Origin of the sequence: Thalassobacter sp. 16PALIMAR09, assembly GCF_000765485.1 — a bacterium.
Lineage (GTDB): Bacteria > Pseudomonadota > Alphaproteobacteria > Rhodobacterales > Rhodobacteraceae > Thalassobacter > Thalassobacter stenotrophicus.
The window spans coordinates 230,687-344,682 of record NZ_JHAK01000003.1 but is presented as its reverse complement, the minus strand read 5'-3'; the positions used below and the strand labels follow the sequence as shown (position 1 = coordinate 344,682).

Here is a 113,996-nt window from a genome sequence, read left to right as displayed (position 1 = left end):
TTGAACATCCCGCACTTCAGCTTTTGCCAATCGGAGGTCAGGACAGCGGATTCCGGCAAGAAGTCGGTCCACGCATCGCCCGGCACTTCAGCCGTTTGGGAAATGATGTCGAACTGACCATCAGCCGTGATTTCACCAATCAGGACAGGCTTCGCTAGGTGGTGGTTGGGCAGCATCACGGATGTCCCGCCCGTCAGGTTCGGGAACTCTTGGCCATACATCGCCTCACGCACGGCATCGACGTCAGTTGTGCCGGCCTCTGTGACCGCATTCACCCACATGTTGAAGCCGATGTAATGGGCCTCCATTGGGTCGTTGGTCACACGCTCTTCGCCCGCAAAGGCTTTCCACGCTTTGATGAACTCAGCGTTGACCGGCGTGTCGGCGGATTGGAAGTAGTTCCATGCCGCGAGGTGGCCGACGAGGTTGGTTGTGTCGAGGCCCGACAGCTCTTCCTCCCCTACGGAGAAGGCAACGACAGGAATGTCGTCAGCCGAAACGCCCGCAGCCGCCAGTTCTTTGTAGAAACCGATGTTTGCGTCGCCATTGATGGTCGAAATCACGCCGACCTGCTTGCCATCTTCGCCCAGTGCAACAACGTCGGCCACGATGGTCGCCCAGTCGGAGTGACCGAACGGCGTGTAGTTCACAAAGATATCGCTCTCGGCGATGCCGTTATCCTGTAGGTATTGGTTCAGGATGTTATTGGTCGTGCGGGGATAGACGTAGTCGGTGCCCAGCAGCGCGAATTTCTCAACGCCCAGTTCTTCGAGGAAGTAATCCACCGCAGGGATCGCCTGCTGGTTGGGCGCGGCCCCGGTGTAGAAGACGTTTTTCGAGCTTTCTTCGCCCTCATACTGGACGGGGTAGAACATCAGGCCGTTCAGTTCCTCTAGCACGGGCAGGGCGGATTTACGCGACACGGACGTCCAGGAGCCAAAGATCACGTCCACCTCGTTGACGGTCAGCAGCTCACGCGCTTTTTCCGCGAACAGCGGCCAGTCGGAAGCCGGATCGACGACGACGGCTTCGATCTCACATCCCAGTACACCACCTGCGGCGTTCTGCTTTTCGATAAGCATCAGCATCGTGTCTTTGAGCGTGGTTTCAGAAATCGCCATCGTGCCCGAGAGGGAGTGCAATACACCCACTTTGACAGGGTCTGCGCATTCGGCGTGCGCGGCAGTGGCGGTGAGGGCAATCGCCGACAAAGATGTCAGCAAAGATTTACGAATGGTCAAAGGTCAGTTCCCTATCTGAACTGCGCGCGCAGCCCTCCTGTTGGATGGGCATTTCTGAGACAGCATGCTATCTCGGGCGGGCAGCGTTTAACGTTGTAGCCATGCGGGGGTGTGTATCTGCCAGGATCCCCCCCGTGTGGCGCTCTTCCCACCGCAGCAGCGGGACAGGGAGACCATCCAAAGAAGCGCGCAGAACTGCCACCTTCGGGACGTCATTAAGGGCGCCGGTTGAGGCACATGCCCAAAAGTTCGCCGAATTTCTGTGCATTCGCCTATAATTGAGGCGGCTTGATGTGCTGGTGGTTTTCTGACCTGCCGAGTCGACGTTTTCATCGCACACATCGGGTCGGGCAAACGCTGGATAAGTAGGAGGCGCGTCATTAACTGGGCGGTGTGGGAATGCGGGCCGATGGATGCATTGGCTCGAAACGCGAGGCACGCAGGTTTCGCTGAATGAACGGCAGAACACGGTAGAATTAAAGCACCTCGGTTGTGCACAAAGGCCAAGAAACAAGGTAACTTCGCTTCTTGCAGTCCCTCTTATTGCCCGCTAAATCATCGCCAGTGGCCGCTGTAGCTCAGATGGTAGAGCACGTCATTCGTAATGATGGGGTCGTAGGTTCGAGTCCTATCAGCGGCACCAATTGAAAAAATGACCTATACCTTACAGATCATTATACATTCACCCCAATTTTACCCGCTCGGCATACCACCTTTCGATGGTCCCTCAGTCCTGAGAGTTTCCTGAGCTTGTAGTACCCTTTCATCAACATAGCAGTGGTCTCTGGCGTCATTGTTGTAATGCTTTTGATGGACGTTCTGCGTTTGATTAAGTCACTGGCCATCACTTAAGTTCAGCAAGCATTAGACTTGAGCCCCTCATGATCCTGCGGTGCAGCCCGCTGCAACTGTTCCTGCAACGGGAATAACTTTGCTCCGCAAATGGAAGGATCGACGATAGCGGAGACACTAGAGAAGCCGGAAGTACTCGTATTGAAGCTGCCGTGAGGTGAAGTTTGCCACCGTTAAAGAATGTCCGCCACAAAGGCGTGCGCCAAATCAGCCTTATGCAGCAGACGATTTTCGACGGCGTATTTTTGAGGCTGGAGTGCGGCCTAATCGCAAAACACTGACATCTGAGAAGTCATTGCGCGCGTCCATGCTGTTGGACGCGCCGCATGAGCGAGCCATCACCCGCCCACTATCGCGCAACAAGCTGATCCAGCTTCGACGCGTCGCTGCGCAAAAGAGGGGCCCTGCTGATCTGAAGCGAACTGGACATGACCTTTAGCTCTTTTCGGTCATTAGTTCCGGTGACCTTGTGCTTTCTCCGACTTACCCAGCCAGAAAGGCATAGCATCCCGCAATCCATTCAATTCGACGTTCCAATCGTTGCGTCACGCACAAATTCTGCGGGGGTCGGTGAGAAATTGGTAAACACGCTGAATACAGCTGAAATTTCCTCATTCAAGCTATCGGCAATGTAGATCAAATCGTCTTCGGCCATCTTGAACTCTTTGGCCGCAAACAACGACTGCGGAGAGGATAAATCGATGTTGAAGATTGCAGGGACCGGGTCAGAGCCAAAAGTGGTTGCATCAATGCCCAGCTCTGTGGCCGCCTGAGACGAAATTTCACGATAGATAAACACACCGCTTTTGTCAGCGCGTCTATTCAACAGACCACCGGCGAGCCCGAGTGCTTCCGCAAGGCTAAGAGAAGGTACATCATAGGTAATCGTTGTGTTTTGCCCACCCGCCCCAAGAACTGTGAGACGGCGCGCGGGAGGTTCAATGGAAATCACATCACCATGTCGGACATGGATATTGTACCGTGGCGTTTCATAGACACGGTTCAGTTGCGTTCGACCCGTTTGACCATTGCGACTGTAAGAAATCTCTAGATTCTCAGACTGACCATCTGGCCCACCAGCTTCTGCAAGGATTTCCACCAAATGGGTATTATTCTGTGTGATCGAATACGTGCCAGGATTGACGACAGCACCCAAGATCGCGACCCGTGCGCTGCGTCGTTCTGCAATCCGAACAATGACTGAGGGATCTATCAACACCTCCCCTAGCCGACGTTCGAGAAAACGCTCAAATGCCTGAGGTGATTGGCCTTCGGCGCGGACACGACCCAGCGGTGGTACGCTGATCATTCCGTCAGAGCCAACTTCCTGTGCCGGCAAGGCCGTTGTTGAAATCGGAGATAAGGTTGAATTCGTCAGGTCAATGAATCCAGCTTCGCTTGTAGAGACAACGGATACTTCCAAAATATCGCTGCGGCCAATTATGACAGGGCTAGCCCCAACATCCTGGATGAAACTACGGACTTGTGATTTTTCGAGCCACTCTGTTGCCGTTTTTGCTGAACGAGTGCTGACAGGAACGACAGCAAATTGGCTGACTTGTTCTTGTTCGGCGACGACAGCCTTATCATTCGTTAGAATATCTTGTGTGCGGGGGCCACTGCCGGCACACCCCGTCAATATAGTTGCAATCATCAAGCCTGAAATGTAGCGCATGAAAATATCACTCAAATTATTTATTCCACACAGCACTTTTTAGACTAATTTTTCAATTACCTGTAAAATTTAATTCAGAGGTGTCGCATCAAAGTCACTTCCCATCAAACTGCTTAAAGCCATCACATGAGAATCCTCGGCTATCAGCTCGCCCAATGAGAATCGGGGTTTCTACTGATAAGCCTGCTGCGCGAATATCTACTACGGCTAATTTTTAATCATACTGACCGGCTCGAGGGGGTAATTTTTCTTGCAAATGGTGTTTGCACTAGATTGAACGCGTTAACCTATTAACCTATTATTAGGTTTTGTTACGATTGAATTAGGTTGATAAGAATGCGCCAGTACCTGGATATTGAGCACTACAGAGAGTTTCGCGTCGGAAGCCCAGTGCTTAGTCTGGAAAGCTATACTATCCATGAGCTCATTAAGAAAAATGAGCCCGAGATATCGAGCAAATTCCGTACATTCAAAGTCATATTGGATTATACCTGTGCACTGATCGCACTGCCTACGATCGCCTTCATTGCGATTATTCTGCTTATTCTGAACCCCTTCTTCAATCGAGGGCCTCTGTTTTTTCGCCAATCCCGCGTAGGTCAGTTCGGCCGCACATTCCGTATGTGGAAGTTTCGCACCATGCTGCCCGCAAAGGACGAGGTACGCGCACCCAATGCCGCTGTAGAAGAAAATCGGATAACACCTTTGGGGCGTTTTTTGCGCAAGACACGTATTGATGAAATTCCGAATCTCCTCAACGTTCTCACTGGAGAGATGAGCGTTATTGGTCCACGCCCTGATGCGGCAAGTCATGTTGAATATTATGCGCCACGCGTACACGGTTACGCAGATCGTCACCGCGTCAAACCGGGTATCACGGGATTGGCACAGGTTGAGCAGGGTTATGTTGAGAGCGAAGACGCAACGGCCATAAAGACAATGTATGACAACCTGTACGTAGAACGTATGTGCGGACGTCTCGATATTTATATTATGTTGAGGACGTTTCGTGTTATGCGGACCGGGTTCGGCGCCAAGTAGTTGGTATTTAGATTGAAATGTGTTATTAATAAGCGACTTGGAGCGCAGTTATGAAATCGATTAAAAAAATCCTTATGGCAGCAGCATTTGTAGCGTCTTCGACACTACCATCGGCGGCGATAACAAACGCAGAAGTTCTTGATGCGATGAATCTGCGCATTGCTGAAATTTCGCAGCAAATGGCTGCGGTGCAGTTAGAGATTTCTGCCGCGACCAATCCAGCGGATCAAGCTGTCCTCTTGCGCGAGTTGCAGGTTTTGAATGTACGTCGGGGTCAGCTGAGATCACTGTCGCGAATTGTTCCTCGTTATAATGAGCGGTTTCTTGTGAGGATCGTTACTCATTTTGACCTCGATGTAAGCGTCGCCTAAGGCAACTTCACATCGTTAGACTGTCCGCATTTGCAAACGGCTGTAGGTGCGGCAGCGTTTCGGCGTGAAATCGAAAGGCGCCTTTGTCGAACCTGTGCAGCGCTTCAAAGTCACGCTGAATCGCTAGCGTATCGATATCGGAAAGTATGACGGGTTCGATATCTGGTGTTGTCAGAACGCCGATCAGTGCGATCCGTGTATCCGCCAACACGCGATTATTGGGCGCCAATTTCCAAGATTTTCGGAGCGCATCAATCGCTAGCTCATTGTCAGCGATCCGAGCATATCCCCAGCCAAGCGATGCCCACGCATACGCGTTCCCCGGGTCAAGCCGCACGGAAGTTTTCAACGCTTCAATCGCCATAAGAGCACGCTGCTCTGCCAGTGCTGGATCCGCCAATTCGTCGCGAGCCTCGGTATCACCCGACACCAATGCGTCTGCTGCTAAAAACCCGTATCCGCGTTGAAAGGCATAGGCACCTTTGTCGTACATGGCCGTGTTGGCCGCGACGCGCCAATCGCCCAACACTGTCTCTCGTCGCGCATCCGGATCAAAAGCGGGCGTTTCCGATAGCGTCACGATGATAGACGCTCCCGATAACAACAGGAGCGCCAAAGACAGTAATTTCATCTACTCTCAGGACTTCTTAGATTTTCTGCGCAAGGCAATCAGCAGCAAGCCACCACCGGCAAGCAATGGAAACGATGCCGGAAGCGGGATCGGGGATACGGTTTGGAGTTCGATCTCGATGCCTGTTACGTTACCCGCCGTGTCGAAGCGCAAAAAGTTAAAGCCAGGCTCCGGAGTGATATCAATGATATTCGGATCGGCAATAGATGCGCTGGCCCCCGTTGTGAGCAAGACGAAGTCAAAGGATTCGAGAACGCTACCAGTGGACAGGTCAACGGTAGCTTCGGCAATCAAGAATTCTGGCTGTGTCCACGTCTGAGAAATTCCGCCCAAGTCCAAGCTCAGTTGTAGCGTAGACGGAAACAGATTGAAGGCAGCGCCGAATGTATCGAAGGAAACGACAGAAGAACCGAATCCGTTCGGCACAGCATCGAGAGTGTCATAGGAAAAAGACAACGTACCGGCCTGATTAACCGGATCCACGTATAATGTATCTTGGCTGAGTGTGGATGTGTTGAAGTTAGATGTTACGAAGACATCCAATGCCCCTGTGACAGTTGCTGCTGAAAGGGGGCTAGCCAATGTGACGGCGGTTGCGCCGATTGCCAGTAAACTCTTGATCATGTTTCAATACCCAAACTTAATTACAACGCTTAACGCTAATGCTTTGTATTAATATATTCTTAACTTCTTAATTTAGCCAGTATTATCCGCAGCACTAGAAATCATATATGTATAGTTTCTACATCAAGTATAGTCAGCCATAAATTCTATGATTGTTAGCCGTAATAATCTTTATACCGCCCCTTGTAATAGCTGTATCCCTCATAGGAATACCGACTAGCTTTCTCTTCATTGATCAGGGTCATGACAACACCGGCGAGCGGAGCATCGATCGACTTAAGCTCCTTGAGCCCCTCCATCACGGCCCCACGGGGAGTGCTGTCCCAGCGCACTGCATAGACAACCGCATCCGCTAGCTTGGAGATAATCCGGGCATCGGTCACCACCAACGTTGGTGGTGTATCCAGGATCACCAAATCATATTCTTGCGACAGCTCTTCGATCAGTTCTTCAAACTTCTTGGACGACAAAATGTCAGCGGCATTGATGTTTTTGTTCCGCTCCCCGCTGCGTGTCATCAGAACGTGCAGCCCCGACTCTGGATCTTTGAAGACCGCATCTTCAATCTCCGTCGTGCCCTCGAGAACTGAGATTAAGCCGGGCTGACCATCCGCTGCGTTCAACAGCCGTGCAAGCGCGGGCAGGCGTAAATCGCAATCGACAATAATGGCGGATTTCCCCATCTGCCGGCTGGTCATAGCTATGAGCATGGATGAAGTCGACTTCCCTTCCCGCGGCACGGATGACGTGAACATCACCACTTTGGGCGGTTTGTCGATGTTGGAAAATAGGATGCTTGTGCGCAGGTTTCGAATGGATTCCGCGAGCGAAGAAGACGGTTTTTCCCTAAAATGCTTAATGATATCGCTGCGCTTCATACGCGATCCGATAGCAGGCAGAACGCCCAGAACATTTTCCCCGCTCAAGTCTTCTAGCTGGTTTGGTGAGCGGAATGTGTTGTTGAGGCGATCTAGCAAAAAGACAAGGCCAACTCCGACGATACCACCCAAGAGGACCGCTATCATAAGTGCGCGGCGCTTGACCTGTCCTTCCGGAAAAAGGGGTTGTTCTGCTGGCGACAGAACCCGTGCGTCTGCTTCTTGCAGGTCTTCTTGTTCAGATGTCTCCTGCAAGCGACCTAGGAAGTTTTCATACAGAACCCGGCTGGCTTCTGCCTCGCGGTCCAGCTGGCGCAACTGCACCTGATTGCGCGATTGCTCTAACGCCTTTTGCTCCAGGCGACGGACCTCATCCATCAGGGAGGCTTCCTGAGCCTGTGCGGCTTTTAGATCAATTTCAGACGCGGACACGATGCGCCCCGCTTCGGCAGAGATGTTACGCTGCACTTCAGTGAGTTGTTGCTCAAGACGCACAAGTGCAGGGTGTCCTGCCCGCACTGTTCCTTCTAGCGCCACGCGTTGTGCCAGCAGTTCGTCTTGCTGTTGGCGGTAGCGTTGTATCAGGGCTGAGGCACGAAACTCTGAAATTGCACCTAAATCGCGGTCGTTCTCGACCGCATCGGTAAGGCGATTGTAAAGCGCCTCTAGGCGGGACCCGTTTGCCCGTGCCGTGGCCAATGATGCGTTCAAAGCTTCTAGCTGTTGCTGTGTAACCTCCAGTGTCTGTCCGGTTTCGTCCGACAATTCGGACCGTGCTGCCTCGACGTTTTCTTCTGCCGTTTGCACCCGGAGCCGCAGCTCTTCTACGCGCGTGCTGAGCCATGACGTCGCCGCGCGGGTGGCTTCGAGTTTTGCCTCAAGTTGGTCCACGATGTATTGCTCTGCGATCGTGTTGACGACTTGTGCCGCCGTGCGTGGGTTATCGGAGACATAGGAAATCTGGATCACACGGCTCCGACCAACCGGCTGTAAGCTTAACCCGGCAAGCACATTATTAATAACCTCAAGACGCTCACGCCGTGCGGCCTCGATCGGGTCGGGTTCTGGCGGCGGGGGCGAGATCAAGCCGATGTTCATGGCTAGATCTGTCACCTCAGGAGGTATGGCGACGATGTCATTAATGCGGTCTAGAATGGTTGGCTCAGGAATGCGCAGAACCGGATTAAACTCTGGGTTTTGATCGAGTCGTAACTCTTCGATCACCCGCTCAATCAGATTGGTGGAACGCAACACCTCAACCTGATCTTCCAGTGCACTTGCGTCAAACTGCTGATTAACCAGAACCTCTTCGATATTCACGACGTTGGTCTGTTGGATATCAAACATGACCTTTGCGGATGCACGGTAGGTTGGCTCCATTTGTGATACAGCGAGAAACCCAAACACCGATGCAATAATCGTGCATATGACAACGATCCACTTACCGCGCCACAAGGTTGTAAACAGGCTGCGCAAATCAATGGTATCATCATCAGCTTCGTATGCAGGCGGTTGCTGCACCATCTGCACGGGGTAGGAAGCCTGCTCTAATCTATTCAGCTTCAATGCCTTGACCTTTCAACACGGTCGACCATTACAATCAAAATTAAATTCACAATAAACTGCGTCTAAACTAAGGAAAAAATCGTCAAAAGAAAAGCTGTTACTCTGATCGGGTAGATCACAAGTAATTTAGTCGCGGCATATCATATTCACAAATTGCCCTAGGCAACAGGTATAAATATCAAACTGAGATAATTCGAGCTTCAGGCACAATTTTTATTCCAATGCATCCGCATTAATTTATCGATTTCGGCGGCGCACTTTTTCAGGTTTCATCACTGCATCTACTTCGGCACGCGTGAAACTTTGTGTAAATCCCAATGCCAAAATGACAGCAAAAAGTGCGGCTGTGGCAGGCATTTGCAAGCTGAAATCAAACCCAGAATGCAGCGCGGCCGTGGCGATACATCCCAGTGCAAAGCAAGGAAACACACGGTTATCCCGGCGTCGGATCGTACCCCGCCAGATTTGCCAAGTCAGCAGAGCGTGTGCAAGCAGCATGGCACCCGTGGCTGGCAGGCCAAGTCCAAAGGCCAGTTCCAGATAGGTACTGTGAGCGCGCACCCATTCGCCAGAGGCGCCTTCCAAGGGGATATAAGGGCGGAAAGCTTCGTGAAACGCACCGATCCCGTGCCCTAGGAGTGGGCGATCAAGAATACCCTCGATCATCGCAGGGTAGACGGTAAAACGTCCTTCAGTGGCATCTGTGGCGATCAAACGTTCCAACAAGCCCGTCGCACTGGTGGCCCCAATGAAGATCAGGACCACAAGAATCACAAGCGGCAAAACAAGGTTGCCGCTACGGTGTTTGTCACTTCGGCCCCAAGCCAACAAAAACACGGCTAGGCCGAACACTGCGGCCCCGCCTCCTGCACGGGATTGGGTCAAAGATAGCGCCCCTAGGCATATCAGCGCCCCTAACGCGTAGATCCATCCGCCGGTAAAGAACGCCTCGAGGCGGCGACGCACGTCATCGTCGCTTTGCCCCGTGACGTGCAAATAGGCCGAGATATTCGCCAGTACGCCAAATGCGGCATAAGTGGCATAGTTGTTCCGGTTCACAAAGCTCGCTTGCACGATGCCGCTATTGGTAAAGTCTCCAAGGATCGGATTTGTGCCCGTTGCAAAGGCATAAAGGCCATACCCCGCCAGTGCGCCTGAAAACAGGGCAATAGCCTTCAGAACGCGCCCTGCCCTGTCGGATTTTGTACAGGTCCATACCATAACCACAAACACCATCGCATAGCACAACAGGCGCATTACCGCGTGTCGCCCTTGGCCTGGGTCTGCAGAGATGGCTGGGGGCGCATCTGGTACAACATCCCAAACGGGATGGGCAAAGTGGTGCAGCAGCCCTGGTGTGGATTGAACCCAGCCCCAAAGCACCGCGATCATAAAGAGTATCCCTGGCGCCAAAGCACGTTGCAAAGCCAATGGCACCGGGTTTGTGAACGTCGCAGCGACCTGCAACGCAAATGCAAGGGTCACCCCGATCATCAGCAGCGACCATGACACAGGGCGGTTCGCCCCAAGGGCCAGCGCCGACAGCAATACCATGCTCAGAACAACCATACCGATGATGCCCTGAACGCGTGGGAAACGCTCTCCCCTCATGGCATCAAGTCCTGCACGTCCACATGAAGAAACGTTTCGGCCTCATCCAAGCGTACAGCCGTTAACCGCCCGGAATAATAGGCGCCGGTATCCACACAGATACGCTCTGGGCGCACGACGGGTTCATGATCCGCAAAATGTCCGTGGATCAGTCGGTGACCAGGCAGCCCAGCATCTTCCCCAGATGGGATGTGCCCCCAAAGCAAGGCAGCGTCAGGTTGCTCTTGTAGGCTTAGCGCAGGATCGAGGCTGGCATGGGCAAAGATTATCTCGCCTGACACCGTATATCTCTGCAAACCTCTAAGAAACGGAACATGGTCTTTGGCTTTTTCATACAAAGCATCGCGCGTGACCAGAAGTTCGGCCTTTTCGGGATCTCGTGAGACCGGTGCAAGGCCATAGCTGCTCAAGGTTTGACGCCCCCCCCAACCAAGCCAGTCTGCACCGCGAATGGGGTCTTCCAGAAATGCCAACATCGCAGCTTCATGGTTGCCCATCAGAAACTCAAAGACGTTTGTCTCCGTCTTCGCAATGTCGCACAGTTCCGTTAGGACCTGCGCAGATTGATCTCCGCGATCGACATAATCACCAAGGAAAATAAATCGCGCCTCTCGTGCATCTTGAAATGAGCCTGCATCATCCGCAAGCTGACGCAACATGTACGTCAAAAGGTCATGACGTCCGTGAATATCGCCGACGGCATAGACACGCTCACCAGCTGCTACCTTGGGCAACTGACATGGGGCATCACTCGACGCCCGTTTTAAAAAATACTTAATCAAATCGTACACACATTAATTACTTGATACTTACTTAGTCTAAAATAGATGCTTTATCTAGATACTCGACAAACAATAAGAGATGCCTTCAAAGGAATTCCTTGGAAACGGTGGCTTGCAAATCAACCTCAAGGCCGCGTGCTGCGGCATGTTGAAGTCAGATGCTGCGCCGGTTCATAGCTTTGCGCGGTGCGTCCGTTTTCGCACACCATATCAGCGGGGGCTTAGCTCGGATATCCTGCTGATCAATTTATGAAGCTAGGGCATTTTCAAGCTTCGACAGCGCATAATGGTCCAACGGAGAAAACCAACGACCGACACTCCCCTCATCTATAAGGTCGGCCTTTCTAATTTCAGACGCATCTTGGCCGATATCTGGGAGCAGATGCATATTTCGCGCAGCGTCTCGAGCAAAGTGCGCGCCACCTATCGGCCGCTTCGCGTGCTTCTCCAAATTTAACCAATTGAACGCACAGTCAGAGCGCCGCGGTTAGAATCTCAGCGTAGTCTGAGGGTGTGAGCGGCACACCATTTTTGCGGCTAGACGAGGCGGAGGCGGACTGCGCCGCAAGGATTTCGATGTCGGAGGCGGCGACACCGAACGCCGCGAGCCGTGGCAGGCCTTGGGCCTCTTGCCATGCTTCCAGTCCCGACATCGCATCGCCCCCCAGCGCGGGCGCAAAGGCCGCAGCGATGGCCGATGCACATTCCGTCAGGCGAGTATGGATCTCAGTTCCCTGCTCGGCCACTGCAAGGTTTTGGCGCAGGACCGGCATTAGCAAGCGTCCACAAAGGGCGCCGTGGGGTGCACCGTAGCGCCCACCCAAGACAGATGCAGCGCCATGAGCGGCTCCGAGGCCCGAGTTCGCCAAGGCGATCCCACTGGTCAGGCTAACCCATGCCATGTCATTCCAAGCGTCATCGTCGCCGCCTGACAGCACTGCCTTTAGCGCGGCCAACCCAACCGAGATATTGGGCCGTGTAAGTGCATCAGAAAATGGTGTTGCCGCGCAGGACGTGTAGGATTCGATCGTTTGCACAATAGCATCTAGCCCGGAAGACAGCACCGTATTGGGCGGCGCGGTGCGCAACAAACTGGGGTCCACAAGTGCGACCGCCGGGAACAAGGCGCGGCCTCGCAGGCTGACTTTCGCCTGCTTTGAGGGGATTTCTAGCACAGCGTTCGCCGTGACCTCGGCCCCGGTGCCTGCCGTTGTCGGCACGGCGATGCACGGAACAGTGGCTACCTTATCGAGTAAGTGTTGCGGGACTTCCGCAAAATCATCCGTCAGAAGCAATCCGTGGCTGAGGCAGAAGGCAACGGCCTTACCGCTGTCCAACACCGCGCCACCGCCACAGGCCACGACCGCGTCGATGGGACCACCCTCCAAGCTCGTAACGATCGCATTAATCGACGCCACCGAAGGTTCTTTGGCGCAAATAATATCCTCAACCGATAGTCCGGCTTGCTTAAGCGCCTCCCGCACGGGACCTGCTGCAATGCCGCTTGCGCCCCGCAAAAGTGCCACCCGCTTGGTGCCCGCGGGCAGAGCCTCTGCGATGTCGTTACTCACGCCATTGCCAAAGCGCACAATCGTCGGGACCGAAAAGGAGAAGGACGGGCTCATCTGGTCACCTCAGAACGCGAGAGTGGATTGCACCGCCCGCTGCCACGCGGCGTATTTCGTGGCGCGCGTGTCCTCGGGCATGCTGGGCTGGAACTGGCGGTCTAGCGCCCATGTGCGGGCGAATTCATCTTGGCCCGGCAATGCGCCAACCTGCATACCCGCCAACCACGCAGCCCCGACTGCAGTGGTTTCCAGCACCTTGGGTCGATCCACCGGGGCACCGATAATGTCGGCCAAAAACTGCATGGTCCAGTCAGACGCGCTCATCCCGCCGTCCACACGCAGAACCGGCGCGGCATCGTCTGAGGCCCAATCGGCACGCATCGCTTCCAGCAAATCACGGGTTTGATAGCCCACGCTTTCGAGGGCGGCACGGGCCAGTTCTTCGGGGCCGGAATTGCGCCGAAGACCAAAGATGGCGCCACGGCATTCGGGGTTCCAATAGGGCGCGCCGAGGCCGGTAAAGGCAGGCACCATGACCACCGATTGCGTCGGATCAGCAGCCTCAGCCAAGGGTTGCGTATCGGCTGCGTGGCGGATCATCTTGAGCCCGTCGCGCAGCCATTGCACCACTGCGCCTGCAATAAAGATCGAGCCTTCGAGCGCATAGGTCGGTTTGCCATCAAGCTGATAGGCGATGGTTGTCAGAAGCTGGTTGTGCGATTTCACCGGCACATCGCCCGTGTTGAGCAAGGCAAAACACCCTGTCCCGTAGGTCGATTTCAACATGCCCGGCTCAAAGCACGCCTGCCCCAGCGTCGCTGCCTGCTGATCGCCTGCGACACCCCGAATGGGAATGGCACGCCCAAAAAGATCGGGGCGCGTTTCGCCAAAGTCAGCCGCACTATCCTTAACCTCTGGCAGAAGCGACATCGGAATATCGAACAGGTCGCAAATTGTCTGGCTCCAACGGCCTTTGCGGATGTCATACAGCATGGTGCGCGCCGCATTCGTAGCATCAGTGGCGTGGACGCGACCGCCCGTGAGTTTCCAAATCAGAAAGGTATCGACTGTGCCGAATAACAAATCACCCCGGCGCGCCATATCGCGGGCACCCTCGACGTGATCGAGCAGCCATTTGAGCTTGGTCGCGGAAAAATAGGGGTCCAGCAACAGCCCAGTGCGGTCATTGACCATGGCGGCATGACCCGCTTCGCGCAGTGCAGTACACGTGTCGGCCGTTCGACGGTCCTGCCAGACGATGGCGTTGTAAATGGGTTTGCCGGTGTCTCGGTGCCAAACAAGCGAGGTTTCCCGCTGGTTGGTGATGCCAATGGATGCAATCTCGCTGGCATCAACGCCCGCGCGTTCAATCGCGGCACGGCAGGTGCCTGCGGTCGTGGCCCACAGATCGTCGGGGTCATGTTCAACCCAACCGGATTGTGGAAAAATCTGGGGGAACTCTTCCTGCGCCGAGGCCACAGGCGTGAGAGAGGCATCAAACAGGATCGCCCGCGATGACGTGGTGCCCTGATCGATGGAAAGAACGTAAGTCATAGTAGTGGCTCTGTTTGATAGCGGGGTGGGCAGAACCACCCGAAAATATGCGGGGCGCCCTATAAGAAGGCGCCCCACACCAGGGAGATCAGAAGTGGCTTAGTTCTGCCAGGATTTGATCAGCTCGTCATAGGCGACGGTCTGTGGTGTCTCATCCTCGTTCTCCAGCTTGGGGAACGGGGCCCCAGGCTGAGCGAACCAGTGATCGGCACCAAGCTCTTCGTTCATGACGGGACCAAGGTCGCCCTGAACGCCTGCGCGTTCCAGACGGCTCATGACAGCTTCTTGAGCTTCACACAGAGCATCCAGCGCTTCTTGTGCGGTCTTTTGACCGGACATTGCATCGCCGATGTTCTGCCACCACAGCTGCGCCAAACGTGGGTAGTCTGGCACGTTGGTGCCCGTGGGCGACCATGCCACACGCGCGGGCGAGCGGTAGAATTCGATCAGACCGCCAAGTTTGTCGGCGCGATCGGTGAAGTGATCAGAGTTGATGGTCGATTCGCGGATGAACGTCAGACCCACGTCGGACTTTTTCAGGTCCACCGTCATGGAAGTCACGAACTGCGCATAGAGCCATGCGGCTTTGGCGCGGTCCACAGGTGTGGATTCCATCAGCGTCCAGGAACCAGCGTCCTGATAGCCAACCTTCTGGCCTTCTTTCCAGTAAACACCATGCGGCGAGGGTGCCATACGCCACTTGGGCGTGCCGTCCTCGTTCATGACCGGCAGATCGGGCTCAACCGTGGCGGCTGTGAACGCGGTGTACCAGAACATCTGCTGAGCGACATTCCCCTGAGCCGGGATCGGACCAGCTTCCGAGAAGGTCATACCAGCGGCTGCGGGGGGCGTGTATTTCTCAAGCCATTCAATCGCTTTTTCAACGGCGTAAACAGCCGCAGGAGCGTTGGTTGCACCACCGCGCGCCACACAAGACCCGACAGGTTGGGAGTTTTCGTTCACACGAATGCCCCACTCATCAACGGGCAGGCCGTTCGGCTCACCCACGTCGCCCATGCCAGCCATGGACATCCACGCATCAGTGTAACGCCAACCCAGCGATGGGTCTTTTTTACCGTAGTCCATGTTGCCAAAGACTTCGCCTTCGACACCGAGGTGGCTCAGATCACGGCCGGTAAAGAACTCAGCAATGTCCTCATATGCCGACCAGTTGATTGGAACACCCAGTTCATAGCCATAGGCGGCCTCGAAGTCGGCTTTGTTCTTTTCGTCGTTGAACCAATCGTAGCGGAACCAATACAGGTTCGCGAACTGCTGTGTTGGCAGCTGGTACAGTTTGCCATCGGGGCCAGTGGTAAAGCTGGTGCCGATGAAGTCATCAAGGTTCAGCGTGGGCAGGGTCACATCTGCGCCCTCGCCGGCCATCCAGTCGGTCAGGTTACGCACCTGCTTGTAGCGCCAGTGGGTGCCAATCAGGTCACTGTCGTTGATGTAGGCGTCATAGATGTTTTCGCCCGACTGCATCTGTGTTTGCAGCTTTTCGACCACGTCGCCCTCGCCGATCAGATCGTGTGTGATCTGAATACCAGTGATCGCGGTGAATGCGGGCGCCAGCACTTGGGATTCGTATTCGTGGGTTGTGATGGTCTCGGAGACGACCTTGATTTCCATGCCTTGGAAAGGTGCCGCGGCGTCCACAAAGAACTGCATCTCTGCTTCTTGCTCTGCACGCGAGAGCACGGAAAGACCCGCGATCTCATTGTCGAGGAACGCCATCGCGGCGTCCATATCGGCAAAGGCTGGCGACGCCGTCAGGGACGTCGCAAGGGCCAAGGCCGTTGAGGTTCTGAGTGACAAGTTCATAAAATTCCTCCCATTTTGAACTTTGGTTCTTAACTTTACCGGGCACATCCTCACCCCGGCTATTTCACCCACTTGGTCACACGTATCGGAACACCAATACCGCGTAGACCGCGCAGATCACGAGGGCCCACCACTGGGCCATATCCGCCAATCCCAGCCAAGCCAGATTAATAAAGGCCGAGCCGAGGAGCGTGATGAAAAGTCTGTCGCCCCGTGTCGTTTCAATCCGCAGGACACCGACGCGCGGGGTCTCGGGGAACTTGATCGCAAGGATCGTGAACGTGATCAAAAGGCTTGCGATCACCATAAAGAAAATCGCGGTGGGCCATGTCCATGCCATCCATTCCATGTCGGCGCCTCCCCCTAAACTCGACCCAGGGCAAAGCCCTTGGCGATGTAATTACGAACAAAATAGATCACGAGCGCACCCGGCACGATTGTCAGAATGCCAGCCGCCGCCAACACGCCCCAATCAATGCCCGCAGCCCCTTGGGTCCGGGTCATGATTGCGGCGATCGGTTTGGCATCCACGGTCGTCAGCGTCCGCGACAACAACAGTTCCACCCATGAGAACATGAAGCAGAAAAACGCCGCAACACCGATGCCCGATGCGATCAGCGGCATGAAAATTTTCGCGAAAAACCGCCCAAACGAGTAGCCGTCGATATAGGCCGTTTCGTCGATTTCTTTGGGCACGCCGCGCATGAAGCCTTCCAAAATCCAGACCGCGAGCGGCACGTTGAACAGGCAATGCGCCAGCGCCACCGCGATATGCGTGTCAAACAAACCTACGCTTGAATACAGTTGAAAGAACGGGAGAGCGAACACGGCCGGTGGCGCCATGCGGTTTGTCAGCAGCCAAAAGAACAGGTGTTTGTCGCCCATGAAGTGGTAACGCGAAAACGCGTAGGCCGCCGGCAGCGCAACCGCGAGGCTGATGACCGTGTTCATCACCACGTAGATCAGCGAGTTGATGTAGCCCGTGTACCACGCAGGGTCCGTCAGGATCGTGCGGTAGTTATCCAGCGTCGGGTTCGTGGGCCACAGTGTAAAGGTGCTCACGATCTCAGTGTTGGTCTTAAAGCTCATGTTCAGGAGCCAATAGATCGGCAGCATCAAGAACAGCAGATAAAGCCCCATGACGATGGTACTGCTTTTGACCTTTGGCAATGCGCGAGCCTTGGGGGCGGTGATGGATGCGACGGTCATGGCTTAACCCTCCCGCTTTTCGAGGTTGGTCATGACGGTATAAAACACCCATGAGATCAAGAGGATCGTCAGGAAGTACATGATCGAGAACGCAGCCGCAGGACCCAGATCAAACTGACCAAGCGCCATTTTCACCAGATCAATCGACAGCATCGTTGTCGTGGACCCCGGACCACCGCCGGTAACAACAAATGGCTCGGTATAGATCATGAAGCTATCCATAAACCGCAGAAGGATAGCAATCATCAAGACACCCATCATCTTGGGCAACTCAATGTAGCGGAACACGGCCCAACGGCTGGCTTGGTCGATTTTGGCGGCTTGATAATAGGCGTCGGGGATGGATTTCAGGCCCGCATAGGCCAGCAAAGCCACCAGAGATGTCCAGTGCCAGACATCCATCACGATAATCGTCACCCATGCCGCGAACGGGTCACTGGTGTAGTTGTAATCCACCCCAATGGCCGCAAGTGTATGCCCCAAAAGGCCAATATCAACGCGGCCAAAAATTTGCCAAATCGTGCCCACCACGTTCCATGGGATCAACAGTGGCAGCGACATGACGACCAGACAGAAGCTCACCCAAAACCCGCTTTTGGGCATGTTGAGGGCGATAAAAACGCCAAGCGGAATTTGGATCAGAAGGATAATGCCCGAGAAAATCAACTGCCGTCCCAGCGCATCCCACATCCGGTCGTCGCGGAGCATTTCTTTAAACCACTCCAAGCCGGCCCAGAAAAACTGGTTGTTCCCGAAAGTGTCCTGCACCGAATAATTGACCACCGTCATCAACGGGATCACGGCCGAGAACGCCACAAGAACCAGCACCGGAAGAACAAGGAACCATGCCTTTTGGTTAACTGTCTTTTCCATCAGGCGGCCTTTCCTGCACGACGCCAATCGTTGACGTAAACGTTTACATGAGCGGGATCGAAGGTCACGCGCGTCATATCGGGTGAGATTGAAGTGTCCTCACCAGCAACAATGTTGATTTCACTGCCAAAGAGGTCCGCGCGCACAATCTTGTGGCGGCCCACATCCTCAACCCGGCGGACTTTGACTGGCAGGCCTTCGCCTTCGGTCAAGGTCACGAACTCAGGCCGGACGCCGATTTCGACCTTGCCGTCCAGCGCATCGTAGGCTTGTGGCAGGGCAACGGTCGCGCCGTGGATATTCGCCATCTGCCCATCAATCGCAGCGGGAATCACGTTCATCCCGGGTGAGCCGATGAAATAACCGACGAACGTATGCTCGGGCCGCTCAAACAGCTCTTGCGGGGTACCGATCTGCACCACTCGTCCGTCATACATCACGACGACCTTATCCGCGAAGGTCAGGGCCTCCGTCTGGTCGTGGGTGACATAGATCATCGTGTGGCCAAATTCGTGGTGCAGCGATTTAAGCTGCGTGCGCAGTTCCCACTTCATGTGCGGATCGATCACGGTCAGCGGCTCATCGAACAACAGGGCGTTCACGTCCTCCCGGACCATGCCGCGTCCTAGGCTGATCTTTTGCTTGGCATCTGCGGTCAGGCCACGCGCACGTTTGCCCAGCTCTGCCTCCATCCCGATCATCTGCGCAATCTGCTGCACGCGGTCCGCAATATATTGCGGGCGCGCGCCCCGGTTTTTCAGCGGAAAGGCGAGGTTATCGCGGACGGTCATCGTGTCGTAGACCACCGGAAACTGGAACACTTGGGCGATATTGCGATCCGCCGTTGAGGCGTGCGTGACATCGACATCATCAAACAAAATCCGCCCCTGACTGGGGTGCAGAAGGCCGGAAATGATGTTCAAAAGCGTGGATTTACCACAACCGGAGGCCCCCAAGAGGGCATATGCCTCACCATCGGCCCAGTCGTGGTTCAACTCCTTCAACGCAAAATCATCTTCGCCTTTCGGCGAGGGCAGGTACGAATGCGCAAGGTTATCGAGCGTAATTTTTGCCATGATGCCCCCTCAGGCCGCCAGCGCATAGGACGCGGGCGCGACCAGTTCGCCGCCCTCGCCAAAGATGTAGACATGGCGCGGATCAAGATAGACCTTGAGGGCCGCCCCCAGTTCCAGATCGTGTACGCCGTGGACCAAGCCGACCCAGCGCTCTCCGTGGTGATCAAGGTGCACGAACGTCTCAGACCCGGTCAATTCTGTCACGACCAACTTGGTCTCGAACGCCATTGCACCGTTGGCGTGAGCGTTAATTTCAACATGGTTGGGGCGGAACCCAGCCAGATATCGGCCATCGGCCAAGCTCTCCATCGGGCCCATTGCAGGCGCGCTTTGACCATCACCAAACATGATCTTTGATCCTGTTTTGCTGACCCGCAGAAAATTCATTGGCGGATCACTGAACACCCGTGCGGTGGTCGCATCAACAGGCTGGCGGTAAACGGTCGGCGTGGGGCCAAACTGGGTTACGCGCCCCTCAAACAGGGCCGCGGTAGAACCACCCAGCAACAGAGCCTCTTCGGGTTCGGTGGTCGCGTAAACAAAAATCGAACCCGCTTCTTCAAATATCTTGGGGATCTCAACGCGCAGTTCTTCGCGCAGTTTGTAGTCTAGGTTCGCGAGCGGCTCATCCAGCAAAACCAAGCCTGCGTCTTTTACAAGCGCGCGGGCCAGTGCGCACCGCTGTTGTTGCCCACCCGATAGCTCAAGCGGTTTGCGATCAAGCAACGGCGAAAGCTGCATCAGATCAGCAGCCTTTCGCACGGAGGCGTCAATTTCAGCACGCGATTTACCAAGCAACCGCATGGGCGAAGCGATGTTGTCGTAGACCGTCATGGTCGGATAATTGATGAACTGCTGGTAAACCATCGCGACCTGCCGGTCCTGCACGCGCATCCCGGTCACATCCTGACCTTGCCAGAAAATCTGACCTGTCGTCGGCTTATCCAGCCCCGCCATCAATCGCATCAATGACGTTTTTCCTGACAGCGTAGGCCCCAGCAAAACGTTCATTGTCCCCTTGTTCAGGGTCAAATCGGTTGGATAAATATGTGTCTGGCCACCTATGACCTTGGACACATTTCTAAGCTCGAGTGTCATAGCCCCCCCTATTCCGCTGCCGCAGTTTGTTGCGACGTTAGAACGTCCTGCATCCACTCGTCGAGATGTGCAATTTGATCTTTGTTCATTAACAAGCCCAGCTTGCTGCGCCGCCAGACAACATCATCAGCCAGCTGCGCGTATTCATTTTTCATCAGCCACCGAACCTCTTTTTCGGTCAAGCTGGCGCCAAAATTTTCGCCCATATCAGCCAATGATTTAGCGTCGCTCAGCATGTCTTTGGCGTCCGTCCCGTAGGCGCGGACCAGCCGCTGCGCCCATCGAGCTGAGACGAACGGATAGGCAGCACGAACGTCTTGGATCAGCTGATCAACACCGGAAACCGGGAAATCCCCCCCGGGAAGCGGCACACCCGCCGTCCACGGCTGGGACAGGTCAGGGAACACTTTGCCAATCTCTTCCAACGCGCTCTCAGCCAATTTACGGTAGGTCGTGATCTTGCCGCCAAACACGTTCAATGCGGGCGCGCCGCGGCTTTGGTCCAGCTCAAGCACATAATCCCGCGTGGCCGCAGTCGCGCTGCTGGCACCGTCATCATAGAGAGGGCGGACGCCAGAATACGTCCAAACGACATCGGCATCACTGATCGGCTCAGCCAAGTACTGATTGATGAAATCAATCAGATAGCTTTGCTCCTCAGCGGTGCATTCGGGTGCTTTGCTGGCATCATCATGATCCGCATCAGTGGTCCCGATCAGAGTGAAATCCGTCTCATACGGAATGGCGAAGATGATCCGCCCATCCGTGCCTTGGAAAAAGTAGCACTTATCGTGGTCATACAGCCGCTTTGTCACAATATGGCTGCCGCGCACCAACCGCACACCACCTTGCTGGTTGCTTTTCAATGTGCCGCGCAGAACATCGCCCACCCAAGGGCCTGCTGCATTAACGACCATGCGCGCAGTAATGGTTTCGCTGGCCCCCGTCGCAGTGTTTTCCAGCGTCACCCGCCATCCACCATCCACAGGGTCGGCAGACACAACCTTTTGGCGCGGCAGGATTTTGGCACCACGTTCTTCCGCGTCACGAGCGTTCAGGATGACAAGACGCGAATCTTCGACCCAGCAGTCGGAATACTCATACGCATGTTCAAATTTGGCGTTCAGCGGCGCGCCTTCTGGCCCGTCGCGCAAATTGCGGCGCGACGTTCCGGGTAGCAGTTCCCGGCCGCCGAGATGATCGTACAAAAACAGGCCTAGCCGGATAAGCCACGCAGGGCGACGCCCCTTCATCCATGGCATCGCGACGTTCAGCAGCTTTGATGTCGGTGTCGTAGAATCGAACCGCATGCTTTTGTGGTAGGGCAACACAAACCGCATCGGCCAAGAGATATGCGGCATCGCTTTGAGCAGGATCTCACGCTCAATCAGGGATTCCCGCACCAGCCGGAACTCAAAATACTCAAGGTACCGCAGACCGCCATGAAACAGCTTGGTTGAAGCAGAGGACGTCGCCGAACCGATATCATTCATCTCGGCCACAGCAACCGACAGGCCACGCCCAGCGGCGTCCCGTGCGATCCCGCACCCATTGATGCCCCCACCGATTACCAGCAGGTCGAACCTCGGTTCCATGAAACCTTCCTCCCACACGGGCCTCCCGCCCGTTGGTGAATTTGTGGCAAGAAACGCGCACATATGGAAGATAAAAATGTTCGTTTGTGATCGAAATTTAAAATCCTTCGATAAATCAAAGGGATATGATTTCAAATATCAGCGAAATCTTGCGTATATCTCGATAGACACAGACAAAATGCGTCCACTTCTGCAAAGTCCTCATGGAATCGAACATAAACGCGCTATAACGGTGGATAAGCGAAAATAAGGTGTCCCAATGGTTCAAACACTGCGCAAACCCGAGATCATTAACATCGCGCGGCGCGAAGGGCTCGTGACGGTTGAGGGTTTGGTGTCTCACTTTGGGGTGACGCCGCAAACTATCCGGCGCGACCTGACCGAATTGGCCGATTCAGGTCAGCTAGAGCGCGTACATGGCGGTGCGATACTGCCCTCGACCACAGCGAACATCGGCTACAGTGAACGGCGTGAGTTGAACAATTCCGCCAAAGTGGACATCGCCCGTGCCTGCGCCCGCGAAATTCCCAACGACTGCGCAATTTTCCTCAACATCGGCACAACGACCGAAGCCGTGGCGGCAGAACTGCTCCACCATGAGGGACTGATCGTTGTGACCAACAACATCAACATCGCGATGATCCTCTCCGCCAATAAGGCCATCGAAGTGGTCGTCACCGGCGGGAACCTTCGGCGCTCCGACGGTGGTTTGATCGGAGATTTAGCCAAACAAACCATCGGTCAGTTCCGGTTTGATTACGCGGTTATCGGGTGCTCTGCCCTGCACGAAGCTGGCGAAATCCTTGATTTTGATTTCCAAGAAGTCGGCGTCAGCAAGGAGATCATCAGCCGGAGTGAGCATGTTTTTCTGGTGGCGGACGCCTCCAAATTTGAACGCAAAGCGCCTGCGCGCATTGCCTCGCTCAGTTCGGTGGATGTGTTTTTCACAGACCACCCGCCGCCAAGCGGTACGCAATCCATGTGTCAGGCCGCCAACACCCGTATCGTCGTGGCCCCCCAGTCGATCACGCCCTAGCGCGCCGCCGCCAAGTGCTGGGACACTGCGGCCAGCACCTCATCGGGCCGCTCCTCTACCAAAAAATGCCCCGCATCTATGTCGTGCCCCGTGACATTCGGGAACCAAGCGCGCCACGCGTCCAGCGGGTGAATATGGCGGGCAATCACACCCCGCTGCCCCCACAAAACAAGGCAGGGAATATCGCTGGTGCGGCCTTCGTCTTGGGCGTCATGAACACGGTCGGCATTGGCTGCCGCCGTATAATCCGCGCACCATGCGCCAACTACGGCTGGGTTGCGCGCGGCTCGCTCATATTCCGCTAGTGCACGGGGATCAAACATCTCCTTTGACCCAGCCAGCCCCAGTAGCGCGGCATTCAAATAGCATATCGGATCTGCATTAATCAGGCGGCGCGGCATATCCCCGGGCTGGGCTAAAAACAGCCAGTGATAGTATCGTTGCGCCAGCCAATCATCCATCGTGCGCCACACATCTAGCGTCGGCAAAATATCCATTAGCACAAGCGATTGCACGACATCCGGATGGTCCAGCACCATCCGATGCGCCGTTCGGGAGCCCCGGTCATGAGACACAACATGAAACGTCTCATGCCCCAAGTGCCGCATCAAATAGACCTGATCTTGGGCCATCGCGCGAAACGTGAAATCATCCGTTTTGGCAACAGAATCGCCATAACCGCGTAGATCGGCCACGACAACGCGGTGCGTCTTTGCCAGTTCTTCTGCCACCACGTGCCACATCACATGCGTTTGTGGATATCCATGCAGCAACAACACAGGTGGGCCATCGCCGCCCACACGGGCGTGAATGGTCGCATCGGACACGTCCACATCAATCTCTTGAAAACCCGAAAACATCTGCCTGCCCCCCTGCTGCGCGCCTCACCTCACTATGCCCGGCAATTTACGGCCCGCAAGGGGCGGATTGCGATGGCGAGCATAGGCGACTTATGCGCTTTCCCCCCTTCACAACGGTCACTATAGGTTACACGCGAACCAACGACGCTGCGGAAATCGAAAGCTATGCTTAATCTTATGTGGTACCGCTCATGACCATTCGACTGCTCAAAACCCTTGTTGCAGTTGCTGATGCCAAGACCTTTAGCGCCGCGGCCAAGGTGGTGCATGTCACCCACGCCGCCGTGAGCCAACAGATGCGCACGTTGGAAGAGGACCTTGGCGTTGAGTTGTTCGACCGCAGCACCCGAACCCCCGAACTGACGCAAACCGGGCTAGAGGTCGTGACCCGCGCCCGCCAAATCATCAGCGATTATAACAACCTTGTGCCCTCCGTCTTGGCTGACGGCGGCCTTAGCGGGACAGTCACGCTAGGGGCGATCCCGACCACCCTGACCGGGCTGGCCCCCCGCGCCATGGCGATCCTCAAGGCAAAGTTTCCAAAAACAGGGCTGCATATCCGCCCCGGGCTCACCCGCGCCCTTTTGACAGATGTTGAACGCGGTGCATTGGACGCGGCGATCGTGACCAAGCCGCATCTGATGCCCGTGGGCCTAGATTTCTTTGAACTCGCACGCGAACCGCTTGAACTGATCGCCGCAGCGCAAGAGCCTGAGGATGACCCAGAGACCCTCCTCAAAAGTCGTCCGTTTATCCGGTTCAACCGCAACGCCGTGGTCGGATCGCTGATCGATACGTGGATTCTATCGAAACGTATCCGCGTGACCGAGACGATGGAACTGGACAGCCTTGAGGCCATCACCAGCATGGTGCAGCAAAACCTTGGCGTGTCGATTGTGCCCCGCCTCGCGGTGCCACAGGCAAGCGATACCCATGTCAAACGCATGGCGCTTGGCCCAGACGCTCCTCTGCGCATTTTGGGACTGGCCTACCGCGAGGATCAGATCAAAACCCGCGCCTTGCAAGAGATTTCCCAGGCTCTGCAAATGGTGGTCGATACCGCCCGAGAGGCCCCATGACCTACGACATATTCCTTTACTTGGCCCTTGGAGCAATGGCCGGTGGCTTTATCAATGGGCTTGCGGGCACCGGCACGGCGCTGTTCGCACTCGGCTTTTACCTTGTGGTGCTAGAACCGATCACCGCCGTGTTTATCGTGGCGTTCATGTCCGTTCTCGCGGGCCTTCAGGGGCTTTGGATTGTCCGGGCTGAGATCCTATCACAGCCCAAGCGCCTGCTGCGGTTTCTGATCCCGGGGCTGTGTGGCGTGTCGCTTGGGGTGATGCTGCTGGATCACATCAACGCGGGGACCCTGCGCCTCGCTATTGGTGGGTTGCTGATCGTTTATGGCGGCTATTTCAGTATGCGCGCCGCCCTGCCCGCGTTTGAGCGGCCGACCCCGTGGCTTGATAGCCTCGTGGGTCTGCTCGGCGGCATCCTCGGCGGGACCGCCAGTGTGTCGGGCGCATTGCCGCAAATGTGGGTATCGTTGCGCCCGTGGACCAAGTCCGAAACGCGCGCCGTGCTTCAACCATTCAACGTGGCCATCCTGTCCACAACGGTCGTAGTCCTCGCCTTCAAAGGGGCGTTTGATGCAACCGCGCAAACGGCTTTGCTGGTCACAGTCCCCCTTGGCCTGATCGCCGCACAGATCGGAATTGCAGTCTTTCGCAGGCTCAGCGACACCGGATTTCGCCGCCTCTTGATCCTTCTGACCCTCGCCATGGGTCTCGGGATTATGGCGAGTGAGCTGTTCTAGATCACCTCATCGGTGCGATCATCGCTTTCGCCGTAACGTTTAAGGACGGCAGGCTTTGTGCCCTCATAGACGCGCGCGACGTTTTCAGCGATTTTGGCGTTCTCGCGCTCGAACAGGCAGTCGCCGTTTAGGTCAGATGCCACGATAAACGGGCCCATCCGATTGCACCGGATAACCCACATCGCCTGCGCAAGGCCCAGTTCCTCATTCCAATGGACGGCTTCAACAGCTTCAACCCCGCGCCCCAAAAGGGCGCCCGTGCCATAGCCCACGGTCGACAGGTACACTGCGCCATTGGGCACAAAGTATTCCTTATAGTCCTTGGAGGTCATCCCCCCCTTGCCGACAATCAACTTAGCCCCGGTTTTGGCCATCCACTCGGGCAACCACTTGGCAAATCGGAACGAGGCCGTGGCCGTCACAGCCCCCATATCGAATGAGCCATCAGGATTGATCCGCGCCGCAGGCGAGCAGTGAAAGTTAGCGGCACTTTGTGATGGTAATTCCATCGGAATATTGGCCTGATCTTCCAGCGCGCGCATGTAAACGCCTTCGCGCGCCGTATACATCAAGCCATCCAAGTACACGACATCGCCCAACCGAAGGTCCGCAATAGCCTCGGCGCTGGGCGTGGTGGACAGACGGACTTCCCGGGGTTTGCGAGGGCTCATTCCGCGGCCTCCTGCTGGGGTTCCCACTCAACGGTTTCACGACGCTGATAATCCGTAAACCAGTCGGGGTCAGTGCGATGCTCAACCCGGCCATCCGCATGGATACGCGCCACGGCCCGCCGCGAGGACAAGCAGAACGCATGAACCGACATGGGCATCCCACCCGTGTGGCAATAGCCCACCTCAATATTGCAATCGATCACCATGTTTTTGCCTACAAACCCCATGGCCCCCATCCCGATGGAATTGCCCAACTCCTTGAACTCATCCTCCATCTCCGCGATCCGGGGGTCCGAATTGCGACTGCCTACGGTGCGCAGCACGCTCGCGCGTTTGCCCAATGTCATGCAGATATCCTTGGACCCACCAAGACCGATCCCGATGATCGCGGGCTGACAGGCCAGACCCCGTTTGCCAAAGGCCATCAAGCTATCCAGATAGAACCGCTTGATCCCTTGAATGCCATCGGATGGGAACAGCATCCGGTAATCTGTGCCGAACAACCCGCCTTTGTGGACAGTGATCAGATCAATCCAAGCACCATCCGGCTCAAACCCATACTCGATCTCAGGCGCGCCGATGCCGACATTGTTGTCATGGTCCGTCCGCCATAGCGGGTGCACCCGGTTCGGGCGCAGTGGCACGCCGTTGGTGGCGCTGGCCGTCGCGCGGCGCAACGCCGCCTCCAGCGCGATCATCCCGCCCTCAACCTGCGCCTCATTGCCCAGTTTCACGAACCAACGCGGCACGCCGGTGTCACCACACATCGCGCGGCGGTCCTCCTTCGCGGCCTCATAGTTATCAAGCATCGCCTGCAACACAAAGGACGACAAATCCCCATCCTCAGTCTCTGCGGCTTGTTTCAGCCCAGTGAGGTAATCCTCAGGGATCTCAATCGCGGCCTTGTTCATCAATGTTTCGGCGGTCGACTGGATAAGGTTGATGGGGATCATTGCAGACGCTCCGGCAAATCAAGAAATGGCATGGTGATCGGCGTCATTGCGCCGCGACCAGCGTTTCGGGGGCACCTTCGGGCAAGATCGTCTCGCCGGGGCGAACGATTGTAAACTGAACCGGCGCGCGCGTGACCGCGACCGTGTCACCATCCATGCGCGCCAATGTGAACTCGCTGTCCTCCATCGCGCCGGGGTCGGGGAAATCCTCACGGAAGTGCGCACCGCGAGAGTTTTCGCGCGCCAGTCCAGCCTTGGTAATGACTTCTGAGATATCGCACAGCGACCGCATGTTCAGCCAATCATGCCACGTCAAGTTGAACGCCAAATTGCTGGCATCCACGCCAACGTCCATCACAGCGTCCGATACGGCGGCGATGCCCGCAAGCCCACGCTTCATGCCTGCCTCAGTGCGCATCACGCCCACCTCATCCCACATGCATTCCTGCAATTGCTTGCGCAGCGGCAGGATCAATTCAGGCGGGCAGGTGAACGGGTGGATGGCGCGGACGAACTCTGCCTCTAGCGCGGTTTCGTCGGGATCACGCAAAGACATCGTGCGCACATCCGCGCCCATCGTGTCGCCGGCGATGCCCCCATAGACGGTTGAGTTCGCAACCCCATTGCCGCCCAACCGGTTGGACCCATGTGCGCCGCCCGCGTCTTCACCCGCGACGTACAACCCCTCCATCGCGGTGCGGGTGTCCACGTCGACCACCACGCCGCCCATAAAGTAGTGCGCCGTGGGCACGACCTCGACCTGCCCTGCGGCCAAATCAAACCCGCTGTCGGCACAACGCTTCACCATGCCCTTAAACTTTTGGCGCACAAACTCAGGCCCCAAATGGGACATTGAGATAAACACGCCCTCCTGCTCGGGGTTATTGTTTTTGCGCATCTCGGCATAGATCCCGCGGCTGACCACATCGCGGGTCGCGCGCTCTCCCTTGCCGTCATAATCGAACATAAACCGCTGGCCCGCGTGGTTGATCAACTGACCGCCCGCGCCGCGCAAACCTTCCTCTAGGACGGTGCCTGTCATGCGTGTGTGATCGCCAGCCAACAGCCCTGTGGGATGGAATTGCACCATCTCCATGTCACGCAGGCTCAGGCCAGCCCGAAGCGCCATGGCCAGACCGTCCATCGTTTTGTCGCCTGAGGGGGTGTGGTATTTGTACATGGTCGGGCCACCGCCCGTGGCCATCAGCACCGTTTTCGCCCGCACAAACCGAAAGCGGCCCGTGCGCATATCAATCATCAAGACACCCGACAGGGCCGAGCCATCCTTGGTCGGGATAAGGCCAATCGCGCGGTGCTCTTGCAGTTTTTCCACACCGCTCGCGAGCACCTTTTCCATCAGGCGATTGATGATCTCGATCCCGGTCAAATCGCCTTTGTGCACAGTACGGTCAGCGGTCTGTCCCGCAAACGCCTTTTGGTGCAAAGACCCGTCCGCGTTGCGATCAAAGAAACAACCCACCTCATTTTCCAACTCACGGATGCGGACCACGGCCTGCTCGCATAGCCGCCACGCCATATCCTGATCAGGCAGCCACTTGCCGCCCTGAATGGTGTCCATGAAATGCCGCTCAACGGTGTCGCCGCCACCCAAGGCCACGTTGTAGCCCCCCTGCACCATCCGCGTGCAGCCGCATTTGCCGATCAAACCCTTAACAGCGATCGTGATCTTGGTGCCCTCGGGCGCGGTTTGCTGGGCATGAAGCGCCGCAAACAGTCCCGCGCCCCCCGTGCCAAGGATCAAGATATCAGTGTCGTGACGTTCAATATCAGAAACACGCATGGTCAAATCGCCTGTAGGAAAAAGAGGGTTGCGATCAGGAATGACAGGGCGGCAGCCGCCGCTGCGAGGGTCTTTTGCGGCGCGGACCACGGCAGCCATTCCATCGCCATAACCCGCAAACCGCCGAACATATGGACCGCCAACAGGAACACGAGGCCGAATTCCGCCAGTTTAACGACGCCGTTCTCGGTCAATGTTAAAAATCCGTCCAGCCGCGCAGGGTCCGTCAACGCCAAGGCCAGCACCCAGAAATGCAGCGGCAGGAACAGCGCAAGCGCGAGACCCGAAATCCGGTGCAGAATATACGCAAGCCAAAGCGGATGCGCCCGAGAGGTAATGCCGCGCGCCATGCTCATGCCCCCAACCCCGCCGCAAATGTCACGGACCAAACCGCACGCGCGCCAAGGCCCAGAAGGATCACGCCTGTGAACCACATCACCGCCTCTAGGGCCGCGCCGCGCACCCCGCCCCATTCATGGATAATCGTGCGCAAGCCAATCGCGCCATGGATAGCCACCGCCACCACAAAGGTGCCGTAGAACAAAAACCACACTATCGAACCTTGCGTGCGGCCCAAAATCTCAGCCGCGTCCAAGCCGCCTTGGATCGCATAGATCATCACAGCCAAGTGCCCCACCACCAGCGGCGCCATAAGCATCGCGGTGATCCGTTGCAGCATATACAATCGAAGCGTAAGCATCAGCGCCCCCTCCGAAAGAATGATTTCGCCGTTTCCCGTTTCAGCCCTGCGATTGCGGACATCGGGTCCAATTCATTGGGACAATAGGTCGTGCACGACCCCATCGAGTGGCAATTGTGGCATCCACCAGACCCTGACACCGCGTCCAAAATAGCGACCCGGCCTTCGTCCTTGGCATCATTCAGCAGAGTCCAAGCCCGTTGTAACGCCGCAGGTCCAAGGTAATCCGGGTTGCCCGCGACCGTGTCGCATGCCGCATAACAGACCGAACAGTTGATGCACTCAATCCCCGCGTTCGCTTCGACCCGGGCCGCGCTTTCTTCATCCACGGCAGCGATAGGATCATCCCGCGTCAGCCCGCCGTGATGCACCCCCTCCGCCGCGACCCATTTGTCGAAAAACGGGTCCATATCGACGACTAAGTCCTTAACCACCGGCAGATTGCGCAACGGCCCGATCGTGACCGCCTCACCCTCTAGCACCTTTGAGATATGGGTCCGGCACGTCCAGCGCGGCACACCATTCACCATCATCGCGCAGCTGCCGCACATCCCAACCCGACACGCAAAGCGGTAGCTGAGCGTTGGATCCGCGTTTTGCTGAATCCACGACACAACGTCGAGAACGGTCTGGTTCTCATAGGCCGGCACGCGAAAAGCTTGGCTCTTGCCCTCATCGCGTTCGACGGTAACCTCTAGAAAACGCGTGTTTGTCACGGCGAATAACGATCCCATTCTTTTGGCTCGACGCATGGGATAACATACAGTTACGCTTAACAAACGCGAAAAATCTTTAATATTAGCGTTAGCTGGAATTACACAAATGCCTCACGACAGCAGGGTCAAAACAGCCCAGAGCAGCCCACAAAGCGCCCTTGAGTCGCGCTTTAACGATGCACCGCACTTGGCGAAACACGACAGTGCACTTCTCAGTTCGATGCTTTTGCGGGGCGCATGTCGGGATTTTTCCGACACCCCCATCCAGCGGGATTTGGTGGACCTGTTGTGTGCCGCAGCGATGTCAGCCCCCACCAAAAGCGATTTGCAACAGCGTGACATCATCATCCTGCACGACCCCGAAAAACGTAAAATATTAGCCCACTTGGTCCCGGGGCAGGCATGGGTCGCCAAGGCACCATTGATCGCGATCTTCTGCGGCAATAATAGGCGCCAGCGGTTGCTGCACGATTGGCAGGGCGTGCCATTTGCCAATGATCATTTGGACGCATTTTTCAACGCGACCGTCGATGCCGCCATAGCGCTTGGCGCATTCGTCACGGCGGCTGAGGCGATGGGCCTTGGTTGCTGTCCGATCAGCGCTGTCCGCAACGAAGCGCGCGCGGTGTCCGACCTGATCCGCTTGCCAGACCATGTGTTTCCCATTGCGGGCCTCGCGCTTGGTTATCCCAAGCAGCCCGCAACCATCTCAAAACGCTTACCTTTGGGCGTCACCTGCCACGTTGACACCTATCAAGAAACGGATTTGCGCGACACTGTCGCCGAATATGACCGGACCCGCGCCATCGCCCAACCCTACGTGACACAGCGCAGCCCAGACAGGTTCCCGTCCAAAGAAACTTATGGATGGTCCGACGATAAAACCCGCCAATACAGCACACCGGAACGCGCTGAATTTGGGGCCTATGTCCGCGCGCAGGGGTTCAAATTGGACTAGGCTACTGGCCCACGTCTGACGGCCCAACCCGGTCCATAACGTGGATCATCCAAGATAAAATGTGCTGATCTTCGGCGGTCAGCCCGCCTTTCTCCCGCAGGGCGACAATCCTGTCCCGCAGCTCTGGCCACTGCGTGTAAAAATCGAAAACATCCTCAATCTCGGCCTTTTTCTTTCCGGAACTCATGCTGAAATACTCTTTTGCAATGTGATCCCAGCTTATCAAAACACACCACGTCAAAAGCGTGAATTCACTGTGAGCCACTTGTTTTTGACGTAGCGGAAGGTAGCCTCCGAAATGGGATAACCGGAGTGACGGGGTGACCAACCAAATCGAGATCACATTGTTTGGCGCCTGCGTGGTGCGATTGGCCAAAGGCGGTGAGATCACCGGGGCCAAACACCGCGCCCTGTTCGCCCTTCTGGTCACGGCCCCCTTGGGGCGGCGCAGCCGGACATATCTGCAAGAAACGCTGTGGGGCTTAGCTGATTATGAAAGCGGTCATCAAAACCTGCGCCGCGCCCTGTCCGATTTACGCAAACGCCTTGGCCCCGTGTTTGATGCTGTGCTGACCGTCACCTCCACCGAAATCGAAATCGACATGGCACAGGTCCAAGTTCGGGGCAGCCCGCAGGACGGCCCATTCCTGGACGATCTCAACGTGCGTGAGGTGGCCTATGTCCGGTGGCGGGACGAAAAACGTGCCAAGCCCGGCCGGGTGGAGGCGCTGTGTACGCTGTCACGCACCCGCAGGGCTCAGCGACTACAACCCCGCGTCTGCGCGCTTCCGCTGAGTGTGCCGCCCGGCGACCCTGAATTGTCCGTCGCCGCCGATTGGATCGCCGAAGAAACCAGTCGGATGATGTCCCGCTCATCGCTGGTGCAGGTTATTTCGCATCTTTCTGGACGGGCTATGTCCAAGCGTCATGTCGACGTCGAAGGGGTGCGCGACACGCTGGATGTGGACTATCTGCTCACCGGTGCCTTGCGCAAAAGCGGGCAGGATTTAGTCGCCGACATCGACTTTGTCGATACCCGTTCGGGCACGCTTTTGTGGAACCGACATCTGCATTGCCCAGCCCGCCACTTCACCGATGAGGCCAGCGATTGGCTGGTCAATGTGGTCCAAACCGTGGGCCGTGCGATCGCGGAAACCACACTTGAAATGGCCCGCGCGACACCCCTGCCTGAGCTGCCCGATCATAAGCTTTTGATTGCGGGGGCCACCGCCATGCACCACCCCACCTTGGGGGATTTCATGCGCGCGCGGCAAATGCTGGATGAAGCCGCCGAACGCGCCCCCGACAGCCCGCAAATCCATGCGTGGTTGGGCAAATGGTATATCCTCAATATCTTTAAGAACTACACAACCGACCGCGCCGCCGACACGCAAAAGGCACTTGATTGCACGGCCCGCGCGCTCGACCTTGACCCGATGTCCAGCTTTAGCCTGACAATTGACGGCTTCGCCCGCGCCAACATCCTGCGTGAGTTGGACGTCGCCGAGGACCGGTATTCAGAGGCCCAAAACATCAACCCCAACGAAAGCCTCGCGTGGCTTTTGCGCGGCTCGCTCAAGGCGTTTCAGGATGAGGGACGCTCTGCTGTGCGCGCCACGGAAACGGCACGCCGCCTCTCGCCCATTGATCCGTTCGGGTATTATTTCGATAGCCTCGCAAGTTCCGCACATCTCGCGGCGGGAAACTATGAAATGGCGGTCAAACTGGCGGACCTGTCACTGCGTGCCAATGATCGCCATATTTCAACCCTGCGGGCACGGATTGCAGCGCTTCACGCTCTAGACCGTGGCGATGAAGCCCGCACCGCCGCCCAAGACCTGCAACGCCGGTTCCCAAATTTTTCTCTGGCCGAATATCGGCGCACACACCCCATTGCGGGCTCTCGGCTGGGCAATCTTGTGACCCATGCTCTTGAGGCTGCGGGCATCAATTAAAGACACGTTTTACCAATTCAAATCGTTCAAAAAGACAAAGGATTAAGACATGGCACAAATGGGTGGAGTAGGCGGCGTCGGAGGCGTGGGCGGAGTTGGTGGCGTCGGCGGTGTGGGGGGTGTCGGGGCTGGCACAAATGTCACCGGCCTTGGCAGCTTTCTGGGCCAGCAGGACCCGGGCGGGTACGACGCCACAACGACCTATGGGCTGCAAACCACGGCAGAGGCGCTGCGCCACTTGGCAATCGACGGCACGGCCCCATCGGTCGCGCAACTGCCCTTTGACAAAACCGAAACGATGCCTGGAATGGCAATTTGGGTGCGCGGCTCGCTCTATCTCAGCAGCTTTCTGTCAGGCGTGGCAGTCACGACGGACGACATCGCCAAAACCGTCACCCTTAAGGCCGATGGCATCCCTGTTTTCACCACCCAGCGGCCCGACATGGCCCTGCTCCGCGAGCAGTGCGAGTTGGTGTCCGATTACGCCAGCCTGCGCGCCGATCGCAGTGCTGAGGTGATCTCACAGCTTGGCTTCCCCACCGCTTACTTCGCGATGGTTCTGGGGTTGAACACCTCACAGGCCAGCAAAACCTTTGAGCTGATCACTGCCACGCAGGTCATGGCGGCCCATGTTGCCATGATGCTCAAACACCCACTGGCAGTGCGGCGCCCCGATCAAATGGACCCCCGGCTGATGCCCATGATCCCCGTCCCGGGTCACGGCAGTTTTCCTTCGGCCCACGCAACCGAGGCTTACGCCGTGATGACCGTAATGAAGGCCCTCACAAAGGTTTGGGGCACCCTTTCGGACCAAAACCAACGCGAGGCGGTCCTGCACGGACTGGCGGAACGGATCACAGTGAACCGCACCGTTGCGGGTGTGCATTACCCTATCGACAGTTGGTGCGGCGCTGCACTCGGGCAGATCGTCGGGCAGATCATCCTTAACCGCTGTGGGGTTGGCACCGACATCGCACCACAACGGTACGTGCCTGCGTCACGGGACTTTTTTGACGACGACCTACAAGACACATCCATCGCATTGGCGGCAGGGCTCACGCGGGTGGCGGGCCCTGCCACTCGCCCCGCCAAGGCCAACGCATTCGATTGGATCTGGCAGGAAGCCCTTGCCGAGAAACAGGGCAGCTAGGTCATGTTCTTCGATCGCCCCGATAACGTGCAGCTGGCCAAATACACCGGCCCGTATGAGCGTTGGACCTTCTCCGCCGAGCTTGGGTTTCCCTTCGCCTTCCCCGCAATCCGCAACGGTGTTGAGACCCACTACACCGCCCTGATGGAGGGCGCAGCCCGGATCGCAGAAGGTGACGCCCTAGAGGTCCGCGTGCCCCCGATGTGGACAACCAATCCCCCCGTCACGCCCTTTACGATGTTCGACCCCGATGGCGAAATGCAACAGGTCGAAAGCCAAGACGTAAAGCTGACGCGCATGTTGCAACGGGTGGGGCAGGCGCGCTTTCGCCTGAACATGCCGATCGCACCCGCGACATGGCCCCAGACCTATGAGCCAGACGCCGTGCTTGACGGCTGGACCCCGCCAGCCACGCCCCCCCGCATGATCATCGGCGTCGTAGACGATGGCCTGCCCTTTTTGCACACCGCCTTTCTGGACCAAGACGGCAAAAGCCGCATTGCGGCCTGTTGGATGCAAGCCGCCCGCGCGCCGGACATAGCGGCGGTGCCCTTTGGGCGCGAAATCTTTAACACCGAAATTGATACCCTCCGCGTCACCCATGGCACACATGAACGCGCGGCCTACCGCGCAGCGGGCGCCATTGATCGCACCCTGCCCGAACTGGGCACAGTGATGGAACACTCTGTCACCCATGGCGCACATATCCTTGGGCTGGCCGCCGGAAACGACCCGCGCACTGGCCCGCACGCTTTGCCCGATGACGCCATGATCATCGCTGTGCAACTGCCCAACACCATCGCGTGGGATACCTCTGGGTTCGGCAAAGAGATGATGATGCTCAGTGCGATTGAGTACATTTTTCACCGCGCCCGCGCGATTGCCGCGCATTATGGCCTGCCCGAACTGCCCGCCGCCGTGAACTTTTCCTACGGTTGGAGCGCGAACCGCCATGACGGCGGATCTAGCTTTGAGCGGGGGGTCGAGGCGTTGATCACACAGCGGCAAGCGATACAGCCTGACACCTATCTGATCATGCCCACCGGCAACAATTTCGCCAACCGTATGCACGGGCGGTTTATGGCCCCAGACACCGACGCGGCGGGCGAAATCCACTTTGGCTGGCAGTTGAAGCCCGATGATCGCACTTCTAGCTTTCTTGAAATCTGGCTGCCCACCGACATGGACACTCCCCAAGGGTGGGAAATCGTCGTCACCCCGCCAAGTGGCATTGCCCTAACGCAAGGCGGCACACTGCCCATCTCGGCTGATCCCGCGCATACCGGCGGCGATCCGCGCCGGTTTGATGAACTGGAGATTGACGGCCTGAACATCGGACAAGTGTCCGCCGATAAACACAACGGAAACCGATGGCGCGTGATGCTGGCCATGACACCCACCGCGCTGGAGGGCGACCCAAAGCGACGGTGCCCTGTGGGGCTGTGGCGCATCACCCTGCGCACTCGCACCCAGCCGTTGGAGCCTCATCAAGCGGTGGATGTCTGGGTGCAGCGCGACGATGATCCAACCCAGCTTGGTACCGGCGGGCAACAAAGCTTTTTGGTGGATTTCAATCACCCCCTCCCCCCGAGGCCGCTAGAACCCGCACCCCTCACGCCAGTGCGTGGGTATGGGTGCCTCAACGGAATCGGCACCGCGCCCGCAGTAACCCGTGTTGCCGGGCACATTGGTTGCACCGGCAGGCCCACAGAATACTCTGGCGCAAGCGCGATTGCAGTGATGGCCAATGGCACAATCCTAAAGGACCGGGCGCACCCTACCGTTTCGGCCATTGCGGATCAGGGCCATTTTCGCCGCGGACTGCCGTCCATTGGCGTCACATCCGGCTCGGGCGCACGGATCATAGGCACCTCGGCTGCGAGCGCGGCGGTAACCCGCGCAGTCGCCCTGAACATCCTACGCGACAAACCTGCGTTTCATCTATTTGAGCCGACGGGTTTTGGGCCGGGGACCTCGGGCCTAGAGGACGCGCAGACGCTATCCCGCATGGGCCTGTCTCGCGCACCTGCGGTCTGCAAAGACCCCAGCGCAACCTCGTGAATTTAGATTTTCACAGTGAACTCACTCTCAGCTGATTAACACCCTCTTTACCTTAGGTCACATTAGGCGCCGTCCCACGATCACCGAGAGGATCACAGGCGGCGCCCTCAAAACCTGAGGGAAAAGACATGAATTTTCAGATGAAAACCCACGGTGGGGCCGCCGCGAAAACATCCACTCTTGAGGCCCTTGCCCCCGTAGGCGGCGACATTGCCGTCGATGAGGCCGCTGATTTTGGCTATCTCTTGCCCCCCGGCGGCGACCCCAGCCAGCATGGCGAGGATATTTCTGACGCCGATCTAGATACCCTCGGCACGCTTATGGTGCCGAATTCACAAGCGATCGACGCCACACCCGACGCGCCGCTTGCCCCTGTGCTGACCTACTGGGGTCAGTTTCTGGACCATGAACTTACCGCGCGGACGGACCGCGAAAGCGCGATCACCACCATCGTGAACGCCGCCCCCAAAATGACCGGCCCAGAAATTGAGCAAAACCTCAAAAACGCGCGCACGCCCCGCTTTGATCTCGACAGCGTCTATGGCGGCGCACCCATCGGCCCCTTTGCCAGCGAGGCCGAACAAAAGGCCGCCGCGATCCTCCGCACGGGCCTGCGCCACCCAACCCTGACGGCCAAGATGCGTGTGGGCACAGCCGTGCCCTCTGGCAATTTGCCCGATGCGCTGGACCCGCACCGCGATCTTCCGCGCTTTCATCAAGTTGAACAAAAGGTCCGCGACGCCGCCCTCGAAATCGCGCGGGCCCAAATGGACGACAAGAATTTCGACAAGTTCAAAAACGGCCTACCCAAGCGCGCCCTGATCGGCGACATGCGCAACGATGAAAACATCATCATCGCGCAATTCCACCTCAGCTTCCTGCGGTTCCACAACAAGGTCGTCGATTTTCTTACCGAAAACGAGACCGCCTGGATCCCTGACTTTGAGGCCGCCAAAACCCTGACAACGCTGCACTATCAATGGCTCGTGGTCCACGGCTACCTCAAGGACATGTGCGACCCAGCCGTGGTTCAGCGCATCATTGACACCCGCAACAGCCACTATGATGCCTTCCGCACCGCATACGCCGCGCGCAACCCCGGCCGTGTGGTGGGCAATGTGATCCCGCTGGAATTTTCCGTCTCTGCGTTCCGGTTTGGCCACTCGATGGTGCGCAACATCTACGATTATAATAACACCTTCGGTCGCCCGAACGGCCAAGCACCGTTCGACCAGATCTTTGCCTTTACGGGCGGCGGCGGACTTGGCGCGAACTTTGGCTTGGATGCAACGAACATCCCCCAGGACTGGATCATTGATTGGTCTCGCTTTGTGAATGCCGATGGCAGTTTCACTGATGGCAAACCACAGCGCATGGCACGCGCGGTCGATACGGTCATCGCTCCGCCCTTGGGCGCGATGGTGAACGAAGGCGACGATGAAGATGATCCCGCCCCGTTGCGTGAATTGTTCCGCCACCTTGCCCGCCGAAACTTGCGCCGCGGCAAAAGCCTGCGCATTCCCACAGGTCAAGCGTTGCACGCCCACCTACAGGCCATCGGTGCAGTCACATCCGGCCCTCAAATGGACGTAGCCAGTTGGGTGAACACCAAACCCGATCTTGCCACGTTCCTATCTGGTCACCCCATGAACAGCGCCACGCCTTTGTGGTTCTATATCCTCGCAGAGGCCGAGGCCGCGCCGGGCGAAGGTCTGGGTGAAATGGGCAGCTGGATCGTAGCCGCGACCTTTATTGGCGCGCTTATGGATGACGCGGACAGCGCGCTTGCACGGGGCTTCCATCCCTCCCAAAGCCCCCTGCGCACGCCAGACGGACAGGCGATCGACAGCATCGAAAACTGGATGCGGTTCGCAGCCGTTTTGGCGTGACCCCCGGGGCTGGTCCGGCACCGCGACCGGACCGGCCCACCACAATCAACCACATTTCAACGCCACCGTTCGGGGAGAAAAACAATGCAAAATGATCTATCCGAGATCGAAAGCTGGCTGCGCACCGGCGCCCACGAAGCCGAATTGCGGGCGCACTTTGGCAGCCCCCTCTATGATGAGTTGACCGGACTGGCCCGCGCAGCAGAGGCCAATCTGAACCCCTTTGAAACGCGCCGACCCAAGGTGCTGTTCCTGCCCGGCATGATGGGGTCCCGGCTCAGCGTCATTGAAAACGGCCAGCCCTATCATGTCTGGATTGACCCGGTGGACATCACCACCGGGGGCCTGAGCAAGCTGAAATGGGGATCAACCGTTGTGGCGAACGGCACCGTACTAGCCCCTTATTTCAAGATGTATCTACGGCTCAAACTGGCGGGTTTTGACACCGAGTTTCTGCCCTATGACTGGCGCCAATCTCCCGCAGTTTCAGGCACCGCATTGATGCGGCAACTCACCAAACGCGGGCTTTCGGATGTCACTATGGTCTGCCACTCAATGGGCGGGTTGGTGGCTCGGCAAATGGCGGCAGAGGACCCGAACCGCCGGATGATATCGCGGGTCATCACCATCGGCACACCCAACTTCGGCTCCTACGCGCCGATGCAGGTGTTTGACCTAAGCCATGGGATGGTACGCGCACTCGCCGCCGTGGATCTGACCCAAGACCGCACCGATATCGTCAAAGGCACACTGCGCGGCTTTCCCGGCTTGGTGGAACTGCTGCCCTCGCCAGATCTGCGCCCAGACCAAGACGCATTCAACCGCAAATCGTGGCCCAAAACCGCTCTGCCCCCGCAGCAAACCGCCCTAACCCAAGCCGCCAAAGCCGCGCGCGCCCTGCCCGCCCCTGACGACCGGTTTCAACAAATCATCGGCGTCGGCGTGCTGACCACGATTACGGCCACTGCGAATGAGACGGGCTTTGAATACACGCAATCCCAAGACGGTGACGGCACAGTCCCCCGTGACTTGGCCGAGATGGGCACCGTGCCCCGGTTCTATGCGGAGGGAAAACATGGCCGCCTGTGCAACGCCTCCGACGTGATTACGGCAACGATCGAACTGGCTGAAAGTGGTGCAACCAACGCCCTGCCGACCGCACCGCCCGCGTCAGCATTTGAAAGCCTGCGCCGGACCGTCACATCAGAAACTCTCCGGGCCGAAGCGGATCATGACATCGATACCCATGATGAGACCGCCTTTGCCGGCTCATTCCTGTCGCGCGAAATGGATCCGATGGACACCCCCCAAGCCCACACCCAGCCCAGCGCCAAGGGCTATACTGCCGAGGTTGTGCGCGATGCCGCGTTGCGGTGGCGGGCCTCGGACACGGAACGTCAAACCGTCCGCCAAAGCCAAGCAGAGGCGCGCCCCCTTCAAGCCGAAACGCCCGAGCGATTGGATGCCTACGCGCGGCGGCTCATCAGTCAGCTTGATGCCGCCAGCACCACCAATGAGGCGCGTAAAATCTCGCGCCAGCTTGAGGGCGCGCGCCGCGACATGGTCGAACTGCAAGGTCCCGATCTGCCGGTCATTCCCATCCTTGAACGCGTCATCGGCGAGGCAGAGGAATTCTTGTCGGTCATGTTCATCAAACGCGCCGTTGTTGCGGCCCGTGCCGTCGGACGCATCGTTTCGCGCGACACGGGCCGGGGCTTTGGCACCGGGTTCCTGATCGCGCCGGGTGTGTTGATCACAAACCACCATGTGCTGGCCACCACGCTACAGGCGGATCGCGCCGCGGTACAATTCCGCTATGAGCTTGAGATCGACAGCCGCGAAGCCCAGGGCCACACCTTTGCGTTAGACCCGCATCGCCTGTTCTATGCTGACGCGCGCCTCGATCTGGCCGTTGTCGCGGTCGCGCCGATGGCAGAAGACGGCGCCCCGATCACTGAATTCGGGTTCCTCCCTCTGATCGGGGTGGAGGGCAAGATCCGCAAAGGCCAACCCGTCAACATCATCCAGCACCCGCTTGCAGGGCGCAAACAGGTGGTCTTTCGCGACAGCCTGCTCAGCGCGCTGCCCGATGACCCGGATTTCGTCGCGCATTACACCGGCGATACCCAGCCGGGCTCCTCCGGCGCGCCAGTTTTTAGCGACCTGTGGGAGGTCATCGCCCTGCACCACTCCGGCGTCCCGGACGAAACGGCAAATGGGCAATACCTCACCCACAGCGGGGCGCCGTGGAACCCCCTCACCGATCCCGAAATGCGCACGGTGGTGTGGATCGCGAATGAAGGCATCCGCATTTCAAGGATCGTGCGTCACCTAGAAGGCCTGCCCGAACACTTGCTTGCACAGGGTCAACCCGGCGCGCATCTGATTGAGGATGTGCTGGCCCGGGGGCGGCAAGCAGCCCGCGACGGGACCTTTCCCACAGGTCCTATAGTGACCGAACGTATGCCCGACGCGCCGTTCGCACCCAGCGGCCATACCGTCACGCTACCGCTGCAAATCAGCATCGGGCAAGCGGCGGTTACCGCACCCAATAGGGCCAGCTCTGTGGCTTCTCCCCCAAGGGGCTGACCCGTTGGTCCCGACGGGACCCAGCCGCTGCTCTGTCAAAGGGCGGTGGCACACCCATTCCGACAAATCGCGAAAACGCCATTTGCCTTACCCCACGCTTTGCATCATTTATAACGCTGCATGGGAGTGGAATATTTTAGTCATAACCTAGCCCTCGTCCTGATGTCCGTTGTCGTGGCATTGGTCGCGGGCTTTACTGGCTTGTCATTGACGCGTTCATTGGCCCGAAAAACAGCGGGTCAAAAGAAGGTGGCCGTGGCACTGGCCTCTGTTGCGTTGGGCGGCGGCATCTGGTCGATGCACTTTGTGGCGATGCTGGGCCTGCAACTGCCCGTGTTGTTTTACTATGATGCGGCGATCACGCTGCTGTCCGCGCTGACCGGGATTTTGATCGTTGGCGGCGCGCTGATCGTGCTTCATTTTATGGAACGCACTCCCACCACCATCCTCAGCGCGGGCGCGATAATTGGCGGGGGCATCTTGGTGATGCACTACATCGGCATGGCCGGGCTAGAGCTGTGCCGCGCCGTCTATTCCCTGCCTGGCGTTGTTTTGTCGTCCGTCGTGGCAATCGCGCTGTGCATGCTCGCGGTCTGGATTGCGTATAACCGGCGCACCAATCGCAACATCTTTTTGGGCACCGTGTGCTTTGGCGCGGCGGTTGTTTCGGTCCACTTCTTGGCCATGGCCGGGACACAGTTCGTCACCCAACCACAGGCGGACGTGTTTGGCCCCGCGATCAGCAATGAGTTCCTTGCGATTGGCGTGATCCTCACCAGCTTCGTGATCTTTGGCGCGTTCTTATGGGTTAGCACCACGTATCTGGACGCCGCCCCGACGCAGGCACGGACCACGCCCGAGATCATCCAGCCGCCCAGCTCGCCCCAAGACCCCGCACCACAGCCCGCGCCAAACCCCACACCATCCAGCCTGCAAATCCCGTGTGAGCGTGAGGGCGGCAAAGTCTTTGTCGCGGCCAGTGACGTGTCCTTCATCCGGGCGGATGGCCACTACACCCAGCTTTATACAGACCGCGACCGCCTGTTCTGTGTCTGGCCCATGACCGAGGCCGCAAAGCGGTTGTCAGACGCCGGGTTCCTGCAAACGCACCGCAGTTATTTGATCAATCTTGCGAAGGTCGCACGGTTCGAGCGAAGCAAAGACAAGGGCCGCTGCACCTTTCATTGCGACACCCTTCCCCCCGCCCCTGTGAGTCGTTCCAAGATCAAACTCACGCAGGACTTACTTGCTGCGACTGCAAACGCACTTCGTGCAGACTAGGGCGCATTTCGTGCAATAGCCGCGAATTTCGCGTGTTTCTACGGGTGCTTGCCATAAGCGTTAACCATGTTCTTCCCAAAACAAAGCTAACAACAGCAAGGGAGGAGCGCCGATGATTCCGGCAGCTTTTGAGTATTACCGCCCCAAAGATCTCAGCGGCGTAATCTCGATTTTAGAAGAACACGGAGATGATGCGCGTGTGATCGCGGGGGGCCACAGCCTGATCCCCATGATGAAACTGCGCATGGCCGATGTCCCGCACCTGATCGACCTTCAGGACATCCCCGGCATGTCCGAAATCACTGTCACCGCAGACGCCATCACCATCGGCGCGATGACAACGCAGCACGACATCATTGACCACGATGGCCTTGCGGCTGCCGCACCCATCCTGCGCGAAGCGGCTTTGCAAATCGCGGACCCTCAGGTCCGCTATATGGGCACCGTCGGCGGCAACGTGGCCAACGGTGACCCCGGCAACGATATGCCCGGCCTGATGCAGTGTCTGAACGCGACCTTTACTCTTGTCGGCCCAGATGGCGAACGCACCGTCCCCGCACGTGAGTTCTATGAGGCCGCGTACATGACCGCCCGTGAGGACGAAGAAATCCTGACCGCAGTCACCATACCAACGCCCAAAGGCGGCTACGCCTACGAAAAGCAAAAGCGTAAGATTGGCGACTACGCGACGGCCGCGGCCGCCGTGCAAATCATCAAAGAAGGTGACACCTGCACAGCTGCATCCATCGCGATGACCAACCTCAGCGATACGCCAATCTGGTCCGAAGATGCAGCCGCCGCATTGGTTGGCACGTCCCTCGACAAAGCCGCCCTCAAGGCCGCCGTTGACGCCATGCTGGTAGATATCGACCCCTCGGAAGACAACCGCGGCCCCGTGGCGTTCAAGCGCCATGTCGCTGGCGTCATCCTCACCCGCGCGATTGAGCGCGCTTGGTCCCGGGCCTAGGAGAACGACACATGTCCAAGAAAATGCACATCTCACTCACAGTGAACGGCAAGCAAGAAGAGTTCCTTGCTGAGCCCCGCGAACTGCTGATCTACACGCTGCGCGAGCGGCTCAACATCACCGGCCCCCACATCGGGTGTGAGACATCCCACTGCGGTGCCTGCACAGTCACAATCGACGGCAAATCGGTCAAAGCTTGCACCATGTTCGTGGCCCAAGCCGACGGCGCGGACGTCACGACCATCGAAGGTCTGGGCAACCCCGACAGCCTGCACCCCCTGCAAGAAGCCTTTAAGGAGCACCACGGACTTCAGTGCGGCTATTGCACCCCGGGCATGATCACCCGCGCGTCCAAACTGCTGGAAGAAAACCCCAACCCGACCGAGGACGAGATCCGCTTTGGTATGGCCGGCAACCTGTGCCGCTGTACCGGATACCAGAACATCGTGAAATCCATCCGCGCCGCAGCGACCGAGATGAACGCCGCGAAGGAGGCCGCAGAATGAAAGACGAAATCACCAGCCGCGACGACCGCGTCGCCAACCTCAAGGGCATGGGCTGCTCGCGCAAACGCGTAGAGGACGCCCGCTTCACCCAAGGCAAAGGCAACTACGTCGACGACATCAAACTCGACGGCATGCTCTTTGGTGACTTTGTCCGGTCGCCCTATGCACACGCGCGCATCAAGTCGGTCAACTCAGAGGCCGCGCTCAAAGTGCCCGGCGTTCTGGCCGTCCTAACAGCCGAAGATCTCGCACCCCTTGGCCTGCACTGGATGCCGACCCTCGCGGGTGACAAACAGATGGTTCTGGCAGACGGCAAGGTCCTGTTCCAAGGTCAAGAAGTCGCGTTCGTGGTGGCCGAAGACCGCTATGCCGCCGCTGACGGGATCGAAGCCGTTGAGGTCGAATACGAAGAACTGCCCGTCATCGTTGACCCGTTCAAATCGCTCGAATCCGACGTGGTTCTGCGCGAGGACACCGTGGACGAGAACGGCAAAGCCACTGATGGCGCCCACGGCCCACGCAAACACCCCAACCACATCTTCACATGGGAAGTCGGCGAAAAAGACGCCACCGAGCAGGTGATAGATGAGGCCGACGTGGTCGCCACTGAGACCATGTATTACCACCGCACGCACCCTTGCCCGCTGGAAACCTGTGGCAGCGTTGCGTCGATGGACAAGGTCAACGGCAAGCTAACCCTTTGGGGCACCTTCCAAGCGCCGCACGCGATCCGGACCATCGTGTCCCTGATTTCGGGCCTAGAAGAGCACAACATCCGCGTGATTTCCCCCGACATCGGCGGCGGTTTTGGCAACAAAGTGGGCGCATACCCAGGGTATGTGTGTTCGGTCGTGGCCTCCATCGTGACGGGTCGCCCTGTCAAATGGATCGAAGACCGGATGGACAACCTGATGACCACCGCCTTTGCCCGCGACTATTGGATGACCGGTAAAATCTCGGCCACCAAAGAGGGTAAGATCACTGGCCTGCACTGCAACGTAACAGCCGACCACGGCGGCTTTGACGCCTGTGCCGACCCCACCAAGTTCCCAGCCGGGTTCATGAACATCTGCACCGGGTCCTACGACATACCCACTGCTTATCTGGCCGTTGATGGTGTCTATACCAACAAGGCCCCCGGCGGCGTTTCCTATCGGTGTTCTTTCCGGGTGACCGAGGCCGTCTACTTCATCGAGCGGATGATTGAGGTTTTGGCGATTGAGTTGAACATGGACGCAGCCGAGCTGCGCCGGATCAACTTCATCAAGAAAGACCAGTTCCCGTATCAAAGTGCGTTGGGCTGGGAATACGATAGCGGCGATTACCACACCGCGTGGGACAAAGCCCTCAAGACTGTCGACTATGACGGTCTGCGCGCCGAACAGGCCGAACGGGTCGAGGCGTTCAAGCGCGGCGAAACCCGCAAGATCATGGGCATTGGCCTGAGCTTCTTCACAGAGATTGTCGGCGCTGGTCCGGTCAAAAACTGTGACATCCTCGGTCTGGGCATGTTCGATAGCTGTGAAATCCGGATCCACCCCACCGGCTCCGCGATTGCCCGGCTTGGGACGATCTCCCAAGGTCAGGGTCACGCAACAACGTTTGCGCAGATCCTTGCCTCGGAAATCGGCCTGCCCGCCGATAGCATCACAGTCGAAGAAGGAGACACCGACACCGCGCCCTATGGTCTTGGGACCTATGGTTCACGCTCTACCCCAGTGGCGGGCGCGGCGACGGCAATGGCAGGCCGCAAAATCCGGGCAAAGGCCCAGATGATTGCGGCCTACCTATTGGAAGTCCACGACGACGACGTCGAATTCGACGTGGATCGGTTTGTGGTCAAAGGCGCGCCGGAGCGGTTCAAGACGATGAAGGAAATTGCCTTCGCCGCCTACAACCAAGCCATCCCCGGCATCGAGCCCGGCCTAGAAGCGGTCAGCTATTACGACCCGCCCAACATGACCTACCCCTTTGGCGCCTACATCTGCGTCATGGACATTGACGTGGACACCGGCGTCACCGACATCCGTCGCTTCTATGCGCTGGATGACTGCGGCACACGGATCAACCCGATGATCATCGAAGGTCAGGTGCATGGGGGTCTCACAGAGGCGCTCGCCGTGGCACTGGGCCAAGAGATCGCCTACGACGATCAGGGCAACGTCAAGACCGGGACGCTGATGGACTTCTTCCTGCCAACGGCGTGGGAAGTGCCCAACTACGAAACCGATCACACCGTGACGCCGTCTCCGCACCACCCCATCGGGGCCAAAGGTGTCGGCGAAAGCCCCCATGTCGGCGGCGTGCCATGTTTCTCGAACGCGGTCCAAGATGCCTTCCGGCCCTTCGGTCTGCGCCACACGAACATGCCGCACGATCACTGGCGGATTTGGAAAACCGCCAATAGCCTCGGTATGCACGACTAAACCTCACTTGGGGGCGCGGCACGGCTGCGCCCCCCACTAAGAAGTTTCGATATGACCTGGACCGATCTCCAAACCGACCTCGCGCAAGAAAACTATGTGGCGTCTGACGACCTGTCCGTCGCGCTGCACCTCGCGCTTTCGCTGGGCCGCCCCTTGCTGCTTGAGGGCGCCGCCGGCGTGGGCAAAACCGAAGTCGCCCGGGCGCTGGCCGCCAACCGCGACGCAGAATTGATCCGCCTGCAATGCTATGAGGGTCTGGATGCGGCCCAAGCCATCTACGAATGGAACTATCAGCGTCAGCTGTTGACGATCCGCGCCGCCGCCGAAGACGGCGAAACCGGAAAATCCGTAGAAGCTCGCATTTTTTCGCGTGAATTCCTGCTGGAACGCCCGCTCTTGGCGGCGATCACCCGCCCCACGCCACCCGTCCTCCTGATCGATGAAATTGATCGCGCGGATGAGGAATTCGAAGCCTACCTGCTCGAAATTCTATCAGATTTTCAGGTCTCAATCCCTGAGCTGGGTACGATCACGGCAACCTCGCGGCCCATCGTGATCCTGACGTGTAACGGCACGCGGGATCTGTCGGATGCGCTGCGCCGCCGCTGTCTGTATACCTATGTTGATTACCCTGAGCGCGGCGTTGAATTGGCAATCCTCAAGGCGCGCTGCCCCGCGATTGAGGACCGCCTTGCCGATCAAGTCATCGGCTTTGTGCAGACTTTGCGCAAAGAAGAGCTAGAGAAAACACCCGGCATCGCCGAGACGTTGGACTTTGCCGCCGCCCTCATGGGGCTGGGCATTGCGGACCTGACCTCGGACCCGCGTGTGCTGCAATCGACCCTTACGACGCTTTTGAAAACCCAAAGCGATCAAGCCAATATCACCACCGAAGTCGCCCAGCGCATCGCGGGCAAAGCCGCATGAGCCACACGCCCCGCATACAGGGCGGCGCGGCATGACCCGCGTCACCAAATTCGCGGGCCGCGATCCGGGCCCGGCTGCCCGCATGGCTGGCTTTATCGCCCACTTGCGCGAGAACGGGTTGCGGTTGGGCGTGGCAGAGGCCGACACCGCGATGACCGCCCTGACCCATGTGGATGCAACATGGCCGGACCAATCGCGCCGCGCCCTCAAGGCCGTGTGCACCGGCTGCAAGGATGAGGCCGAGCGGTTCGATGCCCTCTTCGACGCCTTTTGGCTGGATGCGGGGCGCGTGCGCACCAAAACCACCCCCACCCTCAAGGCGCCCAACAGCGACGATATCCACTCCTCGCGTCAGGCGCAGGGGCAGGACGCAGGCGGCGCGGGCCAATCCACCGCCCCCGATGGCGGCGACGGCGAAGCTGATGCCGACGGTGAGGGCAAGCTGATCGCCACCAAGGTCCGCAACCTGATGCGCAAAGACCTGCGCGACATGGTCCGCCCCGAAGACATCGCCGAGGCCGAAGAGGTCGCCCGCCGCCTCGGTGCTGCCCTACGGGATCGCCGTTCGCGTCGGCGGATTGCGGCGCGCAAAGGTGACCGTATTCATTTTCGCAAAACCATCCGCGCCAGCCTCGCCACCGGGGGGGAGCCCGTCAAAATCCTGCGCAAAAAGCGCCCAGACCGCACCCGCAAAATCGTGGCCCTGTGTGATGTGTCCGGTTCGATGACTGTCTACGCACAAGTGTTCATGGCCTTTCTTGCGGGCCTGATGCGGGCCGATACACAAGCTGATGCCTATCTGTTTCACACCCGCCTTGTGCGCATCACCGAGGCCCTGCGCGACCGCGACGCGATGCGCGCGATTGGCCGGATGTCACTGATGGCGGATGGCTTTGGCGGCGGCTCTAACATCGGGCCTTCGCTTGAACGCTTTGCCGACACATATGCCAAACGGTTTGTGGATGGCCGCAGCGTCGTGATGATCCTGTCCGATGGGTATGACACCGCGCCGCCCGCCCACATCAGCGCCGCCCTCGCCAAGATCAAAAAGCGCGGCGCGCGGGTGATCTGGCTGAACCCGCTCAAAGGCTGGGCGGACTACGCGCCCGTGGCAACTGGTATGGCCGCTGCCCTGCCCCATCTTGACCTGTTCAAAGCCGCCAATACCCTCGGCGATCTTGCCGCCCTAGACCGGGAGCTCGCGCACCTATGACGTTCTTCGAAACCCTTCCCAGTGACATGGCCGAGGTCGTCACGGACCTAAAGCGCGGTGATCACCCCTTCGCCTTCGCGACGATCGTGCGCACCGCAGGCGCCACCGCCGCCAAACCCGGCGCCAAGGCCGTGCTCAGCGCGGATGGCACTATTCTGCGTGGTTGGCTTGGAGGTGGCTGCACGCGCGGCGCGGTCAAACGCGCGGCCCTAGAGGCACTGCAAAGCGGGCAACCTCAGTTAATCTCGGTCGCGCCCGAGGAACTTCTGGCCGAAAAGGGCGTGGCCCCTGGGGATGAAATCGAGGGCACGCGGTTTGCCCGAAATGGCTGCCCCTCCAAGGGCAGCATCGATATCTTTATCGAACCCTATCTGCCCGTGCCGCAGCTAACGGTGATCGGCGCCTCACCCGTGGCACAGGCCCTCTCGCGATTGGCGTCGGAGTTTCAGTGGTCCGTCAGCCCCGACATCGCCGAAACCCACCCCGCGCGCAAAAAGATCATCGTGATCGCGACCCAAGGGGCCGGTGATCTGGACGCCCTGACCCGAGCGCTAGAGGCGACACCAGACTACGTGGCCTTTGTTGGAAGCCGCCGCAAATACGCGTCCCTGTCCGAAAAACTGGCCGCAAAGGGCATTGATCCCGCTGCCATCGCAGCCGTCAAAGCTCCTGCTGGCCTTGATATCGGCGCGGTCACACCCGAAGAAATCGCACTGTCCATTTTGGCCGAACTCGTCGCCGTGCGCCGTGCTGCTCTGCGCGACACCACCCCGGAATGACACTGCCCCCGAACCCACCCCTTTTTCCGACCACGCAGGAGATCGAAATATGTTAAGATTAAAAGACCTCTTGTCCCGCTTGCGGCGTTCATGCCTCATGACACCTGAGCAGTCGGACCAAATCGCTCGTATCAAATTTCCCTGCTGCTAATGAGGACACGCAATGGAACTCTCTGACGAAATCACCATCAACGCCCCCAAAGACCAAGTCTACGCCGCGCTGAACGACCCCGAAATCCTGCAACAATGCATCCCGGGCTGCGAAGAGTTGATCAAACATTCCGACACCGAGCTGGAGGCCAAGGTCCTGCTGAAAATCGGCCCCGTAAAGGCGCGGTTTGCGGGCAACGTTGTGCTGGATACCACGGGCGCGCCGGATGCGTTTTCGCTGACCGGTCAGGGCACAGGCGGGGCCGCGGGCCACGCAAAAGGCGGCGCGGATGTGACGCTCACTGCCGATGGTGACAGCACGATCCTACGCTATGAAGCCAAGGCCGAAATCGGCGGAAAGCTTGCGCAACTAGGCAGCCGCTTGATTGTCAGCACGTCCAAGAAACTGGCATCTAAGTTCTTTACAAAGTTCGCCGAAGTCGTGGACACCGAAACCGTTGGCTGAACCCATCGACTATATTGAGCAGCCTGCCGATGTGATCGCGCAGGCCGCTCGCCTGATTAAGGCCGGCACACGCTTTGCGCTGATCACGTCGGTCGAAATTCAGGGCGGCTCCGCGCGGGAATTGGGCTCACTCGCTTTGGTTGAGGCAAGCGGCCGAATGGTCGGCTACTTGTCGAATGGCTGCATTGATCGCGACATCCAATTCCAAGCCCAAGAGGCTTTGCACACAGGCACCAGACGGCTGCTGCACTACGGGGCAGGCTCGCCCTATCTGGACCTCAAACTGCCCTGCGGCGGCTCGCTCAAGGCGGTGATTGACCCCGCGCCGGACCATGCCGCCATCATGGACGCACACACGGCATTGCAGGCCCGCAAACCCGCCGATCTGACCGTGACTTTGCCTGAGGGCGCAGGCCCTCGCACCTTTAGCTATACTCCCAAGTTTCAACTGATCCTCGCCGGGCGCGGCGCCGTTTTTCGCGCAACCGCCAAGGCCGCTCATGCCGCAGGGTTTGAGATCGGCGCGCTGTCTCCCGACCCCGAAGACCTAGAGGCCATCGCCCCTTTCGTGACCGCCCATAGCCACAGCCTCAGCTCGCCAGAGCACGCGCCCGCGATGGACTACATCGATGAACACAGCGCATTCCTGACCCTGTTTCATGACCACGATTGGGAACCTGCCCTTCTGGAACAAGCCCTGCGCACCGATGCCGCCTTTATCGGTAGCTTGGGCAGCACGAACGCGATGTCCTTGCGGATGATGTTGCTGCGGGAAAAGGGCGTGTCCGAGACACAATTGACCCGCCTGCACGGCCCCATTGGCACGATCCCCTCCCTGCGGGACGCCCAGCTGATCGCGATTTCTGCAATCGCCGAGGTCGTCACGCATATGCCCCGCATCATCCACCGCAACCAACGCGCCGCTTAACCACCGGACACAAAAAAGCCGCCCCTGCGGATCGCACCGGGGCGGCTCTTGATCGTACTCGGCCTAGCGAGTGGTTGCTGGCTCAGGCTCCTGCAAGGGGGTCGCTTCGCCCTCCACCACCGCGTCCTCAAGCTCAGGCGCATCAACCACCTCAGGCTCATCCGCGGCCTTGTTTTCAAGGGCACCCACGATCAGGGGCAGCATTTCCGTGTTCAACGCGGGCGCGTCACCGGAAGTCTTGGGCTCGGTCCATGCGAGCGTATCAAAGCTGCCGCATTCGTCACACAACGGCCCCCAAACGCCCTGCACATTGCCGCAAGCGTCACAGCACCACTGCGGCCCGCGCGATACCGTCAGCGCCCGTGCCAGCCAGCCGCGCACGACCACATCGTCCGCGCCTTCGCCCCGCTCAATCGCGGCCATAAGGGACAGGGCGCGGGTGGTTGGTTGGCTCTCGGCGATGTCGCCCATCGCACGGCGCGCTGCGGCAAAATCCTCTGCCGCGATCTGCAATTCGGCCTCCAGCAGCTTGGTCTCGGCATGGCCGGGCAACAGCTTTAGCAGTGGGGCAAACCGTTTGATCCGCGCTTGTGGCGTCTCATCGGCGGCGATCTGGGCAAAGGCCGCCGCAAGGTCGGGATGCGGCTGGGATTTCCACGCAGCCTTAAGCACCTTGGTCGCCGCACGTGCGTTGCCGCTGTCGATATGCATCCGCGCAGCCATAACAGCTGCGGGCACCAAATCGGGCGACATGCGGTTCGCCTCTAGGCTTTCGGCTCGCGCGCTGTCGGTTTTACCCTGCGCCAAGGCATCCCGCGCCGAGGCCAGCGCCAAAACCGCTGAGCGCCGCTTGTGCACATCCTTGGGCAAGGAACCGGATTTCAGCTTGGCCGTTAACGTCTGACGCGCGCCGACCCAGTTTTCGTCCTGCGCCTGTAGCTTTAACAAAACGTCCTGCGTTTCGGTGTGGCGCGGCTTCAGCGCAAAGGCTTTCTCCGCCAGCTTCATCGCCTTGTCCGTCTGTCCCGCCGCCAGTTGCTGCGACAGCAATCCACGCACGCCGACGAACCGCGTGCGGTCCTCTTGCAGCAGGCGTTTATACGCGGTTTCTGCCGTCAGCGCGTCGCCCGCACCTTCGGCGGCCTGGGCCGTCAAAAGGGTCGTCAAATCAGGACGGCGCAGCAGGCGTTCGGCCTTTTGCGCCTTGGAAATCGCGGTCCGGTGATCACCTGAGGCCAAGGCCATCATCCCATCCGACAACGCCTCATACCCGCGTTTTTCCCGGTTCCGGTCAAAATACCGCGACAGCGCCGTTTCGTCCCCGTTGATGAACCGCAAAAGCGCCACCAACAGGCCAGCGACCTTCAACAGCAACCACATACCCAGCAACAAAACCGCCAACGAGATCACCGCAATCAGCGGCGGCAGCGTGTATTCCGTGCCCAAAAGCACAATGCGGATGTAGTCGCTAGAGGCGATCAAGAACTCCGCCCCGAAGGCCAGCGCGCCGACCAAAGCCACAAAGACGAGTATTTTCAAAAGGGTCCAAAGCATGGCAGATCCTTAATTTGCGGCTTCAAAATCAGAAAGAGCGGTGGCGGCGGCGGCGCGGGTTTGCGCGGCGGTTTGCCATTCTGCCAGCGGGGCCTGCGCGGCCTCTGGCAAGGCGGCGATCTCGGTCAATGCGGTGCCCCAATCGGCGGCGCGCACAGCGGCCTCGGCGCGGGACAGAACCGCATCGGGGTCATCCCCTTCGCGCGGGGTCACGGACCGTGCCCCCACTTGTTTTTGCACAAACGCTAGGATGCTGCCCGCCGCATCCCCTTCGGCTGCGGCAGCCCGCGCCGCCGCAAGCGATGCGCGCGACAGATCAGGAAAGGCGTTTTGCAGGCTTTCGGCGGTGGCAACCCCATCGGCGGCAACAGCGCTCAGCGCGTCTGGCACATTTTCAAGCGTGTCGAGGGCGGTCTCAAACGGCTCACCCGTTTCCAGCGCCGTGCGCACGACCTGCAACGCGGCAGCCCTTTGCGCGGCACGTGCCGCATTCAGCGCCTCGGTCTCAGCGTTCGCAAGGCCCTCGGCCTGAAGCGACGCCATGCGCTGCATATCGGCGGTCAAAGCAGCACTTGCTGCCTGTTGTTCCGCCAAAAGCGCGCGCAGATTGGCAAAATCACCCTCGGTGATCCCACTGTCATCCCCCACGGGGCGCGCCTCGAGTGCTGCAATTCGCGCCTCCAACTGCGCAAGCTGTGCGGTCAAATCTGCGGCCGTTTGTTCAAGCGGCGTAACATCCGGCACCACAATCGCGGCGGCGGCATCACTGGCTGTCTGGGCTTGATCCTGCGCCTCAGCAGCGCGGGCATCCGCCTCCCCCACGCTGGTTTCAAGCGCAGCCACCTGCTCCTGAAGCGCCACGACGGCCGCGTTCTCTTGTGGCATCAAATAGGTCGGCACCGCGTAGCCAAGGCCCGCCGCAATCACACCGCCCAACAAAAGCGGCACAAATCCGCTCTTCTTTGGCTCAGGCTCGGGGGTCGGTGGCGCTGGTTCGGGCGCAACATCGGCCTCAGCGGTCTCAATCTCGGGCGTCTCAAACTCTTCAAGCTCAAGCGCCTCAACATCTTTTACTTCGGAACTCTCGTCCACCGGCTCAGCATCAGCCGGTTCAACATCTTCAACCGTTTCGGCCACAGCCTCATCGGTCACATCAAGGACCTCATCGGCACTCACCGCGTCCTCAATCTCAGGCATATCCGTGCTCTGACTGGGCTCAGGCACCTCAACCGCTTCATCCGCGATTTCGGCTTCTTCTACGTGCGCCTTCTCTGAGGCCTTTGATTTAGACGACTTCGCCACGACTGACGGACCCCCTCCGAAGTGTACATGCGCAGGTGTCACCAAAAACTGACACCTACCGAGTCATGAGCTTAGTCCGCTTCGGTTAAGGTCTCAAGTGACGTGGCGAGAGGTCAGGCAATTTGCCACTTCTTTACGCATTGCATCCCCCGTCGGGGCCGCCGCGATGCGCAAATCAGCCGCCTGGATATCCGCCGCCGCCTCCGCCACCGCCTCACTCATGGCGCAGACAAAAAGCGTGGCGCGCAAGGACGTTGGCAGGGCCTTGGCCAAAATCTCTGCGGTTCGGGGCGAAAACAACGGCACACATATTGCGCCCTCCGCCCCCAATACCCCAAGCGCCTCATCGCTCAGGGGCTGCGCCACTTGGTCATAGATGCAATGGCCCGACACCCGCAGGCCCCGCGCCTGTAACCGCCCCACAACATCGCCCCGCGTGAACCGCCCGTGCAGGTGGACCACCGGGCCCGGCTCCGCCACCAACACGACCAACGCATCGGCCGTTTCGGCAACGCCCGCGACCTCAAACCCCAAGGTTTGCGCCGCCGCAGCCGTGCGCGCACCAACACACCACGCCCGCCCCACAGCCCCGCCGCCCAGCGCGGCCCACGCCGTTACACCCGCCTCAGAGGTGAAAATCACCGCATCGCCATCTGCCAAATCGGGCAACGGCCCGTGCGGCGCGATCCGCAACAACGGCGACACAACGGCTGGCACCGCGCGGCCCATAGTCGCCTCTAGCCCCGCCAAAAAGCGAGCCGAGGCCAAGGCAGGACGCGTCAAAAGCAAATGCAAGCGGGTGTCTCCGTTTGGGGCCCATTGTCAGCGCGGGGTCCCGATGTTACCTGCCCCTAGGCTGACCGAAGGAGGCCCATGGCACAAGTGCTGACAGTTCTGGGGCTCGAAAGCAGCTGCGACGACACCGCAAGCGCGGTCGTCCGCTTTGGCGCGCCCACGCCCATCGCGTCGTCGATCGTGTATGGCCAAACCGCCTTGCACGCGGAATTCGGTGGCGTTGTGCCCGAAATCGCGGCCCGCGCCCACGCCGAGAAAATCGACCTCGCCGTAGAGGCAGCACTGCAAGAAGCCGACATTACCCTAGGCGCCATCGACGCCATCGCCGTGACCGCAGGGCCGGGCCTAATCGGCGGCGTTTTGGCGGGCGTTATGTGCGCCAAGGGCTTGGCCGCGACGCGCGGCTTGCCGCTGATTGGGGTCAATCACCTTGCGGGGCACGCGCTGACCCCGCGCATGACCGACGGCATCGCCTTTCCCTATGTCATGCTGCTGGTATCCGGCGGACATTGCCAGTTTTTGCGGGTTGATGGCCCTGATGATTTCACCCGTTTGGGCGGCACGATTGACGACGCCCCCGGCGAAGCGTTTGACAAAACCGCGCGTATTCTGGGTCTTCCGCAACCTGGCGGCCCATCGGTTGAGGCTGCGGCCCAATCCGGTGACCCCGAGGGCTTTGCCCTGCCCCGGCCCCTGCTGGACCGCCCCAATTGCGACATGTCCTTCTCGGGCCTCAAAACGGCTGTTCTGCGTGCCCGCGACGCAGTGATCGCGCGTGACGGCGGCCTGCATGAAGCCGTGCGCGCCGACCTGTGCGCCGCCTTCCAAGCCGCCGTGCGGGACGTTCTGGTTGCCAAAAGCCACCGCGCATTGGCCCTGTGCCCGGATGCCACGACCTTCGCGGTGGCCGGTGGCGTCGCGGCCAACCAAACCTTGCGTGCCGGGCTGACCCAGCTGGCGGATGAGGCGAACTTGCCGTTCTGCGCCCCGCCCTTGCGGCTGTGCACCGACAACGCCGCGATGATCGCATGGGCGGGCGCGGAGCGTTTGGCCCTTGGCGCGCGCGACGACATGACCCTAGCCGCACGCCCCCGTTGGCCGCTGGACACCACCAGCCCCGCCCTTCTGGGATCGGGCAAAAAGGGGGCCAAGGCATGAAGATCGGCGTTGTGGGTGCTGGCGCATTTGGCACGGCCTTGGCCGTATCGCTCGCAGCTAACGGCCCTGTTTGGCTTTGGGGCCGCGCGGGTATGGTGGCTGTCGCCGCATCCCGCACGACCCCGCGCCTGCCCGGCATTACCTTGCCAGAGGCAGTCCATATCACAGGTGATATCAACGACTTGGCGGGCTGTGACGTGCTATTGCTCGCGATGCCCATGCAGGCGTTGGCCGATACGCTGCCAACGCTTTCCGGGCTGTCGGCGCGTTATGCGGTGGCATGCTGCAAGGGGATCGACCGGACCCGGCTGACCGGCCCGGCCGAGATTATCGCAAGCGCGTGGCCCCATGTGACCCCAGCGGTCCTGTCCGGTCCCAGCTTTGCCGCCGACATCGCGCGCGGCTTGCCCACCGCGCTCAGCCTTGGATGCGCCGATGAGACCGCCGGATCTAAATTGCAGGACGCACTGTCCACCCCGACGCTGCGGCTTTACCGCACCACGGATGTGACAGGGGTCGAACTGGGCGGCGCCCTCAAGAACGTGATTGCGATTGCTTGTGGCTGTGCGATGGGCGCGGGTTTAGGCGAAAGCGCGCGGGCGGCGTTGATGACGCGCGGGTTTGCAGAAATGCAGCGCTTTGCGGCCCATGTCGGCGCGCAGCCCGAGACGCTTCAGGGCCTGTCCGGCTTTGGCGATCTAGCGCTAACCTGCACCTCGGCGCAGTCGCGCAATTATACCTACGGACTTGCCCTTGGGGCCGGAACCACCCCCGCCCACGCCACAGTCGAAGGTCGCGCCACGGCCCAGGCCCTGCACACCCGCGCTGCAGCCGAAGGGCTGGACCTGCCGATCACCGCCGTGACTGCCGCGATTGTCACGGGTCAAATCACCGTCAAAGATGCTATGTCTCGCTTGCTCAGCAGGCGCCTAAAAGAGGAATAACCCCATGTTTTACGCTGTTATCTGCACCGACAAGCCCAGCCACCTAGAGGTTCGCCAAGCCAACCGCGCCGACCACGTGGCTTACTTGAAATCCACAAATGTCACGCAGGCCGGGCCGTTTTTGGATGCGAACGGTGATATGTGCGGGTCATTGGTGATTTTGGACGTGGCTGACCGCGCCGAGGCCGAAGCTTGGGCCGCCGCTGACCCCTACAAGCTGGCCGATCTTTTTGCTGACGTCCGAATTGAGGCATGGAACCGGGTTATCGGCTGATGGCGGCGCACTGGCTCTTTAAATCCGAACCCTCTGTTTGGTCGTGGACCGATCAAGTCGCCAAGGGCGATCAGGGGGAGGAATGGGACGGCGTGCGCAACTATCAGGCCCGCAATTTCATGCGGGCCATGGCGATTGGGGATTTGGGCTTTTTCTACCATTCGCAGGACCAAAAAGCAGTGGTGGGCATTGTTGAGGTCTGCGCCCTTGCCCACCCCGACAGCAGCACGGATGACCCCCGGTGGGACTGCGTGGACATCCGCGCAAAGACGGCACTGTCCCGGCCCGTCACGCTTGCGCGGATCAAGGCCAACCCCGCACTCGCGGACATGGCCTTGGTGAAATCGCCGCGATTGTCCGTCCAGCCCGTGACCCCAGAAGAGTGGGCCGAGGTCCTGCGCATGGCCGAGGCGTAACGTATACATTAATGTATACATTGATTTGGGCGCCACTTCACTGGACAGCACCCAGCGCGGCGGCGTAGGAGAGCGGCGACCTGATCCCGGAGCCGATGCCATGACCGACCAAATCCAAACACCCGCCGATGACCGCCTGATTGTGGCCATGGACGTCCCCAACGCGCTGGCAGGTTTGGCCTTGGCTGAGCGGTTGGGCGATGCAGTGTCGTTTTATAAGATCGGCTTGGGCATGTTGACCGGCGGTGGCCTTGCCTTGGCCAATGAGTTGAAGGACGAGCACGGCAAGAAGATCTTCCTTGATATGAAGCTCTTTGACATTTCGAACACGATCGAAGCCGCGGTGCGTGGTTTGGCACAGTTCGATATCGATTTTCTGACGGTGCATGGTGATCCGCATGTGGTGCGCGCAGCCAAAGAAGGCGCGGCGGGATCGAACCTGAAAATTCTTGGGGTGACGGTGCTGACGTCGCTGGACCGAGCGGATTTGGACGCCTGCATGATCAAAGACGGAGCGATCGGCGATTTGGTCGTGGAACGCGCCGGGCGGGCCCTTGAGGCCGGTGCCGACGGGGTGATCGCATCACCCCACGAGGCCGCATTGATCCGCGCCCTACCCGAAGCCACAGGCCGGTTAATCGTGACACCCGGTGTGCGGCCTGCGGGCGCGGCCTTGGGCGATCAGAAGCGGGTGGCGACGCCTGCCTCCGCGATTGGGGATGGGGCCGACCACATAGTCGTAGGCCGCCCGATCCATACGGCCGTTGACCCGCGTCAGGCCGCACAGGCGGTTGTTGAGGAATTGCGGTCCATTTAGGGGTCTGAGGGGGCGTTGGGGGCGCTGCCCCCGGCCCGAGCGGGCCTCCCCCGGGATATTTTCAAACCAAAGAGGCGCGGCTAGTCGTTGATGTCGTAGTCGAAGGTTTTGGGTTTATCGCCTTTGATCCGGAACATCAGGCGTAGGCCGATCCAGCCCGCCAGTGAAGCAATGGCGAAGATAGCCATCAGCGCGGGCAGGCCAAAGCCGGTTAGGACGCCGAGGCCGAGGCCCGCGCCGACCAGCCCCGCCCCGATTGCGAAGCCCAGCAGAACGAACGCGGGCGCTAGCATTTCGAGGATGCCGAGGATGATCGCCGCGACGATCCAGATCCACCATGTAGCCCAAAGCATCATGTGCGGCCCCGAAGCATTTTGAAGGCTTCACCGAAGGCATCCATTGCGGAGGCCGGGACGACCACGGTTTGGGAGCCTTGTGACGCGCCCAGTGAGGTCAACGCTTCTACCTGTTTGAGGGCGACTTGGTATTGCGCCGCCTCAAGGCCGTTTTCCTTGATGGCGTGTGCCACGACTTGGGTCGCGTAGGCCTCAGCATCGGCTTGGACGCGGCGGGCTTTGGCAGCTTGTTCGGCGGCGTAGAGGTCTGCGTCGGCGGCGAGTTCGACGGCACGGCGCGCACCCTCAGCCTCGGTCACGGCGGCGCGGCGGGCACGTTCGGCGTTGAGCTGTTGGAGCATCGCGTCGCGGGTGGCTTGGTCGAGGTTCACGTCCAGAAGTTCGGCGCGCGTGACCTCAATGCCCCAGTCGTCGACGGCGGTTTCGACCGCGATCTTAATCTCATGGATGAGGCTTGAGCGGTTGGCCTGCACGTCGTCCAGTTCCATCTTGCCGATTTCGGCCCGGACGATGCCCGCGACAGTCGTGGCGATGGCGGCATCCACGTCACGGATGCGGTAGACGGTGCGCTCAGGCTCGGTGATGCGGTAGAACACCGACGTTTCGACCTGCACCAACACGTTATCCGCGGTGATCGCGTCTTGGCTGGCGTTTGGCAATTGGCGTTCGAGGATCGAAATCCGGTGCGCGACCTTGTCAAGAAACGGCACGATCAGGTTGATCCCTGGCCCAAGCACCGACCGAAGGCGGCCGAACCGCTCGACCACGTGCTTTTCGGACTGGGGCACAATGCGCACGCCCAGCAGGATCGTCGTGATAATAAAGCCGGCCAGCACGATCCAGACCGCGTTGTTTCCGACAAATCCCAATAAGATATCTTCAATGTTCATAATGCTCTCCAACACTGCCCCAAGGTCACATATAGGGCGTTCGCCCCCTTTGCGGAACCCATTGATGCGCGAGGGTTGTTGCGGGTAGATTGCCCCATGCCCACCCTTTGTCGTGATTGTTTGGCCCAGTTGGATGCCGCGCCCCGGCGGTGCCCCACATGTGGCTCACCCCGGTTGCTGTCGCACCCGGAGCTGTGGGATTTGGGCATCGCGCATATGGATTGCGACGCGTTCTATGCCAGCGTCGAAAAACGCGACAACCCGGAGTTGGCCGACAAGCCCGTGATCATCGGTGGAGGGCGGCGGGGGGTTGTGTCCACGGCGTGCTACATCGCCCGGATCAAGGGCGTACGGTCCGCGATGCCGATGTTCCAAGCGATGAAGCTATGCCCCGAGGCTGTGGTCGTGCGGGGACGGATGGAGGTCTATGTCGAAGTCTCACGCGCTGTGCGGGCCTTGATGGAAGAACTGACCCCTGAGGTAGAGCCGCTGTCGTTGGACGAAGCGTTCATGGACCTGACCGGTACGGCGCGGCTGCATGGTGCCCCGCCTGCTGTTATGCTGGCGCGGTTGGTCAAGCGGATGCGCGAAGAGATCGGGATCACCGGCTCTATCGGATTGTCACACAACAAGTTTCTGGCGAAAATCGCCTCGGACCTTGATAAACCGCAGGGGTTTGCGGTGATTGGCGCGGCGGAAACGGATGCGTTTTTGCAGGACAAACCGGTGCGGATGATTTTTGGCATCGGTCCCGCCGGGCAAGAGGCGTTGGAGACTGCGGGTATCCGCACTTTCGCGGATCTACGCCGCTGGGATCGTGCCGATCTGGGGGCGCGATTTGGCAGTATGGGGGACCGTTTGTGGCACCTGAGCCGAGGACAGGACCCGCGCAAAGTCTCATCCCGTGCGCCGGTCAAGTCGATCTCGAATGAAACGACATTTCATGACGATACGGCGGATGGTGACGTGTTGGATGGCCATATTTGGCGGCTGTCCGAAAAGGTCAGCGACCGAGCTAAGGCCAAGGGCATTGCTGGGCGGGTCGTGACGCTAAAGCTAAAGACGGCGGATTTCGCATTGGTCACCCGGCGGCTTTCGTTGGGGGATGCCACGCAGATGGCCGACCGGATTTATCGCACGGCGAAGGGGCTGTATGATGCGGCGGGCCTGCGTGGGCCGTTTCGGTTGTTAGGGGTGGGACTATCCGATTTGGAACCCGCAGAGGGCGCAGACCGCACCGGCGATTTGTTGGACCCTAACGCGGGCAAACGGGCCGACGCGGAGCGGGCCACCGACAAAATCCGCGCGCGTTTTGGTGAGGGGGCTATTCTCAAGGGCCGCGCCTTGCGCTAGGCAGGCGCTATGATTGATCCCGTTGACCTGACCGCCCGCCTTGTTCGCTGCCCCTCGATTACGCCAGAAGAGGGGGGCGCGCTTGTCTTGTTGCAAGACCTATTGGAAGAGGCAGGGTTCAGCTGCACCCGCGTTGACCGGGGCGAGACCTCAAACCTATTTGCGCGTTGGGGCGACAAGGGTCACACGCGCACGTTTGGCTACAACGGGCACACGGATGTTGTGCCCTTGGGCGACGTGAATGAGTGGACCAAGCCACCATTTGGCGCAGAAATCGAGGACGGCTGGCTATATGGGCGCGGTGCAACGGATATGAAATCCGGCGTGGCGGCCTTTGTCGCGGCAGCGGTAGAATTTGTGCGCGACACCCCGCCTGAGGGCGCGCTGATCCTTGCGATCACCGGGGACGAAGAAGGCCCCGCGACAGATGGCACCGTGGCCCTGTTGGATTGGATGGCGGCGCAGGGCGAGGCGATGACCGACTGCCTCGTCGGGGAGCCGACGTCATCCGCGGACATGGGCGACATGATGAAGATTGGGCGGCGCGGCTCGATCTCTGCGTTTTTTAGGGTGACCGGCACACAGGGCCACGTCGCATATCCGCATAAGGCATTGAACCCAATGCCTGCTTTGGTCACGTTGATGGACCGGCTGAGCCGTCATGAGCTGGATCAGGGCAATGCGCATTTTGATCCCTCAACACTTGCGGTCACGACGATCGACACTGGTAACACTGCGACCAACGTCATCCCGGCTGAGACCCGGGGCACCGTCAACATCCGGTTCAATGACATCCACACCAGCGCGTCGCTGACTGATTGGCTGCAATCAGAAGCGGACAAAGTGGCGGCGGAATTTGGCGTGGGCGTTGCGATGACGACCCGGGTGTCTGGCGAAAGTTTCCTCACGCCCCCCGGGCCACTGACGGATCTGGTTGCGCGAGCAGTACAACGCGAAACCAACCGCGTGCCCGTGATGTCCACGGGTGGTGGCACGTCGGATGCGCGTTTTGTGATGCGCCATTGCCCCGTCGTGGAGTTTGGCCTTGTAGGGCACCGGATGCACGCTGTGGATGAGCGTGTTCGCGTGGAGCAGATCAGCCAACTCAAGGGCATCTATACCTCGATCCTGCGCGACTATTTTTCAGGCTAGTTCTTACCACGCACGCTCTTTAGATATCTCATTGAGATTTAACTAGGGCGAGCGTGCAGGCGAGTGCTACGTTCGACTGGCATGGCACATTGTGCCCAAAGCCAGTCGGAGACGCCATTGGACCCGTTATCGATAGCACTCAGCGTAGCATTCGCGCTTGGCTTAATAGGGATCATTCGGAGCCTGCGATCCGGCAAAGCGCCCCCACCGCCGCAGAATAGCGCCCCCAGTCCCAAGGCGGAGCGCCCCATAGGGCCAAGCACGCCGGACCCCATATCGGTTGAACCACCCGCTGTGTCTGCCCCCGCAGAGACGGTTGCGATAGAAACATCGCAAGTCAAAACACCGGCACCAATCCCGCCAAGATCCGCACCAATCAAGGTGACGGCCCCGGTGCAGCCTCGTGAAATCCTCGTCGGGGCGGCTTATGTTATTGATGGAGATAGTCTTCGGATAAAGAAGCGTGAGATCAGATTGTTTGGCGTCGACGCTCCGGAGTTTAATCACCCGCATGGCAAGACTGCCAAATGGGCTTTATTCAAGCTGTGCAAAGGTGAGCGGGTGCATGCACACATCATCGCCGAGGACGATCATGGCCGCTGTGTCGCGCGATGTACGTTGGACGATGGCCGCGATCTTTCGGCAGAAATGGTCAAGCTGGGCCTTGCGCTGGATTGGCCCAAGTTTTCCAATGGTCGGTATCGCGCACTAGAGGCCGATGGCTTGCGCCGCAAACTCTGGCTGGCGGACGCGTGTCAGAAGGGGCGGATGCACGTATGGGACGCCTATGAGGCGCGACAGCGGGATCGCGCAAAAAACTAGGGGCGCCGCATTGCGACGCCCCATCAAAAATCAAAATGTCTAGATCAGTCATCCCAGCCGGAGACTGCTTTGACCTCGGCGAACTCGTGCAGGCCCCATTTGCCCGCTTCGCGCCCATTGCCCGACTGCTTGTAACCGCCGAACGGGGAGCCTTTGCCAAAGCCCTTGCCGTTGGTTTCCACCATGCCGGACCGGACCGCGCGCGCGACGCGGCGACGTTTATCGGTGTCGGTGGTTTGGATGTAGTTGGTCAGACCGTAGGGCGTGTCGTTGGCGATCGCGATGGCCTGTTCCTCGGTCTCAAACGGGAGGATCGACAACACGGGGCCAAAGATTTCCTCACGGTAGATCGCCATGTCGGGGGTCACATCCGCAAAGACCGTGGGCCGCGCAAAGTAGCCGCGGTTCATGCCATCGGGACGACCCGCGCCACCCGCAACGAGGCGCGCGCCTTCGTTGATGCCGGTCTCGATCAGGCCCTGCACTTTGTTGAACTGTGCCTCGGACACGAGGGGGCCGATGTGACGGCCCGGATCGCTTGCCAAGCCAACTTCGGTTTCGTTGGCGGCTTTGGTGGCTTGGGCCACGGCTTCGTCGTAGCGGCTTGCTTCGACCAGCATCCGGGTGGGGGCGTTGCACGATTGGCCCGTGTTGCGGAAGCACCGCGCCACGCCATCAATCACCGCGTTCGCATCGGCGTCTGCAAACACGATGTTTGCGCCTTTGCCGCCCAGCTCAAGGCTGACGCGTTTAAGGGTGTCAGCTGCGGCCTTGGAGATCGCGATGCCGGCCCGCGAGGAGCCCGTGAAGCTGACCATATCCACATCGGGGTGGCACGACAGCTGGCTGCCCACGCCCGGGCCATCACCGTTCACAAGGTTGAACACGCCCGCGGGGACGCCAGCTTCTTCGAGGAATTCTGCGAACAGCAGACCCGACAGGGGCGCAACCTCGGAAGGTTTCAGTACCGCAGTGTTGCCCATCAGCAGCGCGGGCACCGCCTTGAGCACGATCTGGTTCATCGGCCAGTTCCAAGGCGTGATCAGCGCGCAAACGCCGATAGGCTCCAACAGGGTACGCTCGGATGGGGATGAGGCCAGAGGCGCTTCAAATTCGATCTCCGGCAGGGCTTCAAGGAAGCCATCCATGTGCCATGTGCCAGCACCGACCTGATTGACCTTGGCCAACTGCTGGGGCGCGCCCATTTCGCGGCTGATGGCATCTGCCATCTCATCGGCACGGGCGATGTAGATTTCGCGCACGCGCTCCATCAGCTTGACCCGCTCCGCGAGGGGGGTTGCAGCCCATGCGGGGAAGGCGGCTTTGGCGGCGGCAACAGCGGCGTCTGTGTCGGCCTGCGCACCCAGCGCGATGGTTTCCGTGACTTCCTCGGTTGAGGGGTCGATGACGTCCATCGTGGCATCGGTGCTGGGGGCCACCCACTCACCGTTGATGAAGAAATGTCGTGCGTGTTTCATGGCTAAACTCCCTGTTTGCGCGCGTTATGCCGCAGATAGCCGTTGGGGGCCTGTTGTGCCACGACGGAATGCTTATATTTCACGACAACAGCCAAATTTAACGAGGAGTTTCTCATGGGCTTGCGCATCAATCAGGTTGTGCCGAATTTCACGGCGGACACCAGCGAAGGCGAGATCAATTTTCACGACTGGATCGGCGACAGCTGGGCCATTCTGTTCAGCCACCCCAAGGATTTCACCCCCGTCTGCACCACCGAGTTCGGTGCCGTGGCCCAATTGGCCGATGAGTGGGAAAAGCGCGACACGAAGGTGATCGGGATTTCCGTGGACGGCGTTGAAGACCACCGCAAATGGAAGGGCGACATCGAGAGCTATGCGGGCGCGAAAGCAGGTTTCCCGATCATCGCCGATGAGGACCTGACCGTGTCCAAGTTGTACGACATGCTGCCTGAGGACGCATATTTGCCCGACGGCCGCACCCCCGCCGATAGCGCGACGGTGCGTTCGGTGTTCGTGATCGGCCCGGACAAGCAGCTGAAGCTGTCGATGACCTATCCGATGACTGTGGGGCGCAACTTTGCCGAAATCCTGCGCGCGCTGGACGGGTTGCAAGCTGGCCTGAAGCACGGTGTCGCCACGCCTGCGAACTGGGTCCCAGGTGAGGATGTGATCATCCCGCCGTCGGTTTCAAATGACGATGCAAAGGCCAAGTTCGGCGCGTTTGAGACGATCTTTCCCTACCTGCGGAAAACCAAAGACCCCAGCTAAGCGGGGGCTTTGAGCGAATTGGAAAAGGCGGCTCCGGTGGGGTCGCCTTTTTTGTGGGCGAATGCGCCGTGTGTAACCGGGGGATGAAACGCAAAAAGCCGCCCCAAGGGACGGCCTTCAACGGTTCGCGAACGATCTTAAGCTGCCAATTAACCTTGGCGGGCTTTAAACCGACGCTGGGTCTTGTTGATCACGTAGACCCGGCCCTTACGGCGCACCACACGGCAGTCGCGGTGGCGGCTCTTGAGCGAACGAAGCGAGTTCTTAACCTTCATGTTCTATCTCCTCAAGCGCGGCGCGCGGTGACGCCAGCAGTGGTACCCAAAAGGGCAAATGGTGGGCGATACTGGGATCGAACCAGTGACCCCTTCGATGTCAACGAAGTGCTCTACCGCTGAGCTAATCACCCTATGAAACACACACCCCTAGGGGCGCGGCTGTGGACGGGTCTATAAGCGCTCCCCGAGGGGCACGCAAGGGGACTTTTGGCAATTGCGCAAACCGGTCTATAGTAGTGTACCAGAGGAGAGCAAATGACCCCCGAACCCTACTATTTAAGCCTCCCGCAGGGGCGTTCTAGCGCCGTTGTGGTGGCCTCGCCGCATTCTGGCCGCACGTATACCCCTGCTTTTTTGGAGGCGAGCGTGTTGGATTCGCGGGGGATTCGGTCCTCAGAGGATGCATTTGTTGATTTATTGCTGGATCGGGTGCCCAGTTTGGGTGCGCCGCTGATTACGGCGGATGCCCCGCGCGCCTATGTCGACCTAAACCGGTCGCAGGACGAATTGGACCCTGCGGTCATTGAAGACATCCCTCGCAGCGCGCTGAACCCGCGTGTGAGCAGTGGATTGGGTGTCATCCCGCGCGTTGTGTCCAATGGTCGGGCGATTTATCGGGGCAAAATTTCACGCCGTGAGGCCTTGGCGCGAATCGAAGCGATTTGGCGGCCCTATCATCGACAGCTTCAGTCGCTATTGGACGAAAGCCGCACACAATTTGGCCGGGCAATCCTGATCGATGTGCATTCGATGCCGCATGAGGCCATTGATTCTGTCCACCACACCCAGCATCTGCCCCCCGAGATCGTTCTGGGCGACCGGTTTGGCGCATCGTGTAACGGGCGGATCACCGATGCTGCCGAGGCTGCGTTTCGTCGCGCGGGGTTTCGCGTTGCGCGCAATGCGCCCTTTGCCGGGGCCTTTATCGCGCAGCATTATGGGCGGCCCTCGTACAATCAGCATGTCCTGCAAATTGAGATCGACCGCAGCCTGTATATGCATGAGCCGCTGATCCAGCCGAACGGTGAGTTTCACACATTCAAAGCGCGGTTTGAGGGTGTTTTGGCGGAGATCGTTGAAATTGGCGGCATGGGCATGCGCCCCCTCGCCGCCGAATAGCCCGCTTAGGCGTCTTGGTAAAACGTGGTGGTTTGGGCCACGACGACGGAGTTTTCGGCCAAGGCGCGGTCCATCAGGTCCTTTTCCTCGTCCGAGATGTCGTGCCCTTCGGCAAGACGTTCCTGCAAGGTGCCGTAGCCGGTCACCTCAAGCGGCGCGAGATCCGCGTGTTTCAGGAGCGCTACGGTTTCGCGCACGGCTTCGTCCTCATCCACGCCAGCTGCATAGCACATCAGTGCCGCACCGGTGGAGCCATCAGGCAGGCCATCGCCGTCCTTGCGGCCCACTTCGACCAGAAGCGTAAAGACATGCTGCGTGCGTTTGAGCTTTTTGGGTTTTTCATCCGTCATGCGCGCCAAATGGGGCCGCAGCCCTATTGATGTCAAGAGAGGCGATCAGAACGAGAATTGGATACCGACGCCGAGCGATAGGGTCGCATCCTCGGTCACAATCGGGCTGTCGGTGATTGCTGGGTCGAGGAAATCGGCCTGCACCGTGCCAAACACCCGCACCCGTGGCGACACCGGCAGGGACGCGTTCACCCCGATGTAGGGCGATGTCGTTGCGCCGGGATCAAAGGCAGGTCGACCAATAAACGCCTCCGCTGCGGTGACCCCGTACAAGTAGCGCGACAAATCCTGTGACCGCCACAGCGCGCCCGCGTAGACGCCCAGTGGAATGGCCCCAAGGGCAAAGCGCTGCGTAAGGCGCAAGTCCGCCTCTTGGCCATGATGCTCACCCGTGATTTCGTGCGCGACGGACAGATTAAGCCGCGTGCCCTGGGCGAAATCCAGCGCGTAGCTAAGCCCCGCATCAAGGGTCACGTCACGATCAATCCCGGCCAATTCCGGGCTATCGCTGTGCGTAAGGGCAAAGAACCGAGGCCTGAGAAAGATATCAAGGGCGGCCCGCTCACTCTGTGCGATATGTGCGGTGGCGCCGTTGGTTCCGATGTCAAAGGCTTCGGTGCGCACACCCAAGGTGGGCCGAAGGACAGTGGAGGTGGCCTCGCCCGCGTAAGGAGATGCACCCACACCCACAAACGCCCCAACGTACATCCCATCCTGCGCCTGCACAGGCAGGGCAGTCAGGAAAAAGGCCAAGAGCCGGGCGATGAAACGGGCAACCATAGGTTAATCTCTAACACGCAGAGATTAAGGAAGCCTTATGCTGCCCAGAGCACACCTCTGGGCAGCATTTGATCAGTTAGCGGTGGGTTTAGTCCCGCAGCAGCTCGTTAATCCCGGTCTTGGAGCGGGTCTGTGCATCGACGCGCTTCACGATGACCGCGCAATACAGGTTCACGCCGTTTTTCGACGGCATGGAGCCCGCGACAACCACCGAATAGGGAGGCACTTCGCCGTAGGTCACTTCGCCGGTTTCACGGTCCACGATTTTCGTGGATTTGCCGATAAACACACCCATGCCCAGCACCGAGCCTTCGCGTACGATGCAGCCTTCGACCACCTCGGAGCGCGCGCCGATAAAGCAGTTATCCTCAATGATTGTGGGGCCTGCTTGCATTGGTTCTAGTACGCCGCCAATGCCAACGCCGCCCGACAGGTGGACGTTTTTGCCGATCTGCGCGCAGGACCCGACGGTGGCCCATGTGTCGACCATTGTGCCGCTGTCGACGTAGGCGCCGAGGTTCACGAACGAAGGCATCAGAACAACGCCGGGGGCGATGTAGGCGGACTTGCGCACGACACAGTTTGGCACAGCGCGGAAGCCTGCGGTTTTCCATGCGTCAGCATCCCAGCCGTGGAATTTGCTGTCGACTTTGTCCCACCATGTGCTGCCTTGCGGCCCACCTGTGTGCGGTTCCATATCCTTAATGCGGAAGCCCAAAAGCACTGCTTTCTTGGCCCATTGGTTAACGTGCCAATCGCCATTTTCCAGCCGCTCAGCGACACGCAGGGTGCCGCTGTCGAGCGCGGCGAGGGTGTCCTCAATCGCGTCGCGGGTTTGGCCCGTGGTGTCAGGCGTGATGGCGTCACGACCTTCCCAGGCGAGTTCGATGGCGGTTTCAAGCTGTGCGTTGGACATGGGTGGCTCCCTCAAGCGGTGCAGTTCGATTGCGCGGGCTATAGCGGGCTGGGCGCGAGGCTGCAATCGGCCAGAGGGCCCCTACGTCAGCCCGCCCGTCCAAAATCTATGATTTTGCGGGGTGAACGGTCCAAAATAGCCGGGGTGTTGCAGGGGCGGAATTAGCAGCGCTTTGCCTTATTACCTGCACACTTATACGGCACCATGACGGGTGGCCACTTGCATATTTGAGACATTGGCCATCAACTGAAAGGACGCGTTCTGAAAGGATCTGCCATGAAAGATGATACCCGCCGCCACCCGTTTCGCGATAGCGAGCAGGACAGACACACCGCGGAGGCTGTACCCGACACGCCGCAAACACGTGCCCCCGCCTACCGGCTCGCCTTTACGGATTCGGATTTTATGCTGCGCGAAGAACTGCGCCCGGTGCGTTTGCAACTCGAACTGCTCAAGCCGCAGATGATCATGGATGAGCGCGGGATCGATAGCACAATTGTGATGTTTGGCGGCGCACGCATCCCCGCCCCCGGCGCGCCTGCGCGGACCGAAACACTGGCCGGACTGTCGAAATACTATGATGAGGCCCGCACATTCGCACGGCTCATGACCGAAAAATCGATGGAGACCTACGGCAAGGAAAACGTCATCGCAACGGGCGGTGGCCCCGGCGTTATGGAGGCCGGAAACCGTGGCGCGATGGATGCGGGCGGTGCCTCCATCGGGTTGAACATCGTGCTTCCGTTTGAGCAGGCGCCCAACGAATACGTCACCCCGGACCTCAGCTTTAACTTTCACTATTTTGCTATCCGCAAGATGCACTTTTTGATGCGCGCCCGCGCGATCACGGTGTTTCCGGGCGGCTTTGGCACGCTGGATGAAACGTTTGAAGCCCTGACCCTGATCCAGACACAGCGCATGGAGCCGGTGCCGTTTCTGCTGTTTGGGGAGGCATTCTGGCGGTCGATCATCAACTGGGAAACGCTCGCCGAGGCGGGGACGATCTCAGAAGAAGATCTCAAGCTGTTCCGGTTCGTTGAGACCGCCGAAGAAGCGATGGAGGCGATCGAGAACTGGGAAACGCCCTAGCTATCGTCGCCTGAACGCGGGATGCGAGATTTGCGGTAGCTATCGTCCATGACGTTATCAAACTCGGACGGGGCGCCGCGGTCACGCATTGTGGGCGCTTGTTCGCCCGAGATGGGATCACCGCCGAAACGGTTTGGCCCATCCGTGCCCTTGAGGGCGAGAATAATCAGCAAGGCAAGCCCGCCGATGAACGGGACCAAGACGAGCAAAATCCACCATCCGCGCATATCCCGGTCGTGCAAGCGACGCACACCGACGGCAAGGGATGGCAGCAGCATCGCGAGCGACCAAAGCACATTGAGGCCATCGCTGATCAAGGCGGTGACCAACCCGATGCCAATGTTGAACAGAAAGAACCACCAGTATTCGGATCGCCGCGCGCGGCCCTGAAAATCCGCATACTTCGTCAAACAGGTTTTGACGGCCGTCACAAAATCCATGGTTCTATCCTTTTTTACCAATCCTTGGCTCGCTGCCCTTGAGCAGGCGATTAATGTTTTCATGGTGGCGCAGGCCGATCAGAAAAGCCAGAGCCACGCATAGTGCCATGGCCTGTGGCGCGCCCAACAGCGTCGCAGCCATCGGAGAGAGCGCCGCCGCCACAAGTGCCGCGAGCGATGAAATCCGGAAAACGGCCGCGATCACGGCCCATGTGGCACAGGCCGCAAGCCCGATGGGAAAGCTGAGCGCCAGAAGCGTACCAAGGAACGTCGCCACCCCTTTGCCGCCCTTGAACCCCAGAAAGACGGGAAAGCAATGCCCGAGGAACGCCGCAAAACCGGCCAGTTGCGCGGCGTCCTCGCCCAGTGCCGCGCGGGCCAGCAGGACCGCAGCCCCGCCTTTGCCTGCATCCCCCAAGAGGGTCAAAAGAGCCGCCAGTTTATTGCCTGTCCGCAGGACGTTCGTGGCCCCGATGTTGCCAGAGCCAACCTGCCGCAAATCCCCCAAGCCAAACATCCGCGCCATCACGATGCCGAACGGCACCGACCCCAGCATGTAGGCGGCCACCGCCGTTAGCCCCAACAGTGGCAGGGCAGTGCTGATCTCAGGCAGCATGTTTAAAGACCTCGGCCCCGGCGACATAGGTGGCCAGCACGCGACCCTCCATCCGGTGACCATCATAGGGAGTGTTCTTGGATTTTGACCGTAGGCGCGTGCGGTCCATCACGAAGGGCGCGTCGGGATCAAACAGCACAAGATCCGCGGGCGCCCCTTCGGCCAAGCGCCCACCGGGCAGGCCCAAACGCTTGGCTGGGTTAAGGGACAGAGCGCGCCACAGCGTCGCGAGATCCATGTGACCTGCGTGCACCAATCGCATCGCAGCGGGCAACAGTGTTTCGAGCGCGACAGCCCCTGAGGCGGCCTCCTCAAAGGGGAGGCGTTTGCTTTCTTCGTCCTGCGGGGTGTGCATCGAGCTGATGATATCAATCGCGCCAGACGCTACGGCCTCGGCGATCGCGATGCGGTCTTCTTCGGCGCGAAGGGGCGGTTTGATTTTGAAGAACGTGCGGTAGTCATCCACATCCAGCGCGTTCAGCGTGAGGTGGTGGATTGAGGTGCCCGCCGTGACGTCCAGACCTGCCGCCTTGGCCCGTTCCAACGCAGGCAACGCATGGGCCGTAGTGATCTGATCGGCGTGGTATCGCACGCCCGTCATCTCAACCAGCGCGAGGTCACGTTCCAGCCCGATCCGCTCCGCCAGAGGAGAAACCCCCGGCAAACCACGCAGCGTCGCAAACTTGCCCGAGGTCACCGACGACCCCGCCGAAAGGCCCGGCTCTTGGGGGTGGGCAATGACCAGCGCGCCGAGACCACGGGCATAGGTCATGGCGCGCGACAAAACCTTGGTGTTGGTCACGACAGCATCGCAATCGGTAAAGGCCAACGCGCCTGCGTCCTGCAAAAACCCGATCTCGACCATCTCACGGCCTTCGCGGCCCTTGGTCAGCGCAGCCATCTGGTGGACATTGACCCGCGCCATGTCCCGCCCCCGCCGCAGCGCGTATTCCAGCGTTTCGGGCGTATCGACAGCCGGGTCCGTGTCGGGACGGCAGACAATCGTCGTAACGCCACCTGCCGCTGCCGCCGCACCCGCCGTGCGAAAGCTCTCTTTGTGGCGTTCACCGGGTTCACCAACCTTAACACCCATGTCGACAATCCCGGGGGCGAGGCATTTGCCACCCCCATCAATCACCCGGTCCGCAGGACCATCGGCGGTGATGACACCGTTCTCGATGCGCAGCGCGCCAAGGGTTTCTGTGCCCTGTTCAGGATCAATCAGGCGGACGTTTTCAAAGCGCAGGCTCATCTGGCGGCTCGCTCCCACAAGTGTTGCTCTAGCCATATGGCATGGCGGAGGTTTTGGATCGCATACGTGGTCTTGCCCCGGCCGCGCAAGTGTAGCGTCGCGCCGATGCGGCGAATACGGGTGATCTGCTCATACCGCAGAGACCACAAAAGCCGCCCCTGCTGGACCTCTGCGATGCGGTGAGTCGTGAGCAAATAATCGGATGGGCGCCGCAGGCTGGCCAGCGCGACAAGCGGCGCAAGGCCAAGCGCGGTCGTCAGCAGCGTGGTGCCATCCGGGTCATAGGCCCCGCCACGCAAAAGCGCGACAAACGCCATGCCGGCGGGAATGCATAGCACCGCAAGAAGCAGTTCGCTGAGCAAACGGACCTCTCGGTCCTCATGCAGCCACATCACCGCGCGCTCATCCGGCAGAGGCAGGCGTGGCACATCTCGGGTCATCCGCCTTGCCCCAACCAAATCAGCAAAAGGATAACGGCCACCACGATGATGACCCAAGGTTGCGGCGTGCGGCGCGGAGGTACGAACGGCGTCTTGGGGGCGGCGGGTGTCAAATCCACCTCAGGCATCTCGCGCGGAGCAGTGTCCGCCGGAATAGGCGCGAGACTGGCGATGTGGCGGATGTGGGCGGGCATGTGCAGCGTGACCTCGGCCCGGCCCAGCGCACGCGGGGTCAGGATAATCACATCGCCGCCCAAGCCATCGAGCCGCGCCTTGGATTGCGCAAGGACCTCTGGCGCGATGTCATACGCCTCTTGCAGGTAGCTGCGCAGCCCCATGCCCGCAATATCGGCCACGGCGAACACCTCAGCCCCCGTTGGGTCCAACGCGGGGTGATCAAACAGCATCGGCAGGGTCGTATCGACGGCCGACGGATCCTCAAGCTGGCTCAGGAACGTCTGCCGTTCTGGCCCGGTGTCCGTATCGCTGACGGCAAAGATGTGGATGCGCGTGTCGTGAGCCGGAATGCTGAGGTTCATGTCCGCGCGCCCCTTTTCCTAGACCATAACACCCGCAGAGGCCCGGGATTCGCGCAAGTTGCGCGCAAGCAAATCCATCGCGGCCATACGCACGGCCACGCCCATCTCAACCTGTTCTTGGATAACAGAGCGGTTGATGTCGTCGGCCAGCGTGCCGTCGATCTCGACCCCACGGTTCATCGGGCCGGGGTGCATGACGATGGCGTCGTCCTTTGCATGGCTCAGCTTTTCCGCGTCCAGCCCGTAGCGGTGATAGTATTCGCGTTCTGACGGGATGAAGCCGCCGTCCATACGCTCACGCTGAAGGCGCAGCATCATCACGACGTCGGCGCCCGCAAGGCCCTCGCGCATATCATCATAAACCTCGACCCCGAACTCGGACACGCCCGAGGGCATCAAGGTCGGTGGCCCCACAAGGCGCACGCGGTTTTCCATTTTGCCCAGCAGGATGAGGTTTGAGCGCGCCACACGGCTGTGTGCGATATCGCCACAGATGGCGATGGTCAGGCGGTGCAACCGCCCCTTGGCACGGCGGATCGTCAGCGCATCAAGCAACGCCTGCGTCGGATGTTCGTGCCGCCCGTCGCCTGCATTCAGGACCGCGCAGTTGACCTTTTGCGCCAGCAAATCCACTGCGCCGGAGTGCGGGTGCCGCACGACCAGCAAGTCTGGGTGCATCGCATTCAGCGTAAGGGCCGTGTCAATCAGGGTCTCGCCCTTTTTGATGCTGCTGGCCTGCATCGCCATGTTCATGACATCCGCGCCCAGCCGCTTGCCCGCCAGTTCAAAACTGGCCTGCGTGCGGGTTGAATTCTCGAAGAACATGTTGATCTGGGTCAGGCCCGCCAACGCGTCGCTGTGTTTGACCACGCCACGACCCAGTTCGGCGTACCGATCGGACAGGTCCAACAGCGTTGTGATTTCAGTAGGATGGAGGGGCTCAATGCCCAAGAGGTGCTTCTGTGTGAACATCTCGACCGCCTTGTTCAGGTTGAGGCGGTATAGACCCGTGGGGGCGGCACGTGCAAGCACTGCGGCCCCTTTCCACGCCGGAGCGGGCGCACTACTCTGCACAAATGGATTCTCTTGATCAGATGGATAGCGCGACGGCCCTTGCCCTGCTGGAATGGCAGGTTGAGATGGGCGTGAGCGATGCCATTCTGGTGGATCCAGTGGATCGCTATGCATTGGCGGCCAAGGCCCCCAAGCCCGCAGCCCCCGCAAAACCGAACGGCCGGGCGGCCCCGCCGCAACTGCCCCCCGAGGTCGATACCGTCGCCGCCGCCAAAGAGGCCGCCGCAAGTGCCACTGATCTAGCCGGGCTAGAGGCCGCGATGGCAGGTTACACGCATTGCAACCTGCGCCAAGGCGCGCGGAACCTTGTGTTCAGCGATGGGCGCGCGGATGCCCGCGTTATGATTATTGGTGAGGCCCCCGCCCGCGATGAGGACCAGCAGGGCAAGCCTTTTGTCGGCGAAGCCGGGCATCTGTTTGACAAGATGTTTGCCGCCATCGGCATGGCCCGCGATCACGCCGAGCCGCATGCAGCCCTGTACCTGACAAACGTTCTGCCGTGGCGCCCGCCCCATGACCGCGACCCAAAACCCGAAGAAGTCGCCATGATGCTGCCGTTTCTGACGCGGCATGTGGAATTGGCGAACCCGGATTTCATCGTGCTGATGGGCAATCACGCCTGCCGCACCGCCCTTGGCAAGGCGGGGATTACGCGGTTGCGCGGCACATGGACCGAAAGCTTTGGCAAGCCGACCTTGCCGATGTTTCACCCCGATTACCTGCTGCGCACACCGGCAACCAAGCGTGACGCTTGGGCCGATCTTTTGGCGCTACAGGCGCGTCTTCTTTCATAAACTCCGAACAGCGGACCCTGCACCATGCCCATTGATCTGTTGCTCTATCTTGCGTTTTTGCCCGCTGTTTTGGCCCTTGTGGTGACACCGGGCCCTGACATGATGTTTGCGATGGCCCAAGGGCTACGCGGCGGCACCCGTGTGGCTGTGGCCGCCGCTGCGGGCATTTCGGCAGGCGCGTTGATCAATGCAACCCTCGCGGGTGCAGGCCTAGGTTACGTCGTAGAACGCGCGCCTTGGGTGTTTGGCGTCGTGCGTTGGGTTGGCGTGGCCTATTTGGCGTACCTTGCATGGAAAACGCTGACCACGCCGCTGACGGGTGAAAGCAAAGCAAAAATCCGCCCCTCGCGAGCATTTCGTGACGGGTTGATCGTGAACCTGTCGAACCCGTCGATGATCTTTTTCATCCTCGCGTTTATCCCCCAATTCGTGGACCCCACGCGCCCGATTTTTGCACAATTCGTCATTTATGGCGCGACCATCGCCGTGTTGGGGTTTGGCGTTAAATCCACCGCTGGAGCCTTTGCGGGACAGCTCGGCCCGTGGCTGGCGCGCAGCCCGCGCGCAGAACGCACATTGCGCTGGGTGACGGCAAGCGTCTTTGGTGCCCTAGCCGCCCGCGTCGCCCTAACAGGAGTAAAAGCATGAGCCGTATTGACGAAACCCTCGATTTTATCCCGGTTCGGATCGCCGTTTTGACGGTGTCGGACACCCGCGAATTGAGCGAGGATCGCTCTGGTGATGTGCTAGCGGGCCGGATCGAAGCGGCGGGCCATACATTGGCTGACCGCAAAATTATCCGTGATGAACGCCACGAAATTGCAGATCAACTGCGCGCGTGGTGCGCCGATCCGCAGGTGGATATCGTGATCTCGACCGGCGGGACCGGGCTAACGGGCCGCGATGTCACCGTTGAAGCCCATCGCGACGTCTATGAAAAAGAGATTGATGCCTTCGGGACCGTGTTTACGATGATCTCGTTCAAAAAGATCGGCACCTCGGCCATTCAATCGCGCGCCTGTGGGGGGGTGGCGGGGGGCACCTATTTGTTCGCCCTGCCCGGGTCACCCGGCGCGTGCAAGGACGGCTGGGACGAAATCCTATCGCTGCAACTGGATTACCGGCATCGACCCTGTAACTTTATTGAGATCATGCCCCGTCTGGATGAACATTTGCGACGGAAATAGGCACCTGCCCCGTGTGAGTGTCGTATAAGAGGTGGATGCGTTTGGGATTATTCTCATAACAACCTATATCCACAGGGACACATCGGAGCCGCCACGACATGAGATTTCTAGGTCGCAGCCTGACCGCGCTCTTTTTATTGGCCCTCACGTTTGGGTTATTGGGACTGGCAGGCAACAGCATTTACAGTGCACTTGAGGCGCGATGGGCCCAAGAAGACCGGGCACGTCCGGCGCGTGAGCGTGTGTTTGCCGTGAACGTGGTTGAGGCGCAGGCCCGCGACACCCGCCCCGAGCTGCGCGTTTTCGCCGAAATCCAAGCCGCCCGCGTGCTGGAACTGCGCACCCCAAGTGCGGGCACCATTGTGGAACTGGCCGACGGTTTTGAAGAAGGCGGGCGTGTGCGCGCGGGCCAACTGCTGTTGCGGCTTGACCCCGCCGAGACGGACGCTGCCCTCGCCTCAGCGCGCAATGACCTGAGCGAGGCAGAGGCCGATGCCCGCGATGCCGCCCGGCTGTTGGTGCTGGCACGCGCCGAAGTTGATGCCGCCCGCGCACAAGCAGACCTGCGTGATGCCGCCCTGACCCGCCAGAAAAGCCTGTTAGACCGCGGCGTTGGCACCGATGCCGCCGTCGAAACTGCCGCCCTTGCCCTGTCCTCGGCCGAACAAGTGGTCCTGACCCGAAGACAAGCGTTGGCCAGCGCAGAGGCCCGCGTTGATCAAACCGCCACCAACATGGAACGCCGCCGCATCGCCCTGCGGGAGGCGCAGCGCGAACGTGCCCAAACCGAGATTTTCGCCGAATTTGACGGCACGCTCAGCACTGTCACCGTGGCCCAAGGTGGCCGCGTTGGCGCGAATGAAAAGATCGCTGAGATCATTGATCCGACCGAGCTAGAGGCCGCCATTCGTGTGTCCACCGCGCAGCATTCGCGGCTTGTGGATGCGAATGGTCAATTGCGTCGCGCGCCTGCACAGGTCGTGCTGGATGTGCTGGGCATGGATATCACAGCCCGCGCCACCTTGACCCGTGAGGCCCCCGCAGTGGGCGACGGTCAGACCGGTCGGCTTGTGTTTGCGGCACTAGATGCGCCCGGCAGTTTGCGCCCCGGCGATCTGGTTGAGGTCCGGATCCAAGAACCTCAGCTTGACGATGTGATACGCCTGCCCGCCACGGCCCTGAGCGCGCAGAATAGGGTGTTGATTTTGGGCCAAGACGATCGGTTGGAAGAGGTGTCCGTGACGCTGATGCGGCGACAGGGTGATGACATTCTGATCCGCGCACCCGGCCTAGAAGGCCAGCAAGTCGTCGCAGAACGCACGCCGCTTTTGGGGGCCGGGATCAAGGTCCGCCCCCTCGGCCCGCAGGCCGCTACAAACACCGAAGCAGATGATTTGGTGGAGCTAACCGGTGAACGTCGCGCCGCCATGGTCGCCTACATTGAGGCCGATGGCCGCCTATCGGAGGAAGCCAAACGCCGGATGCTCGCGCGGCTGTCACAAGACAAGGTGCCCGCAGCCATGGTCGCGCGGATCGAATCCCGCATGGGGAGCTAGCCCGTGTCGATCATCAGCTATTTCACCCGACACCGAACAGCGGCGAACCTGCTGCTGATCTGTCTTGTCGTGGCGGGGCTGGCCGCGCTGCCCAACATGCGGGCGCAGTTTTTTCCCGACGTTGTCGTGGAAAACGTGCGCGTCAATGTCACCTGGGATGGCGCGGGTGCTGAGGACATTGACGCAGGCGTGGCCCAAGTGTTGGAGCCTGCACTGCTGGCGGTTGAGGGCGTTTCCGAAACCACCGTCACCTCCCGTGAGGGGAGCGCCGCCGTCCGATTGGACTTTGAACCCGGTTGGGACATGTCGCGTGCCGCCGATGACGTGCAATCCGCTGTGGATGCCGTGACAGGCCTGCCCGAAGGCATAGATGAGCCGACCGTGCGCCGGGGCAATTGGCGCGACAGGGTGACCGACGTGGTGATCACCGGCCCCGTGGGCGTGGATCAGTTGGCGCGGTTTACCGATGAATACGTCACGCGTCTGTTCGCCGCTGGGGTCACGCGCACCACCATCCGCGGGATCGCCGCACCTGAAATCGTAGTGGAGGTGCCGACAGTCGCGCTGATCCGGCATGACGTGACCCTCGCCCAGATCGCGGAGGCTATTCGTGCGGAGGCTGATGCCGACCCCGCAGGCGACGTGACGGGGGCCAATACGCGCGTGCGCACGGGCGTCGAAAAACGCGACCCCGCCGCAGTGGCCAACATCGTTCTGCGCCGCGAAGCATCAGGCGCGTCCCTCACCATCGGGGACGTGGCCACGATCCGCCAAGACGGCGTCGACCGGGAGCGCGCCTATTTTGTGGGTGACAACTCTGCGATCTCGATCCGCGTGGATCGGTCTGCCCAAGGGGATGCCATCGCCATCCAGCGAACTGTTGCGGACATAGCCGCGGAAATGGAATTGACCCTACCCGAAGGCGTACAAATTGAGCTGATCCGCACCCGGGCCGAGGCTATCACGGGACGTATCGGCATCCTCTTGGACAATGGTTTGATGGGGCTGGGGCTGGTCGTTTTGATCCTGTTCCTATTCCTGAACGCCCGCACCGCATTTTGGGTCGCGGCGGGTATCCCCACCGCGATGATGGCTGCACTTGCGTTCATGTACTTGGCCGGAATTACGATCAACATGATCTCGCTTTTCGCGCTGATCATCACGTTGGGCATCGTGGTGGATGACGCCATCGTTGTGGGTGAGCACGCAGATTTTCGGGTACGCCGCTTGGGCGAAGACCCCGTCACAGCCGCAGAAAACGCGGCCAAGCGCATGTCACTGCCGGTGCTGTCGGCCACCATTACGACGATCATCGCGTTCTTTGGCCTTGTCGCAATTGGCGGGCGGTTTGGCACATTGATCGCGGATATTCCGTTCACCGTGATCGTGGTCCTGATCGCCAGCTTGATCGAGTGTTTCTTGATCCTGCCCAACCACATGGCCCACGCACTGGCCCACTCTGCCAAGGAGCATTGGTATGATTGGCCCTCCCGGCAGGTAAACCGGGGCTTTCGCTATGTCCGCGAACACCTGTTCCGCCCCTTTATGGGCTGGGTAATCTTGGCCAGATATCCGGTCGTTGCAGTGATGGTTCTGCTGCTCGCTACGCAGGCGGCGGTGTTCATTAAGGGCGACGTCACTTGGCGGTTCTTTAACGCGCCTGAGCGCAGCTCTGTCACCGGGAATTTCGCCATGCTAGAGGGCGCGACCCGCGCTGACAGTATAGAAATGATGCGTGAAATGCAGCGCGCGGCCCGAGCCGTTGGCGCGGCCTACGCCGAAGAATACGGCACCAACCCGCTGGCCTATGTGTTGTCAGAGGTCGGGGGCAACGCGGGCCGCGCATTGGACAGTGCGGACACCAAAGGGCCGGAGCTGTTGGGCTCTATCTCGATTGAACTGATCGACCCGGACTTGCGCCCCTATTCCAGCTTTGAATTCGTCGCAGCCCTGCGCGATGAGGTGCAACAAACGCCCCTGACGGAAGAGGTCAGCTTTCGCGGATGGCGGTCCGGGCCGGGGGGCGATTCAATCTCGGTCCAGTTTTATGGCGCCAATAGCGAAACGCTGAAGGCCGCAGCCGAGGCGCTGAAAACCGCGCTTGGCCCCTTCCCGGAGGTTTCGGGCCTGCAAGACACCCTGCCCTACGACAAGGATGAGGTGATCCTACAGCTTACCCCCCAAGGAGAGGCGCTTGGTTTTGACATCGACGCGCTAGGGCGCACCCTGCGCAATCGGTTTTCCGGGATTGAGGCTGCAACCTTCCCCGTTGGACCACGCACGGGCGCAATCAGGGTGGAACTACCCGAGGGTGAGCTGACTGCTGATTTCCTTGACCGCACGCTCATGCCCGCGCCTACCGGTGGCTTTGTCCCACTGGCCGATATTGTCCGCACCGAGGTCCGTTCAGGCTTTCGCACGATCCTACGCGAGAATGGTTTACGGGTTGTGACCGTGTCAGGTGATTTGTCCGAGGACGATCCACAACGCGCCACTGAGATCATGGAGCGGTTGCGCGACGTGATTGTGCCGCAAATTGAAGCCGAACAACAGGTTGCCGCTCAAATTGGCGGTCTGGCGGAGCAAGAAAGCGACTTTCTTAGCGATGCGTTGTTGGGCCTGATCCTGTGTCTGACGGGCATTTACCTTGTGCTGAGTTGGATCTTTGCCAGCTGGACCCGGCCTGCGGTGATCATGGCGATCATTCCCTTTGGCCTGATCGGCACGATCTATGGTCACGCCCAGTGGGACGTACCGCTGTCGATGTTCACCGTCGTCGGGCTGATCGGCATGGTGGGCATTATCATCAACGATTCCATCGTCTTGATCACCACCGTGGATGAGTATGAACAAGACCGCGCCTTGGTTCCCGCCATCATCGACGCAACATGTGATCGACTGCGACCTGTGTTTTTGACCACGATGACGACGGTGCTTGGCCTTGCGCCTTTGCTGTATGAAAGCTCATCGCAGGCGCAGTTTTTACGACCCACAGTGATCACGCTTTGCTATGGCCTTGGGTTCGGCATGGTGTTGGTTTTGCTGTTGGTCCCAGCATTGCTGAGCATCGGGCACGATGTGCAGCGGCAAATGGTGTCCCTGCGGCGCAGCCTGCGCCTGCCGGTGGCGACGCGCGGGCGAAATTTTGGGCTGATGTCGGTGGGCGTCGGCGTGATACTCGCTACGTGGGCCGCTGCGACATTGGGGGCTGTTTTGGTCAACGGAACTCTACCAGGCCTACTGGCGCCACTTTTACCGCCCGCGCCCACACTGACCGCAACGCTTGGCCTGTTCGGAGCCGGATCGTTTGTTATCTGTGTTGTCGGCTACATTGTCGGTGGGGTGACCCTTTGGCGGCGTGGCATGGCCTAGCGGCCCGTGCAACCGAAGTATTCCACCGCACCTTCGCGCCCAACCACGGTGAACCGCAGGCCGCTACGATCAAGGCTGACCGGAGCATCATCTGGGCGCATAAACTCGGTCTGAGTGCGCAAAACGCGACCCTCGCGGGACACCGATGTATCCGCGACCCAAATGCGATCATGGGCGTGCAATATTTCAACCGCCACGGCCTCATCCCCGCCAAGTGCGCGCACTTGCGGGATATCCGCGCTAAGCATGACGCCGCTATCAGAGGGACGAATGGAGCAACGTATCTGCCCCCGCCCCGCACTTGGCCGGTCACGCAACGCGGCCACAACGGCCGCATCAGATTGACCAATCGGCGGCAATTCTGCGCGAACATTCACCTTCGCAGGCAGACAAATATCAAGACAAACTCCGATCTCAATTTGCGCCTCAAGCATGATGGGTGCGGCAGGATTAATCGGTGCCAATTCGATGGGCAGCACGAAATCCTGTGTATAGCCTAGAGACGGGTAACCCGCTGTAAGAAAGGGCGTTGGTGTCGGCCAATGGATCACGGCGCCGGATATATTACCCGAGCCTGCCCACTGCAAACGCGGGGCAATCCCGCTGGCCCCCGGGCTGCGCCAATACGTTTTCCAGCCGTCGGCCAATCGCACCTCTAGGCCCGCAAAATGGCGACCGTCGGCATCGCGCCAACCTTCACGCACCTCAATCTGAACGACGTCGTCAAGGCTCGTCAGTAGGACCTGAGCCGAGGCAGGCGAAGTGAGGCAAACAAAGCAAAGGAAGATGAAGCGAAACATAGCCAAGGCATAAGCCTGAAAATCAAGACCGCAAAGGTCAAAACCCACACAATCTGTCACGGTTGTGTCATCACAATTCGCTATCAGACCTTGCATGAAAGTTGAAATAGACACACAATGTGTAAGAAATGGATGACACTGAGGCTGTATATCTCGCGGGTAAATTGCTGATTGCGATGCCCGGAACAACCGACCCGCAATTCAAGCGGTCGCTCGTGTACATCTGCGCCCATTCCAGCGAGGGCGCGATGGGTTTGGTGATCAACCGCCGCCTACCCGACCTGTCTCTGGCCGCAATGCTCACGCGGATCGGCATCGAAAATCACCGCATGTTGCACCAAAAACCCGTCCACAACGGCGGCCCGGTTGAGCGTGAGCGTGGCTTTGTCCTGCACTCAACCGAATATGCCGCCGGTAGCGCCACGCTTAAGGTGAACAAAGGTTTCTCGATGACCGCGACGATGGATATCCTTGAGGACATCGCTCAAGGCATTGGCCCGGTGCGGCGGTTGGTGGCCCTGGGGTATTGTGGCTGGGGTCCAGGGCAACTGGATCAAGAAATGCTCGACAACGGCTGGCTCACGCTGACGCCGGGACCCGGGCTGGTGTTTTCAACCGATGATGAAACGAAATGGACCAGCGCGCTAAACATGCTGGGCGTGCAACCCAAGCTGCTGTCGGCGACAGCGGGCCACGCCTAGAGCGTTACCAGCGGTCTAACGCAGCCTCATCGCTGTCTTTTGCATCCACCCAATCAGCGCTCGCGGCAGTGACCTCTTTTTTCCAAAAGGGTGCGCGTGATTTGAGATAATCCATCAGGTATTCCGCAGCCTCAAAGGCTTGTGCACGGTGGCGTGCGGCAGTGGCGACCATCATGATTTGCTCACCGGGCGAAAGCGCGCCGTAGCGGTGAATAACCAGCACATCGCGCAAATCCCAGCGCGCAGATGCTTCCTGCGCGATCTTGGTTAGGGCCTTTTCGGTCATGCCCGGGTAATGCTCAATCACCATCTGTTGCAGCGGATCATCCGGCAAATCGCGCACGATACCGCTGAATGTGACAACCGCACCAACATCGGGACCCTTGCCAAAATCTGCTGTCTCCGTGGCTGCGGAAAAATCCTGTTCTTGCACGACGATGCGCATGCTAACCCCCGGTCATCGGTGGGAAAAATGCGACTTCGCGCGCACCAGACAGCGCAGTGTCCAAAGGCACCAAATCTTGATCCACAGCGGCCCGGATCGCGCTCATGTCAGAAAACGCCACGGCATAGCGATCTTCGCGCGCAGACAGCTCCGCCACTAGATCAGCCACGGTCGCGGCTTCGGTTTCGACCGTTTCCCGGGGCAGGCCAATCCGCTCCCGGAGCCATGCGAAATAGAGCACTTCGATTTTCATGCGTCCCTCAAAAATGGCAATGCTTTACGAAAGTAGTCAAACCCTGTGATCGCGGTTAACGCCGCAGCGACCCACAGCAGAACCGTGCCTGCGTACCACGTCACGCTGGCGGCTTGGGCATTCCAAATCAGCCCCAATTCATCGCTGATCTCCCCGGCAAAAATGGCCTGAACCATCGCGGGGTCCATGCCAACCGTGCGTTCCAACACGTTGTGCTGAAACACCCCGGTCGCAAATAAAACCGCAAGCGCTACCATCTGGGCGGTGGTTTTCCACTTGGCCAAGTTCGTAACCTTGAGCGTGCCAGCCGTGTCGCCCAAAAACTCCCGCAAGCCGGACACAAAAACCTCCCGAAAGAGGATCAGCGTCGCAGGGAGCAAAATCCACGGGTTCATCCCGGAAAAACCCGTAATGACGCACAACGCGATCACGACCATAGCCTTGTCAGCTATGGGGTCCAGCATCGCGCCAAACTTGCTTTCTTGCTGCCATTTGCGGGCCAAGTAGCCATCTGCCCAGTCCGTCACAGCAGCCGTGATAAACAGGATCAGCGCGAACCAATCCGCCCACGGCCGATTGAAATACAGGAACATCACCGCCACACCCGGCGCCGCAAGAAGACGCAAGAGCGTCAGGATATTGGGGATATTCAATGTCATGCGCACACCTTTAGCGTGTCAGCCACGATCATGGAAGAAGTCATGGATGGTTTCTGCCAAGGCACCCGAAATCCCATCAACCGCCTTTAGATCGGCAAGGCCTGCACGCGCCACAGCCTTTGCGCTGCCAAAGTGCGCAAGAAGTGCCTTTTTGCGGCCTGGGCCTACGCCGGGCACCTCATCCAAGGGGTTGGCCATGACCGATTTGGCGCGCTTCGCCCGGTGCGTTCCGATCGCGAAACGGTGGGCTTCGTCGCGCAAACGTTGCACGAAATACAGCACGGGATCATTGTGCCGCAGCGCAAAAGGCGATGAACCGGGGCGATAGAATTCTTCCTTGCCGGCATCCCGATCGACACCTTTGGCGACCCCGATAAAGGGCACATCCGAGATTCCCAATTCGCCCATAATCTCTGCCACGGCACTGATCTGCCCCGCGCCGCCGTCAATAAGCAAAAGGTCCGGCCATGCTTCGCTTTGACGGTCGGGATCTTCCTTCAGTAGGCGCTTAAACCGACGGGTTAGCACTTCTTTCATCATACCGAAGTCATCACCCGGAGTCAGATCATCCCCCTTGATGTTAAACTTGCGGTACTGAGATTTAATGAAACCTTCTGTGCCGCTCACAATCATCCCGCCTACGGCGTTGGTGCCCTGAATGTGTGAGTTATCGTACACTTCAATTCGCTGCGGAGGGGACTTCAGCCCGAACGCCTCCGCCAAGCCTTTCAGCAGCTTATCCTGCGTCGCGGCCTCACTCATTTTACGCACCAAGCTTTCGCGCGCGTTACGTGTGGCGCCCGAAACAAGTTCCAGCTTTTCTCCGCGCTGGGGCACAAGGATCTCAACCTTGCGGCCCAGCTTTTCCGCAAGCGCTTCGGTCATGAGGTCTTCGTCCTCAATCCCATGCGACAGGATCAGTTGACGTGCGGGGTCTTTGGTTGCGTAGAACTGCCCCAAAAACGCCTGCATAACCTCGGCTGGGGAAACATCCGCACCGACCCGAGGGTAGAAGTCCTGATTACCCCAGTTTTGATTGGCGCGAATAAAGAACACCTGAACGCAGGCCTGCCCCCCCTCCATGTGCAGACCGATGATGTCCGCCTCAGAGACCCCGCGCGGGTTAATGCCCTGTACCGATTGCACGTTCGTGAGCGCCTTGATCCGGTCCCGCAAAGCTGCTGCGCGCTCAAACTCCATGTCATCGCTGGCAGCCTGCATTTGAGCGGCGAGTGTTTCCTGAATTTCGGTCGAATGCCCCGACAAAAACCGCGTCGCGTCCTCTACCGACTGGGCGTATTCCGCCTTGGAAATCAATCCGACACAGGGGCCCGAACACCGCTTGATCTGATACAACAGACACGGACGAGATCGTCCCTCAAACTGGGCATTGGTACAGTTGCGCAGCAAGAACACTTTTTGCAGCTGGTTAAGCGTACGGTTTACTGCGCCCGCACTGGCGAAAGGTCCGAAATAGGCGCCCTTCTCAGTCTTTTTGCCCCGATGCTTTTTGATCTGGGCAAAGTCGTGCGACTGACTGACCAGAATGTTCGGAAAGCTTTTGTCGTCCCGCAGCAGAACGTTGTAGCGCGGCTTGAGTTGTTTGATCAGGTTTTGCTCAAGCAACAGCGCCTCAGTTTCGGTCCGCGTCGTCAGAAACATCATCGACGTGGTTTCGCGGATCATCCGCGCAATCCGAGGTGAGTGGCCCGAGGACTTGGCATAATTGGCAACGCGCCGCTTTAGGTTGCGCGCCTTGCCGACGTACAACACCCGAGATTCTGCGTCCAACATCCGGTACACACCGGGGCTGCCGTCCAGCATTTTGACCTGCTCGGCAATGTAGCTGTGCCCTGTGATTGCCTCGACTTCACTCACCACGCGATTCCCTTTTGGCTGCAATGTTGCTGCCCCTCCTGCAAGTCATAACCTATCCACTGAAATTGTGGAAAACCTTGGGGGCAAAAAAAACATAGGTCTGAAAACATGCAGGTTTTTCACTGTTCCGTTACATTGCTTAAAAATTAGGCGCGCCTTTAAGTATTTGAAATCATAAGTTATTATCTTATGAATTTAACCATATCCAAAGGCGCTTCACACTTCATTCACATTTCTTACTTGGCTATCGGCCCGGTGGACAAGACTGCTGCGGAAGAATGATTTTCGGCAAATATTAAGCATTTAGGCTGCTTTGCAGGCCACTTTTAAGGTTTCACTCGACACGAACAGACATCAGCTGGCCGGTCACCGCAGGTGCCTGTGAAAAATAGCGCACGGCCGTCGCAACCTCGCTAAAATTCGCAAAGCCTTCCCCAGTAAATCGCTGATCTGAGGCATGGGCCGCGAACTGGTACTGTCCGGGCCGTTGCGGACCAAGACCGATCGCATTCACACGAATATCAGGTGCCAAATCCAGAGCCGCCGTTTTGGTAAACGCCTTCAGCCCCGCCGCAGCAATCGAATGGGTCATGAAGTCTGGCGCACAATCGCTGACCCTTTGATCGATGATGTTCAGGATGAGATTCTGCGCAAATGGCTCACCATTCTGTGCACGCATGCCTTTGGGCGCCTGTTGTGCAAAACGCTGCGCAAGCCGCAGAGGTGCCCAAAGAGCCGCATCCATGCTTTGGTCCCATTCTGCGCGGGATAGAGTCACGAGCGCATCAGGCGACAAAGGCGCGGTACTGTTGATCAGGCAGGTCAAGGGACCACCCAATCCCTCACTTGCGTCCGATACGAGGGCATCAAGCTGCGCAGCATCCTGCATATCGGCTTCCATTGCGACGGCCTTACGACCCTTCGAGCGGACCTGCTCAGCCAAGTTCACAGTGGACGCAACGTCCTGAAGCGCGAGATTAAAACCTAGATCCGCAAGAGCCAAGGCCATTGCCGCACCCAAAGGCGACGCGGCACCTGTCACAAGGGCTGCATTTCCGATCATAGCGGGCCTCCTAGATCAGAACGAAGACGAGATAAACGCCGTAGATCGCAGTCAGGCCAATGCCCCAGATCCGCGTAATATCCTGACGCATGAAGACGAACGGGATCATGATCAACGATGCAGCCAACATCACCCATAGGTCGAACCGCAAGAACTCGGGCGGAACAGGAATTGGCCCGACAAGCGTTGCGATGCCTGTGATCGCGAGCAAGTTGAACATGTTGGAGCCGATCACATTCCCAAGTGCTACGTCCGCGTGACGGCGCAGCGCCGCCATGACGGTTGTCGCAAGCTCCGGCAAAGAGGTGCCAATCGCCACAAGCGTCAGGCCAATAACAGTATCGCTAACGTTGTAGGCTTCTGCGATTGTGACAGAGCTTTTGACCAAAAGGTCCGCGCCAACCGGCAGACCGATCAGCCCAAGCACCAAATAGACAGCAATGCGCCAGCCGGGAAGGTTAGCATCCGCGCCTTCCACTTCTTCTTCCTCAGCCTCTTTCCCCGCAGCGCGGTGTGCCATCGCCTCGCGAAAGGATCGGCCAAGAATAATGAACAGCGCCGCTAGTAAGATTAGCCCGTGTATCCACGTCAGTGCCCCTGTGAAACACAACCCGATGAACAAAACCGTTGAGGCAATCATGATCAGGTAGTCACGCCGGGAATTGCACATAGACGTGTGCATCGTTGCCAATATCGCAGGCACGCCCAGCACCATCAAAACGTTAGCCGTGTTTGAGCCCACAACATTGCCCAGCGCGAGCCCCGGCACATCCTCAAGCACGGAATCGATAGCGATGAGAAGCTCCGGTGCTGATGTCCCGAAGGCGACCACGGTCAGGCTAACAATCAATGCGGGCAAACCAAGCCGCAAGCTTAGGTTTACTGCGCCTTTGACCAGCGTATCGCCCGCGATCAATAAAATGACGAGGCCTAACCCCGCCGTCAAAAACTCGACCGTCACGCGTTCATCCCTTCTTGCCCCGGGTGTCGCAGGGACAGGGTGTTTTGCCGACCAAAGGTGCACCGCAGGATTTACAACGCCCGCGTCCCAGCACCTTTGGGGAAATTTTACCGATACCGGGCACGCGCAAACGCCCGAACATGGCCAAAACGACCATGCCAACCAGAAAGAAAGTGACGATTTTTACAAGCACAGTTCAGAGCCCATACCGCGCCCAAAGCGCGCGATCCTCAACAGCCCCGACAACAGCATCAAGGCTCGCCAATCCGAGGCGCTGCGCAAGTGAACGACGCTGACCGTAATGCGCAAACTTCACTTTTTCACCGTAGGTTGACTGCATCTTGTCCTCTAAGTGGCCGATCCCATCGACCAATCCGACATCAACGGCCTTTTGGCCGACCCAGATTTCTCCGGTAAAGAGGTCTTTGTCCGAACTCAACTTGTCGCCGCGGCGTGCTATGACGTGGTCAATGAAGCTTTGATGGATTTGCGCCTGCAGGGATTTAAGCCGCTCAATATCTTCGGCACGTTCAGGGCGAAACGGGTCCAGCATGGATTTATCTTTGCCGGCAGTGTGCACGCGCCGTTCAATCCCTTGGCGCGTCATCAATTCATGGAAACCAAAGGACGATGAGATCACCCCGATGCTCCCCACGACCGAGCTGTCATCAATCGTGATATCGTCTGCCGCACATGCAAGCCAGTATCCGCCCGACGCCGCGACGTCCTCGACAAAAGCGTGAACCGGTAGTTTGTGTTTCGTTGCAAGACGTCGAATATGCGCGCCGATCAGTGCGCTCTGGACAGGCGATCCGCCCGGTGAGTTAATGATCAAAGCAACGGCTTTGGGTTTGCCTTTACGAAAAGCACGAGCAAGCATAGGCGCGAGGCCCGCATGGTTGAGCCCGCCACGCGCACCGGATGCAATAATTCCTTGCAGGCGGACTACAGCGACCACGGGATCGGACTTTAGGAAGGGCACCCATTTTTTCATAAAATTTCATGTAGAGTGCCGAAGTAGAGGCAACAAGGTGCAGTTGCTCCGCATGACATAATTGTTGCCATGCCGGGACACTTTTTTAACTTTAGCACCTAGAAAACAACCTTATCGCACGATGAATTCAGCATGCAGGGCACCGGCGGCCTTAATCGACTTAAGGATGTCGATCATGTCGCGCGGTGATACCCCCAGAGCGTTCAAGCCCGAGATCACCTCAGATAGGTTCACGCCCCCTTCGACCAGCGCCAAGCCCGGCCCCTCGTCCTCTCCGATGGCGACTTGCGTGCGCGGTACAACCATTGTCTCGCCCTCAGAAAAAGGGTTTGGCTGCACCACTGTGGGCGTCTCTTGTATCCTGAGTGTTAAGTTACCTTGGCTAACCGCGACTTGACTGATCCGAACATCACGGCCCATCACGATTGTTCCGGAGGCCTGATCGACAATCACGCGTGCCCTTTGCTCAGGTGCGACGCGGACATTTTCAACAACGCTGAGAGCATGGGCCGGAGAGGCCAACTGTGTTGCATCAATGTCCAACAGAACAGTCCCGGCATCCAGCATTTGCGCCACAGGGCGGTTAAACTCACTGTTAATGGCGGCCTCGATCCGCGCAGCCGTCGTGAAATCCGGCGACCGTAGCGCGAGACGCAACTGGCTCATCTGACTGAAATCGAAATCAACCTCTCGCTCTACCCGGGCACCAGCGGGGATAACACCCGCCGTGGGCACACCCTGTACAACGCTGCCCGCTTCACCGGTGGCTGAAACGCCACCTGCAATGATCGTACCTTGGGAGACCGCATAGATTTCACCGTCTGCTGCCGTTAGCGGCGTCATCACTAGTGTACCGCCCAATAGGCTTTTGGCATCACCAATGGCAGAGACCGTCACATCGACGCGCCCCCCAGAGCGCGCAAACGCAGGCAGGCTTGCGGTTACGATAACCGCCGCGACATTCTTGGGGCGAAACTGCTCTCCGGTGACGTTGACGCCCAGCCGTTCGAGAATGCCGGACATGATTTCCTCGGTGAAGGGCGCGTTCCGCAGGCCATCACCCGTCCCGTTAAGGCCAACCACCAACCCGTAGCCCACTAAATCGTTGCCCCGAACGCCGTCAAACTCAACCAAATCCTTGATCCGAATTGAATTCGCCAAAGCGGCTCCGGCAAAGCAAATTAACATCGTGAGGGCTAAGAAAATGCGTGTCATCTCAGGAAATCCGTCAAGCTGAGGCGCGAGAGACGCGCGGTAATTGTGTAAAGGCTTTCAAGGCGGGTTGTGGCGTCTTCAAGCGCAGTGGCCGTCTCAAACGGGTCGGCTGATAAAAGATCCGATCGACTTATTTGCAGGGCTGACAACTGGGCGTTGGCTCGCGTTTCGGCAATTTCGATCGCCTCTTCGGTTTGGCCGAGTTCTCCGCGCAGGTAGGTAATCTGCGTCGCACCTTCCAGAAGCTCATCGGTTGCATTTTTCATCACCATTTCCGCATCTGCGGGACCGTTTGGCAGACTCAGGTCATTCAGCAAGGCCACCTTAACGGCGGCGGCCAGCGCATCACGAATTTCGGGCCGATCTGCTGTGATGTTCAGAGCGATCATATCCCTATCACCCACAAGGAACCCAGCGGATGGTGCGGCGGTTCCATTGTAGGCCGTCGTGGTAAAATCCGCGCCATCAGCGAACCACGCATCCACCACATTGATCACGTCCTGCGCGGTTGTCTGCGCCTGGGCCAATGGGCGGATCGCATTGAGCATCTGATCCGCATCGATCACAGGCGCGGTATCTGTGGCTTGTCCCGCAAAGAGGAAACGCCCAGCCACAGATGTATTCAGCGCCGACACCATCGCATCGAGCGTATTCCGTCCGGTCGTTGCCATCGTGCCTGCATTAGACTGAAGGCCCGAGGCCGAAACAGCCAGAAGGCTGCTCGAGAGCCCCTCTACCTCTTGTTGAAATAGGTCAAGACTGCCTTGCATAGTCTCGGTCGTGACACGCGCTTCGTTCGCGGCGCGCACATAGGTCTGCGCGAGGGAGATGCCGCGCTCTAGCCCCGACAGAAGGGAAAAATCGTTGCCGACAGCCTTGGGCACGTCCGCTTTCAATCCTGTCGACAGCTCTGCCGAGAGCGTCGTGATCTGTTGTTTTGTCTCAACATTTTGACGTCTTAAAAAGAGCGTCTGAGACATGTCGCCAATAGACGTAAGCGCCATGGTCATAACCTCGTCAATGTGTCGAGCATTTCACTAATGGTCTCGATAATCCGGGCGTTAGCGGCATATGCCTGCTCAATCACCAGCAGTTGCTGCATCTCAGTATCTGTATCGACACCGTTTCTAAGTTCTTCGGTGCGTAGGGTCTGATTAAGGCTGGCGGCAAAGCTTTCGCGGGTTTCTTGGTCTGCCAATTCGACACTGGTCATCGACAAGAGGTCTGATGTCAGAACCGCTGCCGAGCGTGATGCGCCCGTAAACCCACCCGACACCGTGGCGCGTCCTTCGGTGAGGGCGTTTGCCAAACGTTGCAGTTGGGTTGCGTCACCCATGGGCCCCTGAACGGCGGCCCCCAAACCATCACGCAAGAGAGAGATATCACCGCCCTGGGCCGGATCGGCCAAAGGCGTGAAAGCGATGCGAGCCGCAAGTCCCAATTCGAGAAGTGGATCGAAGTTTCCGCCACTGTCGGTAAATAGCCCAGCGTCGCCCGTGGCCAATGTTGGGTCGACGGATGCAGATTGGAACCGCTCGATGAAATCACGCGCAACGGCATCGATCTGCCCCTGAGCGGCGGGCGCAATTTCATCACGCACTTCGAACAGAGCAGCCAAGCGACCGCCGCCAACCAAGCTGCGATCCGCAAGTGCGTCCACATCGCGACCGTTAACTGTAAGTTGTGAAAGTGTCCCGGCACCCGCACTAAGGTCTGGAGTGATCATCGCACGCGGAGAAAAGCCAAACTCCGCCACGTTACTGCCATCCAGAAGCGCCAGACCACCTGCGGTATAAAGCGCAAGCTGACCCCGCCCACGGTCAACCTCCGTGAGCGGGATCTCTTGCGCGATTTGATCAATGACCTGTTGGCGTTGATCCTGAAGCGAGGCCGTTTCCCGACCTTGCCCCGTCATTTGGATGATCTCTTTATTGATATCAGCCACTTGCTCAAACGCGGCGTTCAACCGCGTAACTGTCAGGCCAATTTGAGTATCGGCGTTTTGCCGTGCCTCACCTATCTGAGCGGAGACCGTGTTGATCTTTGTCGCCAGCCTTTGCCCCTCATTGACGATTTCCGTCAATGCTGCCGGGCTTTCAGGGCGTGACGCGGCATCAACCAACGCGGTTTCAAACCGCACCACAGAGGCCCCAAGACTGTTTAGATCCTGAGGCTGGCCAATTGCACCAGCCAGGCCCCGATGGAAATCCGCCCGTGCAGACGCCGCCTGATATTCTGCATCAGACGACCTGCGTTGTGCGAGCAGGATAGGATCAGTATTACGTGTCACACTGACCGCGCGCACGCCCCCTCCGTTTTGCTGGCTCGTCACTTCAAGACTGCGCACAGCATAACCGGGGGTTGAGGCATTCGCGATATTCGAGGACACGATCTCGGCACGTCTGGCCGTCACATTTAGTCCCGAAATCGCTGTGGATAGAGAAGAGGAAAGGCTCATTCTGCGCCTCCCTATATGAGGTTCAGATTATTACCGTTTGATGTTGGTCGTTTCTTGCAACATCTCATCAACCGTCTGGATGACCTTCGCGTTCGACGAATAGGCTCTTTGGGTCTGGATCAACTGCGTGAGTTCGGCGGCCACATCAGTGGCGCTTTCCTCTCGGGTAAAGCCGGCCATATCACCGGTTGGGCCCTCACCCGCATCCCACAGAAACAACGATCCAGATTCGGGTGAGACTTCGAACGTCTGGTTATTTTGTGAAATCAGACCATTCATGTTGGGCACATCGGCCACAGGGATCTGATAGATCGTTTTAGTAAAGCCGATGTCATAGATCGCTTGCAGATAACCGTTCGCGTCGACTTCGACAGAACTCAGGTTACCGACTGGGCTGCCGTTTTTATTGACGGACACGGGCGCGAAGACATCAGACAGCTGCGTCATGCCGCTGGTGTCATTGTAGCGACCGATATCGAGCTGCATGGTACCGCCGCCCGCGACGTTGACCGCAATTTCGCCCGTAGCTGGGTCATAATCGCCCGTGCCACCAGCCGCAGGGCCCGTCAGCGAGTTATCGATCACACCGGAAATCGCACCACCACCGGACTGAGAACTATCAAAGGTCACGGTAAAATCACCAACCGTGGCCGCGTTCTGCGCCTGATCCTTGATCACGATGCGCCATTCATTGGACGCCGCCCCACTGGCCGGAACAGTTGGGGTCATCTCAAGGCTAAGGTTTTGGGACGTCCCTAGATTGTCGAAATACTCAACCGGAAAATCAAGTGTATCCCCACTTTCACCCGCCTGCGTCGCCGTGGCGGGCAGGTTCAGCGCAAGGTTAACCTTGGTCGTCGGATCGCCCGCAAACTGGTTAAGGTTCACGCGTACAGGTTCCAGCCCCTCGGCTGTGGTCCGCGCGAAATCTGGGATGGTTCCATCAGGTTGGGCGGGCCAACCCATCAACACAAGGCCCGTATCCGTGCGCAGAATACCCGAACTATCGGGTCGAAACGAACCCGTCGTCGTTAAGCGAAGCGGAAATGAGCCACTTTCACTATCGACAGCCGTCAGTGTCGTCACTGGCAACATGCCACGACCTGCAATCGCAAGGTCAGTCGGATTGTCAGAGTTCACAAGCGTGCCCTGTTCATCCACCATTCTAAAGGTGGTCACACGCACACCACCAGCAGAATAACTGCCACGGGTCTGGTCGATCACCATTGATGAAAAATCGGCAACGGCGCGTTTGTACCCGTATGTGCCAGAGTTCGCGATATTGTCGGAAATAGTTGCCAACCGGCTTGCGTTAACATTCAAGCCAGCAACACCTGCATTGAGCGAGGAAGAAATGGTCATGGCTGCGCCTTTCTGCTGCAGAATCTCTTTCGGTCTGCGGCAGGTATGCGTCAGTGGTGCTTAAGGAGGCCCTAACATTTCAAATATGATCTAGTTTTGTTCTCCGCACCTCAGGGGCGACCTGGCGCGGCCAAGACTTGTGCACATTGCGCCGGAAGATCCGCCATCATCAATTCGCGGCGGGGCGGAGCGGGCTTGGCGTTTGGATCAGGCGGCGGCGGGTTCACTATATCCTGAACCCACTTTTCCGCATCCGCGCAGCCGTTGCCCGGCGGGGGTGGCGCTTGATCTCTACACGCCGCCGCCCCGCGCGGACACTTTAGCCGCACATGCATATGGTAGTGATGCCCCCACCAAGGCCGAACCTTGCGCAGCCATGCCTTGCTGCCGGCCTCATCATTGCACATCTGCACTTTCGCGCCGGGAAAGATAAAGATCCGCGCCACGCGCCGATCTTTGGCAGCCGCCTTGACCAATTCATGATGAGCCTTGGTCCAGCGGTCATTCACATAAGCCCCATTGGCGCGGCGCATGGAAATGGCACTCAAGTCCTCACGCGCGCGGCGACTTAGGTCCATCCGCGTCGCTGGGTATAGCCAAATATCAGCGTCGAGCCCGGTTTGATGGCTGCGATGCCCGGTCAGCATCGGCCCACCCCGCGGTTGGCTCAGATCGCCGACATAGATGCCCGCCCAGCCATTGCGCTGCGCCTCACGGCTAAGGTCTTGGACAAAATCAACGGTATCGGGCGTGGCCCAGTTGCGGTTGCGGCTCAGGCGCATTGCCTGCCACGTGGGCCCTGTTTCGGGCAGTTGCACCAAGCCCGCCGCACAGCCTTTGGCATAGCTGCCGATGGGCGCGGCACGCTGATCAGAACCGACATCCATGGCGCCGAACTGCGCCTTGGCCAGAGGCTCAGCCGCTACAGGGGCGGCCATCGTAACACCTGCCAAAACCGCAAAAACAAACGTGCGGATCATTCAAACTCTCCGTCCGGTTTCACCCACGACATCAACACCAACCCTAGCACGAACAACCCTATCACAGGTGCGACGCCAATGCGCTGGCTTTCGCTGAACAGCGTCACCACGCCAATCAGAATAGGTGCCAAAAACGCCGTCGCTTTGCCTGCCAAGGCATACAGGCCAAAAGCTTCGGTCATACGTTCGGGATCAGCTTGGCGGACCAGCATCGTCCGCGACGCGGCCTGCAAGCAGCCCCCTGCCGCCCCAATAGTTGCACCCAGCACATAGAAGAATTTATCCGGCAATGTGCTGCCTTCAGCCAGCGAGATGCCAAAAATGGCCTCCCGCGAGGTGCCCACAATGCAAATCGAAACAATCAGCAGCGTGACGATACACACCAAGATCACCGGCTTAGGGCCAAAGCGACTGTCGGCGCGGCCCCCGATCCAGGCAAATATCGCCCCCGTCGTCGCCGCCAAAATCCCGAATACACCGATGTCGATCACGGACCAGCCCAACACGCCGCCTGCGAATATTCCGCCGAATGTATACATGCCCGCCAAGGCGTCTCGGTAGAACATCGATGACAGCAAGTAGCTGGCAAAGCTGCGCCGGTCAGGCAGGCGGCGCAGCGTGCCCCACAACCCGCTCAACGCGGCACTGACTGGGACAACGGCAGCATTTGTCAGGGGGCGCACTTCTCGGACGAACATGAAAAACGGGATCATGAACACCACGTACCAAAGCGCAGTAAATGGCCCGACAAATCGCGTGCCCTCACGGGCTGCGGCATCGAGACCAAAGGCAGGTGCTGTGCCCAACAGCGTCACCCCTGCCTCGTTCTCGGCCAAGAAAAGCAACATCAAGACAAGCGCGACAACCCCGCCCGCATAGCCCATCGCCCAGCCCGAACCGGAAATTTTACCGATCTCGGCCCTATCCCCGAGCGTGGGCAGCATTGCGTTGGTGAAGATCGTCGCGAACTCCATCCCGATCAGGCCGAGGCAAAAGAGCAACAGGATAAACGTCACATCATCCATGCCCGGCACCGCCAACCACAACGCCGCAGAACCCAGCACATACAGCCCAGAAAACAGCCATATCCACGGCATTTTGCGTCCCGATGTGTCGGCAAATGCCCCCAAGATCGGCGCCAAAACCGCGATCACAAAACCCGAGGCCCCTATCGCAAATCCCCACATGGATTGCGCCTGAACAGGGTCATCCATCACCGCTGACGCGAAATAGGGCCCGAAGATAAAGGTAAGAAGCAGGGTGTTGTAGGGCTGACTTGCCCAGTCGAACATCATCCACCCAAAGACGCGCTTTTTCAGTCCGCTATCGCTCATGCTGCCCCACCTATTTTCCAGCACGAAACAGCCGGGGCCACACAAAGGCAAGCAAAAGCGCGTGAAGGGCCTACATTTCCGGCGGCCAGGGACGCAAATCCTCTGCCTTGATCCACGTCTGAACCCATTCGGGCAAAGGCGGATTGGGGATATCACCGCCCAAAGCGTCTACAACACGCGCGGGCGCCACAATACCCGCCGCATCCGTCACCGCCATGCGGAGCACAATATGGGAGCAACACATATCGCCCCGCCACATGCTTTGTTCGACATACGTAAACCGATGGTCAAACCCCAACGAACGGGATCGCATCTCAACCCGATCAAACATCCGGACCCTCTTGCGGTAGCGTACAACTGCACCGGCCACCGAAATGCCCCAGCCCTTTTGCTTGGCCACTGCAAGCAACCCAATGCGGCGCGCCATCACCAGCCGCCCCAAGTCATACAGCGTCAAAGTGCGGCCGTTGTTCAGCTCGATCCACAGATCAATATCCCACGGCCAACAGATGTGGTGTGAGATGTGGGTGCCAAAGGTCGGCAGCGCAGGCGCGTTGCGGTGGACCCAGAATTCTTTGATCATACGGACGACAGGATACATCCGCACAAAACGCAGCACAGATGCTCAAACGTCAACACTGCCCAAACGTCACACCTATCAGCAGCCAACTGCTTGCGCCGCCGATGCCCGCGCCTTACCTACGAAGTAAGTGAAAAAAGGAACCGCCCATGCAATCGCTGTTTGAGATTTTGTTGATGCTGATCGGTGTGGCCAAGATGATCATCATCATCCACATCATCATGTCGTGGCTCATCACTTTTCAGGTTCTGAACCTGCGCCAACCTCTTGTTGCGTCCATTTGGGATGGCCTCAACCGTTTGCTTGAGCCCGTTTATGGCCGCATCCGTAGCTTTCTGCCGCAAATGAACGGGCTGGACCTTGCGCCGCTGGTTGCGATCTTAGGCATCTTTGCCCTTGAAACGATCCTGCGCAACAATGCTGGGGCCTTCATGTAAGGCGGGGACGACAGTCTCTGGGGTGCAATCCGCGCAGGCGTGATGCGCCCCATCACGATCCAATTTCGCACCCAAAAGGAGCGCCGCCACCAGCAGCGCGATCTTGGCGTTTTGCCACCCGGTCTGTGTCATTTGGCATGCCTCCTACGTCAGAGCGCTACTATGCCCAAAAGACCGCCCTTCAGGCAACTCACGCCTGTGTGACATCACACGTCCGTGAAGTCTTGGCGGCGCGTTTTTGCCTGATATGGTGCCGGTCGGAGGGCCAAAAATGACAGACAACGTATCGACACACGAAGCCGAGGAAGACCGGCGCAACGCGGACATCCTGATCTGGGTGAATGGCGCCCTAACGCACCGCGCCGAGGCCACCGTTTCGGTCTACGATTCGGGTTTTATGCTGGGCGACGGCGTCTGGGAGGGGCTGCGGCTTTATAACGGGCGCTGGACCTTTCTTGAGGAACATATCGGCCGCTTGTTTGAGGCTGCCAAGGCCATCGACCTCGATATCGGGATGACGCCAGCACAGGTCATCGCAGCTCTTGAGGAAACCCGCACCGCAAACGACATGCACACTGATGCACATGCGCGTCTGATGGTGACACGCGGTGTCAAACGCCTGCCGTTTCAACACCCCCGCCTGTCGACCAAAGGGCCGACGATGGTCATCATCATGGAGCATTCCAAGCCCAAGCTGCCCCGGCCTATCCGGCTTGCAACAGTGCCGCATCTGCGCGGGTTGCCCATGACGCAGGACCCTAAACTGAACTCGCATTCCAAGCTGAACTGTATCCTTGCCTGCATCGCCGCCGAAAAAGCAGGCGCGGATGAAGCCCTAATGCTCGACGTGCATGGGTTTGTGAACACCACCAACGCTTGCAACTTTTTCATCGTCCGCAAGGGGGCCGTTTGGACCTCGACAGGGGATTACTGCATGAACGGGATCACACGCCAAAAGGTGATCGACCTGTGCCACGCCAACGATATTCCCTGTTATGAGCGGAACTTTTCGTTGGTCGATACCTACGGCGCAGATGAGGCATTCCTAACGGGCACGTTTGGCGCGCAAACTCCCGTCAGTGAGATTGACGGCCGCACGATCGGCAGCGGCGAAATGGGTCCTGTCACCACGCGCCTGCGGGGGCTGTACAAAGACCTCGTGGGCGCATGAAATCCGCACTCGCCCTGCTGCAAGGTGCGTGGCTTTATGCGACGCGCCCACGACTGCAAGAGCCTACCGGCCGGCGCGAGGGCACCTTGGGTCACGGCCCGGACCTACGCCTATTGATCCTTGGCGATAGTGCCGCAGCGGGCGTGGGCGTCGCGACCCAAGACGACGCGTTGGCAGGCCATCTGCCGCGAAGCCTCGCACAAGACCGCACCGTCTATTGGCGGCTCGCGGCGCGTTGTGGGGCGACGACCGCCTCGACGCTGAAGCGGTTGCAGGCGTTACACGCCGAGCCCTTCGATGTCGTCCTCATCGCGGTCGGCATTAATGATGCAAAAAACGGTGTGGCCAAGAACACCTATCGGAACAACTATCGCACCATCATCGAGACGCTGCGCACGCGACATTCTGCAGGCATAATCCTCTGCACGGCTTTGCCGCCTGTGCTTAGCTTTCCGACGGTGCCCGAGCCGCTTCGCTCAATCATGGGTACGCGTGCTGCGGAATTTGACATCGCATTGCAGGATCTTTGCGCCGAAATGGGCACAGATTATCTGCCCCACGACGCCCCGCCCGACCCCAAAATGTTGGCCGCCGACGGGCTGCACCCCGGCGCGCCCTATTACCAGCTCTGGGCGGACGCCGCCGCCACACAGATCAAAAAGGCTCTCACTCCATGAAAATTGCTGCTTGGTCCGGCCCCCGGAACCTGTCTACCGCTATGCTATATGCTTTTGGCAGTCGCACCGATTGTGCGGCATGGGATGAGCCGTTCTATGCGCCCTACCTTGCGCACACTGGCGCGGACCACCCCATGACAGCTGATATCCAACACAGCCACGAGACCGACCCAAGCGCCATCGCACAGGCCTGCGCTGGCGCAGTGCCACTGGGCCGCGCGCATTGGTATATGAAGCACATGCCGCACCATATGCTACCGGGGTTTGATATGAACTGGGCCGAGCAGGCCGTGAATATCCACCTCATTCGCCACCCTGCCCGTGTCATCGCAAGCTACGCTGCCAAGCGTGATAGCCTTACGCTAGAGGACATCGGATTTGCTCAGCAAACCACCGTCTATGACAGGCTAGAGGGGCCAGTAATCGACAGCGAAACGATTCGGGCCAATCCCCGCGCCGCGCTACAGGCGCTTTGCGCCGAAATCGGCCTGCCGTGGGATGATGCGATGTTGAAATGGCCAGTTGGGCCTAAGCCATTTGATGGCGTTTGGGCGGCGCATTGGTACGGCGCTGTGCACCGATCAACTGGGTTTGCCGAAGCCGAAGGGCCCCTGCCCATCGTCGCAGCGCAGCACCGCGCCATCCTAGACGCGGCCCTGCCGTTTTATGAGGCTATGAAGGCGCGGGCGGTTACCGTTACCGCGCCTTAAATCACTAGCCCTTAACGCGTTTGTTGCGGTTCGCGACCAGCTTTAGACGCAGCGCATTGAGGTGGATAAAGCCCGCAGCATCCGCCTGATCATAGGCGCCTGCGTCTTCTTCAAACGTCACGTGCGCCTCGGAATACAGCGAGTGATCCGACCAACGCGCCACAGTCATAGCGCTGCCCTTATAGAGCTTCAGCTTAACCGTTCCGGTCACGTGCTCTTGGGATTTATCAATCAACGCCTGCAACATCTCACGCTCTGGCGAGTACCAGAAGCCGTTGTAGATCAGCTCAGCGTAGCGCGGCATGATGCTGTCTTTGAGATGGCCTGCGCCGCTATCAAGCGTGATTTGCTCAATACCCCGGTGCGCTTCCAGCAGGATCGTACCACCGGGCGTTTCGTAGATGCCGCGCGACTTCATGCCGACAAAGCGGTTCTCAACCAGATCAAGACGGCCAATTCCGTGCTTGCCACCCAATTCGTTCAGCTTGGTCAGGACAGTCGCAGGGGACATTGCGACCCCGTTGATCGCAACCGCGTCGCCTTTTTCAAACGCGATCTCAACGAATTCCGGCGTATCAGGCGCCTGCTCTGGCGAAACAGTGCGCTGGTAAACGTACTCGGGCGCTTCGCCTGCGGGGTCTTCCAGCACCTTGCCCTCGGACGAGGTGTGCAAAAGGTTCGCATCCACCGAGAACGGGGCTTCGCCGCGTTTGTCCTTGGCGATCGGAATTTGGTTCTTCTCAGCGAAATCAATCAGCTTGGTGCGCGAGGACAGGTCCCACTCACGCCAAGGTGCGATCACTTTAATATCTGGGTTTAACGCGTAGGCCGCCAGTTCAAACCGGACCTGATCGTTGCCCTTGCCCGTCGCGCCGTGCGACACCGCATCAGCGCCCTCAGCGGCAGCAATCTCAACCAACCGCTTGGAGATCAACGGACGCGCGATGGACGTGCCCAACAGATACAGGCCTTCGTACAAAGCATTTGCCCGGAACATCGGGAAAACGAAATCACGAACGAATTCTTCACGCAGATCTTCGATGTAGATTGAGCTTGCGCCCATCAGCTCGGCCTTGGCGCGTGCAGGCTCCAGCTCTTCGCCTTGGCCCAGATCAGCGGTGAAGGTCACCACTTCGCATCCGTACTCCGTCTGCAACCACTTGAGAATAATCGACGTATCCAGACCGCCAGAGTAGGCAAGGACGACTTTCTTCGGCGCGGACATAGCGCTCTCCTCATGTGGTTTTGTTCCAGCGCGGGGCCTATCGCGATTCCGGGACAGGGGCAAGGCGACGTTGACGCACGGCCTCGCCCCCCCTAGCACTGTGGATAACGTACCACCGACGCAATCCCGAGGGCCTTTTGACCGATTTCTCATCCAAAGCTGAGGCCACAACCCGCGCCCTGCGCAGTGTTTTTGACCCAACACCCCTTCAAAGAAACGCTTACCTGTCGAACAAATACGGCGCGGATATCTGGCTCAAGCGCGAAGACCTCAGCCCGGTGCGCAGCTACAAAATTCGGGGCGCCTTCAATGCGATGCGCAAACAGACGGGCCAGTCCCACTTTGCCTGCGCCTCAGCGGGAAACCATGCGCAAGGCGTAGCTTATATGTGTCGTGAGATGGGCGTTGAAGGCACGATTTTTATGCCCGTCACCACACCGGGCCAAAAGATCGACAAAACCCGTGCCTTTGGTGGAAAGCACGTCACCATTCGCCATGTGGGTGACTTTTTCGACGACACGCTGGCCGCCGCACAAGCCTATTGCACAGAAACCGGGGCGCATTTTTTGTCGCCATTCGACGATGCGGACGTGATTGAAGGCCAAGCCTCTGTCGCGGTTGAGATTTTGGCCGACCTAGACACCGCGCCGGACATGGTAATCCTGCCCGTTGGGGGCGGTGGCTTGTCGGCTGGTGTCACTGCCTACATGACAGAACAAGCACCCCAAACCACGCTCATTTATGTAGAACCAGAGGGCGGGGCCAGTTTGACCGCCGCATTGCAGGCAGGCCACCCCGTCGCATTGCCGCGGGTGGACACATTTGTAGATGGTGCCGCAGTCGCGCAGATCGGCGCACGAACGTTCGACGTGTTGCGCGATGTCCCCTCTGACCACGTTCTGCGCGCGCCCGAGAACCGGATTTGTGTGACCATCAGCGAAATGCTGAACGTCGAAGGCATGGTCCTAGAACCTGCGGGCGCCCTATCGCTTGATGTTTTGGACGAACTGGCCCCCCAAATTGCGGGAAAAACGATCGTCTGCGTCACATCCGGTGGAAACTTTGACTTTGAGCGCCTGCCCGAGGTCAAAGAGCGCGCCATGCGCCACGAGGGCCGCAAAAAGTACTTTGTCCTTCGGATGCCGCAGCGCCCCGGAGCACTGAAGGATTTTCTCGGAATTTTGGGCCCAAGTGATGACATTTCGCGGTTTGAATACCTCAAGAAATCCGCGCGAAACTTTGGCTCCGTCCTGATTGGCATCGAAGCCGCCGCGCCCGAAGATTTTGCACGCCTGTCAGAACGCATGGATGCCTTGGGATTTGAGCATCGCGATATCACCAACGACACGGTTTTGTCGGAGTTCTTAATCTAGGCTCACGCAGCCCTAATACCTTCATGTTCGCGCAGCTCTTTGGCCGAGGCTTCGTAACACGCCGATATCGCCGCAATATCCGCATTCAAATGGCCAACGCCTGCCTTTTCCTCAACGCCTGCGCACATTTCAGCCAGCTTAACAAAGCCGATGTTCAACGCTGAACTTCGAAGGAAATGCATATCCTCGCTCAAAGCGGCTTTGGAGGTCCCGTCCATGACCTCTTGCAGTTTTTCGGCCACCTCTTCGAGAAACATCTCAATAACTGTTGCCAGATCCTCAGCCCCAATCTCATCTCGTAGTTCTGTCACCCGATCCCAATCGATCATAGGAAATCCAATCTTTTGGTCCGCCGCTTTGAGCATAAAATAACGTCTCTCAATGAAAAAATCTCTAATGGTGCCGAAAAATATACATCGAATTTTAGTCTTTACGGGTCGTTAGCTTTCTAGGGCTACCAAGGGTGCCAAACCACGTCACTGGACACTTTATGGCTTCTTTGACCCCAATGCTGCTGGCAGAAATCCACAAAGGTGCCAAGGTCCTCGTCGTGGACGACAGCCGGGCCCAGAGACATCTGATGTCCGCAACTCTCAAACGCGCGGGTTATCGTGTCATTGGAGCCGGAACGGCCGAGGAGGCGCTTGACCATTTAGGTGACCCCGAAATCAGGCTGATCGTCAGCGACTGGGGTATGCCGGGGATGGATGGTCCTGAATTCTGCGCCGCTTTGCGCGCAATGGAACGGCCATATAGTTACTTCATTTTGATTACCTCCAAGTCCGACCGTTCAGAAAAAGCGCGTGGGTTGGATGCCGGCGCGGATGATTTTGTCACCCGCCCCATCAATTGGCACGAATTGCGATCTCGTATCCGCGCCGGAGAGCGTATTTTAGACATGCAAGAAGAGCTGCGCGAGAAGACCCGCGTAGTTGAAGCGACGTTGTCAGAATTGCGAACGATTCATTGCGCGATGGAGCAAGACCTCGTTGAGGCTCGCAAACTGCAAATGTCGCTCATGCCGCCGGAATACCGTGATCTAGGTGCAGTTGGGATCGCATCAAAGCTTTTGACATGCGGGCATGTTGGGGGTGACTTGGTCGGCTCATTTCCCGTATCGCACACCAAACTGGGGATTTATTCGATTGATGTCTCGGGGCACGGGGTCGCGTCTGCATTGATGACCGGTCGGTTGTCGGCACTGTTTTCTGCCACTGAACAACACCGTAACATTGCATTCTCACGGCAAACGGACGGCAGTATGGCCGCTGATGCCCCCGAACAAGTCGTAGCTCGGCTGAACAATCTGATGCTCGATGACCTGGACACAGACATCTATTTCACCTGTATCCTCGCCTATCTAGATCTAGAAACCGGCGCGTTGGACTTTTGCCAAGCGGGTCATCCGCACCCCCTTGTATCAACGCTGGACGGGCAGGTCATAACCATCGGCGATGGTGGCCCGCCAGTCGGTTTAATACGTGGCCTAAGTTTTGAGAAATCAGCAGCGCAGCTTAACCCCGGTGATCGGCTCGTGCTATTTTCAGACGGCTGCACCGAATGCACGAACCCCGAAGGCAATATGTTGGGCGAGGATGGCCTTGCATCGTTGCTTCGGGCGCACGCCATGACGCCGACTCAAAAACTATTGCACCAACTGGAACAAGACCTGCGAAACTTCACTCAAAATAGCGATTTTGAGGATGATGTTTCAATGATTATTCTAGACTATCAGGGCTGCGCTCAGCCCCAGCAAACGCTTAACCAAGCTGACCAAGCGCTTGCGTGAGGCGTGCAACACTGCCCCCGTTCCGATCCAACAACGCGTTGATCTCTGTGTTTTCAGTGGTGCGCAGGTTGATCCCCTCAATAATCATATTGAAGAACAAATCACGGCCCGAGCCGTTGGACACCAAGAAAACAACTTCGAAAGGGGCTTCCCCAGGAAGTTGCGCCATCGAACGCACCTCAAAGAAGCTCCGCACGGGCCGCGCGCTTAGCACCTCAATCTCACCCCCGGAAAAACGGCGAAACTGTTTACCGTACTTGCGAGCGAGATATCCCTGAAGCGCGCGCGTGAAATCCCGGCGCTCCGCTGCACTTGCGCCCCGCCACGGCACACCCAAAATGGACCGGGCAATAATCGGCATATCGGCGTAGCGGTTCAGAACCCCGTCAAAATCACGGATCATTGCGGCTTCGGATTTATTTGAAGCAATGATCCCATTAATTTCGCCCACCAGACGCCCAACCAGTACTTTGGCCTCGGGCGTGGTAAGGGCGAATGCAGGACCCGTGGCCGCGACAACTGCGGCTCCTGACAGCGCAAGAAGGGATCGGCGGGTCAGTGAGGTGTCAGTCGAAATCTGCATAAGGATCCTCGTAGGGGTCAAAGTAATCATCGTCCACCTCGCTGCCACGCAATTGGAAGCGACGGTTTTGCAAATAAAGAAGCCGCGCTTGAGCGTAACTGTCAGCGCTTTCGTATAAAACGGAATCAATCAACTCTGCGTTGCGGTACCGCGTGCCAAAGGCGTCCGCGACACCAAACACTGTTCCAACGGTACTTTCGGGGGCGGGCACTGCACTCCGAATTGGGTTAAGTGCCAAATCGACCAAACGCCCAGCTGCATGGCGCGATGTTGACGGCCCCACAACGGGCAGCACGGCATAGCTACCCTCTGGGACGCGCCAGTAATAAAGCGTCTCACCAAAATCAGTGGGTGCCGCGGGAATTCCCATGGCGCTTGCCACGTCAAACAAGCCAAAAACACCAACCGTCGAGTTCACTAAAAACCGGGACGTATTCTGAGCAGCCTGACCAAGCCGGACTTGCAAGAGGTTATTCAACACATCGCTCGGGGTGCTTAAATTGCTGGCAACATTGGCGATGCCCTTTTGCATTGGTCCCGGCACCGATGTCCCGTAGGCGTTGGAAACGGGGCGAACAAGCTGCTGATCCAACAACAGGTTTTCGGCATGCACAGCACGGTTCGTGACCTCATATGGGTCATCAATTTGTGAACCAACGTCAGGCGTCGCGCAGGCCCCCAAAAGAGCCACGCCAACAAGCGCACAAAGCAATCGGATCTTTGGGGCGAAAACACGTATCATTTAGAAAATATATCCCTGCGAAATTGAAGCTGCGCACAGAGCTAATATAGGGGACGCCTGAATATGGCCACTCCCCTTGCGAAAACTGACAGGAAACACACCATGTTGTGACATGGCTGCACTGCCTTTTGACCGCTTGCCGCGCAAACTGGCATTTGTGCAGTGCCCGGCATTGAAACAAGCCGTCCAAAGGATACGAACGAACAGCTAGATCGCACTCTGATCCTTTACCTCGCCCATCCTTTCCTAGACAGTTTCCGAGACGCCACTCGCGACAACCGAGTGGCCCGGAAACAGCAAGAGAGAACCCCATGTCCTACACCGCCAAACTCGCCGAAATGGGCGTCACACTCCCCGATGCCCCTGCGCCTGCCGCCAACTACGTGCCCTATGTGGTCCACGGCGATATGGTCTACGTGTCCGGCCAATTGCCCATGGGGCCGGACGGTTTGGTCTGCGGTAAACTCGGCGCAGATATGAGCATTGAAGACGGCGAAAAAGCCGCCCGTCTGTGCGCGATCAATCTTTTGGCGCAAGTCAAAGCTGCGTGCGGCGGCGATCTAGAACGCCTTGTTCGCGTTGTGAAAATCGGTGGCTTCGTAAATTCGACTGATGATTTTGGCGATCAGCCCAAGGTCATCAACGGGGCCTCTAACTTCTTTGCCGAAGCACTTGGAGATGCAGGCAAACACGCACGCGCAGCCGTGTCCTCACCCGCACTTCCCTTCGGTGTCGCGGTTGAGATCGAAGGCATCTTCGTCATCAAATGACAGCCCTTCCTCGCAGCTTTTTACGCCGGCCCATCACACATCGCGCGCTTCACGGTCCCGCAGGGGCCGAGAACTCAATCGGCGCGATCCAAGCTGCTATCGCGGCTGGGTTGGGGATTGAGATCGACGTTCAGCCCAGCGAGGATGGCGTCGCAATGGTGTTTCACGACTATGATCTGGCGCGCCTTACCGGCCACACAGGCCCTATCGTTGCGCGCACAGCCGCTGAACTAGGCGCCATCTCCCTTAGCGCGGGGGGCGGTACGATCCCGACACTGCGGCATGTACTGGACCTTGTAGACGGCAAAGTTCCGCTTCTGATTGAGATCAAGGATCAAGACGGCCTCATGGGTCCGAACGTCGGCCCATTGGAACAAGCCGTGGGCGCGTGCCTTTCGGATTACACCGGCGACGTTGCGGTGATGTCCTTCAACCCCCACTCGGTGCAGGCTTTTGGCGCCGCGGTTCCAAACGTCCCTCGGGGCCTTGTGACATCCGCCTACAGCACCGATGATTGGCCAGAACTCACGTCAGACATCCGCAACAGGTTGGCTGAAATCCCCGATTTTGGCACAGTTGGCGCAAGCTTCATCAGCCATGAGGTCGAAGCACTGGACATGCCGCCCGTCCACGCGCTGAAATCTCAGGGCGTCCCGATCCTGTGCTGGACCGTCCGCAGCGCTACCCAAGAGGCCGAGGCGCGGAAGATCGCCGATCAAATCACCTTTGAGGGCTATTCTCCCGCTTGAAACCCACGCCTGCTGCCCCACCTCTCGTGGGGTAGCGCGGAAAGGTGATATGTCTGAGACCTCTATAGAAATCAGTATTTTGGCATCGCTTCGCGAGATTGACGCCACCGAGTGGGATGCCTGTGCCGCCCCAGAGGCATCAGACGGTGAACGCCCGAATGATCCGTTCACAACGCACCGCTTTCTCAGCGCCCTAGAGGACAGCCGTTCCGTTGGCACAGGCACTGGGTGGCAGCCACAGTATTTGACGGCGCGCGCTGACGGCGAATTGATTGCCACCGCGCCACTATACGCAAAAGGCCATAGCCAGGGCGAATACATCTTTGATCACAACTGGGCCCAAGCCTATGAACGGGCGGGCGGCCGGTACTACCCCAAGCTACAGATGGCCGTGCCCTTCACCCCCGCCACAGGGCGTCGGTTTTTGGTGAAACCGGGCTTTGAAGAGGCGGGCATGGCCGCCCTCACCCAAGGGGCGGTGCAGATTGCGGATCAAAACAATCTCAGCAGCCTGCATATCACCTTTTGCACGGAGGCAGAGCGCGCCGCTGGCCATGACATGGGCCTGCTGGAACGGACCTCACAGCAGTACCATTGGCTTAACCAAGGGTACGCCGATTTCGACGATTTCCTTACCGCTTTGGCTGCCCGCAAACGCAAGGCCATTCGCAAGGAACGCGCGCAAGCACAGGCCTTTGGCGGGCGGATCGTCGCCCTCACCGGGGATCAAATCCAGCCGGAGCACTGGGATGCCTTTTGGGTGTTTTACCAAGACACCGGGGCGCGCAAATGGGGCACACCCTACCTGACACGCGCATTCTTTGACGCCGCCCAAGAAACGTTGCGCGACGATATTCTTTTGGTGCTCGCGGAGCGCGATGGGCAATACGTGGCAGGCGCGCTCAACATGATTGGTCGCAAAACGCTCTATGGCCGCTATTGGGGCTGCACCGAGCATCACGCCTGCCTCCATTTTGAACTATGTTATTACCAAGCCATTGAATTCGCGATCAACAATGGGCTTCAACGGGTTGAAGCCGGTGCGCAGGGTGACCACAAACTTGCGCGCGGATACATGCCCGTGCCGACCCATTCGCTGCACTGGATCCGGGACCCCGGACTGCGCGATGCTATTGCAAACTACCTAGAGGCTGAGGCCGCCGCCGTCTCAGAGGATATCGAAATCCTGACCTCTTACGGCCCATTCAAGAAAACCATTATGGAAGAGCAACAATGAGCAAAATCCCCCTACAAGACGCCGTCGCCCGCACCGGTTGGGCCGCAGTGGATGGCCGAGACGCCATCATGAAACAATTCGTTTTCAAGGATTTCGTTGAGGCGTTTGGCTGGATGACCAAGGCCGCGATCATCGCGGAGGGCATGAACCACCACCCTGAGTGGTCCAACGTCTACAAAACGGTACATGTGGTCCTGACGACCCATGACGTGGATGGCGTGTCCGAGTTGGACGTCATCCTCGCGGCGAAACTCGACGCGCTTTAGGCGAATGGGGCCACGCACCTGCGCCGCCCCACTCAAATCTGCGCGCCTTAGATGGCGGCCAGCAGGCTTTCACCGGCGGTGACTTCGCAAACACCGGGGCCTTCTTCGATGTGCAAGACCGATACTTTGCCGTCGTCCACAACCATTGCATAGCGTCTGGAACGCCCATGCAGACCAGCGGGTGGTGCATCAAAGTTCAGGCCAAGGGCCGCCGTAAACGCCCCATCCGTATCGCCCAGCATGTGGATGCCAGCCGCGTTTGCGCCTGTCGCCTCGCCCCACGCCTTCATCACGAACGGGTCATTCACAGAAACGCATACAATCGTATCGATTCCCTTTTCAGCGAAGCCCGCTTTGGTGCGCACAAAGCTCGGGACGTGCGCCGAAGAACAGGTCGGGGTGAACGCGCCGGGCACGGCAAAGATCACCACGCGCTTGCCCTTGGTCAGGTCTGCGACCGAAACGGCCTCGGGGCCTTGCTCGCCCAATTTGATAAGGGTGCCGTCAGGCAATGCATCGCCGGTTGAAATGGTCATAAAAGAGATCCCCGTCCCTGATTGTGTTTCCAGTAATCAGCGATATAGGGTGTCGGCCGGAACACGGCCAGTGAAAGGGCATATTATGACGCATATTGCGGTCATTGGCGCAGGGCAGGCAGGCGCCTCCTTGGTGGCGAAACTGCGCAGCGAAGGGTTCGAGGGCGACATCACCCTGATCGGTGCCGAAGCGGTCCCGCCGTATCAACGCCCCCCACTGTCCAAGGCGTATCTGCTGGGCGACATGACGCTAGAGCGTTTATTCCTGCGCCCCCAGAGCTTTTATGATGAAAACAACATTGCCCTACGGCTCGGCACACAGGTCACGGCGATCGACACATCCGCCAAAACCATTGCCATAGGCGATGAGCTGCTGAGCTACGATCAACTTGCCCTCACGACAGGGTCCGTTCCGCGCAAGCTGCCTGCGTCGGCCGGTGGCGCGCTTGGCGGCGTCTATACCGTACGCGATCTGGCGGACGTTGACGCGATGGCCCCCCATGTGACCGAAGGCGGGCGCGTCTTGGTCGTGGGTGGAGGCTACATCGGGCTAGAGGCCGCCGCTGTTTGCGCCAAAAAGGGCATGCAGGTCACACTGGTTGAGATGGCGGATCGGATTTTACAACGCGTCGCCGCTCCCGAAACCTCGGACTATTTTCGCGCACTCCATACCGCGCACGGTGTCGATATCCGCGAAGGCGTGGGACTTGATGGCCTGATCGGTGAGGGCCACGTCACCGGCGCCCGGCTCAGCGATGGGGCTGAGTTGGCATGCGATATGGTCATCGTCGGCGTAGGCATCGCACCCGGCACCGCATTGGCTGAGGCCGCGGGCCTGACACTCGACAACGGGATCGCGACCGATGCCCAAGGCCGCACCAGCGCGCCGGACGTTTGGGCTGCTGGCGACTGCGCTTCATTCCCTTATCGCGGCCACCGTATCCGGCTCGAAAGCGTCCCAAATGCCATTGATCAGGCCGAGATCGTCGCCCGCAACATACTGGGCGCAGGTGTCGAGTACGTGGCCAAACCATGGTTCTGGTCCGACCAATACGACATCAAGTTACAGATTGCAGGCCTCAACACCGGATACGACCGTGTCATCGTGCGCGACGGCGTCACCGCGCGGTCGCATTGGTACTACGCGGGCGACACGTTGCTGGCCGTGGATGCCATGAACGATCCGCGCGGCTATATGGTCGGCAAACGCATGATTGAGGCTGGCCGCTCTCCCGATCCTGCTCTGGTTGCGGATGCAAGCGTCGATGCAAAGGCGCTCATGGCGTGAGGATCATTGGCGGAAACTGGCGCGGACGGCGGCTGGCGAGCGTGGGCAAGGGCGACACAGCCGCCCACCTGCGCCCAACGACTGACCGCACCCGCGAAAGCCTATTCAACCTTTTGCAAAACGGCACCCACGGCGATCTGTGCACCGATGCCCGCGTGTTGGACATTTTCGCTGGGACCGGGGCCTTGGGCCTAGAGGCCCTGTCGCGCGGCGCAGACGCGGCAGTTTTCATCGAAAACGGGCGCAAGTCGCAGGCCATCCTGCGCGAAAACATCCAGATGCTGGGCGCAGACGCACAGGTCATCCCCCGCGATGCACGCAAGGCAGGCCCCTGCCCCGGCGCGCCCTTTGACCTCGTGTTCCTTGATCCGCCCTATGGCAAATCATTGGGTGAGGCTGCGGTCACAGCCCTGAACGACTGGATCGCCCCCGGCGCGATGTTGGTCTGGGAAGACGCAAAAGCCCCCGAGGTTCCCGGGGGCTTTGAGCAGGTTGACCAGCGCCGCTACGGCGAAACGCTGATCACCTTTGTGCAGAAAACCGACTAGTTGACCGGCAAACGGTTCGCGGCAACCTTGGCCCGCGCCGATGCGACCAAACCAGCACCATCAAGACCCTTGGCCGTGACATCAGCGATCCACTCAGCAATGACCTCATCGCCTAGTGCCACCATCTGGGCCGTGGTTTCGGCAGAGATTTCGGCAAGCTCATTGCCCGCATCAACTAGGACCTGACGGCCCTCTTTATCGCCCGTATCATGGGCACGACCAGCCCAAGCAGAGGCCATCGCCCCCGAATTGGCATCGATCACGGCCTTCAGGTCATCTGGCAACGCGGCATAGCTGTCTTTGTTCATCGCCCAAATAAAGAACAGATTATAAAGCGACTTTTCACCTGCAACGTCTGTGTGACTATCGGTCAACTCGTCCAGCTTGAGCGAGGGCGACATTTCATAGGTGATCACACCGCCGTCCAAAACACCTTTGGACAGCGCCTCGGGAAAGGCTGGGACAGGCATGCCGATTGGGTTCGCGCCTAGTTTATCCAAAAACAGCGTCGCAGCCCGCGAAGGGCCACGCAGGTTGAGACCTTCAAAATCTGACACCGCTTGAATACCGGGGCCCGTTTTGTGAACGATCCCGGGCCCATGCATGTGCGCCGCAAGCAGATGCACATCCGCAAAATCATCCATCAGGTGCTCTTGGGTGAAATCCCACGCGGCCATAGACGCCTCTTCGCCGGATTTCGTGACCATAAACGGCAGCTCAAGCGCCTCGGCCTCGGGGAAACGGCCCGGTTGGTATCCGGGGATCACCCAACCACCATCCACCGCGCCATCCGCGATCAGGTCATACATCTCAGCGGCACCACCGCCCAACTGCATGAAGGGGTACAATTCAACCTTGATACGCCCGCCGGAATCCGCCTCAACCTTGTCAGCCCAAGGCTGCATAAAGTGTTTGGGGTTCGCAGACGCAGGCGAGACGAAGTGTTGGAACCGCAGCGTCACCTCTTGGGCGAACGCGCCCGAAGTGCTGAGCAGGAGGGCTCCGATGAAGGCAGATTTAAGCAGGGTCATAACTGATCCCCTTTTGTTAAAGGTGCACATGGACTTAAGCGCCGTACGCCCCCCGCGAAAGAGTAAACTTAAGAAAAACACATCAAAAAGTCGCGCAAACTGTCGCGGCGCAAGCCTTGTTCACGGGCTGTTAATGTGAAAGATTCATAGAAAATCGAGCACATCTTCTGATCCTGAGGCCCATGCCCCACACAACGCCAAGCCCGACCGAGCTTCTTGCGTCCGTTTTTGGATTCTCTGCCTTTCGCCCGGGGCAGGAGGACATCGTAGAAGCCGTTCTTGGCGGCAAAAATACGCTCGCGATCATGCCAACGGGCGGTGGCAAAAGTCTGTGTTTCCAACTGCCTGCCCTCTGCCGAGAGGGGATCACCGTCGTCATTTCGCCCCTGATTGCATTGATGCGCGATCAAGTGCGCGCCTTGCAGGAGGCGGGCGTTGTCGCGGGCGCCCTGACCTCTGGCAACACCGAGGAAGAAACTGACGCCGTCTGGAACGCGATTGAGGCCGGGACGCTCAAACTGCTCTATATCGCGCCGGAACGGTTGGCATCCTCAGGCACAGAGCGGATGCTCAAACGCGCGGGCTGCAACCTTATCGCCGTGGATGAAGCCCACTGCGTCAGTCAATGGGGCCACGATTTCCGCCCCGACTACCTGCGCATCGGCGAATTGCGCAAAACACTCGACGTGCCTTTGGCCGCTTTTACCGCGACCGCAGATGCAGAGACCCGGGAAGAAATCGTAACCCGCTTGTTCGACGGCACCCCGCCCGAGACGTTTCTGCACGGCTTTGACCGCCCCAACCTGACGCTGGCCTTTGCCGCCAAAGACAGCCCCCGGAACCAGATCCTTGGCTTTGCCGCCGCCCGCAAAGGGCAGTCGGGCATTGTCTATTGCGGCACCCGCAACAAGACCGAAAGCCTTGCAAGGGCGCTGCGCGAAGCCGGGCATTCCGCCTGTCATTATCACGGCGGTATGGAAGCCGACGATCGCCGCATCGTTGAGCGCCGTTTTCAGGCCGAAGATGGGCTGATCGTCGTGGCGACCATCGCGTTCGGGATGGGCATCGACAAACCCGATATCCGTTGGGTTGCGCATGCGGACCTGCCCAAATCTGTCGAAGCCTATTACCAAGAAATCGGCCGCGCCGGTCGTGATGGCGCGCCCGCCGATACCCTGACATTGTACGGCAGCGACGATATTCGCTTTCGTCGCCAACAGATTGATGAGGGTCTCGCCCCGCCTGAAATGAAATTCGCAGATCATGCGCGGCTCAACGCGCTTTTGGGGCTGGCGGAGGCCCACGAATGTCGTCGCAAAAGCCTCCTCGCCTACTTTGGCGAAACCGAAGTCACCTGCGGGAACTGTGATCTGTGCGAAACACCCCCCGACCTGTTTGATGCCACAACCTCAGTGCGCAAGGCCCTGTCGGCGATATTGCGCACGGACGAACGGTTTGGCGCGGGCCACCTGATCGACATTCTGCTGGGCAACGCCACGGACCGCATCTGCCAACGTGGCCATGACGCTCTGCCAACCTTTGGCGTCGGGCGAGAACATTCAAAGCCCATCTGGCAGGCGATCTTTCGGCAAATGATGGGCCAAGACCTGATCCGCCCCGATCCTGAACGCCACGGCGCGTTCCGCATGACCCAAGCCGCTCGTCCTATTCTGCGGGGTGAGGCCAACATCACTCTACGCCGCGACACCCTCAAGACCGCAGACCGTCGCCCCGCCGTCAAAGCCTTGGTCAGTGAAGAGGACGCGCCCTTGCTTTCGGCGCTTAAGGCCAAGCGCCGCGCCCTTGCGGACGCCGAAAGCCTGCCTGCCTACATGATCTTTAACGACCGCACCCTGATCGAGATGGCCGAAACCCGCCCAATGAGCCTAGACGCGATGGCGCGCATCGGGGGGGTTGGGGCCAAAAAGCTCGAAAAATATGGAAGTCATTTCCTAGAGGTAATAACGGGCGAGCATACTGCCAGTGTCCACCCCGCGCGGCGCAAATTGGCTGGGCGCTCCGAGGGCGATGTCTATGACGCGCTGCTGAGCGTACAAGCCGACCTGATGCGCGGCGACGACGGTACGCAAAAACCGCTTTCATGCTCGTCCTCAATGCTGGCCAAAGTCGCCACCGCGCCCGCCGACGCGAGCCAGATTGCCCGCATTTTGGGCGACCGTCACGCAGAACGCTTTGGCGCAGCGTTTCTCGAAGTTTTGCAATCGCGCTAGACCTCAGCCCCTCAGCCCTTATCTATAAGACACCAGAGAGGAGATCCCCATGCTCACAGTGCTGTCGCCCGCAAAGAAGCTAGACACCAGCCGCACGACCACGCTGCCGCTGACGCAACCGCAGTTCCCCCAAGAGGTCGCTGAATTAACCCAGATCGCGCGCGATCTGTCGGTGCCACAGCTGCAAAAGCTGATGCAC

112 protein-coding genes and 2 tRNA genes (2 of these 114 running past the window's edge) are annotated in these 113,996 nt (G+C 58.9%); 52 read left to right on the top strand and 62 right to left on the bottom strand.

What is annotated here, in order from left to right; translation table 11 throughout:
- Positions 1-1,220, bottom strand: partial view of an urea ABC transporter substrate-binding protein gene (gene urtA / locus PM04_RS09080; RefSeq protein WP_038006054.1) — the 5' portion only. Its footprint begins 43 nt before the window's first position; the window shows 1,220 of its 1,263 coding nt (coding positions 1-1,220); the start codon lies at positions 1,218-1,220; its stop codon lies off the left edge, out of view.
- A gap of 588 nt (positions 1,221-1,808) precedes the next feature.
- Here urtA and PM04_RS09075 point away from each other — a divergent pair.
- A tRNA-Thr gene (locus PM04_RS09075) sits at positions 1,809-1,884 on the top strand.
- Positions 1,885-2,613: 729 nt separating this feature from the next.
- Here the strand turns inward: PM04_RS09075 and PM04_RS09070 are convergent.
- On the bottom strand, positions 2,614-3,783 hold the full coding sequence (locus tag PM04_RS09070; RefSeq protein ID WP_152594008.1) for a polysaccharide biosynthesis/export family protein: 1,170 nt from the start codon (positions 3,781-3,783) through the stop codon (positions 2,614-2,616).
- 321 nt (positions 3,784-4,104) lie between these two features.
- On the opposite strand from PM04_RS09070, the gene PM04_RS09065 reads away from it, so the two are divergent.
- Together PM04_RS09065 and PM04_RS09060 are read left to right on the top strand one after the other, a co-directional pair.
- Positions 4,105-4,809 carry a sugar transferase gene (locus tag PM04_RS09065; protein WP_081945998.1) on the top strand — a complete coding sequence of 235 codons (705 nt, stop codon included), beginning with the start codon at positions 4,105-4,107 and terminating at the stop codon, positions 4,807-4,809.
- 50 nt (positions 4,810-4,859) lie between these two features.
- On the top strand, positions 4,860-5,180 hold the full coding sequence (locus tag PM04_RS09060; RefSeq protein ID WP_038005838.1) for a hypothetical protein: 321 nt from the start codon (positions 4,860-4,862) through the stop codon (positions 5,178-5,180).
- A gap of 7 nt (positions 5,181-5,187) precedes the next feature.
- Here PM04_RS09060 and PM04_RS09055 read toward each other — a convergent pair whose 3' ends face one another.
- From PM04_RS09055 to glpD, 14 genes are all read right to left on the bottom strand, one after another.
- Positions 5,188-5,811, bottom strand: a complete 624-nt coding sequence (locus PM04_RS09055) for a hypothetical protein (RefSeq protein ID WP_038005837.1) — start codon at positions 5,809-5,811, stop codon at positions 5,188-5,190.
- Between the two features lie 6 nt (positions 5,812-5,817).
- Positions 5,818-6,435, bottom strand: coding sequence for a hypothetical protein (locus PM04_RS09050; RefSeq protein WP_038005836.1), 618 nt, complete (start codon positions 6,433-6,435; stop codon positions 5,818-5,820).
- A 155-nt stretch (positions 6,436-6,590) separates the two neighbouring features.
- On the bottom strand, positions 6,591-8,879 hold the full coding sequence (locus PM04_RS09045) for a polysaccharide biosynthesis tyrosine autokinase (RefSeq protein ID WP_152594009.1): 2,289 nt from the start codon (positions 8,877-8,879) through the stop codon (positions 6,591-6,593).
- Positions 8,880-9,116: 237 nt separating this feature from the next.
- Positions 9,117-10,490 (bottom strand): O-antigen ligase, encoded by a 1,374-nt coding sequence (locus tag PM04_RS09040; protein WP_038005834.1) that lies wholly within the window; start codon positions 10,488-10,490, stop codon positions 9,117-9,119.
- Complete coding sequence (locus tag PM04_RS09035) at positions 10,487-11,224, bottom strand: metallophosphoesterase (RefSeq protein WP_052068337.1); 738 nt, start codon at positions 11,222-11,224, stop codon at positions 10,487-10,489. The genes PM04_RS09040 and PM04_RS09035 overlap by 4 nt, the downstream gene beginning before the upstream one ends.
- A 521-nt stretch (positions 11,225-11,745) precedes the next feature.
- Positions 11,746-12,897 (bottom strand): iron-containing alcohol dehydrogenase, encoded by a 1,152-nt coding sequence (locus PM04_RS09030; protein WP_038005832.1) that lies wholly within the window; start codon positions 12,895-12,897, stop codon positions 11,746-11,748.
- 9 nt (positions 12,898-12,906) lie between these two features.
- A complete protein-coding gene (gene glpK, locus PM04_RS09025) occupies positions 12,907-14,394 on the bottom strand; it encodes a glycerol kinase GlpK (protein WP_038005830.1) in 1,488 nt (495 codons plus the stop codon).
- Between the two features lie 99 nt (positions 14,395-14,493).
- On the bottom strand, positions 14,494-16,218 hold the full coding sequence (locus PM04_RS09020) for an ABC transporter substrate-binding protein (RefSeq protein WP_038005828.1): 1,725 nt from the start codon (positions 16,216-16,218) through the stop codon (positions 14,494-14,496).
- Positions 16,219-16,294: 76 nt separating this feature from the next.
- A complete protein-coding gene (locus tag PM04_RS09015; RefSeq protein WP_038005826.1) occupies positions 16,295-16,567 on the bottom strand; it encodes a DUF2160 domain-containing protein in 273 nt (90 codons plus the stop codon).
- A gap of 14 nt (positions 16,568-16,581) precedes the next feature.
- Entirely contained in the window at positions 16,582-17,427 is an 846-nt protein-coding gene (locus PM04_RS09010) for a carbohydrate ABC transporter permease (RefSeq protein WP_038005825.1), read from the bottom strand.
- A gap of 3 nt (positions 17,428-17,430) precedes the next feature.
- Positions 17,431-18,300 (bottom strand): carbohydrate ABC transporter permease, encoded by an 870-nt coding sequence (locus tag PM04_RS09005; protein ID WP_038005823.1) that lies wholly within the window; start codon positions 18,298-18,300, stop codon positions 17,431-17,433.
- Positions 18,300-19,376 carry an ABC transporter ATP-binding protein gene (locus tag PM04_RS09000; RefSeq protein ID WP_038005821.1) on the bottom strand — a complete coding sequence of 359 codons (1,077 nt, stop codon included), beginning with the start codon at positions 19,374-19,376 and terminating at the stop codon, positions 18,300-18,302. Before PM04_RS09000 ends, PM04_RS09005 begins: the two co-directional genes overlap by 1 nt.
- A gap of 9 nt (positions 19,377-19,385) precedes the next feature.
- Positions 19,386-20,474 carry an ABC transporter ATP-binding protein gene (locus tag PM04_RS08995; protein WP_038005819.1) on the bottom strand — a complete coding sequence of 363 codons (1,089 nt, stop codon included), beginning with the start codon at positions 20,472-20,474 and terminating at the stop codon, positions 19,386-19,388.
- Between the two features lie 8 nt (positions 20,475-20,482).
- Complete coding sequence (glpD, locus tag PM04_RS08990) at positions 20,483-22,069, bottom strand: glycerol-3-phosphate dehydrogenase (RefSeq protein WP_052068338.1); 1,587 nt, start codon at positions 22,067-22,069, stop codon at positions 20,483-20,485.
- A gap of 259 nt (positions 22,070-22,328) precedes the next feature.
- Here glpD and PM04_RS08985 point away from each other — a divergent pair, with 259 nt between their 5' ends.
- Positions 22,329-23,105 (top strand): DeoR/GlpR family DNA-binding transcription regulator, encoded by a 777-nt coding sequence (locus tag PM04_RS08985; protein WP_038005817.1) that lies wholly within the window; start codon positions 22,329-22,331, stop codon positions 23,103-23,105.
- Here PM04_RS08985 and PM04_RS08980 read toward each other — a convergent pair.
- On the bottom strand, positions 23,102-23,965 hold the full coding sequence (locus PM04_RS08980; protein ID WP_038005815.1) for an alpha/beta fold hydrolase: 864 nt from the start codon (positions 23,963-23,965) through the stop codon (positions 23,102-23,104). The genes PM04_RS08985 and PM04_RS08980 overlap by 4 nt on opposite strands.
- Positions 23,966-24,156: 191 nt before the next feature.
- On the opposite strand from PM04_RS08980, the gene PM04_RS08975 reads away from it, so the two are divergent.
- On the top strand, positions 24,157-25,044 hold the full coding sequence (locus PM04_RS08975; RefSeq protein WP_038005813.1) for a LysR substrate-binding domain-containing protein: 888 nt from the start codon (positions 24,157-24,159) through the stop codon (positions 25,042-25,044).
- The gene (locus tag PM04_RS08970) at positions 25,041-25,784 is read left to right on the top strand and encodes a sulfite exporter TauE/SafE family protein (RefSeq protein WP_038005811.1); all 744 of its coding nucleotides are present in this window, start codon (positions 25,041-25,043) and stop codon (positions 25,782-25,784) included. Before PM04_RS08975 ends, PM04_RS08970 begins: the two co-directional genes overlap by 4 nt.
- Here the strand turns inward: PM04_RS08970 and PM04_RS08965 are convergent.
- The 6 genes from PM04_RS08965 to PM04_RS08940 are packed head-to-tail and all read right to left on the bottom strand — an operon-like array spanning position 25,781 to position 30,643.
- A complete protein-coding gene (locus tag PM04_RS08965; RefSeq protein WP_038005810.1) occupies positions 25,781-26,455 on the bottom strand; it encodes a fumarate hydratase C-terminal domain-containing protein in 675 nt (224 codons plus the stop codon). The two genes, PM04_RS08970 and PM04_RS08965, sit on opposite strands and share 4 nt — an antisense overlap.
- A complete protein-coding gene (locus tag PM04_RS08960) occupies positions 26,452-27,408 on the bottom strand; it encodes a fumarate hydratase (protein ID WP_038005807.1) in 957 nt (318 codons plus the stop codon). Before PM04_RS08960 ends, PM04_RS08965 begins: the two co-directional genes overlap by 4 nt.
- 43 nt (positions 27,409-27,451) lie before the next feature.
- Positions 27,452-29,209, bottom strand: a complete 1,758-nt coding sequence (locus PM04_RS08955; protein ID WP_038005806.1) for an L-aspartate oxidase — start codon at positions 29,207-29,209, stop codon at positions 27,452-27,454.
- Positions 29,210-29,211: 2 nt separating this feature from the next.
- Positions 29,212-29,565 (bottom strand): succinate dehydrogenase, cytochrome b556 subunit, encoded by a 354-nt coding sequence (sdhC, locus tag PM04_RS08950; RefSeq protein ID WP_052068339.1) that lies wholly within the window; start codon positions 29,563-29,565, stop codon positions 29,212-29,214.
- Positions 29,562-29,909 (bottom strand): succinate dehydrogenase, encoded by a 348-nt coding sequence (locus PM04_RS08945; protein WP_038005802.1) that lies wholly within the window; start codon positions 29,907-29,909, stop codon positions 29,562-29,564. The genes sdhC and PM04_RS08945 overlap by 4 nt, the downstream gene beginning before the upstream one ends.
- Positions 29,909-30,643: a succinate dehydrogenase/fumarate reductase iron-sulfur subunit gene (locus tag PM04_RS08940; protein WP_038005800.1), complete on the bottom strand. Its 735-nt coding sequence runs from the start codon at positions 30,641-30,643 to the stop codon at positions 29,909-29,911. Before PM04_RS08940 ends, PM04_RS08945 begins: the two co-directional genes overlap by 1 nt.
- A 169-nt stretch (positions 30,644-30,812) precedes the next feature.
- Here PM04_RS08940 and PM04_RS08935 point away from each other — a divergent pair, with 169 nt between their 5' ends.
- Entirely contained in the window at positions 30,813-31,583 is a 771-nt protein-coding gene (locus PM04_RS08935; RefSeq protein ID WP_234702841.1) for a nitroreductase family protein, read from the top strand.
- Position 31,584: 1 nt separating this feature from the next.
- On the opposite strand, the gene PM04_RS08930 is transcribed toward PM04_RS08935, so the two are convergent.
- Positions 31,585-31,770, bottom strand: a complete 186-nt coding sequence (locus tag PM04_RS08930; RefSeq protein WP_038005798.1) for a hypothetical protein — start codon at positions 31,768-31,770, stop codon at positions 31,585-31,587.
- Between the two features lie 133 nt (positions 31,771-31,903).
- Here PM04_RS08930 and PM04_RS08925 point away from each other — a divergent pair, with 133 nt between their 5' ends.
- From PM04_RS08925 to PM04_RS08860, 14 genes are all read left to right on the top strand, one after another.
- Positions 31,904-33,538: a hypothetical protein gene (locus tag PM04_RS08925; protein ID WP_038005796.1), complete on the top strand. Its 1,635-nt coding sequence runs from the start codon at positions 31,904-31,906 to the stop codon at positions 33,536-33,538.
- Between the two features lie 49 nt (positions 33,539-33,587).
- Positions 33,588-34,688: a phosphatase PAP2 family protein gene (locus PM04_RS08920; protein ID WP_052068341.1), complete on the top strand. Its 1,101-nt coding sequence runs from the start codon at positions 33,588-33,590 to the stop codon at positions 34,686-34,688.
- A gap of 3 nt (positions 34,689-34,691) precedes the next feature.
- Positions 34,692-36,749 carry a hypothetical protein gene (locus tag PM04_RS08915; protein ID WP_038005795.1) on the top strand — a complete coding sequence of 686 codons (2,058 nt, stop codon included), beginning with the start codon at positions 34,692-34,694 and terminating at the stop codon, positions 36,747-36,749.
- Positions 36,750-36,877: 128 nt separating this feature from the next.
- The gene (locus PM04_RS08910) at positions 36,878-38,638 is read left to right on the top strand and encodes a heme peroxidase family protein (protein WP_038005793.1); all 1,761 of its coding nucleotides are present in this window, start codon (positions 36,878-36,880) and stop codon (positions 38,636-38,638) included.
- Between the two features lie 84 nt (positions 38,639-38,722).
- On the top strand, positions 38,723-41,227 hold the full coding sequence (locus PM04_RS17370; protein ID WP_052068342.1) for a trypsin-like peptidase domain-containing protein: 2,505 nt from the start codon (positions 38,723-38,725) through the stop codon (positions 41,225-41,227).
- A 120-nt stretch (positions 41,228-41,347) separates the two neighbouring features.
- A complete protein-coding gene (locus PM04_RS08900) occupies positions 41,348-42,508 on the top strand; it encodes an MHYT domain-containing protein (RefSeq protein WP_038005791.1) in 1,161 nt (386 codons plus the stop codon).
- A gap of 112 nt (positions 42,509-42,620) precedes the next feature.
- A complete protein-coding gene (locus tag PM04_RS08895; protein ID WP_038005790.1) occupies positions 42,621-43,475 on the top strand; it encodes a xanthine dehydrogenase family protein subunit M in 855 nt (284 codons plus the stop codon).
- Between the two features lie 11 nt (positions 43,476-43,486).
- The gene (locus PM04_RS08890) at positions 43,487-43,981 is read left to right on the top strand and encodes a (2Fe-2S)-binding protein (RefSeq protein WP_038005788.1); all 495 of its coding nucleotides are present in this window, start codon (positions 43,487-43,489) and stop codon (positions 43,979-43,981) included.
- Positions 43,978-46,407 carry an aerobic carbon-monoxide dehydrogenase large subunit gene (locus tag PM04_RS08885; protein ID WP_038005787.1) on the top strand — a complete coding sequence of 810 codons (2,430 nt, stop codon included), beginning with the start codon at positions 43,978-43,980 and terminating at the stop codon, positions 46,405-46,407. Before PM04_RS08890 ends, PM04_RS08885 begins: the two co-directional genes overlap by 4 nt.
- Positions 46,408-46,458: 51 nt before the next feature.
- Complete coding sequence (locus PM04_RS08880; RefSeq protein WP_038005785.1) at positions 46,459-47,334, top strand: MoxR family ATPase; 876 nt, start codon at positions 46,459-46,461, stop codon at positions 47,332-47,334.
- A gap of 31 nt (positions 47,335-47,365) precedes the next feature.
- Positions 47,366-48,547 carry a VWA domain-containing protein gene (locus PM04_RS08875; protein ID WP_038005783.1) on the top strand — a complete coding sequence of 394 codons (1,182 nt, stop codon included), beginning with the start codon at positions 47,366-47,368 and terminating at the stop codon, positions 48,545-48,547.
- A complete protein-coding gene (locus PM04_RS08870) occupies positions 48,544-49,326 on the top strand; it encodes an XdhC family protein (RefSeq protein WP_038005782.1) in 783 nt (260 codons plus the stop codon). Before PM04_RS08875 ends, PM04_RS08870 begins: the two co-directional genes overlap by 4 nt.
- A gap of 163 nt (positions 49,327-49,489) precedes the next feature.
- Entirely contained in the window at positions 49,490-49,942 is a 453-nt protein-coding gene (locus PM04_RS08865) for a CoxG family protein (protein WP_038005780.1), read from the top strand.
- Positions 49,935-50,870: an XdhC family protein gene (locus PM04_RS08860; RefSeq protein WP_052068343.1), complete on the top strand. Its 936-nt coding sequence runs from the start codon at positions 49,935-49,937 to the stop codon at positions 50,868-50,870. The genes PM04_RS08865 and PM04_RS08860 overlap by 8 nt, the downstream gene beginning before the upstream one ends.
- Positions 50,871-50,933: 63 nt before the next feature.
- On the opposite strand, the gene PM04_RS08855 is transcribed toward PM04_RS08860, so the two are convergent.
- From PM04_RS08855 to PM04_RS08845, 3 genes are all read right to left on the bottom strand, one after another.
- Positions 50,934-52,424, bottom strand: a complete 1,491-nt coding sequence (locus tag PM04_RS08855; protein WP_038005779.1) for a heme biosynthesis protein HemY — start codon at positions 52,422-52,424, stop codon at positions 50,934-50,936.
- Positions 52,425-52,433: 9 nt separating this feature from the next.
- Complete coding sequence (locus PM04_RS08850; protein WP_052068344.1) at positions 52,434-53,726, bottom strand: COG4223 family protein; 1,293 nt, start codon at positions 53,724-53,726, stop codon at positions 52,434-52,436.
- Between the two features lie 93 nt (positions 53,727-53,819).
- Complete coding sequence (locus PM04_RS08845) at positions 53,820-54,521, bottom strand: uroporphyrinogen-III synthase (protein ID WP_038005777.1); 702 nt, start codon at positions 54,519-54,521, stop codon at positions 53,820-53,822.
- A 78-nt stretch (positions 54,522-54,599) separates the two neighbouring features.
- On the opposite strand from PM04_RS08845, the gene tsaD reads away from it, so the two are divergent.
- From tsaD to pyrF, 5 genes are all read left to right on the top strand, one after another.
- Entirely contained in the window at positions 54,600-55,679 is a 1,080-nt protein-coding gene (tsaD, locus tag PM04_RS08840; RefSeq protein ID WP_038005776.1) for a tRNA (adenosine(37)-N6)-threonylcarbamoyltransferase complex transferase subunit TsaD, read from the top strand.
- A complete protein-coding gene (locus PM04_RS08835) occupies positions 55,676-56,623 on the top strand; it encodes an NAD(P)H-dependent glycerol-3-phosphate dehydrogenase (RefSeq protein ID WP_038005775.1) in 948 nt (315 codons plus the stop codon). Before tsaD ends, PM04_RS08835 begins: the two co-directional genes overlap by 4 nt.
- A 4-nt stretch (positions 56,624-56,627) precedes the next feature.
- Complete coding sequence (locus PM04_RS08830; protein ID WP_038005773.1) at positions 56,628-56,897, top strand: YciI family protein; 270 nt, start codon at positions 56,628-56,630, stop codon at positions 56,895-56,897.
- Positions 56,876-57,313 carry an EVE domain-containing protein gene (locus PM04_RS08825; protein ID WP_081946002.1) on the top strand — a complete coding sequence of 146 codons (438 nt, stop codon included), beginning with the start codon at positions 56,876-56,878 and terminating at the stop codon, positions 57,311-57,313. The genes PM04_RS08830 and PM04_RS08825 overlap by 22 nt, the downstream gene beginning before the upstream one ends.
- Positions 57,314-57,413: 100 nt before the next feature.
- Positions 57,414-58,130 carry an orotidine-5'-phosphate decarboxylase gene (pyrF, locus tag PM04_RS08820; protein WP_038005770.1) on the top strand — a complete coding sequence of 239 codons (717 nt, stop codon included), beginning with the start codon at positions 57,414-57,416 and terminating at the stop codon, positions 58,128-58,130.
- Positions 58,131-58,210: 80 nt separating this feature from the next.
- Here the strand turns inward: pyrF and PM04_RS08815 are convergent, their stop codons facing one another.
- Together PM04_RS08815 and PM04_RS08810 are read right to left on the bottom strand one after the other, a co-directional pair.
- Positions 58,211-58,486, bottom strand: a complete 276-nt coding sequence (locus PM04_RS08815) for an NfeD family protein (RefSeq protein WP_052068345.1) — start codon at positions 58,484-58,486, stop codon at positions 58,211-58,213.
- Positions 58,483-59,376 (bottom strand): SPFH domain-containing protein, encoded by an 894-nt coding sequence (locus tag PM04_RS08810; RefSeq protein ID WP_038005768.1) that lies wholly within the window; start codon positions 59,374-59,376, stop codon positions 58,483-58,485. The genes PM04_RS08815 and PM04_RS08810 overlap by 4 nt, the downstream gene beginning before the upstream one ends.
- A gap of 96 nt (positions 59,377-59,472) precedes the next feature.
- Here PM04_RS08810 and PM04_RS08805 point away from each other — a divergent pair, with 96 nt between their 5' ends.
- From PM04_RS08805 to PM04_RS18185, 3 genes are all read left to right on the top strand, one after another.
- Positions 59,473-60,729, top strand: a complete 1,257-nt coding sequence (locus PM04_RS08805; protein ID WP_038005767.1) for a DNA polymerase IV — start codon at positions 59,473-59,475, stop codon at positions 60,727-60,729.
- A gap of 9 nt (positions 60,730-60,738) precedes the next feature.
- Entirely contained in the window at positions 60,739-61,881 is a 1,143-nt protein-coding gene (gene dapE, locus PM04_RS08800; RefSeq protein ID WP_038005765.1) for a succinyl-diaminopimelate desuccinylase, read from the top strand.
- 474 nt (positions 61,882-62,355) lie between these two features.
- Positions 62,356-62,703: a thermonuclease family protein gene (locus tag PM04_RS18185; RefSeq protein ID WP_052068346.1), complete on the top strand. Its 348-nt coding sequence runs from the start codon at positions 62,356-62,358 to the stop codon at positions 62,701-62,703.
- Positions 62,704-62,747: 44 nt separating this feature from the next.
- Here PM04_RS18185 and PM04_RS08790 read toward each other — a convergent pair whose 3' ends face one another.
- Positions 62,748-64,181: an aldehyde dehydrogenase family protein gene (locus PM04_RS08790; RefSeq protein WP_038005763.1), complete on the bottom strand. Its 1,434-nt coding sequence runs from the start codon at positions 64,179-64,181 to the stop codon at positions 62,748-62,750.
- A gap of 114 nt (positions 64,182-64,295) precedes the next feature.
- Here PM04_RS08790 and PM04_RS08785 point away from each other — a divergent pair, with 114 nt between their 5' ends.
- The gene (locus PM04_RS08785) at positions 64,296-64,949 is read left to right on the top strand and encodes a peroxiredoxin (RefSeq protein ID WP_038005762.1); all 654 of its coding nucleotides are present in this window, start codon (positions 64,296-64,298) and stop codon (positions 64,947-64,949) included.
- A gap of 149 nt (positions 64,950-65,098) precedes the next feature.
- Here PM04_RS08785 and ykgO read toward each other — a convergent pair whose 3' ends face one another.
- Positions 65,099-65,224, bottom strand: coding sequence for a type B 50S ribosomal protein L36 (ykgO, locus tag PM04_RS17650; protein WP_050529488.1), 126 nt, complete (start codon positions 65,222-65,224; stop codon positions 65,099-65,101).
- A 59-nt stretch (positions 65,225-65,283) separates the two neighbouring features.
- Positions 65,284-65,358, bottom strand: a tRNA-Val gene (locus PM04_RS08780).
- Positions 65,359-65,482: 124 nt separating this feature from the next.
- On the opposite strand from PM04_RS08780, the gene PM04_RS08775 reads away from it, so the two are divergent.
- Entirely contained in the window at positions 65,483-66,346 is an 864-nt protein-coding gene (locus tag PM04_RS08775) for an N-formylglutamate amidohydrolase (RefSeq protein ID WP_038005760.1), read from the top strand.
- Between the two features lie 5 nt (positions 66,347-66,351).
- Here PM04_RS08775 and PM04_RS08770 read toward each other — a convergent pair whose 3' ends face one another.
- The 3 genes from PM04_RS08770 to dapD form a co-directional block, all read right to left on the bottom strand.
- Positions 66,352-66,696, bottom strand: coding sequence for a hypothetical protein (locus tag PM04_RS08770; protein ID WP_038005759.1), 345 nt, complete (start codon positions 66,694-66,696; stop codon positions 66,352-66,354).
- A 45-nt stretch (positions 66,697-66,741) separates the two neighbouring features.
- Entirely contained in the window at positions 66,742-67,476 is a 735-nt protein-coding gene (locus PM04_RS08765; RefSeq protein WP_038005758.1) for a MipA/OmpV family protein, read from the bottom strand.
- A gap of 88 nt (positions 67,477-67,564) precedes the next feature.
- Positions 67,565-68,392 (bottom strand): 2,3,4,5-tetrahydropyridine-2,6-dicarboxylate N-succinyltransferase, encoded by an 828-nt coding sequence (dapD, locus tag PM04_RS08760; RefSeq protein ID WP_038005756.1) that lies wholly within the window; start codon positions 68,390-68,392, stop codon positions 67,565-67,567.
- A gap of 276 nt (positions 68,393-68,668) precedes the next feature.
- Here dapD and PM04_RS08755 point away from each other — a divergent pair, with 276 nt between their 5' ends.
- Entirely contained in the window at positions 68,669-69,481 is an 813-nt protein-coding gene (locus tag PM04_RS08755; protein ID WP_038005755.1) for a TIGR00730 family Rossman fold protein, read from the top strand.
- On the opposite strand, the gene PM04_RS08750 is transcribed toward PM04_RS08755, so the two are convergent.
- From PM04_RS08750 to PM04_RS08725, 6 genes are read right to left on the bottom strand one after another with little or no spacing between them, the layout of a single operon-like run.
- Entirely contained in the window at positions 69,478-69,921 is a 444-nt protein-coding gene (locus tag PM04_RS08750) for a DUF805 domain-containing protein (RefSeq protein ID WP_081946004.1), read from the bottom strand. The two genes, PM04_RS08755 and PM04_RS08750, sit on opposite strands and share 4 nt — an antisense overlap.
- A gap of 4 nt (positions 69,922-69,925) precedes the next feature.
- Positions 69,926-70,537: a glycerol-3-phosphate 1-O-acyltransferase PlsY gene (plsY, locus tag PM04_RS08745; protein WP_152594010.1), complete on the bottom strand. Its 612-nt coding sequence runs from the start codon at positions 70,535-70,537 to the stop codon at positions 69,926-69,928.
- Positions 70,527-71,789 carry a dihydroorotase gene (gene pyrC / locus PM04_RS08740; protein ID WP_038005754.1) on the bottom strand — a complete coding sequence of 421 codons (1,263 nt, stop codon included), beginning with the start codon at positions 71,787-71,789 and terminating at the stop codon, positions 70,527-70,529. The genes plsY and pyrC overlap by 11 nt, the downstream gene beginning before the upstream one ends.
- A complete protein-coding gene (locus tag PM04_RS08735) occupies positions 71,786-72,229 on the bottom strand; it encodes a hypothetical protein (protein ID WP_038005753.1) in 444 nt (147 codons plus the stop codon). The genes pyrC and PM04_RS08735 overlap by 4 nt, the downstream gene beginning before the upstream one ends.
- Positions 72,226-72,768 carry a hypothetical protein gene (locus PM04_RS08730; RefSeq protein ID WP_038005752.1) on the bottom strand — a complete coding sequence of 181 codons (543 nt, stop codon included), beginning with the start codon at positions 72,766-72,768 and terminating at the stop codon, positions 72,226-72,228. Before PM04_RS08730 ends, PM04_RS08735 begins: the two co-directional genes overlap by 4 nt.
- A gap of 18 nt (positions 72,769-72,786) precedes the next feature.
- Positions 72,787-73,740, bottom strand: a complete 954-nt coding sequence (locus PM04_RS08725) for an aspartate carbamoyltransferase catalytic subunit (protein WP_038006023.1) — start codon at positions 73,738-73,740, stop codon at positions 72,787-72,789.
- Between the two features lie 104 nt (positions 73,741-73,844).
- Between PM04_RS08725 and PM04_RS08720 the strand changes: the two genes are divergently transcribed.
- The 5 genes from PM04_RS08720 to PM04_RS08700 all read left to right on the top strand — a co-directional run bounded on the left by PM04_RS08720 (position 73,845) and on the right by PM04_RS08700 (position 80,751).
- Positions 73,845-74,636: a uracil-DNA glycosylase family protein gene (locus tag PM04_RS08720; protein ID WP_038005751.1), complete on the top strand. Its 792-nt coding sequence runs from the start codon at positions 73,845-73,847 to the stop codon at positions 74,634-74,636.
- Between the two features lie 24 nt (positions 74,637-74,660).
- Positions 74,661-75,284, top strand: coding sequence for a LysE family translocator (locus PM04_RS08715; RefSeq protein WP_038005750.1), 624 nt, complete (start codon positions 74,661-74,663; stop codon positions 75,282-75,284).
- A complete protein-coding gene (moaB, locus tag PM04_RS08710; RefSeq protein WP_038005749.1) occupies positions 75,281-75,823 on the top strand; it encodes a molybdenum cofactor biosynthesis protein B in 543 nt (180 codons plus the stop codon). The genes PM04_RS08715 and moaB overlap by 4 nt, the downstream gene beginning before the upstream one ends.
- 98 nt (positions 75,824-75,921) lie before the next feature.
- The gene (locus tag PM04_RS17870) at positions 75,922-77,379 is read left to right on the top strand and encodes an efflux RND transporter periplasmic adaptor subunit (protein ID WP_038005748.1); all 1,458 of its coding nucleotides are present in this window, start codon (positions 75,922-75,924) and stop codon (positions 77,377-77,379) included.
- Positions 77,380-77,382: 3 nt separating this feature from the next.
- Positions 77,383-80,751, top strand: a complete 3,369-nt coding sequence (locus PM04_RS08700; protein WP_038005747.1) for an efflux RND transporter permease subunit — start codon at positions 77,383-77,385, stop codon at positions 80,749-80,751.
- On the opposite strand, the gene PM04_RS08695 is transcribed toward PM04_RS08700, so the two are convergent.
- Complete coding sequence (locus PM04_RS08695) at positions 80,748-81,611, bottom strand: protein-disulfide reductase DsbD domain-containing protein (protein WP_052068347.1); 864 nt, start codon at positions 81,609-81,611, stop codon at positions 80,748-80,750. The genes PM04_RS08700 and PM04_RS08695 overlap by 4 nt on opposite strands.
- A 68-nt stretch (positions 81,612-81,679) precedes the next feature.
- On the opposite strand from PM04_RS08695, the gene PM04_RS08690 reads away from it, so the two are divergent.
- Positions 81,680-82,252 carry a YqgE/AlgH family protein gene (locus tag PM04_RS08690; RefSeq protein WP_038005745.1) on the top strand — a complete coding sequence of 191 codons (573 nt, stop codon included), beginning with the start codon at positions 81,680-81,682 and terminating at the stop codon, positions 82,250-82,252.
- 4 nt (positions 82,253-82,256) lie between these two features.
- On the opposite strand, the gene PM04_RS08685 is transcribed toward PM04_RS08690, so the two are convergent.
- From PM04_RS08685 to PM04_RS08620, 14 genes are all read right to left on the bottom strand, one after another.
- Positions 82,257-82,697 (bottom strand): molybdenum cofactor biosynthesis protein MoaE, encoded by a 441-nt coding sequence (locus tag PM04_RS08685; protein ID WP_038005744.1) that lies wholly within the window; start codon positions 82,695-82,697, stop codon positions 82,257-82,259.
- A gap of 1 nt (position 82,698) precedes the next feature.
- Positions 82,699-82,944: a molybdopterin converting factor subunit 1 gene (gene moaD / locus PM04_RS08680; RefSeq protein ID WP_038006014.1), complete on the bottom strand. Its 246-nt coding sequence runs from the start codon at positions 82,942-82,944 to the stop codon at positions 82,699-82,701.
- 2 nt (positions 82,945-82,946) lie between these two features.
- On the bottom strand, positions 82,947-83,609 hold the full coding sequence (gene pgsA / locus PM04_RS08675; protein WP_038005743.1) for a CDP-diacylglycerol--glycerol-3-phosphate 3-phosphatidyltransferase: 663 nt from the start codon (positions 83,607-83,609) through the stop codon (positions 82,947-82,949).
- An 18-nt stretch (positions 83,610-83,627) separates the two neighbouring features.
- Positions 83,628-85,433, bottom strand: coding sequence for an excinuclease ABC subunit UvrC (gene uvrC / locus PM04_RS08670; RefSeq protein WP_234702855.1), 1,806 nt, complete (start codon positions 85,431-85,433; stop codon positions 83,628-83,630).
- Between the two features lie 388 nt (positions 85,434-85,821).
- A complete protein-coding gene (locus PM04_RS08665) occupies positions 85,822-86,550 on the bottom strand; it encodes an SDR family oxidoreductase (protein WP_052068348.1) in 729 nt (242 codons plus the stop codon).
- A gap of 10 nt (positions 86,551-86,560) precedes the next feature.
- Positions 86,561-87,511: a calcium/sodium antiporter gene (locus tag PM04_RS08660; RefSeq protein WP_038005739.1), complete on the bottom strand. Its 951-nt coding sequence runs from the start codon at positions 87,509-87,511 to the stop codon at positions 86,561-86,563.
- A gap of 196 nt (positions 87,512-87,707) precedes the next feature.
- Positions 87,708-88,505, bottom strand: a complete 798-nt coding sequence (locus PM04_RS08655; RefSeq protein ID WP_038005738.1) for a S49 family peptidase — start codon at positions 88,503-88,505, stop codon at positions 87,708-87,710.
- Positions 88,506-88,616: 111 nt separating this feature from the next.
- A complete protein-coding gene (locus tag PM04_RS08650; RefSeq protein WP_038005737.1) occupies positions 88,617-89,720 on the bottom strand; it encodes a flagellar basal body P-ring protein FlgI in 1,104 nt (367 codons plus the stop codon).
- On the bottom strand, positions 89,717-90,724 hold the full coding sequence (locus PM04_RS08645; RefSeq protein WP_038009545.1) for a flagellin: 1,008 nt from the start codon (positions 90,722-90,724) through the stop codon (positions 89,717-89,719). Before PM04_RS08645 ends, PM04_RS08650 begins: the two co-directional genes overlap by 4 nt.
- Positions 90,725-90,726: 2 nt before the next feature.
- The gene (gene flgK / locus PM04_RS08640) at positions 90,727-92,178 is read right to left on the bottom strand and encodes a flagellar hook-associated protein FlgK (protein ID WP_038005734.1); all 1,452 of its coding nucleotides are present in this window, start codon (positions 92,176-92,178) and stop codon (positions 90,727-90,729) included.
- A 30-nt stretch (positions 92,179-92,208) separates the two neighbouring features.
- Complete coding sequence (locus tag PM04_RS08635; protein WP_200880342.1) at positions 92,209-93,540, bottom strand: flagellar hook protein FlgE; 1,332 nt, start codon at positions 93,538-93,540, stop codon at positions 92,209-92,211.
- 110 nt (positions 93,541-93,650) lie between these two features.
- Positions 93,651-94,520 (bottom strand): penicillin-insensitive murein endopeptidase, encoded by an 870-nt coding sequence (mepA, locus tag PM04_RS08630; protein WP_038005731.1) that lies wholly within the window; start codon positions 94,518-94,520, stop codon positions 93,651-93,653.
- On the bottom strand, positions 94,517-95,854 hold the full coding sequence (locus PM04_RS08625) for an MFS transporter (protein ID WP_038005729.1): 1,338 nt from the start codon (positions 95,852-95,854) through the stop codon (positions 94,517-94,519). The genes mepA and PM04_RS08625 overlap by 4 nt, the downstream gene beginning before the upstream one ends.
- Before the next feature lie 70 nt (positions 95,855-95,924).
- Positions 95,925-96,455, bottom strand: coding sequence for an acyl-CoA thioesterase (locus tag PM04_RS08620; protein WP_038006005.1), 531 nt, complete (start codon positions 96,453-96,455; stop codon positions 95,925-95,927).
- Between the two features lie 128 nt (positions 96,456-96,583).
- On the opposite strand from PM04_RS08620, the gene PM04_RS08615 reads away from it, so the two are divergent.
- The 4 genes from PM04_RS08615 to PM04_RS08600 all read left to right on the top strand — a co-directional run bounded on the left by PM04_RS08615 (position 96,584) and on the right by PM04_RS08600 (position 99,429).
- On the top strand, positions 96,584-96,871 hold the full coding sequence (locus PM04_RS08615) for a YggT family protein (RefSeq protein ID WP_038005728.1): 288 nt from the start codon (positions 96,584-96,586) through the stop codon (positions 96,869-96,871).
- A gap of 271 nt (positions 96,872-97,142) precedes the next feature.
- A complete protein-coding gene (locus PM04_RS08610) occupies positions 97,143-98,042 on the top strand; it encodes a D-amino acid aminotransferase (RefSeq protein WP_038005727.1) in 900 nt (299 codons plus the stop codon).
- Positions 98,039-98,719, top strand: coding sequence for an SGNH/GDSL hydrolase family protein (locus PM04_RS08605; protein ID WP_038005726.1), 681 nt, complete (start codon positions 98,039-98,041; stop codon positions 98,717-98,719). Before PM04_RS08610 ends, PM04_RS08605 begins: the two co-directional genes overlap by 4 nt.
- Positions 98,716-99,429 (top strand): hypothetical protein, encoded by a 714-nt coding sequence (locus PM04_RS08600; RefSeq protein WP_038005725.1) that lies wholly within the window; start codon positions 98,716-98,718, stop codon positions 99,427-99,429. Before PM04_RS08605 ends, PM04_RS08600 begins: the two co-directional genes overlap by 4 nt.
- A gap of 4 nt (positions 99,430-99,433) precedes the next feature.
- On the opposite strand, the gene PM04_RS08595 is transcribed toward PM04_RS08600, so the two are convergent.
- A complete protein-coding gene (locus PM04_RS08595) occupies positions 99,434-100,654 on the bottom strand; it encodes an argininosuccinate synthase (protein WP_038005724.1) in 1,221 nt (406 codons plus the stop codon).
- Positions 100,655-100,791: 137 nt separating this feature from the next.
- Between PM04_RS08595 and ilvA the strand changes: the two genes are divergently transcribed.
- Entirely contained in the window at positions 100,792-102,027 is a 1,236-nt protein-coding gene (gene ilvA, locus PM04_RS08590) for a threonine ammonia-lyase IlvA (RefSeq protein WP_038005723.1), read from the top strand.
- A 2-nt stretch (positions 102,028-102,029) separates the two neighbouring features.
- Here the strand turns inward: ilvA and PM04_RS08585 are convergent, their stop codons facing one another.
- Positions 102,030-102,356, bottom strand: a complete 327-nt coding sequence (locus PM04_RS08585) for an Hpt domain-containing protein (RefSeq protein WP_038006003.1) — start codon at positions 102,354-102,356, stop codon at positions 102,030-102,032.
- A 161-nt stretch (positions 102,357-102,517) separates the two neighbouring features.
- Between PM04_RS08585 and PM04_RS08580 the strand changes: the two genes are divergently transcribed.
- On the top strand, positions 102,518-103,816 hold the full coding sequence (locus PM04_RS08580) for a PP2C family protein-serine/threonine phosphatase (protein WP_235281434.1): 1,299 nt from the start codon (positions 102,518-102,520) through the stop codon (positions 103,814-103,816).
- On the opposite strand, the gene PM04_RS08575 is transcribed toward PM04_RS08580, so the two are convergent.
- Together PM04_RS08575 and PM04_RS08570 are read right to left on the bottom strand one after the other, a co-directional pair.
- Positions 103,788-104,399: a phospholipid-binding protein MlaC gene (locus PM04_RS08575; protein ID WP_038005722.1), complete on the bottom strand. Its 612-nt coding sequence runs from the start codon at positions 104,397-104,399 to the stop codon at positions 103,788-103,790. The genes PM04_RS08580 and PM04_RS08575 overlap by 29 nt on opposite strands.
- Positions 104,383-105,141: a VacJ family lipoprotein gene (locus PM04_RS08570; protein WP_052068350.1), complete on the bottom strand. Its 759-nt coding sequence runs from the start codon at positions 105,139-105,141 to the stop codon at positions 104,383-104,385. The genes PM04_RS08575 and PM04_RS08570 overlap by 17 nt, the downstream gene beginning before the upstream one ends.
- 311 nt (positions 105,142-105,452) lie before the next feature.
- On the opposite strand from PM04_RS08570, the gene PM04_RS08565 reads away from it, so the two are divergent.
- From PM04_RS08565 to PM04_RS08550, 4 genes are read left to right on the top strand one after another with little or no spacing between them, the layout of a single operon-like run.
- Positions 105,453-105,911 carry a RidA family protein gene (locus PM04_RS08565; RefSeq protein WP_038005721.1) on the top strand — a complete coding sequence of 153 codons (459 nt, stop codon included), beginning with the start codon at positions 105,453-105,455 and terminating at the stop codon, positions 105,909-105,911.
- Positions 105,908-106,660, top strand: coding sequence for a glycerophosphodiester phosphodiesterase family protein (locus tag PM04_RS08560; protein WP_038005720.1), 753 nt, complete (start codon positions 105,908-105,910; stop codon positions 106,658-106,660). The genes PM04_RS08565 and PM04_RS08560 overlap by 4 nt, the downstream gene beginning before the upstream one ends.
- Before the next feature lie 49 nt (positions 106,661-106,709).
- A complete protein-coding gene (locus PM04_RS08555) occupies positions 106,710-107,897 on the top strand; it encodes a GNAT family N-acetyltransferase (RefSeq protein ID WP_038005719.1) in 1,188 nt (395 codons plus the stop codon).
- Positions 107,894-108,163, top strand: a complete 270-nt coding sequence (locus tag PM04_RS08550; protein ID WP_052068351.1) for a 4a-hydroxytetrahydrobiopterin dehydratase — start codon at positions 107,894-107,896, stop codon at positions 108,161-108,163. The genes PM04_RS08555 and PM04_RS08550 overlap by 4 nt, the downstream gene beginning before the upstream one ends.
- A gap of 47 nt (positions 108,164-108,210) precedes the next feature.
- Here the strand turns inward: PM04_RS08550 and PM04_RS08545 are convergent, their stop codons facing one another.
- A complete protein-coding gene (locus PM04_RS08545) occupies positions 108,211-108,699 on the bottom strand; it encodes a peroxiredoxin (protein WP_038005718.1) in 489 nt (162 codons plus the stop codon).
- Positions 108,700-108,784: 85 nt separating this feature from the next.
- Between PM04_RS08545 and PM04_RS08540 the strand changes: the two genes are divergently transcribed.
- Complete coding sequence (locus PM04_RS08540) at positions 108,785-109,987, top strand: NAD(P)/FAD-dependent oxidoreductase (protein ID WP_038005717.1); 1,203 nt, start codon at positions 108,785-108,787, stop codon at positions 109,985-109,987.
- Complete coding sequence (rsmD, locus tag PM04_RS08535) at positions 109,984-110,535, top strand: 16S rRNA (guanine(966)-N(2))-methyltransferase RsmD (protein WP_038005716.1); 552 nt, start codon at positions 109,984-109,986, stop codon at positions 110,533-110,535. Before PM04_RS08540 ends, rsmD begins: the two co-directional genes overlap by 4 nt.
- On the opposite strand, the gene PM04_RS08530 is transcribed toward rsmD, so the two are convergent.
- Positions 110,532-111,566 (bottom strand): TRAP transporter substrate-binding protein, encoded by a 1,035-nt coding sequence (locus PM04_RS08530; protein ID WP_038005715.1) that lies wholly within the window; start codon positions 111,564-111,566, stop codon positions 110,532-110,534. The two genes, rsmD and PM04_RS08530, sit on opposite strands and share 4 nt — an antisense overlap.
- A gap of 182 nt (positions 111,567-111,748) precedes the next feature.
- Between PM04_RS08530 and recQ the strand changes: the two genes are divergently transcribed.
- Together recQ and yaaA are read left to right on the top strand one after the other, a co-directional pair.
- A complete protein-coding gene (recQ, locus tag PM04_RS08525; RefSeq protein WP_038005714.1) occupies positions 111,749-113,797 on the top strand; it encodes a DNA helicase RecQ in 2,049 nt (682 codons plus the stop codon).
- 49 nt (positions 113,798-113,846) lie between these two features.
- Positions 113,847-113,996, top strand: partial view of a peroxide stress protein YaaA gene (gene yaaA, locus PM04_RS08520; RefSeq protein WP_038005713.1) — the 5' portion only. 630 nt of this gene lie beyond the right edge of the window; 150 of the gene's 780 nt are visible here — the first part of the coding sequence; the start codon lies at positions 113,847-113,849; its stop codon lies off the right edge, out of view.

What these genes read in the sequence shown, in the direction of transcription:
- PM04_RS08915 (WP_038005795.1), top strand. Translation starts at nt 34,692, where the DNA reads ATGTTCTTCGATCGCCCCGATAACGTGCAGCTGGCCAAATACACCGGC.
- PM04_RS08865 (WP_038005780.1), top strand. Translation starts at nt 49,490, where the DNA reads ATGGAACTCTCTGACGAAATCACCATCAACGCCCCCAAAGACCAAGTC.
- PM04_RS09000 (WP_038005821.1), bottom strand. Translation starts at nt 19,376, where the DNA reads ATGGCAAAAATTACGCTCGATAACCTTGCGCATTCGTACCTGCCCTCG.
- pyrF (WP_038005770.1), top strand. Translation starts at nt 57,414, where the DNA reads ATGACCGACCAAATCCAAACACCCGCCGATGACCGCCTGATTGTGGCC.
- PM04_RS08560 (WP_038005720.1), top strand. Translation starts at nt 105,908, where the DNA reads ATGACAGCCCTTCCTCGCAGCTTTTTACGCCGGCCCATCACACATCGC.
- PM04_RS09055 (WP_038005837.1), bottom strand. Translation starts at nt 5,811, where the DNA reads ATGAAATTACTGTCTTTGGCGCTCCTGTTGTTATCGGGAGCGTCTATC.
- PM04_RS08775 (WP_038005760.1), top strand. Translation starts at nt 65,483, where the DNA reads ATGACCCCCGAACCCTACTATTTAAGCCTCCCGCAGGGGCGTTCTAGC.
- PM04_RS17870 (WP_038005748.1), top strand. Translation starts at nt 75,922, where the DNA reads ATGAGATTTCTAGGTCGCAGCCTGACCGCGCTCTTTTTATTGGCCCTC.
- PM04_RS08605 (WP_038005726.1), top strand. Translation starts at nt 98,039, where the DNA reads ATGAAATCCGCACTCGCCCTGCTGCAAGGTGCGTGGCTTTATGCGACG.
- PM04_RS08985 (WP_038005817.1), top strand. Translation starts at nt 22,329, where the DNA reads ATGGTTCAAACACTGCGCAAACCCGAGATCATTAACATCGCGCGGCGC.
- PM04_RS08650 (WP_038005737.1), bottom strand. Translation starts at nt 89,720, where the DNA reads ATGACACGCATTTTCTTAGCCCTCACGATGTTAATTTGCTTTGCCGGA.
- dapD (WP_038005756.1), bottom strand. Translation starts at nt 68,392, where the DNA reads ATGTCCAACGCACAGCTTGAAACCGCCATCGAACTCGCCTGGGAAGGT.
- PM04_RS08610 (WP_038005727.1), top strand. Translation starts at nt 97,143, where the DNA reads ATGACAGACAACGTATCGACACACGAAGCCGAGGAAGACCGGCGCAAC.
- PM04_RS08755 (WP_038005755.1), top strand. Translation starts at nt 68,669, where the DNA reads ATGAAAGATGATACCCGCCGCCACCCGTTTCGCGATAGCGAGCAGGAC.
- tsaD (WP_038005776.1), top strand. Translation starts at nt 54,600, where the DNA reads ATGGCACAAGTGCTGACAGTTCTGGGGCTCGAAAGCAGCTGCGACGAC.
- mepA (WP_038005731.1), bottom strand. Translation starts at nt 94,520, where the DNA reads ATGATCCGCACGTTTGTTTTTGCGGTTTTGGCAGGTGTTACGATGGCC.
- PM04_RS08655 (WP_038005738.1), bottom strand. Translation starts at nt 88,505, where the DNA reads ATGAAAAAATGGGTGCCCTTCCTAAAGTCCGATCCCGTGGTCGCTGTA.
- PM04_RS08885 (WP_038005787.1), top strand. Translation starts at nt 43,978, where the DNA reads ATGAAAGACGAAATCACCAGCCGCGACGACCGCGTCGCCAACCTCAAG.
- PM04_RS08920 (WP_052068341.1), top strand. Translation starts at nt 33,588, where the DNA reads ATGGCACAAATGGGTGGAGTAGGCGGCGTCGGAGGCGTGGGCGGAGTT.
- PM04_RS08550 (WP_052068351.1), top strand. Translation starts at nt 107,894, where the DNA reads ATGAGCAAAATCCCCCTACAAGACGCCGTCGCCCGCACCGGTTGGGCC.
- PM04_RS08910 (WP_038005793.1), top strand. Translation starts at nt 36,878, where the DNA reads ATGAATTTTCAGATGAAAACCCACGGTGGGGCCGCCGCGAAAACATCC.
- PM04_RS08545 (WP_038005718.1), bottom strand. Translation starts at nt 108,699, where the DNA reads ATGACCATTTCAACCGGCGATGCATTGCCTGACGGCACCCTTATCAAA.
- PM04_RS08835 (WP_038005775.1), top strand. Translation starts at nt 55,676, where the DNA reads ATGAAGATCGGCGTTGTGGGTGCTGGCGCATTTGGCACGGCCTTGGCC.
- glpK (WP_038005830.1), bottom strand. Translation starts at nt 14,394, where the DNA reads ATGACTTACGTTCTTTCCATCGATCAGGGCACCACGTCATCGCGGGCG.
- PM04_RS08805 (WP_038005767.1), top strand. Translation starts at nt 59,473, where the DNA reads ATGCCCACCCTTTGTCGTGATTGTTTGGCCCAGTTGGATGCCGCGCCC.
- PM04_RS08955 (WP_038005806.1), bottom strand. Translation starts at nt 29,209, where the DNA reads ATGCGTGTTTCTGATATTGAACGTCACGACACTGATATCTTGATCCTT.
- pgsA (WP_038005743.1), bottom strand. Translation starts at nt 83,609, where the DNA reads ATGACATTGAATATCCCCAATATCCTGACGCTCTTGCGTCTTCTTGCG.
- PM04_RS08790 (WP_038005763.1), bottom strand. Translation starts at nt 64,181, where the DNA reads ATGAAACACGCACGACATTTCTTCATCAACGGTGAGTGGGTGGCCCCC.
- PM04_RS08855 (WP_038005779.1), bottom strand. Translation starts at nt 52,424, where the DNA reads ATGCTTTGGACCCTTTTGAAAATACTCGTCTTTGTGGCTTTGGTCGGC.
- PM04_RS08810 (WP_038005768.1), bottom strand. Translation starts at nt 59,376, where the DNA reads ATGAACATTGAAGATATCTTATTGGGATTTGTCGGAAACAACGCGGTC.
- PM04_RS08880 (WP_038005785.1), top strand. Translation starts at nt 46,459, where the DNA reads ATGACCTGGACCGATCTCCAAACCGACCTCGCGCAAGAAAACTATGTG.
- PM04_RS08875 (WP_038005783.1), top strand. Translation starts at nt 47,366, where the DNA reads ATGACCCGCGTCACCAAATTCGCGGGCCGCGATCCGGGCCCGGCTGCC.
- PM04_RS08685 (WP_038005744.1), bottom strand. Translation starts at nt 82,697, where the DNA reads ATGCGCATCGTCGTGCAAGAACAGGATTTTTCCGCAGCCACGGAGACA.
- PM04_RS08720 (WP_038005751.1), top strand. Translation starts at nt 73,845, where the DNA reads ATGGATTCTCTTGATCAGATGGATAGCGCGACGGCCCTTGCCCTGCTG.
- PM04_RS17370 (WP_052068342.1), top strand. Translation starts at nt 38,723, where the DNA reads ATGCAAAATGATCTATCCGAGATCGAAAGCTGGCTGCGCACCGGCGCC.
- uvrC (WP_234702855.1), bottom strand. Translation starts at nt 85,433, where the DNA reads ATGCTGGACGGCAGCCCCGGTGTGTACCGGATGTTGGACGCAGAATCT.
- PM04_RS08735 (WP_038005753.1), bottom strand. Translation starts at nt 72,229, where the DNA reads ATGACCCGAGATGTGCCACGCCTGCCTCTGCCGGATGAGCGCGCGGTG.
- PM04_RS08870 (WP_038005782.1), top strand. Translation starts at nt 48,544, where the DNA reads ATGACGTTCTTCGAAACCCTTCCCAGTGACATGGCCGAGGTCGTCACG.
- PM04_RS08765 (WP_038005758.1), bottom strand. Translation starts at nt 67,476, where the DNA reads ATGGTTGCCCGTTTCATCGCCCGGCTCTTGGCCTTTTTCCTGACTGCC.
- pyrC (WP_038005754.1), bottom strand. Translation starts at nt 71,789, where the DNA reads ATGAGCCTGCGCTTTGAAAACGTCCGCCTGATTGATCCTGAACAGGGC.
- PM04_RS08785 (WP_038005762.1), top strand. Translation starts at nt 64,296, where the DNA reads ATGGGCTTGCGCATCAATCAGGTTGTGCCGAATTTCACGGCGGACACC.
- PM04_RS08570 (WP_052068350.1), bottom strand. Translation starts at nt 105,141, where the DNA reads ATGATACGTGTTTTCGCCCCAAAGATCCGATTGCTTTGTGCGCTTGTT.
- PM04_RS08725 (WP_038006023.1), bottom strand. Translation starts at nt 73,740, where the DNA reads ATGTTCACACAGAAGCACCTCTTGGGCATTGAGCCCCTCCATCCTACT.
- plsY (WP_152594010.1), bottom strand. Translation starts at nt 70,537, where the DNA reads ATGCTGCCTGAGATCAGCACTGCCCTGCCACTGTTGGGGCTAACGGCG.
- PM04_RS08615 (WP_038005728.1), top strand. Translation starts at nt 96,584, where the DNA reads ATGCAATCGCTGTTTGAGATTTTGTTGATGCTGATCGGTGTGGCCAAG.
- PM04_RS08585 (WP_038006003.1), bottom strand. Translation starts at nt 102,356, where the DNA reads ATGATCGATTGGGATCGGGTGACAGAACTACGAGATGAGATTGGGGCT.
- PM04_RS08665 (WP_052068348.1), bottom strand. Translation starts at nt 86,550, where the DNA reads ATGATCGGAAATGCAGCCCTTGTGACAGGTGCCGCGTCGCCTTTGGGT.
- PM04_RS08965 (WP_038005810.1), bottom strand. Translation starts at nt 26,455, where the DNA reads ATGAGCCCTCGCAAACCCCGGGAAGTCCGTCTGTCCACCACGCCCAGC.
- PM04_RS08825 (WP_081946002.1), top strand. Translation starts at nt 56,876, where the DNA reads ATGGAACCGGGTTATCGGCTGATGGCGGCGCACTGGCTCTTTAAATCC.
- PM04_RS09065 (WP_081945998.1), top strand. Translation starts at nt 4,105, where the DNA reads ATGCGCCAGTACCTGGATATTGAGCACTACAGAGAGTTTCGCGTCGGA.
- PM04_RS08600 (WP_038005725.1), top strand. Translation starts at nt 98,716, where the DNA reads ATGAAAATTGCTGCTTGGTCCGGCCCCCGGAACCTGTCTACCGCTATG.
- ykgO (WP_050529488.1), bottom strand. Translation starts at nt 65,224, where the DNA reads ATGAAGGTTAAGAACTCGCTTCGTTCGCTCAAGAGCCGCCACCGCGAC.
- PM04_RS08750 (WP_081946004.1), bottom strand. Translation starts at nt 69,921, where the DNA reads ATGGATTTTGTGACGGCCGTCAAAACCTGTTTGACGAAGTATGCGGAT.
- PM04_RS08625 (WP_038005729.1), bottom strand. Translation starts at nt 95,854, where the DNA reads ATGAGCGATAGCGGACTGAAAAAGCGCGTCTTTGGGTGGATGATGTTC.
- PM04_RS09010 (WP_038005825.1), bottom strand. Translation starts at nt 17,427, where the DNA reads ATGACCGTCGCATCCATCACCGCCCCCAAGGCTCGCGCATTGCCAAAG.
- PM04_RS08980 (WP_038005815.1), bottom strand. Translation starts at nt 23,965, where the DNA reads ATGTTTTCGGGTTTTCAAGAGATTGATGTGGACGTGTCCGATGCGACC.
- PM04_RS08730 (WP_038005752.1), bottom strand. Translation starts at nt 72,768, where the DNA reads ATGAACCTCAGCATTCCGGCTCACGACACGCGCATCCACATCTTTGCC.
- PM04_RS08930 (WP_038005798.1), bottom strand. Translation starts at nt 31,770, where the DNA reads ATGAGTTCCGGAAAGAAAAAGGCCGAGATTGAGGATGTTTTCGATTTT.
- flgK (WP_038005734.1), bottom strand. Translation starts at nt 92,178, where the DNA reads ATGAGCCTTTCCTCTTCTCTATCCACAGCGATTTCGGGACTAAATGTG.
- PM04_RS08715 (WP_038005750.1), top strand. Translation starts at nt 74,661, where the DNA reads ATGCCCATTGATCTGTTGCTCTATCTTGCGTTTTTGCCCGCTGTTTTG.
- PM04_RS09040 (WP_038005834.1), bottom strand. Translation starts at nt 10,490, where the DNA reads ATGAGGGGAGAGCGTTTCCCACGCGTTCAGGGCATCATCGGTATGGTT.
- PM04_RS08595 (WP_038005724.1), bottom strand. Translation starts at nt 100,654, where the DNA reads ATGTCCGCGCCGAAGAAAGTCGTCCTTGCCTACTCTGGCGGTCTGGAT.
- PM04_RS08620 (WP_038006005.1), bottom strand. Translation starts at nt 96,455, where the DNA reads ATGTATCCTGTCGTCCGTATGATCAAAGAATTCTGGGTCCACCGCAAC.
- PM04_RS08995 (WP_038005819.1), bottom strand. Translation starts at nt 20,474, where the DNA reads ATGACACTCGAGCTTAGAAATGTGTCCAAGGTCATAGGTGGCCAGACA.
- PM04_RS09030 (WP_038005832.1), bottom strand. Translation starts at nt 12,897, where the DNA reads ATGAGCCCGTCCTTCTCCTTTTCGGTCCCGACGATTGTGCGCTTTGGC.
- PM04_RS08975 (WP_038005813.1), top strand. Translation starts at nt 24,157, where the DNA reads ATGACCATTCGACTGCTCAAAACCCTTGTTGCAGTTGCTGATGCCAAG.
- PM04_RS08945 (WP_038005802.1), bottom strand. Translation starts at nt 29,909, where the DNA reads ATGCTTACGCTTCGATTGTATATGCTGCAACGGATCACCGCGATGCTT.
- PM04_RS08900 (WP_038005791.1), top strand. Translation starts at nt 41,348, where the DNA reads ATGGGAGTGGAATATTTTAGTCATAACCTAGCCCTCGTCCTGATGTCC.
- PM04_RS09050 (WP_038005836.1), bottom strand. Translation starts at nt 6,435, where the DNA reads ATGATCAAGAGTTTACTGGCAATCGGCGCAACCGCCGTCACATTGGCT.
- PM04_RS08645 (WP_038009545.1), bottom strand. Translation starts at nt 90,724, where the DNA reads ATGGCGCTTACGTCTATTGGCGACATGTCTCAGACGCTCTTTTTAAGA.
- PM04_RS09020 (WP_038005828.1), bottom strand. Translation starts at nt 16,218, where the DNA reads ATGAACTTGTCACTCAGAACCTCAACGGCCTTGGCCCTTGCGACGTCC.
- glpD (WP_052068338.1), bottom strand. Translation starts at nt 22,069, where the DNA reads ATGGAACCGAGGTTCGACCTGCTGGTAATCGGTGGGGGCATCAATGGG.
- PM04_RS08895 (WP_038005790.1), top strand. Translation starts at nt 42,621, where the DNA reads ATGATTCCGGCAGCTTTTGAGTATTACCGCCCCAAAGATCTCAGCGGC.
- PM04_RS08960 (WP_038005807.1), bottom strand. Translation starts at nt 27,408, where the DNA reads ATGATCCCCATCAACCTTATCCAGTCGACCGCCGAAACATTGATGAAC.
- sdhC (WP_052068339.1), bottom strand. Translation starts at nt 29,565, where the DNA reads ATGAGCATGGCGCGCGGCATTACCTCTCGGGCGCATCCGCTTTGGCTT.
- PM04_RS09005 (WP_038005823.1), bottom strand. Translation starts at nt 18,300, where the DNA reads ATGGAAAAGACAGTTAACCAAAAGGCATGGTTCCTTGTTCTTCCGGTG.
- PM04_RS08890 (WP_038005788.1), top strand. Translation starts at nt 43,487, where the DNA reads ATGTCCAAGAAAATGCACATCTCACTCACAGTGAACGGCAAGCAAGAA.
- PM04_RS08540 (WP_038005717.1), top strand. Translation starts at nt 108,785, where the DNA reads ATGACGCATATTGCGGTCATTGGCGCAGGGCAGGCAGGCGCCTCCTTG.
- PM04_RS08565 (WP_038005721.1), top strand. Translation starts at nt 105,453, where the DNA reads ATGTCCTACACCGCCAAACTCGCCGAAATGGGCGTCACACTCCCCGAT.
- PM04_RS09060 (WP_038005838.1), top strand. Translation starts at nt 4,860, where the DNA reads ATGAAATCGATTAAAAAAATCCTTATGGCAGCAGCATTTGTAGCGTCT.
- PM04_RS08555 (WP_038005719.1), top strand. Translation starts at nt 106,710, where the DNA reads ATGTCTGAGACCTCTATAGAAATCAGTATTTTGGCATCGCTTCGCGAG.
- PM04_RS08770 (WP_038005759.1), bottom strand. Translation starts at nt 66,696, where the DNA reads ATGACGGATGAAAAACCCAAAAAGCTCAAACGCACGCAGCATGTCTTT.
- PM04_RS08970 (WP_038005811.1), top strand. Translation starts at nt 25,041, where the DNA reads ATGACCTACGACATATTCCTTTACTTGGCCCTTGGAGCAATGGCCGGT.
- PM04_RS08690 (WP_038005745.1), top strand. Translation starts at nt 81,680, where the DNA reads ATGGATGACACTGAGGCTGTATATCTCGCGGGTAAATTGCTGATTGCG.
- PM04_RS08530 (WP_038005715.1), bottom strand. Translation starts at nt 111,566, where the DNA reads ATGACCCTGCTTAAATCTGCCTTCATCGGAGCCCTCCTGCTCAGCACT.
- PM04_RS08815 (WP_052068345.1), bottom strand. Translation starts at nt 58,486, where the DNA reads ATGATGCTTTGGGCTACATGGTGGATCTGGATCGTCGCGGCGATCATC.
- PM04_RS08635 (WP_200880342.1), bottom strand. Translation starts at nt 93,540, where the DNA reads ATGACCATTTCTTCCTCGCTCAATGCAGGTGTTGCTGGCTTGAATGTT.
- recQ (WP_038005714.1), top strand. Translation starts at nt 111,749, where the DNA reads ATGCCCCACACAACGCCAAGCCCGACCGAGCTTCTTGCGTCCGTTTTT.
- moaB (WP_038005749.1), top strand. Translation starts at nt 75,281, where the DNA reads ATGAGCCGTATTGACGAAACCCTCGATTTTATCCCGGTTCGGATCGCC.
- PM04_RS08580 (WP_235281434.1), top strand. Translation starts at nt 102,518, where the DNA reads ATGGCTTCTTTGACCCCAATGCTGCTGGCAGAAATCCACAAAGGTGCC.
- dapE (WP_038005765.1), top strand. Translation starts at nt 60,739, where the DNA reads ATGATTGATCCCGTTGACCTGACCGCCCGCCTTGTTCGCTGCCCCTCG.
- PM04_RS08830 (WP_038005773.1), top strand. Translation starts at nt 56,628, where the DNA reads ATGTTTTACGCTGTTATCTGCACCGACAAGCCCAGCCACCTAGAGGTT.
- PM04_RS09015 (WP_038005826.1), bottom strand. Translation starts at nt 16,567, where the DNA reads ATGGAATGGATGGCATGGACATGGCCCACCGCGATTTTCTTTATGGTG.
- PM04_RS08940 (WP_038005800.1), bottom strand. Translation starts at nt 30,643, where the DNA reads ATGGGATCGTTATTCGCCGTGACAAACACGCGTTTTCTAGAGGTTACC.
- PM04_RS08575 (WP_038005722.1), bottom strand. Translation starts at nt 104,399, where the DNA reads ATGCAGATTTCGACTGACACCTCACTGACCCGCCGATCCCTTCTTGCG.